At 69.2% G+C, this 110,913-nt stretch carries 105 protein-coding genes, 1 other RNA gene and 1 riboswitch (2 of these 107 running past the window's edge); of the genes, 41 read left to right on the forward strand and 65 right to left on the reverse strand.

Translation table 11 applies throughout. The annotated features are described in order from the left end of the window. Positions 1-544, reverse strand: partial view of a carboxymuconolactone decarboxylase family protein gene (locus ROJ8625_RS12725; RefSeq protein WP_085792258.1) — the 5' portion only. Its footprint begins 59 nt before the window's first position; 544 of the gene's 603 nt are visible here — the first part of the coding sequence; it begins with the start codon at positions 542-544; the stop codon falls past the left edge of the window. A 126-nt stretch (positions 545-670) separates the two neighbouring features. Between ROJ8625_RS12725 and ROJ8625_RS12730 the strand changes: the two genes are divergently transcribed. After that, entirely contained in the window at positions 671-1,078 is a 408-nt protein-coding gene (locus tag ROJ8625_RS12730; RefSeq protein WP_085792259.1) for a hypothetical protein, read from the forward strand. 37 nt (positions 1,079-1,115) lie between these two features. Continuing rightward, positions 1,116-2,381 carry a glycerate kinase type-2 family protein gene (locus tag ROJ8625_RS12735; protein WP_085792260.1) on the forward strand — a complete coding sequence of 422 codons (1,266 nt, stop codon included), beginning with the start codon at positions 1,116-1,118 and terminating at the stop codon, positions 2,379-2,381. Between the two features lie 4 nt (positions 2,382-2,385). On the opposite strand, the gene ROJ8625_RS12740 is transcribed toward ROJ8625_RS12735, so the two are convergent. From ROJ8625_RS12740 to ROJ8625_RS12765, 6 genes are all read right to left on the reverse strand, one after another. After that, on the reverse strand, positions 2,386-3,156 hold the full coding sequence (locus ROJ8625_RS12740; RefSeq protein ID WP_085792261.1) for a LamB/YcsF family protein: 771 nt from the start codon (positions 3,154-3,156) through the stop codon (positions 2,386-2,388). A 13-nt stretch (positions 3,157-3,169) separates the two neighbouring features. Continuing rightward, positions 3,170-4,174: a 5-oxoprolinase subunit C family protein gene (locus ROJ8625_RS12745; RefSeq protein WP_085792262.1), complete on the reverse strand. Its 1,005-nt coding sequence runs from the start codon at positions 4,172-4,174 to the stop codon at positions 3,170-3,172. Continuing rightward, positions 4,171-4,896 (reverse strand): carboxyltransferase domain-containing protein, encoded by a 726-nt coding sequence (locus tag ROJ8625_RS12750; protein ID WP_085792263.1) that lies wholly within the window; start codon positions 4,894-4,896, stop codon positions 4,171-4,173. Before ROJ8625_RS12750 ends, ROJ8625_RS12745 begins: the two co-directional genes overlap by 4 nt. Positions 4,897-4,979: 83 nt before the next feature. Then, positions 4,980-5,450: a CoA-binding protein gene (locus ROJ8625_RS12755; RefSeq protein WP_085792264.1), complete on the reverse strand. Its 471-nt coding sequence runs from the start codon at positions 5,448-5,450 to the stop codon at positions 4,980-4,982. A 203-nt stretch (positions 5,451-5,653) separates the two neighbouring features. Next, a complete protein-coding gene (locus ROJ8625_RS12760; protein ID WP_085792265.1) occupies positions 5,654-7,948 on the reverse strand; it encodes a xanthine dehydrogenase family protein molybdopterin-binding subunit in 2,295 nt (764 codons plus the stop codon). 78 nt (positions 7,949-8,026) lie between these two features. After that, positions 8,027-9,154 (reverse strand): type III PLP-dependent enzyme, encoded by a 1,128-nt coding sequence (locus ROJ8625_RS12765; RefSeq protein ID WP_085792266.1) that lies wholly within the window; start codon positions 9,152-9,154, stop codon positions 8,027-8,029. Between the two features lie 102 nt (positions 9,155-9,256). Between ROJ8625_RS12765 and ROJ8625_RS12770 the strand changes: the two genes are divergently transcribed. After that, positions 9,257-9,694: an Lrp/AsnC family transcriptional regulator gene (locus ROJ8625_RS12770; RefSeq protein ID WP_085792267.1), complete on the forward strand. Its 438-nt coding sequence runs from the start codon at positions 9,257-9,259 to the stop codon at positions 9,692-9,694. On the opposite strand, the gene ROJ8625_RS12775 is transcribed toward ROJ8625_RS12770, so the two are convergent. Together ROJ8625_RS12775 and ROJ8625_RS12780 are read right to left on the reverse strand one after the other, a co-directional pair. Beyond that, positions 9,660-10,493, reverse strand: a complete 834-nt coding sequence (locus ROJ8625_RS12775; RefSeq protein ID WP_085792268.1) for an alpha/beta fold hydrolase — start codon at positions 10,491-10,493, stop codon at positions 9,660-9,662. The two genes, ROJ8625_RS12770 and ROJ8625_RS12775, sit on opposite strands and share 35 nt — an antisense overlap. Continuing rightward, positions 10,493-11,092 (reverse strand): 2-hydroxychromene-2-carboxylate isomerase, encoded by a 600-nt coding sequence (locus ROJ8625_RS12780; protein WP_085792269.1) that lies wholly within the window; start codon positions 11,090-11,092, stop codon positions 10,493-10,495. The genes ROJ8625_RS12775 and ROJ8625_RS12780 overlap by 1 nt, the downstream gene beginning before the upstream one ends. 93 nt (positions 11,093-11,185) lie before the next feature. On the opposite strand from ROJ8625_RS12780, the gene ROJ8625_RS12785 reads away from it, so the two are divergent. Then, entirely contained in the window at positions 11,186-12,196 is a 1,011-nt protein-coding gene (locus ROJ8625_RS12785; protein ID WP_085792270.1) for a ribose-phosphate pyrophosphokinase, read from the forward strand. A gap of 64 nt (positions 12,197-12,260) precedes the next feature. On the opposite strand, the gene ROJ8625_RS12790 is transcribed toward ROJ8625_RS12785, so the two are convergent. From ROJ8625_RS12790 to ROJ8625_RS12820, 7 genes are all read right to left on the reverse strand, one after another. Next, positions 12,261-12,611, reverse strand: a complete 351-nt coding sequence (locus ROJ8625_RS12790) for an H-type lectin domain-containing protein (protein WP_085792271.1) — start codon at positions 12,609-12,611, stop codon at positions 12,261-12,263. Between the two features lie 161 nt (positions 12,612-12,772). Next, entirely contained in the window at positions 12,773-13,210 is a 438-nt protein-coding gene (locus ROJ8625_RS12795; RefSeq protein WP_085792272.1) for a F0F1 ATP synthase subunit epsilon, read from the reverse strand. 45 nt (positions 13,211-13,255) lie between these two features. Continuing rightward, positions 13,256-14,680 carry a F0F1 ATP synthase subunit beta gene (atpD, locus tag ROJ8625_RS12800; protein ID WP_085792273.1) on the reverse strand — a complete coding sequence of 475 codons (1,425 nt, stop codon included), beginning with the start codon at positions 14,678-14,680 and terminating at the stop codon, positions 13,256-13,258. A 22-nt stretch (positions 14,681-14,702) separates the two neighbouring features. After that, positions 14,703-15,590 (reverse strand): F0F1 ATP synthase subunit gamma, encoded by an 888-nt coding sequence (locus tag ROJ8625_RS12805; RefSeq protein ID WP_085792274.1) that lies wholly within the window; start codon positions 15,588-15,590, stop codon positions 14,703-14,705. A 12-nt stretch (positions 15,591-15,602) separates the two neighbouring features. Continuing rightward, entirely contained in the window at positions 15,603-17,141 is a 1,539-nt protein-coding gene (atpA, locus tag ROJ8625_RS12810; RefSeq protein ID WP_085792275.1) for a F0F1 ATP synthase subunit alpha, read from the reverse strand. After that, positions 17,142-17,708, reverse strand: a complete 567-nt coding sequence (locus ROJ8625_RS12815) for a F0F1 ATP synthase subunit delta (protein WP_200813316.1) — start codon at positions 17,706-17,708, stop codon at positions 17,142-17,144. A gap of 298 nt (positions 17,709-18,006) precedes the next feature. Continuing rightward, positions 18,007-18,744 carry a methyltransferase domain-containing protein gene (locus ROJ8625_RS12820; RefSeq protein WP_085792276.1) on the reverse strand — a complete coding sequence of 246 codons (738 nt, stop codon included), beginning with the start codon at positions 18,742-18,744 and terminating at the stop codon, positions 18,007-18,009. An 80-nt stretch (positions 18,745-18,824) separates the two neighbouring features. Here ROJ8625_RS12820 and gloB point away from each other — a divergent pair, with 80 nt between their 5' ends. From gloB to ROJ8625_RS12835, 3 genes are all read left to right on the forward strand, one after another. After that, entirely contained in the window at positions 18,825-19,592 is a 768-nt protein-coding gene (gene gloB / locus ROJ8625_RS12825) for a hydroxyacylglutathione hydrolase (RefSeq protein ID WP_085792448.1), read from the forward strand. A gap of 174 nt (positions 19,593-19,766) precedes the next feature. Further along, a complete protein-coding gene (clpA, locus tag ROJ8625_RS12830; RefSeq protein ID WP_085792277.1) occupies positions 19,767-22,094 on the forward strand; it encodes an ATP-dependent Clp protease ATP-binding subunit ClpA in 2,328 nt (775 codons plus the stop codon). Next, positions 22,094-23,056 (forward strand): M23 family metallopeptidase, encoded by a 963-nt coding sequence (locus ROJ8625_RS12835; protein ID WP_085792278.1) that lies wholly within the window; start codon positions 22,094-22,096, stop codon positions 23,054-23,056. The genes clpA and ROJ8625_RS12835 overlap by 1 nt, the downstream gene beginning before the upstream one ends. Positions 23,057-23,089: 33 nt before the next feature. Here the strand turns inward: ROJ8625_RS12835 and ROJ8625_RS12840 are convergent, their stop codons facing one another. The 3 genes from ROJ8625_RS12840 to ROJ8625_RS12850 form a co-directional block, all read right to left on the reverse strand. After that, positions 23,090-25,078 (reverse strand): peptidoglycan -binding protein, encoded by a 1,989-nt coding sequence (locus ROJ8625_RS12840; RefSeq protein ID WP_085792279.1) that lies wholly within the window; start codon positions 25,076-25,078, stop codon positions 23,090-23,092. Between the two features lie 3 nt (positions 25,079-25,081). After that, entirely contained in the window at positions 25,082-26,356 is a 1,275-nt protein-coding gene (locus tag ROJ8625_RS12845; RefSeq protein ID WP_085792280.1) for a biopolymer transporter ExbB, read from the reverse strand. A gap of 86 nt (positions 26,357-26,442) precedes the next feature. Next, the gene (locus ROJ8625_RS12850) at positions 26,443-26,970 is read right to left on the reverse strand and encodes a gamma-glutamylcyclotransferase (protein ID WP_085792449.1); all 528 of its coding nucleotides are present in this window, start codon (positions 26,968-26,970) and stop codon (positions 26,443-26,445) included. A gap of 65 nt (positions 26,971-27,035) precedes the next feature. On the opposite strand from ROJ8625_RS12850, the gene ROJ8625_RS12855 reads away from it, so the two are divergent. Beyond that, complete coding sequence (locus tag ROJ8625_RS12855) at positions 27,036-27,971, forward strand: DUF2125 domain-containing protein (RefSeq protein ID WP_085792281.1); 936 nt, start codon at positions 27,036-27,038, stop codon at positions 27,969-27,971. A gap of 64 nt (positions 27,972-28,035) precedes the next feature. Continuing rightward, positions 28,036-29,310, forward strand: coding sequence for an acetylornithine deacetylase/succinyl-diaminopimelate desuccinylase family protein (locus tag ROJ8625_RS12860; RefSeq protein WP_085792282.1), 1,275 nt, complete (start codon positions 28,036-28,038; stop codon positions 29,308-29,310). Between the two features lie 13 nt (positions 29,311-29,323). Here the strand turns inward: ROJ8625_RS12860 and panC are convergent, their stop codons facing one another. Next, complete coding sequence (panC, locus tag ROJ8625_RS12865) at positions 29,324-30,169, reverse strand: pantoate--beta-alanine ligase (protein ID WP_085792283.1); 846 nt, start codon at positions 30,167-30,169, stop codon at positions 29,324-29,326. Positions 30,170-30,463: 294 nt separating this feature from the next. Here panC and ROJ8625_RS12870 point away from each other — a divergent pair, with 294 nt between their 5' ends. The 7 genes from ROJ8625_RS12870 to ROJ8625_RS12900 are packed head-to-tail and all read left to right on the forward strand — an operon-like array spanning position 30,464 to position 37,607. Next, positions 30,464-31,945, forward strand: coding sequence for an ABC transporter substrate-binding protein (locus tag ROJ8625_RS12870; RefSeq protein WP_085792284.1), 1,482 nt, complete (start codon positions 30,464-30,466; stop codon positions 31,943-31,945). Then, positions 31,942-32,472 carry a GNAT family N-acetyltransferase gene (locus ROJ8625_RS12875; RefSeq protein ID WP_085792285.1) on the forward strand — a complete coding sequence of 177 codons (531 nt, stop codon included), beginning with the start codon at positions 31,942-31,944 and terminating at the stop codon, positions 32,470-32,472. The genes ROJ8625_RS12870 and ROJ8625_RS12875 overlap by 4 nt, the downstream gene beginning before the upstream one ends. Before the next feature lie 16 nt (positions 32,473-32,488). After that, the gene (locus ROJ8625_RS12880; RefSeq protein WP_085792286.1) at positions 32,489-33,433 is read left to right on the forward strand and encodes an ABC transporter permease; all 945 of its coding nucleotides are present in this window, start codon (positions 32,489-32,491) and stop codon (positions 33,431-33,433) included. Then, a complete protein-coding gene (locus ROJ8625_RS12885) occupies positions 33,430-34,245 on the forward strand; it encodes an ABC transporter permease (protein WP_085792287.1) in 816 nt (271 codons plus the stop codon). The genes ROJ8625_RS12880 and ROJ8625_RS12885 overlap by 4 nt, the downstream gene beginning before the upstream one ends. Next, positions 34,242-35,834 (forward strand): dipeptide ABC transporter ATP-binding protein, encoded by a 1,593-nt coding sequence (locus ROJ8625_RS12890; protein ID WP_085792288.1) that lies wholly within the window; start codon positions 34,242-34,244, stop codon positions 35,832-35,834. Before ROJ8625_RS12885 ends, ROJ8625_RS12890 begins: the two co-directional genes overlap by 4 nt. Continuing rightward, a complete protein-coding gene (locus ROJ8625_RS12895; RefSeq protein WP_085792289.1) occupies positions 35,831-36,571 on the forward strand; it encodes a glucose 1-dehydrogenase in 741 nt (246 codons plus the stop codon). The genes ROJ8625_RS12890 and ROJ8625_RS12895 overlap by 4 nt, the downstream gene beginning before the upstream one ends. Positions 36,572-36,584: 13 nt before the next feature. Continuing rightward, entirely contained in the window at positions 36,585-37,607 is a 1,023-nt protein-coding gene (locus tag ROJ8625_RS12900) for a P1 family peptidase (protein WP_085792290.1), read from the forward strand. Positions 37,608-37,665: 58 nt separating this feature from the next. Here the strand turns inward: ROJ8625_RS12900 and ROJ8625_RS12905 are convergent, their stop codons facing one another. The 6 genes from ROJ8625_RS12905 to ROJ8625_RS12930 form a co-directional block, all read right to left on the reverse strand. Continuing rightward, entirely contained in the window at positions 37,666-38,871 is a 1,206-nt protein-coding gene (locus tag ROJ8625_RS12905; protein WP_085792291.1) for a vWA domain-containing protein, read from the reverse strand. After that, the gene (locus ROJ8625_RS12910; RefSeq protein ID WP_085792292.1) at positions 38,868-39,971 is read right to left on the reverse strand and encodes an ATP-binding protein; all 1,104 of its coding nucleotides are present in this window, start codon (positions 39,969-39,971) and stop codon (positions 38,868-38,870) included. The genes ROJ8625_RS12905 and ROJ8625_RS12910 overlap by 4 nt, the downstream gene beginning before the upstream one ends. Then, on the reverse strand, positions 39,968-40,672 hold the full coding sequence (locus ROJ8625_RS12915; RefSeq protein ID WP_085792293.1) for a hypothetical protein: 705 nt from the start codon (positions 40,670-40,672) through the stop codon (positions 39,968-39,970). Before ROJ8625_RS12915 ends, ROJ8625_RS12910 begins: the two co-directional genes overlap by 4 nt. Before the next feature lie 145 nt (positions 40,673-40,817). After that, on the reverse strand, positions 40,818-41,315 hold the full coding sequence (locus tag ROJ8625_RS12920) for a MarR family winged helix-turn-helix transcriptional regulator (RefSeq protein WP_085792294.1): 498 nt from the start codon (positions 41,313-41,315) through the stop codon (positions 40,818-40,820). Positions 41,316-41,399: 84 nt separating this feature from the next. Further along, the gene (locus ROJ8625_RS12925; RefSeq protein WP_085792295.1) at positions 41,400-41,672 is read right to left on the reverse strand and encodes a succinate dehydrogenase assembly factor 2; all 273 of its coding nucleotides are present in this window, start codon (positions 41,670-41,672) and stop codon (positions 41,400-41,402) included. Further along, positions 41,669-42,064, reverse strand: a complete 396-nt coding sequence (locus ROJ8625_RS12930; protein WP_085792296.1) for a helix-turn-helix domain-containing protein — start codon at positions 42,062-42,064, stop codon at positions 41,669-41,671. Before ROJ8625_RS12930 ends, ROJ8625_RS12925 begins: the two co-directional genes overlap by 4 nt. A gap of 94 nt (positions 42,065-42,158) precedes the next feature. On the opposite strand from ROJ8625_RS12930, the gene ROJ8625_RS12935 reads away from it, so the two are divergent. Together ROJ8625_RS12935 and ROJ8625_RS12940 are read left to right on the forward strand one after the other, a co-directional pair. Next, entirely contained in the window at positions 42,159-43,361 is a 1,203-nt protein-coding gene (locus ROJ8625_RS12935) for a pyridoxal phosphate-dependent aminotransferase (protein ID WP_085792297.1), read from the forward strand. Between the two features lie 17 nt (positions 43,362-43,378). After that, positions 43,379-43,780 carry a hypothetical protein gene (locus tag ROJ8625_RS12940; protein ID WP_085792298.1) on the forward strand — a complete coding sequence of 134 codons (402 nt, stop codon included), beginning with the start codon at positions 43,379-43,381 and terminating at the stop codon, positions 43,778-43,780. 7 nt (positions 43,781-43,787) lie between these two features. Here the strand turns inward: ROJ8625_RS12940 and ROJ8625_RS12945 are convergent, their stop codons facing one another. The 7 genes from ROJ8625_RS12945 to ROJ8625_RS12975 all read right to left on the reverse strand — a co-directional run bounded on the left by ROJ8625_RS12945 (position 43,788) and on the right by ROJ8625_RS12975 (position 56,554). Next, positions 43,788-44,801 carry an NAD-dependent epimerase/dehydratase family protein gene (locus ROJ8625_RS12945; RefSeq protein WP_085792299.1) on the reverse strand — a complete coding sequence of 338 codons (1,014 nt, stop codon included), beginning with the start codon at positions 44,799-44,801 and terminating at the stop codon, positions 43,788-43,790. 175 nt (positions 44,802-44,976) lie between these two features. Then, complete coding sequence (gene rpoC / locus ROJ8625_RS12950) at positions 44,977-49,233, reverse strand: DNA-directed RNA polymerase subunit beta' (protein WP_085792300.1); 4,257 nt, start codon at positions 49,231-49,233, stop codon at positions 44,977-44,979. An 89-nt stretch (positions 49,234-49,322) separates the two neighbouring features. Next, positions 49,323-53,462 (reverse strand): DNA-directed RNA polymerase subunit beta, encoded by a 4,140-nt coding sequence (rpoB, locus tag ROJ8625_RS12955; RefSeq protein ID WP_085792301.1) that lies wholly within the window; start codon positions 53,460-53,462, stop codon positions 49,323-49,325. A 230-nt stretch (positions 53,463-53,692) separates the two neighbouring features. Then, on the reverse strand, positions 53,693-54,742 hold the full coding sequence (locus ROJ8625_RS12960; RefSeq protein WP_085792302.1) for a glycosyltransferase: 1,050 nt from the start codon (positions 54,740-54,742) through the stop codon (positions 53,693-53,695). Between the two features lie 54 nt (positions 54,743-54,796). After that, positions 54,797-55,180 carry a 50S ribosomal protein L7/L12 gene (gene rplL / locus ROJ8625_RS12965; RefSeq protein WP_085792303.1) on the reverse strand — a complete coding sequence of 128 codons (384 nt, stop codon included), beginning with the start codon at positions 55,178-55,180 and terminating at the stop codon, positions 54,797-54,799. 70 nt (positions 55,181-55,250) lie between these two features. Beyond that, complete coding sequence (gene rplJ, locus ROJ8625_RS12970) at positions 55,251-55,769, reverse strand: 50S ribosomal protein L10 (RefSeq protein WP_085792304.1); 519 nt, start codon at positions 55,767-55,769, stop codon at positions 55,251-55,253. 305 nt (positions 55,770-56,074) lie between these two features. Next, positions 56,075-56,554 (reverse strand): MarR family winged helix-turn-helix transcriptional regulator, encoded by a 480-nt coding sequence (locus ROJ8625_RS12975; RefSeq protein WP_234984257.1) that lies wholly within the window; start codon positions 56,552-56,554, stop codon positions 56,075-56,077. Between the two features lie 59 nt (positions 56,555-56,613). On the opposite strand from ROJ8625_RS12975, the gene ROJ8625_RS12980 reads away from it, so the two are divergent. Then, the gene (locus ROJ8625_RS12980; protein WP_085792305.1) at positions 56,614-56,976 is read left to right on the forward strand and encodes a DUF1428 domain-containing protein; all 363 of its coding nucleotides are present in this window, start codon (positions 56,614-56,616) and stop codon (positions 56,974-56,976) included. 201 nt (positions 56,977-57,177) lie between these two features. Here the strand turns inward: ROJ8625_RS12980 and ROJ8625_RS12985 are convergent, their stop codons facing one another. Beyond that, positions 57,178-58,734 carry a bifunctional metallophosphatase/5'-nucleotidase gene (locus ROJ8625_RS12985; RefSeq protein WP_085792306.1) on the reverse strand — a complete coding sequence of 519 codons (1,557 nt, stop codon included), beginning with the start codon at positions 58,732-58,734 and terminating at the stop codon, positions 57,178-57,180. Between the two features lie 138 nt (positions 58,735-58,872). On the opposite strand from ROJ8625_RS12985, the gene ROJ8625_RS12990 reads away from it, so the two are divergent. Continuing rightward, positions 58,873-59,214 carry a DUF952 domain-containing protein gene (locus ROJ8625_RS12990; protein ID WP_085792307.1) on the forward strand — a complete coding sequence of 114 codons (342 nt, stop codon included), beginning with the start codon at positions 58,873-58,875 and terminating at the stop codon, positions 59,212-59,214. Beyond that, a complete protein-coding gene (locus tag ROJ8625_RS12995; protein WP_085792308.1) occupies positions 59,214-60,266 on the forward strand; it encodes a quinone-dependent dihydroorotate dehydrogenase in 1,053 nt (350 codons plus the stop codon). The genes ROJ8625_RS12990 and ROJ8625_RS12995 overlap by 1 nt, the downstream gene beginning before the upstream one ends. Positions 60,267-60,294: 28 nt before the next feature. On the opposite strand, the gene ROJ8625_RS13000 is transcribed toward ROJ8625_RS12995, so the two are convergent. The 4 genes from ROJ8625_RS13000 to rpsA form a co-directional block, all read right to left on the reverse strand. Then, the gene (locus tag ROJ8625_RS13000; protein WP_085792309.1) at positions 60,295-60,957 is read right to left on the reverse strand and encodes a phosphoribosylanthranilate isomerase; all 663 of its coding nucleotides are present in this window, start codon (positions 60,955-60,957) and stop codon (positions 60,295-60,297) included. Positions 60,958-61,043: 86 nt separating this feature from the next. Further along, entirely contained in the window at positions 61,044-61,394 is a 351-nt protein-coding gene (locus ROJ8625_RS13005) for a lipopolysaccharide assembly protein LapA domain-containing protein (protein WP_085792310.1), read from the reverse strand. 5 nt (positions 61,395-61,399) lie between these two features. Beyond that, positions 61,400-61,684: an integration host factor subunit beta gene (gene ihfB, locus ROJ8625_RS13010; RefSeq protein WP_085792311.1), complete on the reverse strand. Its 285-nt coding sequence runs from the start codon at positions 61,682-61,684 to the stop codon at positions 61,400-61,402. 271 nt (positions 61,685-61,955) lie between these two features. Beyond that, complete coding sequence (gene rpsA, locus ROJ8625_RS13015; RefSeq protein ID WP_085792312.1) at positions 61,956-63,662, reverse strand: 30S ribosomal protein S1; 1,707 nt, start codon at positions 63,660-63,662, stop codon at positions 61,956-61,958. A gap of 227 nt (positions 63,663-63,889) precedes the next feature. On the opposite strand from rpsA, the gene ROJ8625_RS13020 reads away from it, so the two are divergent. Both ROJ8625_RS13020 and ROJ8625_RS13025 read left to right on the forward strand, forming a co-directional pair. Next, complete coding sequence (locus ROJ8625_RS13020; protein ID WP_085792313.1) at positions 63,890-64,201, forward strand: hypothetical protein; 312 nt, start codon at positions 63,890-63,892, stop codon at positions 64,199-64,201. After that, positions 64,198-65,913: a methyl-accepting chemotaxis protein gene (locus ROJ8625_RS13025; RefSeq protein ID WP_085792314.1), complete on the forward strand. Its 1,716-nt coding sequence runs from the start codon at positions 64,198-64,200 to the stop codon at positions 65,911-65,913. The genes ROJ8625_RS13020 and ROJ8625_RS13025 overlap by 4 nt, the downstream gene beginning before the upstream one ends. A 202-nt stretch (positions 65,914-66,115) precedes the next feature. On the opposite strand, the gene ROJ8625_RS13030 is transcribed toward ROJ8625_RS13025, so the two are convergent. From ROJ8625_RS13030 to modA, 8 genes are all read right to left on the reverse strand, one after another. Next, on the reverse strand, positions 66,116-66,559 hold the full coding sequence (locus ROJ8625_RS13030; protein ID WP_085792315.1) for a DUF4168 domain-containing protein: 444 nt from the start codon (positions 66,557-66,559) through the stop codon (positions 66,116-66,118). Positions 66,560-66,679: 120 nt separating this feature from the next. Then, the gene (locus tag ROJ8625_RS13035) at positions 66,680-67,318 is read right to left on the reverse strand and encodes a (d)CMP kinase (RefSeq protein ID WP_085792316.1); all 639 of its coding nucleotides are present in this window, start codon (positions 67,316-67,318) and stop codon (positions 66,680-66,682) included. Beyond that, positions 67,318-68,667, reverse strand: coding sequence for a 3-phosphoshikimate 1-carboxyvinyltransferase (gene aroA, locus ROJ8625_RS13040; protein ID WP_085792317.1), 1,350 nt, complete (start codon positions 68,665-68,667; stop codon positions 67,318-67,320). The genes ROJ8625_RS13035 and aroA overlap by 1 nt, the downstream gene beginning before the upstream one ends. 85 nt (positions 68,668-68,752) lie before the next feature. Next, a complete protein-coding gene (gene trmB / locus ROJ8625_RS13045; protein WP_085792318.1) occupies positions 68,753-69,466 on the reverse strand; it encodes a tRNA (guanine(46)-N(7))-methyltransferase TrmB in 714 nt (237 codons plus the stop codon). Between the two features lie 43 nt (positions 69,467-69,509). Then, the gene (locus ROJ8625_RS13050; protein ID WP_085792319.1) at positions 69,510-70,553 is read right to left on the reverse strand and encodes an aldo/keto reductase; all 1,044 of its coding nucleotides are present in this window, start codon (positions 70,551-70,553) and stop codon (positions 69,510-69,512) included. 72 nt (positions 70,554-70,625) lie between these two features. Beyond that, positions 70,626-71,729 (reverse strand): molybdenum ABC transporter ATP-binding protein, encoded by a 1,104-nt coding sequence (gene modC / locus ROJ8625_RS13055; RefSeq protein WP_085792451.1) that lies wholly within the window; start codon positions 71,727-71,729, stop codon positions 70,626-70,628. Continuing rightward, the gene (gene modB / locus ROJ8625_RS13060; protein ID WP_085792320.1) at positions 71,726-72,448 is read right to left on the reverse strand and encodes a molybdate ABC transporter permease subunit; all 723 of its coding nucleotides are present in this window, start codon (positions 72,446-72,448) and stop codon (positions 71,726-71,728) included. Before modB ends, modC begins: the two co-directional genes overlap by 4 nt. 5 nt (positions 72,449-72,453) lie before the next feature. Then, entirely contained in the window at positions 72,454-73,218 is a 765-nt protein-coding gene (modA, locus tag ROJ8625_RS13065) for a molybdate ABC transporter substrate-binding protein (protein WP_085792321.1), read from the reverse strand. A gap of 140 nt (positions 73,219-73,358) precedes the next feature. Between modA and ROJ8625_RS13070 the strand changes: the two genes are divergently transcribed. Beyond that, a complete protein-coding gene (locus ROJ8625_RS13070; protein WP_085792322.1) occupies positions 73,359-73,961 on the forward strand; it encodes an ImuA family protein in 603 nt (200 codons plus the stop codon). A 35-nt stretch (positions 73,962-73,996) separates the two neighbouring features. On the opposite strand, the gene clpS is transcribed toward ROJ8625_RS13070, so the two are convergent. From clpS to ROJ8625_RS13090, 4 genes are all read right to left on the reverse strand, one after another. Further along, positions 73,997-74,308, reverse strand: a complete 312-nt coding sequence (clpS, locus tag ROJ8625_RS13075) for an ATP-dependent Clp protease adapter ClpS (protein ID WP_085792323.1) — start codon at positions 74,306-74,308, stop codon at positions 73,997-73,999. 82 nt (positions 74,309-74,390) lie between these two features. Further along, a complete protein-coding gene (locus ROJ8625_RS13080; protein ID WP_085792324.1) occupies positions 74,391-75,251 on the reverse strand; it encodes an inositol monophosphatase family protein in 861 nt (286 codons plus the stop codon). An 87-nt stretch (positions 75,252-75,338) separates the two neighbouring features. Next, positions 75,339-77,855 (reverse strand): ABC transporter permease, encoded by a 2,517-nt coding sequence (locus tag ROJ8625_RS13085; RefSeq protein ID WP_085792325.1) that lies wholly within the window; start codon positions 77,853-77,855, stop codon positions 75,339-75,341. Next, on the reverse strand, positions 77,852-78,544 hold the full coding sequence (locus ROJ8625_RS13090; protein WP_085792326.1) for an ABC transporter ATP-binding protein: 693 nt from the start codon (positions 78,542-78,544) through the stop codon (positions 77,852-77,854). The genes ROJ8625_RS13085 and ROJ8625_RS13090 overlap by 4 nt, the downstream gene beginning before the upstream one ends. 18 nt (positions 78,545-78,562) lie before the next feature. On the opposite strand from ROJ8625_RS13090, the gene ROJ8625_RS13095 reads away from it, so the two are divergent. Next, complete coding sequence (locus ROJ8625_RS13095; RefSeq protein ID WP_085792327.1) at positions 78,563-79,261, forward strand: arylesterase; 699 nt, start codon at positions 78,563-78,565, stop codon at positions 79,259-79,261. A 1-nt stretch (position 79,262) separates the two neighbouring features. After that, the gene (locus ROJ8625_RS13100) at positions 79,263-79,874 is read left to right on the forward strand and encodes an SOS response-associated peptidase (RefSeq protein WP_085792328.1); all 612 of its coding nucleotides are present in this window, start codon (positions 79,263-79,265) and stop codon (positions 79,872-79,874) included. Between the two features lie 13 nt (positions 79,875-79,887). Here ROJ8625_RS13100 and ROJ8625_RS13105 read toward each other — a convergent pair whose 3' ends face one another. Then, positions 79,888-80,094 (reverse strand): cold-shock protein, encoded by a 207-nt coding sequence (locus ROJ8625_RS13105; RefSeq protein ID WP_085792329.1) that lies wholly within the window; start codon positions 80,092-80,094, stop codon positions 79,888-79,890. A gap of 243 nt (positions 80,095-80,337) precedes the next feature. Here ROJ8625_RS13105 and ROJ8625_RS13110 point away from each other — a divergent pair, with 243 nt between their 5' ends. Then, entirely contained in the window at positions 80,338-80,601 is a 264-nt protein-coding gene (locus ROJ8625_RS13110; protein ID WP_085792330.1) for a hypothetical protein, read from the forward strand. 54 nt (positions 80,602-80,655) lie between these two features. On the opposite strand, the gene ROJ8625_RS13115 is transcribed toward ROJ8625_RS13110, so the two are convergent. After that, positions 80,656-81,222, reverse strand: coding sequence for a L,D-transpeptidase family protein (locus tag ROJ8625_RS13115; protein ID WP_085792331.1), 567 nt, complete (start codon positions 81,220-81,222; stop codon positions 80,656-80,658). 323 nt (positions 81,223-81,545) lie between these two features. On the opposite strand from ROJ8625_RS13115, the gene ROJ8625_RS13120 reads away from it, so the two are divergent. Together ROJ8625_RS13120 and ROJ8625_RS13125 are read left to right on the forward strand one after the other, a co-directional pair. Next, on the forward strand, positions 81,546-81,980 hold the full coding sequence (locus ROJ8625_RS13120) for an FKBP-type peptidyl-prolyl cis-trans isomerase (protein WP_085792332.1): 435 nt from the start codon (positions 81,546-81,548) through the stop codon (positions 81,978-81,980). A gap of 98 nt (positions 81,981-82,078) precedes the next feature. Continuing rightward, positions 82,079-82,912, forward strand: coding sequence for a sulfotransferase family protein (locus tag ROJ8625_RS13125; protein ID WP_085792333.1), 834 nt, complete (start codon positions 82,079-82,081; stop codon positions 82,910-82,912). A gap of 13 nt (positions 82,913-82,925) precedes the next feature. On the opposite strand, the gene metG is transcribed toward ROJ8625_RS13125, so the two are convergent. The 5 genes from metG to ROJ8625_RS13150 form a co-directional block, all read right to left on the reverse strand. Next, complete coding sequence (metG, locus tag ROJ8625_RS13130; protein WP_085792334.1) at positions 82,926-84,635, reverse strand: methionine--tRNA ligase; 1,710 nt, start codon at positions 84,633-84,635, stop codon at positions 82,926-82,928. 228 nt (positions 84,636-84,863) lie between these two features. After that, entirely contained in the window at positions 84,864-87,713 is a 2,850-nt protein-coding gene (gcvP, locus tag ROJ8625_RS13135) for an aminomethyl-transferring glycine dehydrogenase (RefSeq protein ID WP_085792335.1), read from the reverse strand. 122 nt (positions 87,714-87,835) lie between these two features. Next, positions 87,836-88,198, reverse strand: coding sequence for a glycine cleavage system protein GcvH (gcvH, locus tag ROJ8625_RS13140; protein ID WP_085792336.1), 363 nt, complete (start codon positions 88,196-88,198; stop codon positions 87,836-87,838). 51 nt (positions 88,199-88,249) lie between these two features. Continuing rightward, on the reverse strand, positions 88,250-89,389 hold the full coding sequence (gene gcvT / locus ROJ8625_RS13145; RefSeq protein WP_085792452.1) for a glycine cleavage system aminomethyltransferase GcvT: 1,140 nt from the start codon (positions 89,387-89,389) through the stop codon (positions 88,250-88,252). Between the two features lie 291 nt (positions 89,390-89,680). Then, positions 89,681-89,769, reverse strand: a riboswitch (glycine riboswitch). A 7-nt stretch (positions 89,770-89,776) separates the two neighbouring features. Next, the gene (locus tag ROJ8625_RS13150) at positions 89,777-90,256 is read right to left on the reverse strand and encodes an RrF2 family transcriptional regulator (RefSeq protein ID WP_085792337.1); all 480 of its coding nucleotides are present in this window, start codon (positions 90,254-90,256) and stop codon (positions 89,777-89,779) included. Between the two features lie 125 nt (positions 90,257-90,381). On the opposite strand from ROJ8625_RS13150, the gene ROJ8625_RS13155 reads away from it, so the two are divergent. Continuing rightward, positions 90,382-90,909 (forward strand): gamma-glutamylcyclotransferase, encoded by a 528-nt coding sequence (locus ROJ8625_RS13155; protein WP_234984259.1) that lies wholly within the window; start codon positions 90,382-90,384, stop codon positions 90,907-90,909. A 13-nt stretch (positions 90,910-90,922) separates the two neighbouring features. Here the strand turns inward: ROJ8625_RS13155 and gltX are convergent, their stop codons facing one another. Further along, the gene (gene gltX / locus ROJ8625_RS13160; protein WP_085792339.1) at positions 90,923-92,260 is read right to left on the reverse strand and encodes a glutamate--tRNA ligase; all 1,338 of its coding nucleotides are present in this window, start codon (positions 92,258-92,260) and stop codon (positions 90,923-90,925) included. 396 nt (positions 92,261-92,656) lie between these two features. Beyond that, complete coding sequence (hemE, locus tag ROJ8625_RS13165) at positions 92,657-93,682, reverse strand: uroporphyrinogen decarboxylase (protein WP_085792340.1); 1,026 nt, start codon at positions 93,680-93,682, stop codon at positions 92,657-92,659. A gap of 98 nt (positions 93,683-93,780) precedes the next feature. Between hemE and hemC the strand changes: the two genes are divergently transcribed. Beyond that, positions 93,781-94,740, forward strand: a complete 960-nt coding sequence (gene hemC, locus ROJ8625_RS13170) for a hydroxymethylbilane synthase (protein ID WP_085792341.1) — start codon at positions 93,781-93,783, stop codon at positions 94,738-94,740. Positions 94,741-94,753: 13 nt separating this feature from the next. Here hemC and ROJ8625_RS13175 read toward each other — a convergent pair whose 3' ends face one another. After that, positions 94,754-95,221 (reverse strand): SRPBCC family protein, encoded by a 468-nt coding sequence (locus tag ROJ8625_RS13175; protein WP_085792342.1) that lies wholly within the window; start codon positions 95,219-95,221, stop codon positions 94,754-94,756. 112 nt (positions 95,222-95,333) lie between these two features. Next, on the reverse strand, positions 95,334-96,302 hold the full coding sequence (gene nudC / locus ROJ8625_RS13180) for an NAD(+) diphosphatase (protein WP_085792343.1): 969 nt from the start codon (positions 96,300-96,302) through the stop codon (positions 95,334-95,336). A 235-nt stretch (positions 96,303-96,537) separates the two neighbouring features. Here nudC and ROJ8625_RS13185 point away from each other — a divergent pair, with 235 nt between their 5' ends. From ROJ8625_RS13185 to ROJ8625_RS13200, 3 genes are all read left to right on the forward strand, one after another. Then, on the forward strand, positions 96,538-98,412 hold the full coding sequence (locus ROJ8625_RS13185; RefSeq protein WP_085792344.1) for a metallophosphoesterase: 1,875 nt from the start codon (positions 96,538-96,540) through the stop codon (positions 98,410-98,412). A gap of 48 nt (positions 98,413-98,460) precedes the next feature. Continuing rightward, positions 98,461-98,557: signal recognition particle sRNA small type (gene ffs / locus ROJ8625_RS13190), an RNA gene on the forward strand. A 692-nt stretch (positions 98,558-99,249) separates the two neighbouring features. Further along, the gene (locus ROJ8625_RS13200) at positions 99,250-99,510 is read left to right on the forward strand and encodes a DUF3253 domain-containing protein (RefSeq protein ID WP_085792345.1); all 261 of its coding nucleotides are present in this window, start codon (positions 99,250-99,252) and stop codon (positions 99,508-99,510) included. On the opposite strand, the gene ROJ8625_RS13205 is transcribed toward ROJ8625_RS13200, so the two are convergent. After that, a complete protein-coding gene (locus ROJ8625_RS13205; protein WP_085792346.1) occupies positions 99,483-100,322 on the reverse strand; it encodes a prephenate dehydratase in 840 nt (279 codons plus the stop codon). The genes ROJ8625_RS13200 and ROJ8625_RS13205 overlap by 28 nt on opposite strands. Before the next feature lie 125 nt (positions 100,323-100,447). Between ROJ8625_RS13205 and ROJ8625_RS21530 the strand changes: the two genes are divergently transcribed. The 6 genes from ROJ8625_RS21530 (at position 100,448) to ROJ8625_RS13235 (ending at position 108,722) form a co-directional block, all read left to right on the forward strand. Beyond that, positions 100,448-101,761: a c-type cytochrome gene (locus ROJ8625_RS21530; RefSeq protein ID WP_085792347.1), complete on the forward strand. Its 1,314-nt coding sequence runs from the start codon at positions 100,448-100,450 to the stop codon at positions 101,759-101,761. Positions 101,762-101,951: 190 nt separating this feature from the next. Then, positions 101,952-103,991: an extracellular solute-binding protein gene (locus ROJ8625_RS13215; RefSeq protein WP_085792348.1), complete on the forward strand. Its 2,040-nt coding sequence runs from the start codon at positions 101,952-101,954 to the stop codon at positions 103,989-103,991. 10 nt (positions 103,992-104,001) lie between these two features. Then, positions 104,002-105,096 carry a microcin C ABC transporter permease YejB gene (locus tag ROJ8625_RS13220; protein WP_085792349.1) on the forward strand — a complete coding sequence of 365 codons (1,095 nt, stop codon included), beginning with the start codon at positions 104,002-104,004 and terminating at the stop codon, positions 105,094-105,096. Positions 105,097-105,165: 69 nt separating this feature from the next. Next, positions 105,166-106,299, forward strand: coding sequence for an ABC transporter permease (locus ROJ8625_RS13225; RefSeq protein ID WP_200813317.1), 1,134 nt, complete (start codon positions 105,166-105,168; stop codon positions 106,297-106,299). A gap of 124 nt (positions 106,300-106,423) precedes the next feature. Beyond that, on the forward strand, positions 106,424-108,016 hold the full coding sequence (locus ROJ8625_RS13230; protein ID WP_085792351.1) for an ABC transporter ATP-binding protein: 1,593 nt from the start codon (positions 106,424-106,426) through the stop codon (positions 108,014-108,016). An 88-nt stretch (positions 108,017-108,104) separates the two neighbouring features. Beyond that, on the forward strand, positions 108,105-108,722 hold the full coding sequence (locus ROJ8625_RS13235) for an MliC family protein (protein ID WP_234984260.1): 618 nt from the start codon (positions 108,105-108,107) through the stop codon (positions 108,720-108,722). Positions 108,723-108,804: 82 nt separating this feature from the next. Here ROJ8625_RS13235 and ROJ8625_RS21040 read toward each other — a convergent pair whose 3' ends face one another. Together ROJ8625_RS21040 and ROJ8625_RS21045 are read right to left on the reverse strand one after the other, a co-directional pair. Beyond that, positions 108,805-108,948, reverse strand: coding sequence for a hypothetical protein (locus tag ROJ8625_RS21040; protein WP_159456764.1), 144 nt, complete (start codon positions 108,946-108,948; stop codon positions 108,805-108,807). Further along, the gene (locus ROJ8625_RS21045; RefSeq protein ID WP_159456765.1) at positions 108,945-109,088 is read right to left on the reverse strand and encodes a hypothetical protein; all 144 of its coding nucleotides are present in this window, start codon (positions 109,086-109,088) and stop codon (positions 108,945-108,947) included. The genes ROJ8625_RS21040 and ROJ8625_RS21045 overlap by 4 nt, the downstream gene beginning before the upstream one ends. A gap of 223 nt (positions 109,089-109,311) precedes the next feature. Here ROJ8625_RS21045 and ROJ8625_RS13240 point away from each other — a divergent pair, with 223 nt between their 5' ends. Continuing rightward, complete coding sequence (locus tag ROJ8625_RS13240) at positions 109,312-110,214, forward strand: LysR family transcriptional regulator (protein ID WP_085792353.1); 903 nt, start codon at positions 109,312-109,314, stop codon at positions 110,212-110,214. 22 nt (positions 110,215-110,236) lie between these two features. On the opposite strand, the gene ROJ8625_RS13245 is transcribed toward ROJ8625_RS13240, so the two are convergent. Beyond that, positions 110,237-110,913: the end of a D-alanyl-D-alanine carboxypeptidase family protein gene (locus ROJ8625_RS13245; RefSeq protein ID WP_370738473.1), read on the reverse strand. The gene runs 907 nt beyond the window's last position; 677 of the gene's 1,584 nt are visible here — the last part of the coding sequence; its start codon lies beyond the right edge, outside the window — the gene reads right to left on this strand; its stop codon occupies positions 110,237-110,239.

Below are 110,913 nucleotides of genomic sequence, written 5' to 3' on the forward strand. Positions count from 1 at the left end.
CGCGGTCGATCGGCATCTCCTCGAGCGACGTGCCCATCGAGTCGTTCCAGCGGTTGAGAAAGCCGAACAGGGCCACGACCGACATGATCTCGACCACGTCGTCGGGCCCCCAGTGTTCGCGGAGCCGGGCCGCTACGTCGCCGTCGACGGCGTTGGGCACCGTCGCGGCGCATTGCGCAAAGGCCAGCGCCGCCTTCTCGGCCTCGGAAAAATGCGGGCTGTCCTCGTAGCTCCAGACATTGTTCAGCCGATCCTCGGACGCTCCGAAGCGTTCGGACGCGAGGATCATGTGCGCCTGGCAGTACAGGCAGCCCGACGCGAAGCTCGCGACATAGCCGATCAGCCGTTTGAACTCGGGCGTCACGTCCCCGTACTCGGCCATCACCGCGCGGTTCAGCTCCGTATAGGCGCGCGCGATTTCGGGGCGGCGCGACATTGTGAGGATCGAATTCGGCACCCCGCCGAGCGTGCCTTCGAAGAACCTTACCTGGTCACGAAGATCCTCGGGAAGCGCCTCGGGCGCGAGCGGCGGAACAAGCGGCATCGTCCATCTCCTGCAATCTGGCGCCACGCTAGGAGCGGCGGAGCCACGCCGCAAGCCGCGCCCGCCGCGCCAAGGCTCGACACCGGGTCGGGACTTGCTAGGCTCGCGGCGATCTGGAGGTTCGCCATGTTGCGCCGCGCCGCTCTCTTGCCCGTCCTCGTCCTGCTGCTGCATGGCTGTGCCACGCCGCTCGAACGCTGCGTGTCGCAGGCCCGCGCGAGCCAGAGCGCGGCGGAGAACGAGCTGCGCGAGCTCGAGCGGACGCTGGCGCGCGGCTACGCGACCGAACGGCGGGTGCGCACGCGACCGGTGTTCGGAAGCTGCTACGCCGGGCCCGGAAAACGCTATCCGTGCGTCGGCGAACGCGCCTATCCCTACACCGCGCGGGTCAAGGTCGACCTCGGACAGGTGCAGCGGCGCGCCGACGAGCTGCGCGCGCGTCTGCCCGCGCTCACGCGCTCGGCCGAGGCCGGCGCAGCGCAGTGCCGTGCGGCCTACGCCGCGTCGCTCGCGCCCGAGCAGACACCCGGCTGACCCGAAGACAGGATCGCCGAACGGCAAGGAGACGGAGATGTCCGAGGCGACGGATCTGCGAGACCTCGCGCGGCGGCTCTACGATGCCGCGGTCGCCGCCGCCGATCCCGCGCGCGCCCTCACCCGCGCAATGGCAACGGATCCGCCGCGCAGCGTGACCGGGCGGACGTTCCTCGTGGCGTTCGGCAAGGCCGCACCGGCCATGGCGCGCGCCGCGCTCGACCGGCTGGGCGGTGCCGATGCCGCGCTCGTGGTAACCCATCACGGCAACGGGGCCGACGTGCCGGGCGCCCGGGTCCTGACCGCCGGCCACCCCGAACCGGATGCCGACGGGGTGGCCGCCGCGGAAGAGGTGCTGACGCTTCTGGACGAGGCCGGGCCGGGCGACCGCGTGATCGCGCTGGTTTCGGGCGGGGGCTCGGCGCTTCTGCCGGCACCGGCGCCGCCGCTCACGCTCGCGAACAAGCGCGATGCGACCCGTGCGCTCCTGGCCGGGGGCCTCGCGATCGAAGAGGTCAACCTGGTCCGCCAGCACCTGTCGGAGCTGAAAGGCGGCGGCATGGCACGCCGCGCGGCGCCGGCCGAGGTGACGGCCTACATCCTGTCGGACGTGATCGGCGACGATCTGCGTGCCGTCGCGTCGGGGCCAACCGCGGGCCCGCTCGGCACCGCCGACGAGGCTCGCGCACTCCTGACCCGGGCCGGCCTGTGGTCCGCCCTGCCCGCCCCGGCGCGGCGCCGGCTCGAGGCTGCGGCGGCGCCAGGTCCCGTGCCCAAGGCGCGCAACGTCCTGATCGGATCGAACCGGATGTCGCTCGAGGCGATGGAGGCGGAAGCAACGACGCAGCGCGTGCCGGCGCGGATCGTCGACGCGGCGCTCGTCGGCGATGTTGCCCGGGCCGCCAAGCGGATCGTCGAGCGGTTCGAGCAGACCGACCACCCGATCGCGCTCCTCTTCGGGGGCGAGACCACCGTTCGGTTGGCCGGCCACGGCACAGGCGGACGCAACCAGGAACTGGCGCTCCGCGTCGCGCTCACCGCGCCGGAGACCGGGGCGGCATGGGTGTTCCTGTCCGGCGGGACGGACGGGCGCGACGGGCCGACCGACGCGGCCGGCGCGATCGTCGATGCCGGAACGCCCGTGCGGATCAGGGCCGCCGGCGGCGATGCCCGCGCGCTTTTGGCGGACAACGACAGCTACGCCGCGCTCGAACTGTCGGGTGACCTTCTGCGGGTCGCGCCCACCGGCACCAACGTGGCAGACGTGCAGGCACTGATCCTCGCACCACCGGCCGACGGCTGAACGCTCAGTCGCGCCGCCCCTCGAACCGGCGCAACGTCACGCCCGCGGCCTTGAGCCCGTCGCGCACGGCGCGCGCGATCGCGAGTGCCGTCTTGCCGTCGCCGTGCAGGCAGATCGTGTCGACCGCGGCGGGAATGCGTGCGCCGCTTTCGGCCACGATCGCGCCGGCGCCCACCATCTCCACCATCCGTCGCGCCGCGATCTCGGGGTCGTGGATCACCGCGCCGGGCTCTGCCCGATCCACCAGCGTGGCATCGTCGTTGTAGGCCCTGTCGGCAAAGATCTCTCCGGCCCAGATGCAGCCCAGCGACCGCGCCGCCCGTTCCTGCGCGGTGCCGGCGAGAACCATGACGATCATGTCGGGATCGAGCGCGAGCGCGGCCTCGTAGGCGGTGCGCGCCATCGCCTCGTCCTCGGCGGCCATGTTCGCCATCGCGCCATGCAGCTTCAGATGTCGGACCGTGCCACCCGCCGCGCGCGCCATGCCCTGGGCGGCGGCGACCTGGTATTGGACCGCGTGCGCGAGCGCACCGGGCGTCATCTGGATCCGTCGGCGGCCGAACCCTTCGAGATCGCGAAATCCCGGATGCGCGCCGATGCCCACGTCGTTGGCCACCGCGGCCGCCATCGTCGCCGCCATCACGTCAGGGTCGCCGGCGTGAAAGCCGCAGGCGATGTTGGCAGACGTCACGACATCGAGCAGCGCGGCATCGTCGCCCATCGGCCAGGGGCCGAAGCTTTCGCCCATGTCGGCGTTGAGGTCCACGTGATCCATCGCGTTGCCTTTCTCAGAGCTCGTCGCCGGCGGTGACCCCGCCGACCAGCGTGTAGGACAGAAGGTCGGGAATGTCGGCCGGGTCGCGCACGAGGGGCGCGACGCGCCCGCGCAGCCCGGCCAGCAGCTCGCGATGCGCCGCGACCGCCGTTCGCGCCTCCTCGAGCGTGACGAACCGGAACGACAGCGCGACGCCCGGCGCCGCCTGTGCCACGCGCGGCAGGTCCGGAGGTATGACCGTGCCGATGCGCGGATAACCCCCGGTGGTCTGGCTTTCGGCCATCAGGACGTAGGGCACGCCGTCCCCGGTGATCTGGATGTCACCGGGCACGATCACCTCGGACACGACGCTGAGCCCGCCTTCGACGCCGAACCCCTCGCCCTCGAAGGCGAGCCGCGCGCCATGCCGGTTCGACCGCGGGTCCTTGGCAAAGGCCGTCTGCTCGAACCGCGTGCGCGTCTCCTCCGGGAAGAACGCCGTCTGCAGGCTCGGCGCGACGCGGATCGTGCCGCCGGAGAACCTGGCCTCGGGCGTCAGCTTCAGGCCGGTCGGCCCGTCTTCGCTCCCGGCGGGCACGACGTCGCCCCGGGCAAGCGGCGCGCCGAGGCCCGCCGCGAGGTGCGCACCCCGGCCGCCGAGCACGGGCGCCACGTCCACGCCGCCGCCGAGATGCAGGTAGCCGTAGAGCCCGGCCTCGGCCGGCCCGATCTCCAGCCGCGCGCCGTCCGGCAGGTCATGGCTCGCGGCCCAGCTCACGGCCGCGCCGTCGATCCGCGCGCGCATCGGCGCACCGGTCAGCGCGATCCGGAGGTCGCCCTCGGCCACGAAGGTGCCGCCGGTCCCGGCCATCTCGAGCGCCGCGAGCCCGGCGTCCTGCCGCAGGAGCGCCGCGCCCTCGTGGAGCGCGTCGACATCCATCGCACCGCCGCGCGACAGCCCCTCCGCGATCCAGCCGGGCCGGCCGAGATCCTGGACGGTGACCTGCGGACCGGCGGACAGGACGCGCAACCCGCTCATGCGATATCCTCCCAATCGGCACCGCCGTCTTCGGCGGCCTCGACCTCGGCAAAGCGCGCCTCGTCGACGGCGGGAAAGCTGACCTCGTCGCCCGGGCGCAGCACGAAGGGAGTCTCGGCCTCGGGCCGGAACAGCCGAAGCCCGGTCTGGCCGACATGCCGCCATCCTGTCGGCGAACCGACCGCGAAGAGCACGAGCTGTCGCACCGCCACCACGAGCGCCGCAGCCGGCACCTGCGCGAGCTCGGAGCGGCGGGGAATGTCCCACGCCTCGGACAACGTGCCGAGATAGGGTTGGCCCGGCGCGAAGCCGATCGTCGTCACGCGCAGCCGGGCCGCCGACAGCTCCGCCACCGCCGTCTCGGCGTCCAGTCCGGCGGCCTCCGCCGCCTCGGCCAGTTGCGGGGCGCGGTCCGTGCCGTAAAGCGTCGGCACGCGCCAGTGCCGGCGTCCCGCGGGCAGCGGCGCCTCGGTCCAGTCGCGCGTTTCGAGAAGCTGCCGCGCCGCGGCCTCCACCCTTTCCGGGTCCGCATCGTGCGACAGCCTCAGGTAAGCCGAGACGAGAGAGGTCGCGGTTTCCGACACGCCGTCCGGCGCCTCGGCCGCGAACGCCGCGCGATAGGCCAGCGCCGCGCGATTGGCGGGCTCGCTCAGCCGGTCGGCGAAGCGGACAAGAAGCCCCTCCGTGCCCACCGCGTCGATCCTTGGAAAGCGTTCGGTCATCCGCATCCTCCGGAGCACACAAAACGCTCCCGTCGGGCGGAGGACAAGACCCGAGAGACTGCGGCGGCGCGCGCCAGGGCCGGTCAGAGCTTCGAGGAGATCACCCCGGTGGCGAAGCCGCCCTTTCGCAACTCGCCGAACAGACGCTGATGCTCGATCTTGGGACAGCGGTCCTGCACGACGTCGAGACCGCGCGCCTCGGCTGTTGCCGCCGCCTCCTCGTTGCGCACCCCGATCTGCATCCACACGAGCCTGAGATCCGGCAGGGTGGCCAGCGCCTCATCGACGATGGCCGGCACGGCGTCCGAGCGACGGAAGATGTCGAGCATGTCCACGCCCTCGTCGGCCAGCTCGTCGAGGCCTGCGCGGACGGTTTCGCCGAAGAGCTCGGTGCCCGCATGGCCCGGGTTGATCGCGATCACCCGGTAGCCGCGCCGCGACAGGTATCGGCCGACGTAATTCGACGGCCGGACCGGATTCGGCGAGGCGCCGACCACCGCGATCGTCTTCGCGCGGGTCAGCAGCGATTTCAGATAGGCGTCCGAATAGCTCATGCCCTGCTCTAGCCCGTGTGACGGCAAGAAAAAAGCGCCCAAGGAAAACCTTGGGCGCCAGGTACGGAACGAGGGACAGTGAAGGTCTCGCGGGGGTTCCGATCCCGCGGCCTACACAGCAATATGGACCCAAAAGCCACAGTGTGAAGGCCCGTAAAGCGTTCGTGAACGAAAACTCTTGACCTTTGCCCCAAGGTGTCGGGTCACTCGGCCGCCACGGCGCCGGTCTCGAGCATTTCCCACACCCGCATCGGGGTGAACGGGATGTCCGCCTGACGCACGCCGCGATCCCAGAGCGCGTCCTGCACCGCGTTGGCCACCGCCGCGATGGCGCCGACGGTCCCGGCTTCGCCGCACCCTTTCATGCCGAGCTGGTTGGCCGTCGAGGGCACGGGTTCGGTCGAGAAGCCGATCATCGGCAGATTGTCCGCCCGGGGCATCGCGTAGTCCATGAAGGACGCGGTCAGCAGCTGCCCGTCCTCGTCGTAGACGACCCGTTCGAGCAACGCCTGCCCCAGACCCTGCGCCACGCCGCCATGCACCTGGCCCTCGACCAGCAACGGGTTCACGAGGTTGCCGAAATCGTCGACCACGCCGTAGCGGTCGACGCGGACCTGTCCGGTCTCGGGATCGACCTCGACCTCGGCCACGTGCGCGCCGTTCGGGAACGATCGCGCCTCGAGCTGGGCGGTGGCCGAATGCACCAGCAGGTCCTCGCGGCCGGCCGCCCGCGCCATCTCGGCGACCTCGAGGATCGTCGGCGAGATGTTGGATCCTTCGGCGCGGAACCGCTCGTCGTCCCACGTGATCGCGTCTTCCGGCACGCCCATCTCCGGGGCGAGGAAGGTCTTGAATGCGCTGACGATCTGGTCGACCGCCGTGAGAGTCACGTTGGTCTGCACGGTGACAGAGCGCGACCCGCCCGTGCCGCCGCCCCGCGCGATCAGGTCGCTGTCGCCCTGGACGACGCGGATCGCGTCGACCGGGATTCCGGTCTGGTCCGACAGGAACTGGCGATAGACCGTTTCGTGGCCCTGCCCGTTCGACTGCGTACCGACATACATCACCGCGCCGCCATCCTCGAATTCGATGCGCACGTCTTCCGACGGAGAGCCGAGGATCGCCTCGATGTAGTAGCAGATCCCCTGCCCGCGCAGCTTGCCCTCGGCCTCCGAGGCGGCGCGGCGCGCGGCGAAGCCGGCCGCTTCGGTCGCCTGGGCCGCCGAATCGAGCACACGTCCGAACGCGCCCACGTCGTAGGTCTCACCGGTGACGGTCGTGTAGGGGAATTGCTCGGGCCTGATGAAGTTGATGCGGCGCAGCTCCCACGGATCGACCCCCAGTTCCCGCGCGGCGCGGTCCATCATCCGCTCGAGCAGGTAGTTCGCCTCGGGCCGTCCGGCCCCGCGATAGGCGTCCACCTGCGTGGTGTTGGTGAAATACCCCTCCGAACGCAGCCAGGCCGTCGGCACGTCGTAGACGCCGGTCAGGACGCGGCTGAAGAGATGCGTCTGCATCAGCGGCCCGAACCCCGACAGGTAGGCACCGAGATTCGAGCGGGTATGCACGCGATACCCGGTGATCCGGTTGTCCGCGTCAAAGGCCAGCTCCGCGTCGGAAACGAGGTCGCGCCCGGAATTGTCCGACAGCATCGCCTCGCCCCGCTCGGAGAACCAGCGCACCGGGCGGCCGAGATGCCGCGCCGCGTACGCGACCAGGAAATACTCGGGATAGGGCATGGTCTTGGTGCCGAAGCCGCCGCCGACGTCGGGCGTGGTGACGTGCACATCGTCGGCCTCGAGGCCGAACGCCTTGGCGAGGAGCTTCTTCATCTCCCAAACGCCCTGCCCGGAAAAGGCGAAATGCAGCCGCGCGCCGTCCCATGTCGCGTGGCAGCCGCGCACCTCCATCGGATTCGAGATCACGCGGCTGTTCTCGACCGTCAGGCGCACCACGCGCGCCGCGGCGTCGAAGGCGGCGGCCGTCGCGGCCTCGTCGCCGATGCCGTAGTCGAAGGCGCGGTTGTCGGGCAGCGCATCGTGGATCGGCGTGTCGCCGGGCGCCGTGGCCATCTGTGCCGGCCGGTCGACGAGATCGAGCTCGATCAGCTCGGCCGCATCCTTCGCCGCCTCGGCGCTCTCGGCGAACACGACCGCGACCGGTTCGCCCACGAAGCGCACGCGGCCCTCGGCCAGGATCGGGCGGCGCGGCGGCTCGGTCTTCGTGCCGTCCCGGTTGGGCACCATGACCGTCGGCAGGCCGAGCGTCAGGCCGGCCTCCGCGAGGTCCGCGGCCGTCAGCACCGCATGAACGCCCTCGGCCCCGCGCGCGGCCGAAACGTCGAGACCGGTGATGTCGGCGTGTGCGACCGGCGACCGGAAAACATGGGCGAAGAGCGCGTCCTCCGGCGCGGTGTCGTCGATGTAGCGGCCCGCCCCGGTGAGGAAGCGCAGATCCTCGACACGTGTGACGGGCTGGCTCTTGCCGAACTTTTCCATGGGGCGTCCTCGCTGTGGCCGGGTGAGGCGGAGACTAGAGAGGCCGCTCGCAGTGTCCAGCCCCGCGCCCGGCGCGCGTCACTCGGCCGCCCCGAGCGTGACGACGTCGCGCGCGCCGTAGCCGTTGAACCCGGTGACCAGCGCCGCACCATAGGCGCCCATGCCCGGGATCAGCACGTAATCGCCCTCGGCCACGTCGCCGGGCAGCGGCAGGGCGTCGGGCAAGCGGTCGAGGCTGTCGCAGGTCGGCCCGAACACGACGCGGCGCACGGGGTCCCCGCGCCGCGCGGCTCCGTCGGGCGAGACGACGCGGATCCGTGCCGCGGGCGGCAGGTCGCGCCATTCCCCGAGCGCGCCATAGACGCCGTCGTTCAGGGTGATCGCCTCCGCGCCCGTCGCCTTGACCCGCAGGCACAGCGTGACGGCCTCGGCAACCATCGCGCGCCCGGGTTCGCACAGGAGCGTCGGCGGCGCGTCGAAGGCCGTGCGCGCAGCGGACCCGATCGCGTCGAAGATACGCGCGAGGTCCGGCGCATCGGCGTCGCGGTGCGACGGAAACCCGCCGCCCACGTTCAGCCGCGCCAGCGGGACACACGCCCGCGCGGCGACGTCGGCTGCCGCGTGGATGTAGCGCGCCCAGGCCGCACCGTCGGTACACTGCGTTCCGGGATGGAAGGTCATCGACGGGGTCAGCCCGCGCGCCGCCACCTGCCTCAGAAGCTCCGCCGCGACGTCGGGATCGGCCCCGAACTTGGCCCCGAAATCGTAGACCGCGCCGGCGACCGGCAGGCGCAGGCGCACCGATACCTCGGTGCCGGGCGCAAGAGCCGACAGCTTGTCGAGCTCCGAGGCCCGGTCGACCGACCACGAGGCGACGCCCCGGGCGCGGCCCGCCGCGATCTCGTCGCCCGAGCGCACGGGATTGTTGTAGTGCAGCACTGCCCCCGGCGCCGCCGCGCGCACGCGCGCCATCTCTTCCGGCGAGGCCACGTCGAACGCCGCGATCCCGGCCGATGCCAGCGTCTCGAGGATTTCCGGCGCGGGGTTGGCCTTGACCGCGTAGGTCACCTGTCCCGGAAACTCCGCGCGGAACCGCCGCGCCGTCTCGGCGAGCCGGTCGGGCCGGAAGAAGAAGACCGGCGCGTCGGGGCGCCGCCGGACCAGATGCGCGACCGGGTCGGTTGCGGGTATGTCGTGCGTGGTCATCCTGCCGCTCCTGCTCGTGTTTTTCTCAGGATCACCGCGGCAAATGTCGAAGTCTCGCGTCATATCTGACAGAGTGGCGTCAAAACCGGGCAGAGCGACGACATGGACAGGCAAATCGACGAAACCGATGCAGCGCTCCTCGCCGCGCTGGCCGAGGATGCCCGGGCCTCCGTGGCGGCGCTCGCCCGTCGGCTGGGGATCGCGCGCACCACCGTGCAGGCGCGGATCGAGCGGCTTGAATCACGCGGGGTGATCGCGGGCTACACATTGCGCACCGGCGCGCGGATGCGCCCCGCGCTGCGCGCCACCGTGCTCGTGTCGATCGAACCGCGCTCCGGCCCCGCGGTTCTGGCGCGCCTGAAGGCGCTTCCGGGCGTGGAGGCCGCACACACCACGAGCGGCCGCGTGGATATGATCCTCGAGGTGGTCGCGGACACGACCGAGGCGCTCGACCGCACCCTCGACCGGATCGGCGAGGTTCAGGGCGTGAAGAGCTCGGAAAGTCTCATCCACCTGTCGACCAAGATCGACCGTCGCTGAGCGCGGCGAGATCGCCGCGCAAGACCTCGGCCACTGCCTCGGCATGGGTGATCGGCACCATGTGCCCGGCGCCGGGGATGACGCTCGCGCGCGCGCCCGGAAGGCGCGCGGCAAGCCCCTCGTGCACAGCGGCCATGATCGGATCGGATTCGGCGCCGCGGATCAGCCGTACCGGAACTGCGATCGCCTCGGGCACGCCGGGCGCGAGAAGTCCCTTGGCGTCGTCGTTCAGCACGTCACCCACCGACAGCGTCAGCGGCATCTGCCCTGCCAGCCGCTCCCGCGCCGCCTCGGGCAGATCGTCCCAGTCGCCTTCGCCCCAGCGCGCGGTAAAGAGCCGTGCCGCCTCCTGCCAGTCGCCGCGCGACGCCGCGGCATCGAGCGGGCCGTACGCCGCGCGGTTGGCGGCGAAGCGATCGGGGGCAACGTCCCGCGCCGCGGCAAAGAGCACCGGCTCGATCAACGTGAGCGATCGCACCGCCTCCGGCCGCGTCTGGGCCAGCCGAAGCGCCACGGTCGCACCGAAGGAATGCCCCACGAGATGCGCCGGTCGGTCGAGGAACGATGCGGCGATGTCGGTCACGAGGTCGTGCAGGTCGCGCTTGCCGTCCCACGGCGCGCTGCGCCCGTGCCCCGGCATGTCCGGCGCCGTTGCCGTCCAGAAATCGCCGAGCGCATCGGCCAACCCGGCCCAGGCCCGCGACTGCGCCAGCGCGCAATGCAACAATAGTGCCGGCGCCGCGCCCGATCCGAAGACCCGCCAGCGGACCGGATGCCCGGCCCGAACGTCCTCTGGCATCAGATCCGGCCCGCGAGATGCAGGTCGAGATCCTCCAGCCGGTCGTGGCCCCAGAACCGCTGCCCGCCGTCGACGATGTAGAACGGCGACCCGAAGGCGCCCTGCGCCACCGCCTCTTCGAGGTTCGCGGCATAGGCCTCCGCCCCGGCCAGCAGGCCACTGTCGGCAAGCGCCGGGTCGAACCCCGCCGCGGACAGGCAGTCGCGCACGGTAGCGTCGGCGGCGATGTCGCGGTCCTCGGCCCAGCAGGCACGCAGAATGCCGTGAACGAGCGCGCCCAGGTCGCCGCCGCCGGCCTTCTGCGCCGCGATGATCGCGTAGCTCGAGGGCGCGGGGTTCGTCGGCCAGTGGGCGGGCTTCAGCTGCATCTGCATGTCGCGTTTCTTCGACAGTCGCAGGATCTCCTGCGCGCGGTATTCCTGCCGTGCGGGGTGACGCTCTGCCGGAGGCGTGCCGCCCGTGCGCGCGAACAGCGCCATGATGTCCAGCGGCTTGTAGGAGATGGACGCGGCGCGGCGCGTCGCGATCTCCTCGAGCCCCAGCCCGGCGAGGTAGGTGAACGGCGATAGCGTCGAGAAGTAGTAGTCGATATGCGGCATCGCGGCGTCTCCCGTCGGGCTTCGGCTTTGCCGGACGGTAGGGCCATGCTAAGCGCACCGCAACCTGACGATTCCCCTCGGAGCCCCTGCCGCATGCCCACCGTGATCGAACCCAAGCTCATCTCCGGAAACGCGAATCTGCCGCTCGCCCGCGCGATCGCACGGCGCATGTCGCTCTATCGGGGGATGTCGGTCGGGCTCGTCGACGCGCGGGTCGAGCGCTTCAACGATGGCGAGATCTTTGTCGAGGTGTTCGAGAACGTACGCGGCGAGGACATGTTCGTCATCCAGCCCACGTCGAACCCGGCCAACGACAACCTGATGGAGCTCCTGGTGATGACCGACGCGCTGCGCCGGTCGTCCGCGGCTCGGATCACCGCGGTCATTCCCTATTTCGGCTACGCGCGGCAGGACCGGCGCACCAAGGCGCGCACGCCGATCACGTCCAAGCTGGTGGCCAACATGATCGCCAGCGCGGGCATCGAGCGGGTCCTGACGATGGATCTGCACGCCGCGCAGATCCAGGGCTTCTTCGATATCCCGGTCGACAACCTCTATGCCTCGCCGATCTTCGCGCTCGACATCCTGAGCCAGTTCAAGGGCGACCTTCAGGATGCGATGGTCGTCTCGCCCGACGTGGGCGGCGTGGCGCGGGCGCGTGAGCTCGCCAAGCGGATCGACGCGCCGCTGTCGATCGTGGACAAGCGCCGGGAAAAGGCCGGCGAGGTCGCCGAGATGACCGTGATCGGCGAAGTCGCTGGCAAGAAATGCTTCATCGTCGACGACATATGCGACACCGCCGGAACGCTTTGCAAAGCGGCGGAGGTGCTCAAGGAACACGGCGCGACCGAGGTTCACGCCTACATCACCCACGGCGTGCTCTCGGGCCCGGCGGTGGAGCGGATCTCGAACTCGGTCATGAAGTCGCTCGTGATCACCGACTCGATCGCCTGCACCGAAGAAGCGCAGGCGGCGCCCAACATCCGCGTTGTCCCGACCGCGCCGATGTTCGCCCAGGCGATCCTGAACATCTGGAACGGCACCAGCGTGTCGTCACTGTTCGAGACGGAGACGCTCGGCCCGATCTACGAGGGCATCCTCTGAAGCGAAACGTCCGGCCGCCTCGTCGTCGGATCGGGACCGGGGCGCGCGGCGCCCGAAGCCGGGGTCAATAGAGCGTCCAGTCATCCTCACTCGCGACGGGCCCGATCGCCATCCACGACAGGCGCACGCGCGCGATGCGGGTGTCGCCCCAGGTTCGGAAGACCATCTCGAACCCGTCGGCGGCGACGTTCTCCGTGGAGAGATCGGCGCGCATGTTGGCCGCCGCGTCGACATCCCACAGCGCGAGCGACAGGTGCACGGCGGGCGGCGCGCTGAACGGATCGGGAAATTCGACGCGCCGGCGCCGCTCGCGCGATCCGGACCCGGTCCACATCTCGCCGCCATCGGCGAAGTCCGAGAACAGTTCCACGGTCCCCTGCGCCACGCCCATGCGATGGCTGTCGAAAGTCCTCATGCGGTCGTCCCGTCCGGTGCGTGCCGCACAGTGTCGGGGATCGCGGGCGGTTTGCAAACCCTCGCTTGTCGCAACCCCCTAGTCGCAAAACGAAAAGAGGCGCGCCCGCGGGCGCGCCCCTGTCATCTCGGGATACCGGCGAGCGACAGGCCCGCCCGGGATCAGAGGTTCGGCTGCTTCTCGGACAATCCGATATGGCCACCGACAGCAACCATGTCGGCCAGAAGCTTGGCCGCATCGTCGACCGGGCCGGGCTCGTTCTCGAAGGACTCCTTGGCCTTGCGATACTTTTCCTCGGCTTCGCTGACGAGATCCTCGTAGGTCTGCTGATCCATTTCCTCGCGCGGCAGCGCGCGCTCGGCCAGGACCGACAGGCCCTCGCCCAGCTCGGCGAAGCCGCCGGTCACGACGAACTGTTTGGTCTCGCCCTTGGCGGTCTCGACCGTCAGGATGCCGGGGCGCAGCGTCGTGATGAGCGGCGCATGGTTCGGCATCGCCGTCATGTCGCCGTCTGCACCGGGGATCTGGACCGACGCGACCTCTTCCTGCAGCAGCCGCCGCTCGGGGCTGACGAGATCGAAATTCATGGTCTCCGCCATTGGTCACTCCTTGTTGGGCGGGGCGCACCCCGCCCGGCATCAGTCTCAGGCGGCCTCGGACGCCATCTTCTCGGCCTTGGCCTTCACGTCCTCGATGCCGCCGACCATGTAGAAGGCGCCCTCGGGCAGGTGATCGTACTCGCCCGCGACCACGGCCTTGAACGACGAGATCGTGTCCTCGAGCGGCACCTGAACGCCGTCGGAGCCGGTAAAGACCTTCGCCACGTCGAACGGCTGCGACAGGAACCGCTGGATCTTCCGGGCGCGGGCCACGGTCAGCTTGTCCTCTTCCGACAGCTCGTCCATGCCGAGGATCGCGATGATGTCCTGCAGCGACTTGTAGCGCTGGAGGATCCCCTGCACGTCACGCGCGACGGCGTAGTGCTCTTCCCCGAGGATCTGCGGATCCATCAGGCGCGACGAGCTGTCGAGCGGGTCCACCGCGGGGTAGATACCGAGCTCGGAGATCGCGCGGTTGAGAACCGTCGTCGCGTCGAGGTGGGCGAAGGTCGTCGCCGGCGCGGGGTCGGTCAGGTCGTCCGCGGGCACATAGACCGCCTGGATCGAGGTGATCGATCCGGCCTTGGTCGAGGTGATCCGCTCCTGCATCTGGCCCATGTCGGTCGCCAGCGTCGGCTGGTAGCCCACGGCGGACGGGATCCGGCCCAGAAGCGCCGACACCTCGGAACCCGCCTGCGTGAAGCGGAAGATGTTGTCGACGAAGAACAGAACGTCCGTGCCGGACTGGTCGCGGAACTGCTCGGCCAGCGTCAGGCCGGTCAGCGCGACGCGGGCCCGTGCCCCCGGAGGCTCGTTCATCTGGCCATAGACGAGCGCCACCTGGCTCTCGGACAGGTTGTCGGGCTTGATCACGTTCGACTCGACCATCTCGTGATAGAGGTCGTTGCCTTCGCGGGTCCGCTCACCGACGCCGGCGAACACGGAGAAGCCCGAGTGCACCTTCGCGATGTTGTTGATGAGCTCCATGATCAGAACGGTCTTGCCGACGCCGGCGCCTCCGAAGAGGCCGATCTTGCCGCCCTTGGCGTAGGGGGCCAGCAGGTCGATCACCTTGATGCCGGTAACCAGCACCTCGGATTCGGTCGACTGCTCCTTGAAGTCCGGCGCCTCGGCGTGGATCGGGCGATACTCGTCCGCCTTGATCTCGTCGCCCTCGTCGACGGGCTCCCCCACGACGTTGAGGATCCGGCCGAGCGTCGCGTTGCCCACCGGCACCGTGATCGGGCCGTCGGTGTCGACAACTTCCTGGCCGCGGACCAGGCCTTCGGTGCCGTCCATGGCGATGGTGCGCACGGTGTTCTCGCCCAGGTGCTGGGCGACCTCGAGCACCAGCCGGCGGCCGTTGTTGTCGGTCGTGAGCGCGTTGAGGATCTCGGGCAGGTGGTCGTCGAACTGAACGTCGACCACGGCGCCGATGACCTGCGTCACTTTGCCTTTCGCGTTTGCCATCTTATCGTCTCCGGTCGTTTCGTTAGAGCGCCTCGGCGCCCGAGATAATTTCGATCAGCTCGTTGGTGATGACGGCCTGGCGGGTTCGGTTGTACTCGATGGTCAGGTCGTCGATCATCTCGCCGGCGTTGCGGGTCGCGTTGTCCATCGCGGACATCCGCGCGCCCTGCTCCGATGCGGCGTTCTCGAGCAGCGCCGAGAAGATCTGCGTCGCGACACCGCGCGGCAGCAGATCGGCAAGGATCTCTTCCTCGGACGGCTCGTAATCGTAGAGCGTGCCCGAGGATTGTCCGTCCTCGCCGGACTCCTCTTTCTCGTAGTGCGCCGGGATGATCTGCTTCTCCGTCGGGATCTGGCTGACCACGTTCTCGAACACCGAGTAGTAGATCGTCGCGACGTCGAACTCCCCGGCATCGAACCGGTCGAGCACGTCCTGCGCAATCCGCTGCGCGTCCGGATAGCTCAGGCGCTTCACGTCCGACAGATCGACATGGCCGATGAAGTGATCGCCGTAGTCGCGGCGCAGCGCGTCGCGGCCCTTCTTGCCGACGGTGAGGATTTTCACCTCCTTGCCCTGCTCACGCAGAGAGGCGGCCTTCTGGCGCGCGAGCTTGGCGATGTTGGCGTTGAAGCCGCCGCACAGGCCGCGCTCCGCCGTCATCACCACGAGCAGGTGCACCTTGTCCTCGCCGGTGCCGCGCAGAAGCCGGGGCGCGCTGTCGCTGTCACCCACCGACGCCGCGAGCGACGCCATCACCGCGTTGAACCGCTCCGCGTAGGGGCGGGCCATCTCGGCCGCATCCTGGGCACGGCGGAGCTTGGCCGCCGCGACCATCTGCATGGCCTTGGTGATCTTCCGCGTCGACTTGACGGAGGAGATCCGGTTTTTCAGGTCCTTGAGGGACGGCATACGCTGTCCTCCTTAGGCGAAGTCTTTGGCGTACTCGTCCAGCACGGCCTTGATGCGGTCGGCGGCCTCGCCCTTCACCTTCGGATCTTCCTTGGTGATCCAGTCGAGAAGGTCCTTGTTCTGGCCGCGCAGGTGCTTGAGCAGCCCCTGCTCGAACCGGCCCACGTCGCGGGTCGGGATGTTGTCGAGATAGCCGTTGGTGCCGGCAAAGATGATGACCACGATCTCCGCGTTGGTGAGCGGCGAATACTGCGGCTGCTTCATCAGTTCCGTCAGGCGCTCGCCGCGGTTCAGCTGGCGCTGGGTCGCGGCGTCGAGGTCCGAGCCGAACTGCGCGAACGCCGCCATTTCGCGGTATTGCGCAAGCTCCAGCTTCACCGGGCCGGCGACCGACTTCATCGCCGAGGTCTGCGCCGAGGAGCCCACGCGGCTCACCGACAGGCCGGTGTTCACTGCCGGGCGGATGCCCTGGTAGAACAGGTCGGTCTCGAGGAAGATCTGGCCGTCGGTGATCGAGATCACGTTGGTCGGAATGAACGCCGACACGTCACCGCCCTGCGTTTCGATGATCGGCAGCGCGGTCAGCGAGCCGGCACCGTTTTCCTCGTTCAGCTTCGCCGAACGCTCGAGCAGGCGCGAGTGCAGGTAGAAGACGTCGCCCGGGTAGGCTTCGCGGCCCGGCGGGCGGCGCAGCAGAAGCGACATCTGGCGGTAGGCGACGGCCTGCTTGGACAGGTCGTCATAGACCATCAGCGCGTGCCGACCGTTGTCGCGGAAGAACTCGCCCATCGCGGTGGCGGTGTAGGGCGCGAGGTACTGCATCGGCGCGGGGTCCGATGCGGTTGCGGCGACGACGATCGAGTATTCGATCGCGCCCGATTCCTCGAGCTTCTTGACCAGCTGCGCCACGGTGGACCGCTTCTGGCCGATGGCGACGTAGACGCAGTAGAGCTTCTGGCTCTCGTCGTCGCCCGCCGCCTCGTTGTAGCTCTTCTGGTTCAGGATCGTGTCGAGCGCCACTGCAGTCTTGCCGGTCTGGCGGTCGCCGATGATCAGCTCGCGCTGGCCGCGGCCGATCGGGATCATCGCGTCGACGGCCTTGAGGCCAGTGGCCATCGGCTCGTGCACCGACTTGCGCGGCATGATGCCCGGCGCCTTCACGTCCGCGACCGAACGCTGTGCCGCTTCGATCGGGCCCTTGCCGTCGATCGGGTTGCCGAGACCGTCGACCACGCGGCCGAGCAGCGCGTCACCCACCGGCACGTCCACGATCGAGTTGGTGCGCTTGACCACGTCGCCTTCGCGGATCTCGCGGTCGGAGCCGAAGATCACCACGCCGACGTTATCGGTCTCGAGGTTCAGCGCCATGCCGCGGATGCCGCCCGGGAACTCGACCATCTCGCCCGCCTGGACGTTGTCGAGGCCGTGCACGCGCGCGATGCCGTCGCCGACCGACAGGACGCGACCGACCTCGGCGACCTCGGCCTCCTGACCGAAGTTCTTGATCTGCTCCTTCAGGATCGCCGAAATCTCGGCTGCTTGGATACCCATTTATCCGACCTCTTTCATGGCATTCTGGAGGGAGGCGAGCTTCGAGCGGATCGAGGTGTCGATCATCTTCGAGCCCACCCTGACAACGAGACCGCCGATCAGGCCGGCGTCCACCTTGGTGTTCAGCTTGACGTCGCGGCCGACCTTGGACTTGAGCGTATCGGCCAGCGCACTGCGCTGCGCGTCGGTCAGCTCGACCGCGGAAGTGACGTCGGCGGTCACCTCGCCCTTTTCTTCGGCGATCATGTCGCGCAGCTGCGCGATCAGCGCCGGCAGGACGAACAGGCGCCGCTTGGACGCCATGAGCGCGAGCGTGTTCCGCACCGGCGTCGACAGGCCCATCTTTTCGGCGACCGCGCCGATCGCTGCCGACTGCGTGTCGCGGCTGTAGACCGGCGAGTGGATCAGTTCGGACAGCTCGTCGCTGTCGGACAGCGCCTGCGCCAGGTCGTCAACATCCCGTTCGAGCGTGTCGAGCGCACCCTCTTCCTTGCTGAGGGAAAACAGGGCGGCGGCGTAACGCTCGGCGATACCGGAGGAAATCGAAGCTGGTTCGGACACGTCCATCCTTCCGTATGTCGAGCCCCCGTGGCCGCCTTCGCGAGGCCAGGAGGCGGAGCGGTGGAGCCTCGGACACGGGCCAAGGCGTCAAAATCAGCGCGGATGTAGCAGAGGCACCCCCACCCCGCAACATGGTAAGAGGTTTTTTACGGGCGCCCGAAAGCCCCTGTTTTCAGGGCGATCGCGCCACCTGCGACCATCTGCGCGCGGCATGTGGCTTAACCGGTTCGCTTTTTCGTGAGCCCCCGCGCCTGACTCGCGGGCGCCGGCGCGATTGCAACGGTCGCCGCAGCGCGGCACGGGATCAGACGGGCTTTGCCACCGGTTTGGGCGCCAGCGACCCCAGCGGCTCGCGCACGCGCTCGCCGATACCGCGCCGCGTCGGCGGATAGCGCTTGGACGCCAGGACCATCATGACGCCGCCGGCCATGACCGCGGGGATCGACCGGCCGACGCGCTCCCACAACGGACCCGTGCGCATCCAGAACCGCCGTGTCGACGGCGGCTGGTAGAGCACCGAGACATGATCCTCGGGGATGAAGTCGTGCGCCTTGAGCTGCGCCTCGAGCTGGCCGCGCGAATACGGGCGCCCGTATCCGAAGGGCGTGCGGTCCGACCGCGCCCAGAGGCCCGACCGGTTTGGCACCACGAACAGCGCCTCGCCCCCCGGGCCCAGCACCCGGTAGCATTCGTCGAGAAGCGCCGACGCGTTGTCGCAGGTCTCGAGCCCGTGCATCACCACGAGCCGGTCCACGTGCCCGGTCTCCAGCGGCCAGTCCGTCTCGTGGCTGAGAACCGATACGTTCGGCAGCCCCGCGGGCCAGTGCATCACGCCCTGCGGCGCCGGCATGAGCGCCACGACCCGGCGCGAATCCGCGAGGAACGGGCGCAGCAGCGGCAGCGCGAAGCCGTAGCCCGCCACCGTGTGACCGTGCGTGTCGGGCCATGTCGTGCGGACCCGGTCGCGCACGATCTTCTGCGCCACGCGGCCGAGCGCGTTGCGATAATAAAAGTCGCGCAGGGTGCGCACGTCGAGATGCATTGCAGCGCTCCCGGGCTACGTCCTAGCCTCTGGCCGGACACGTCCGATGCGGACTCTTACTGACACGGAGCGAAATGGAAATGACCCTCGATCTCGTGACCCTCCCCGCCTTGTCGGATAACTACACGTTCCTGTTGCATGATGACGACAGTGGCGCGACGGCGGTGATCGACGTTCCGGAGGCCGCGCCGATCGACGCGGCGCTGCGCGAGCGCGGCTGGACGCTGTCGGAGATCTGGCTGACCCACCACCACGCGGATCACATCCAGGGCGTCGAGGCGCTTCTGGCGAAGCATCCGGCAAAGGTCACCGGCGCGCGCGCCGACACCCATCGTCTGCCGCCGCTCGACCGCGCGGTATCCGATGGCGACAGCTTCACCTTCGGCGGCGAGGAGGTGCACGTGATGGACGTCTCCGGGCACACCGTGGGCCACATCGCCTTTCACCTTCCGGGCTCCACGATCGCGTTCACCGCCGACAGCCTGATGGCGCTCGGCTGCGGCCGGGTTTTCGAAGGCAGCATGGAGCAAATGTGGGACAGCCTGCAGAAATTCACCGTTCTCGATCCCGAGACGACGATCTGTTCGGGCCACGAATATACCCAGAAGAATGCCGAGTTCGCGCTCACTATTGAACCGGACAGTTCAGCGCTTAAATCTCGTGCTGACGCCATCGCGGCGGCCCGGGCCCGGGGCGAGCCCACGGTGCCGTCGCGCCTCTCCGATGAACTCGCCACCAATCCGTTTCTCCGTGCGGCCGACGAGCCCGTCCGCCGCAACCTGGATATGATGGATGCCCCCGCGGCCGAGGTCTTTGCCGAGATCCGGCGCCGCAAGGACGCCTTCTGACGTCACCCGGGCGGATGACGCACAGAGGTCACGCAGTCGCCTTGGTCACGCCGATTGTGAGGGCGACCGTCACAGAAAATACTTGAAGCAGTGGGTCGATCGACCGAACTTTAACTTCAAGAGGCAAAGTTGGAGGCTGCGGCCTCCGGCGCAGACAAGAGGAGCACATAACCCGTGCCTTCATTCTCGAACACTCTTGAGCAGGCCATCCACGCGGCGCTGGCGCTGGCGAATTCGCGCAGCCATGAGTTCGCGACGCTCGAGCATCTCCTTCTCGCGCTGGTCGACGAACCGGATGCCGCCCGCGTGATGAAGGCGTGCGACGTCGATACAGAGGACCTTCGCACCAGCCTGGTCGAATTCATCGACGGTGACCTGTCCAACCTCGTCACCGACATCGAAGGATCGGAGGCGGTGCCGACCGCGGCCTTCCAGCGTGTCATTCAGCGCGCCGCCATCCACGTGCAGTCGTCGGGCCGCACCGAGGTCACCGGCGCAAACGTGCTCGTCGCCATCTTCGCCGAGCGGGAATCGAACGCGGCCTACTTCCTGCAGGAGCAGGAAATGACGCGGTACGACGCGGTGAACTTCATCGCACATGGCGTCGCCAAGAACCCCGCCTACGGCGAAAGCCGCCCGGTCCAGGGTGCCGCCGAGGAGGAAGAAGCCCAGCAGGCAGAAACCGCCGCCGCCGGCGACCAGAAGGAATCGGCTCTCGGCAAGTATTGCGTCGATCTCAACGCGAAGTCCCGCAAGGGGGACGTCGACCCGCTGATCGGGCGCGACGGCGAGGTCGAGCGCTGCATCCAGGTGCTGTGCCGCCGGCGCAAGAACAACCCGCTGCTCGTGGGCGATCCCGGCGTCGGCAAGACCGCAATCGCCGAAGGCCTCGCGCGCAAGATCGTCAACGGCGATACGCCGGAGGTTCTCGCCAACACGACCATCTACTCGCTCGACATGGGCGCGCTGCTCGCCGGGACCCGCTACCGCGGCGACTTCGAGGAGCGTCTGAAGGCCGTGGTCAACGAGCTCGAGGAGCATCCCGACGCGGTGCTGTTCATCGACGAGATCCACACCGTGATCGGCGCCGGCGCGACATCGGGCGGCGCGATGGACGCCTCCAACCTCCTGAAGCCTGCGCTTCAGGGCGGGCGGCTGCGCACCATGGGCTCCACCACCTACAAGGAGTTCCGCCAGCACTTCGAGAAGGACCGCGCGCTTAGCCGCCGGTTCCAGAAGATCGACGTCAACGAGCCGTCCGTCGAGGACAGCGTGAAGATCCTCAAGGGCCTGAAGCCCTATTTCGAGGAGCATCACGCGATCAAGTACACCAACGATGCGATCAAGACGGCGGTCGAGCTTTCGGCGCGCTACATCAACGACCGCAAGCTGCCCGACAAGGCGATCGATGTGATCGACGAAGCCGGTGCGGCCCAGCACCTCGTGGCCGAATCGAAGCGGCGCAAGTCCATCGGCGTGAAGGAAATCGAGGCCGTGGTGGCCAAGATCGCCCGCATCCCGCCGAAGAACGTGTCGAAAGACGACGCAGAAGTCCTGCGCGATCTCGAGGGCTCGCTGAAGCGCGTGGTCTTCGGCCAGGATCCGGCGATCGAGGCGCTGTCCTCGGCGATCAAGCTGGCACGGGCCGGCCTGCGCGAACCGGAAAAGCCGATCGGCAACTACCTGTTCGCGGGTCCGACCGGCGTCGGCAAGACCGAGGTCGCCAAGCAGCTGGCCGATACGCTCGGCGTGGAGATGCTGCGCTTCGACATGTCGGAATACATGGAGAAGCACGCCGTCAGCCGTCTGATCGGCGCACCGCCGGGCTATGTCGGGTTCGACCAGGGCGGCCAGCTGACCGACGGCGTGGATCAGCACCCGCACTGCGTGCTGCTGCTCGACGAGATCGAGAAGGCGCACCCGGATGTCTACAACATCCTGCTGCAGGTGATGGACCACGGCTCGCTGACCGACCACAACGGCCGGACGGTCGATTTCCGCAACGTGATCCTCATCATGACCTCGAATGCCGGCGCGACAGAGCAGGCGAAGGCGGCGATCGGCTTTGGCCGGGACCGTCGCGAGGGCGAGGACACCGCGGCGATCGAGCGGACCTTCACGCCGGAATTCCGCAACCGTCTCGACGCGGTGATCTCGTTCAAGCCGCTGCCGCGCGAGGTGATCCTGCAGGTCGTCGAAAAGTTCGTGCTGCAACTCGAGGCCCAGCTTCTGGACCGTGGCGTCACGATCGAGCTGACCCGTCCCGCCGCCGACTGGCTGGCCGAGAAGGGCTACGACGACAAGATGGGGGCTCGCCCGCTGGGCCGCGTCATCCAGGAGCACATCAAGAAGCCGCTCGCCGAAGAGCTGCTCTTCGGCAAGCTCCAGAAGGGCGGCGTCGTCCGCGTGTCGGTCAAGGACGACACGCTGCAGCTGGATCTCGACGGTCCCGAGAAGCGGCGCCTGTCGTCGAAGCGTCCGCCGCTGCTGACCGCAGAGTGATGCTGCGCGCCAGTGCAGCGATCCTGATCGCCTCCGCCGCGCCTGCCGCGGCGGAGGCTTTTCTGTCCGTGCCGCTCGACTGCACGCTCGGGCAGGACTGCTTCATCGAGGATTATCACGACGTCCAGCCCGGCCCCGGGCAGCAGGACTATACCTGCGGGATCAAGTCGCGCGACGCGCACTACGGCACGGACTTCGCGCTTCTGTCCTTCAACGCGATGGAGCGTGGCGTCGACGTGCTCGCGGCGGCCGACGGCGTGGTCGAGGCGACCCGAGACGACGAGGACGACATCCCCTTCACGCCCGAACGCCGCGCCGCGATCGAAGGACGCGAGTGCGGCAACGCCGTGCGCATCGGCCACGACAACGGGTACCAGTCGCTCTACTGCCACATGAAGAAGGGCTCCATCGCCGTGTCGAGCGGCGACCGGGTTTCGGCCGGCGACACGCTGGGCCAGGTCGGGCTGTCGGGCGAAACCAATTATCCTCACGTGCATTTCGCGCTCTTGCGCGGCTCCGAGCGGGTCGATCCCTTCGCGCCGGACAGCACCGCGACCTGCGGCGCCGGCGGCGACACGCTCTGGCTGGATCCTCCCGCGTATATCCGCTCGGGGCTCTTCACCGCCGGTTTCTCGATCGAAGTGCCGACCTTCGAGGACGTGCAGTCGGGCGCCGCGCGGCACAAGCGCTCTGCGCCGAACGAGCCGCTCGTGCTCTACGGCCACGCCTTCTATCCAGAGGCCGGCGATGTCCTGAACCTGTCTGCTAAGGGGCCGGAGGGCGAGATCTTTGCCGAGGACGTGATGATCGAAGAAAGTCGCGCGCAGCTCTTTCGCGCCGTCGGCCGCCGCGCCCCCGACACGGGCTGGCCCGAGGGCACTTATCACGGCAGCGTCCGGCACACCCGCGGGGATACCGTGATCGCCATCCGCCACGCCGAGATCGACGTCACCTCCGACTGAGACACGCGCCCGCAAGAGGGTGCGCGTGCGTCCTCAGCCCTCCGTCAGCTTAAGCTCGATGCGCCGGTTCTGAGCCCGCGCCTCCGCGGTGTCAGCGGGATTGATCGGCTGGTACTGTCCGAACCCGTTGGCAGCCAGCCGCTGCGGCGACAGGCCGTGTTCGTCGATGAGGTAGCGCACCACTGACAGCGCCCGCGCCTGGCTCAGATCCCAGTTGTCCTCGAACCGTGCGTTTGCGCGCACCGGCGTGTCGTCGGTATGCCCGTCGACGCGGATCACCCAGTCGAGCTCGTCGGGGATGTCCGCGGCCACGCGCTGCAGAATGTCGGCCACGCGCGCGATCTCCTGCCGCCCCTGCGGCGACAGCGTGTCCGCGCCCTGCGCGAACAACACCTCGGAGGAAAAGACGAACCGGTCGCCTTCGATCCGGACACCCTCGGTGTCGCCCAGAACCTCGCGCAGCCGCCCGAAGAACTCCGATCGGTAGCGCTCCAGGTCCTGCGCCTCCGCCTCAAGCCGCTGGCGCTCCGCCTCTTCCAGCGCGCGCCGGCGGCGCTCCTCGGCGGCGACCTGGGCCAGCGCCTGGTTCAGGTCCTGGCCAAGGGTCTGCAGCTCCACCTGCGCCGCCGCGTCGCGCGCCTTGTAATCGTCGAGCAGCGCCTGCAGCTGCGACAGCTGCGTGCGCAACGTCGCGACCTGCTGGTTCAAAAGCTCGGTCTGGCGCACCGCCTCGTCGGCCCGGTCGCTCTCGGTCGCCAGCTCGGCGCGCGCCGTTTCGAGAAGCGCCGCGCGTGTGTCGGCCTGCGTCTGCGCATCCTCGGCAGCGCCCTCGGCCTCCTGCCGCGCCGCCAGCGCCGCGACCAGCCGGTCGCGCACCTCGGTCTCCGACAGCTCGGCCGCCTCTTGCGCCGCGACCGCGGCGGCCAGCAGTTCCGACAGCTCCGCCGAACGCGCCTCGGCGACGTCGAGCTCCGCCCGCAGCGTCTCGGCCGTTTGCGCCCGCTCCTCGGCTGCGGCGCCCTGCGCTGCCAACTCCGCCTCAAGTGCCGCGGTTTCGTCCTCGAGGGCGGCGATGCGCGCCGTTGCCGACTGCGCCGCATCCGCCTCGGCCAGCGCCTGCGCGAGGCGCGCGTTCAGGTCGTCCTCCGCCGCCCGCGCCGCGGCCAGCAATGTCAGCGTCTCCTCCGCCTCCGCGCGCTCGGCTTCGAGCGCCAGCGTCATCGCCGTCAGTTCGGCGTTGGCGGCCTCGAGCCGGGCGCGCAGCGCCCGCGCGGCCTCCGCCTCGGCCAGCCGGGCCTGCTCTTCTTCGGTCAGCTGCGCCTCCAGCCCCTCGACCTCGCCCGAAAGCGCGGCGATCCGGCCGCTCGCCGCGTCGCCCTCGGCACGCAGATCGGCCACCAGCGCCTCGAGCGCCTCGCGCTGCGCCGCGGCCAGCCGCGCGGCCTCGGCCTCGCGGTCGGTCTCGGACCGCGCCTTCGCCAGCGCCAATTCCAGCGCGTCGCGCTCCTCGGCCAGCGCGTCGCGCGCCGCGGTCAGGTCCGCCTCGGACGCACTCAGAGCCGCGACCTCGGCCTCGGCCTCCTCCTGCCGTGCCAGAAGCGCCGCGACCCGGTCCTCGAAATCGGCGATTTCGGCCTCGGCCGCGGCAAGATCCGCCGCCTGCGCATCGCGCGTCTCGGACAATTGGCGAATGATGGCATCCTGCTCGGCCAGCCGCGTCTCGGTGTCGTCGAGCGTCGCCGTCAGCTCGCCCAGCTGTCCCTCGAGCGCCGCGTTCTCGCGCTCGGCCACCCCGAGCGCCGAGGCGAGCGAGGAGACCTCGGCGGCCAGCTGCGACAGCCGGCTTTCCTGGCTTTCGATCTGGGTCTCCTGCCCGGTGATCGTCTCGCGCAGGACGAACTGGATCACCATGAAGATCGTCAGCACGAACATGAGCACGAGCAGAAGGCCGGTCATCGCGTCGACGAAGCCCGGCCAGATCGCGGTCTGGACGCGTTGCCCGGATCGGCGCGCCAGCGCCATGGCTCAGCCCTCCCGGCTCTGTTTGGTCTGGAACCGCTGCGGCCGCACGGTCGAGGAGGGCCCCTGCCCCGTGCCGCCTGCGGCCGCGCCCGATCCGCCACTCGCCGGCGCCGTCTGACCGCGTGGCGCGGTCTGCCGGCTGATCTGGCCCAGCGTCCGCGTGAGCGCCGCCAGATCGGTACGCAGCTCCGCCATGCTTTCCTGCCGGCCGGCCGAGATCTCCTCGAGCAGGCGCAGCATCTGCACGTCGATCGACCGCAGCCGCATCCGGCTTTCGGCGTCGAGCGCGCCCTCGGTCTCGCGCGAGCCCAGCGCCTCGACAAGACGCTCCTGCCCGTCCGCGATGCGGTTGAGCGCGGTGGCCGACGGCGCCGTCGCCTCCATCCGCTCGGTCATGCGTTCGAGCGAATCCGCCAGTTGGCCCAGCCGCGCCTCGACCTCGCTGCGCGCATCCTCGGACCGGGCATAGAGCGACTGCATCGCCTCCATCTGGTCGGCCACCTGTTCCAGAGCGAGCGCCGCGCCGGACATCTCGTCGCCGCCGTCGGACGCCGACACGCCGATCCGCGTGATCGACGACAGCCATTCCTCCAGCTCACGGTAGAACCGGTTCTGCCCGTGTCCCGCGAACAGCTCCAGCAGCCCGACGATCAGCGACCCGGCCAGACCCAGAAGCGAAGAGGCAAAGGCCACGCCCATGCCGCCCAGCTGCCCCTCGAGACCGTTCATCAGGCGGGCGAAGACCTCGGTCCCGCTCTCGCCATCCTCCGGCACCAGGCTGCGGATCGTGTCGACCAGCGCCGGCACCGTCGTCGCCAGCCCGTAGAACGTGCCGAGCAGGCCGAGAAAGATCAGCAGCGACACGATGTAGCGGGTGATCTCGCGCGCCTCGTCGATCCGCTGCGCCACCGAGTCGAGGATCGAGCGCGTCGAGGTCGTGGTGATCTGCATCCGCCGCCCGCGCGAACGCAGGAGCGTCGCCAAAGGCGCCAGGAGGCGCGGGGCGCGCCGTTCGCGGTCGTCGCGCCCGCCGGTTACGAAGCCCTCGATCCAGCGCACCGACGTGATGATCTGCGCGACCTGCCAGAAACAGGCGAGCACGCCCACCACGAAGACCGCGAGGATGAACCCGTTGAGATACGGGTTCGCCTCGAACACCGGCAGCACCCGCGGCAGCGCCATGATGGCGCCCGCCACGCTCAGCACGAGCACCGCCACCATCGCGAGGGTCTGGCGGATCGGCTGGGAGAACTGGGGATCGACGTCCGGCTGCGCCATCGGCGGACCGCCTCTCGGAAACGCTAGGGGTTTGAATGCAAAATCACGTTCGGACCCTATGCGGGTTCACGGGGCAAGCCAAGCGGTCACGCTGCAAGTGCACGGACACGTTCGCTTAACCATTGCAGTTCTGCATCCGGGATGCCCAGTTCGGCCAGATGACTGGCGGTATTCCAGAGATACTCGGTATTGGGTCCGCGTCCGCCCACCGCGCGGGCGATGATCTGCGCCTGCTCCTCCAGCGTCAGATGCGCCGCGTACTGCACGTGATCCGGGTCGATCACGTAGGCCAGCGCCGTCAGCGCGCCGTCGGGGGTTTCGAGTTCGACCAGCCGTTCGAGGTAGGCCGAGGAAACGAGTTCGCGCTCGCGCAGGTAGGCCAGCACCGCCTCGGTCTCGTCGTCCTGCGCGGCCAGCGCGAGCCCGTCGCAGGACGCCCCCGGCTGCGCGTCGAGAGCGAGAACGAGGCCCGGATCCTCGGCGGTGCCGCGATGATGGACGGAGCGCATGCAGAAGCTGCGGTGGTAGCCGGTCAGCCGGGCCCGGCGGGTCTGAGCGACCTCGAACCCCGGGTTCCAGAGCAGCGATCCGTATCCGAACACCCAGAGGGTCATGGCCATGGTCCTCGTCTGACCGCGCCTGTAAACACGATCGACGAGCGGGCCGAAAGGGGCAGGAGATGAAGAGACTGGCGATCCTCGTGGCGGCTGCAGCGGTGCTGTGGTCAGGCTACTGGTGGGTTGAGGCGCGGGCCTTCCGGTCGCTGACCGCCGGCGCCTTCGCCGATCTGCAGGCCGACGGGTGGGAGGCGCGCTATTCCGACCTGTCGGTGTCGGGCTTTCCGAATCGCGTCGACGCGACGGTCGAGGATCTCGTCCTGGCCGATCCGCCCGGCGATACCGCGTGGGAAGCTCCGTTCGTGCAGGTCTTCCGCCTCGTCTACGATCATTCGCATTTCATCTTCGCCTTCCCCGAACGCCAGCACGTGACGCTTGACGGCACGCGCTCCGATGTGACGAGCGAAGGGCTCCGCGCGAGCCTCGTGCTCGGGCCCGGGCAGAGCCTCGGCCGGCTTCATGCCGAGGCGGTGCGGCTGACCGCGGTGTCCGACGACGGGCGGCTCGACCTGTCGGACCTGCGCGCCAACCTCGACGCGGTGGAGCCCGGATCGCGGGACTATCGCCTGTCGGTCGCAGCGAAGGACGGCCGCGAGGCCGACCGCGACCTGAGCCTGCGCGCGACGCTCACCTTCGATGCCCCGCCGGGGCTGTCGGACGCCGCCGCGCGGATCGAGACGATCGACATCGCACGCGCCGAATACACCCTGCCCGATGCGCGCGTGCGCCTGTCGGGCACGCTCGACGTGGACGACCGCGGGCGGCTTTCGGGCGATGTGTCGATCCTCGCCGAGGATTGGCAGGCCCTGCTCGACGATGCGGTGGACGAAGGCCGCGTCCCCGAAAGCTGGGCCGAGACGGCCGAGGACGCGCTCGGCCTCGTGGCGCGCATCCGCGGCTCCGAGGCGACGCTCGACGTCGGGCTGCGGCTCGAACGGGGCGAGGTGTATCTCGGACCCGTGCGGATCGGCGAAGCCCCCCGCTTGCCGGCGGAATGACGATCCCGGGTTGCGCGTGGCCGGCCGGCCGGAGGACACTCGCCCGCGCACCCGGAAGGATCCCATGACCGACGCCCTCTCCCACCGCATCGCCGACAGCCGCGACGACCTCGTCGCGCTGACGTGCGAGCTCATCCGCGTGCCGACACGCAACCCGCCGGGCGAGAACTATCGCGCGATCTGCGAGCTCTTGGAGACCCGGCTGCGCCGTACCGGGTTCGACTGCCAACTGATCCGGGCGACCGGCGCGCCGGGCGACACCGACGCGTTTCCGCGCTGGAACATCGTGTCGCGGCGCGAGGGGCGCCGCCCCGGCCCGTGCCTGCATTTCAACGGGCATACCGATGTCGTCACCGTGGGCGAAGGCTGGACCCGTGATCCCTTCGGCGCGGCGGTCGAGGGCGACCGGATCTACGGCCGCGGCGCCTGCGACATGAAGGGCGGGCTCGCCGCCGCGATCGTCGCGGCCGAGGCGTTCATCGCCACGTATCCCGACTTTGCCGGCGCGATCGAGATCAGCGGAACCGCCGACGAGGAATCCGGCGGCTACGGCGGCGTCGCGCATCTCGCCCGGGAGGGCTGGTTCGCACCGGGCCGCGTCGATCACGTCATCATCCCCGAACCGCTCGGCAAGGACAGGATCTGCCTCGGTCACCGCGGCGCGTGGTGGGCCGAGATCGAGACCCGGGGTGAGATCGCGCACGGCTCGATGCCGTTTCTCGGCGATTGCGCGGTGCGGCACATGGGGGCCGTGATCGCCGCGTTCGAGGCCGAGCTCTTCCCCTCTCTCGCGGCGCGGCGCACGGACATGCCGGTGATCCCGGACGGCGCGCGCGCCGGAACGCTGAACATCAACGCGCTGCACGGCGGCGCGCCGGAGCGCGCGCCGGACGACACCGCACTGCCCGCCTGCAACGTGCCCGATCGCTGCGTGATGCAGATCGACCGCCGGGTGCTCGTCGAGGAGGGCGTGGACGCCGCGGCCGAGGAGATCGCGGCGCTGCTCGACCGTCTGAAGGCGACGCGCCCGGGCTTCGACTACGCGCTGCGCGAAATCAACCGCGTGATCCCGTCGATGACGGACCCGGATGCGCCGGTCGTCACGACGCTGCAGGGCGCCATCGCCGACACGTTGGGCGCCGAGGCCGCCTTCGTCGCGTCGCCCGGCAGCTACGACCAGAAGCATATCGACCGTATCGGCACGCTGAAAAACTGCGTCGCCTACGGGCCCGGCATCCTCGAACTTGCGCACAAGCCCGACGAGTGGATCGGGATCACCGACATGCTCGACAGCGCGCGGGTCATGGGACGCGTGATGGAGCGCCTTCTGCTTCCCTGAGCGGGGGTTCCGGTCAGGTTACGGGTACGTTGTCGATGAGCCGCACGCCGTCGATCCACGCGGCGCCAAAGAGGCGGGACGGCACGCCGGCGTGGTCGAGCAGGCGCAGATCGTCCGTCGCGCGAAGATCGAGGTATTCGACATCCGAGAACCCCGCGGCGAGGAGCCGCGCGCGCGCCTCGGTGGCGACGGCCTCGCCCGCCTCGCCGGTGCGCAGCGCGGCAGCCATCGTGCCCAGTTCGCCCGAAAGCACGGGCGCGACCGCCCGCGCGGCCGCCGACAGGCGAACATTGCGGGACGACAGCGCGAGGCCGTCATCCTCGCGGACTGTCGGACAGCCGATCACCTCGACACCGAGATCGAGATCCGCCGACAGCCGTTGCACGACCCGAAGCTGCTGGAAATCCTTCTCGCCGAACCATGCGCGATCCGCGCCGGTCTGGCGAAAGAGCTTGGTCACGACCGTGGTGACACCATCGAAGTGCCCCGGCCGGCGCGCACCGCAGAGAACGTCCGTCAGCCCGCTCATCGACACCGTGGTCGCGAAACCCGGCGGGTAGACCTCCTCTGGGTCCGGCACGTAGAGGGCGTCGACGCCGAGCGGCGCGAGGATCGCGGCGTCGCTCTCCTCGGTGCGCGGGTAGCGGGCGTAGTCCTCCGGCACGTCGAACTGGCGCGGGTTCACGAAGAGCGTGACGATCACCCTCTCGGCGCCCGCCTGGGCCGCCCGCACAAGGCTCAGGTGTCCGGCATGGAGCGCGCCCATCGTCGGCACCACGCCGATCGTTGCGCCCTCTTTCCGCCACTCGGCGATCCGCGCGGACAACGCGGCGCGGCTGCGCACGATCGGCGTCGTCATGCGCCCGCCCTCGCCGTGGCGACACGACCTGCGGGCGCGCCGACTGCGGGCGTCGTGGTTTGGACCGCTTTCGGTTCGGGCCCAGGGGATCGGACTGTCGCGCTCATGGCCGCTCCTCCGTCGTTTCGGGGCGGCCCCTAGCAGGTTTCGTCCGAACTGTCACAGGGGCCGGGCGGCTCGGCTCTTGAACGCACGCGAGGTTCCGGGCCACTCTTCGCGGTATGACGGCACCGCCCGCCCGGGGCGGCGCACCTTCGGCGTGGCGAAAGCCTCGCGCCCCTAGGAGAGCCACGCATGACCACCCGCATCCTCGCCCCGTTCGCCCTCGCCGTGCTCGGACTCGGCGCGGCGCCCGCCGCCGCGCAGCAGAGCGACCTGACCCTCGCGATCCAGTTGGAGCCGCCGCATCTCGATCCGACCTCGGCGGCGGCGGGGGCCATCGACTCGGTGCTCTATGCCAACGTCTTCGAGGGGCTCACCCGGTTCGCGGCGGACGGCAGCATCGAGCCAGCGCTGGCCGAGAGCTGGGAGATCTCGGAGGACGGGACCACCTACACCTTCACCCTGCGCGACGGCGTGACCTTCCACGACGGCAGTGCGTTCGATGCCGAGGACGTGGTCTTCACCCTCGACCGCGCCCGCGGCGAGGACAGCGTGAACGCGCAGAAAGCGCTCTTCGAGGGGATCGAGAGCGTGACGGCGACTGACCCCACCACGGTCGAGATCACCCTCGCCGAACCCGACGGCGCGTTTCTGTTCAACCTCGCCTGGGGCGACGCCGTCATGGTCGCGCCCGAGAGCATCGAGGACATCAAGACCGCTCCCGTCGGCACCGGCCCCTTCGCGTTCGAGCGCTGGGTGCAGGGCGACCGCGTCGACCTCGTGCGCAACGACGCCTACTGGGGCGAGTCGCCGGCGCTGGAGACCGCGAGTTTCCGCTTCATCTCGGACCCGACGGCGGCCTTTGCGGCGATGATGGCGGGCGACATCGACGTCTTCTCCAATTTCCCGGCGCCGGAGAACCTGCCCCAATTCGAGAGCGATCCGCGCTTCCAGGTGCTGATGGGCTCGTCCGAGGGCGAGACGATCCTGGCGATGAACAATGCGCGCGCGCCGCTCGACGACGCGCTGGTGCGGCAGGCCATCGCCCACGCCATCGACCGGCAGGCGATCATCGACGGCGCGATGTATGGCGCGGGCACGCCGATCGGCACGCATTTCGCCCCGCACCATCCCGACTACGTGGATCTGACCGAGCTATCTGCGCACGACCCCGAAAAGGCACGCCGCCTGCTGGCCGAGGCGGGCGAGGAGGAAGGCATGAGCCTCACTCTCAAGCTGCCGCCGCCGCCCTATGCCCGCCGCGGTGGAGAGATCCTGGCCGCGCAGCTGCGCGAGGTCGGAATCGAGACGGAGATCGTCAATCTCGAATGGGCGCAATGGCTCGAGGAGGTGTTCCGCGCAGGCGAGTTCGATCTGACCATCGTCAGCCATACCGAGCCGATGGATATCGGCATCTATGCCCGGCCGGACTATTACTTCGCCTATGACAGCCTCGCCTTCCAGGAGCTGATGGCCGAGTTGTCGGCAACGACGGAGCCCGAGGCGCGCTCGTCGCTGCTGAAGGACGCGCAACGGATGATCGCCGAGGACTACGTCAACGGCTTCCTGTTCCAGCTCGCCTGGCCCACCGTCGCAGACGCCGGGATCGAGGGGCTGTGGCGGAACCAGCCGACGCAGGCCAACCCCCTCGCCGATGTGCGCTGGAGGGAGTGATCCGCAGCGGCTTGCCCTTCGCCGCGCCCTTTGCTCATCTGCAGCGGGGCAAGCGCGAGGACGAGATGCGGATCAGGCCGACCGAGGCGGAGGATGTCGAGGGGATCAGCGCGATGCTGACCGCGCTGACGGCGGCGGGCAAGCGCACCCGCCCGAGCGATCCGGACTTCGTGCGCGCGACCTACGTCGCGAACCCACAGCTCGTCGCGAGCCACGTCGCCGAGGATGACGACGGCCGCATCATCGGCCTGCAGGTCGTGATGCGCGCCGGTCCCGACGATCCCTTCGGCGTGCCCGAGGGCGGTGGCTCCATCGGCACGCATGTCGCGCCCGATGCCGGACGCCGCGGGATCGGCCGTGCGCTCTTTGCCCGCACACGTCCGATGGCGGAGGCCGCCGCGCTGAAGACCCTCGACGCCAGCATTGCCGACGACAACGACGACGGCCTCGCCTACTACGAGGCGATTGGCTTCCGAACCGACCGGACGGGCGACGGACGCATCGTGAAACGAATGACGCTCGGCTGATGCCGCGGCACGGCTCATGCTGAGCTACGCGCTCCGCCGCCTCGTGTCGCTGGCGCTCAGCCTCGCGGTCGCCTCGCTCGTGGTGTTCCTCGTGGTCGAGGTCGCGCCGGGCGATCCGGCTCGCTACATGCTCGGCACCGGCGCACAGGAGGATACCGTTGCCGCGTTGCGGGCCGAACTGGGTCTCGACCGTCCGCGGGTGGAGCGATACCTCGCATGGGTCGGCGGGCTTCTGACCGGCGATCTCGGCACGTCCTACACCTACCGCACGCCGGTGGCGCAGATGGTGGCCGACCGGCTCTGGGTGTCCCTGCCGCTGGCGCTCTTCGCGCTCGCACTGTCGACGCTCCTCGCCTTTCCCGCCGGGCTCTATGCCGCCGCGCGGCGCGGGCGGGCGGGCGACGTCGCGGTGATGGGCGCGACACAGCTCGGCATCGCGGTGCCGAACTTCTGGTTCGCGATGCTGCTCGTGCTGCTGTTCGCCATCAATCTCGGGTGGTTCGGCGCAGGCGGCTTTCCCGGCTGGTCCGATCCGCTGGCGGCGATCAAGGCACTGACCCTGCCGGCCGTCGCGCTCGCCCTGCCGCAGGCGGCGATCCTGGCGCGGGTGCTGCGATCGGCGCTGATCGACGTGCTGGGCGAGGATTTCATCCGCACCGCCCGGGCCAAGGGCCTCACCCGCTTCCAGGCGCTCTGGCGTCACGGCGTGCGCAACGCGCTGATCCCGGTGCTGACCATTGTCGGTCTGCAGTTTTCCTTCCTGCTCGCCGGCGCGATCATCATCGAGCAGGTGTTCTTCCTGCCCGGCCTCGGCCGGCTGATCTTCCAGGCGATCTCGGCCCGCGACCTGATCGTGGTCGAAAGCGTGGTGATGCTGCTCGTCTTCGCCGTCATCCTCGTCACCTTCCTGACCGACCTGGCCTACGCCTGGGTCGATCCGCGGCTGAGGCGGCGGCGATGACGCGGCGGCTGCTTCCCGGGGCGGTCCTGTCGGCGCTGGTCATCCTCGCCGCGCTGGTCAGCTTCGTCTGGACCCCAGGCGACGTCGCAAGCGTCGAGGTGGCGCAGCGGCTGCAGCCGCCGTCGGCGGCGCACTGGCTCGGCACCGACCAGCTCGGCCGCGACATCCTGTCGATGCTGATGGTCGGCGCGCGCACGTCGATCGCCGTGGCGCTGCTCGCCGTCGGCATCGGGATCGGCGCGGGCGTGCCGCTCGGCCTCGCCGCGGCGGCGCTGCACGGCTCGTGGCTCGACGAAGTCATCATGCGCGGCAACGACCTGATCTTCGCCTTTCCGGCCCTCGTCATTGCCATCCTGATCACGGCGATCGCCGGACCCGGCGCCGTCAACGCCATCGTCGCCATCGGGATCTTCAACGTGCCGGTCTTCGCCCGGCTGTCGCGCGGGGCGGCGCTGTCGCTCTGGTCGCGCGACTTCGTGCTGGCCGCGCGGCTGGCCGGCAAGGGCAAGCCCCGCATCAGCGCCGAACACATCCTGCCGAACCTCGCGAACCTTCTGATCGTGCAGGGCACCATCCAGTTTTCGCTCGGCATCCTCGCCGAGGCGGGCCTGAGCTATGTCGGGCTCGGCGCGCAGCCACCCGTTCCCTCCTGGGGCCGGATGCTCGCCGAGGCGCAGACCCTCGTCGCCATCGCGCCGCATGTCGCGCTGATGCCGGGGCTCGCCATCGTGCTGACGGTGCTCGGGCTCAACCTGCTCGGCGACGGGCTGCGCGACGCGCTCGACCCGCGGCTGCGGGACCTGCGGACATGAGCCTGCTCGCGATCCGGGATCTTTCGGTGACGATCGGCGGGCGGCCGGTGCTCGACCGCGTGTCGCTCGATCTTGCGCCGGGCGAGATCCTCGCGCTCACCGGGGAAAGCGGGTCCGGCAAGTCGATGACGGCGCTCGCCACGATGGGTCTGCTGCCGCAGGGCGCCCGGACCGAGGGCGCGATCCGGCTCGACGGCACGGATCTGACGACCCTTCCCGAAGCCGCGCTGTGCCAGTTTCGCGGACAGGCGATGGGCATGGTCTTCCAGGAGCCGATGACCGCGCTCAACCCGGTGCAGCGGATCGGCGACCAGGTCGCCGAGGTGCTGACGCTGCGCGGCGCGCCGCGCGCGGAGGCACGTCGCCGCGCCGCCGACACGCTGGCGCGGATGGGTCTCGACCCCGAACGGGTGCCGCCCTCGCGTTTTCCGCACGAATTGTCGGGCGGACAGCGCCAGCGCGTCGGGATCGCGATGGCCGTGGCCGCCCGACCGCGCCTGCTCGTGGCGGACGAGCCGACCACCGCGCTCGACGTGACGACACAGGCGCGGATCCTCGACCTGCTCGTCGGCGTGGTGCGCGACGAGGGCATGGGCCTTCTGCTCATCACCCACGACCTCGCCGTGGTGCACGGCCGGGCCGACCGGATCGCGGTGATGCAGACCGGCCGCATCGTCGAAGAAGGGCCGGTGGCGCGCGTCTTTGCCGAACGCCGGCACGCCTACACCCGCGCGCTGTTCGCCGCCTCGCGCCATCGGCCGGCGCTCGGCCCGGCCCGGACCTACGGGCCGCTTCTCGACGTCGCGCAGGTGACCCGCGACTATCCCCTGCCCCGGCCGCATCCCTTTGCCAAGGCGCGCAAGGCCCGCGCGCTCGAGGATGTCAGCCTGACGATCCGGGCCGGCGAGCGGGTGGGGCTCGTCGGGCCCTCGGGCTGCGGCAAGTCCACGCTCACCCGCGCGATCCTCGGGCTCGAACGCCCCGATGCCGGGTCGGTCACGCTGGGCGGCCGTCCCGTGCGGGCCGATCGCCGAGACCCCGATCTGCGCCGCCGCATGCAGGCGGTGTTTCAGGATCCCTATGGCAGCTTCGACCCGCGCCAGCCGGTCGCCCGTCTGGTGGCCGAGCCGCTGCACTTGCTCGGCCGGGTGCCGGACGCGCCCGACCGCGTCGCCCGCGCGCTCACAGCCGTGGGGCTGGCGCCGGAGGACGGCGCCCGGTCGATCCATGCCTTCTCGGGCGGGCAGCGACAGAGGATCGCCATCGCGCGGGCGCTCGTCACGGGGCCGGATCTCGTCGTCTTCGACGAAGCCGTCTCTGCGCTCGACGTGCGGGTCCGGGCGGGTATCCTCGACCTGATCGCCGGACTCTCGCGTGAGGAGGGCCTGGCCTACCTGTTCATCACCCACGACTTGACGGTCGCGCGCGGGCTCTGCGACCGCATCGTGGTGATGGAGGCGGGCCGTATCGTCGAGGATCGCGCGACCGAGGATCTCTTTGCCGCGCCGGCGCACCCGGCGACCGAACGACTGATCGCGGCGGCGCCGACCCTGCCGGCGCAGCATCCGAGCGAGGAGGAAAGACCATGAGACTCAAGGGAAAACGCGCGGTGGTGACCGGCGCGGCCTCCGGCTTTGGCGCCGGGATCGCGCAGCGGTTCGCCGAGGAGGGCGCGCAGGTGATGGTCGCCGATATCGCCGTCGGGGCCGCCGAGACCTGGGCCCGCCGCATCGGCGGGATCGCCCACGAGGTCGACGTCGCCGACGGCGACAGCGTCGACGCGATGGCCGAGACCGCGCTGCGCGACATGGGCGGCATCGACATCCTGGTGAACAATGCCGGGGTGACGCACCTGCCGACCGCGCTCGAAGATGTCGAGGAAGAGGAGTTCGACCACGTCTTCGCGGTGAACTGCAAATCGGTCTACCTGACGGCCCGCGCGCTTGTCCCGGCGATGAAGAGCGCCGGCGCCGGCACGATCGTCAACGTCGCCTCCAGCGCGGCCCTGTCGCCACGGCCGCGGCTCAACTGGTACAACGCGTCCAAGGGCTGGATGGTCACCGCGACCAAGACGATGGCGGTCGAGCTCGCGCCCTTCGGCATCCGCGTGAACGCGCTGGCGCCGGTGGCCGGCGACACGCCGCTGCTCAAGCGGTTCCTGGGCGAGGACACGCCGGAGCGGCGCGAGCAGTTCCTCGCGACGATTCCGCTCGGCCGGTTTTCCGCGCCCGAGGACCTCGCGGCAGCGGCGCTTTACCTCGCCTCGGACGAGGCGGCGATGGTCACCGGAACGGTGCTCGAGGTCGATGGCGGACGATGCATCTGAGCGGGGCGTGGCAATGACGCCGGGCGGGCGCAATCTCATCACCGATATCCCCGGCCTGCGGGTCGGCAACGCCTCGGACGCGGCGTTGAAATCGGGCACGACCGTGCTGACCGCCGACCGGCCGATGACCGCGGCGGTATCGGTGCAGGGCGGCGCGCCCGGAACGCGCGAGACGGATCTCCTCGCTCCCGAGATGACCGCACCCGGCGTCGACGCAATCGTGCTCTCGGGCGGGTCGGCCTTCGGCCTCGGCGCGGCGGACGGCGTGATGGCGGGCCTGCGCGGGGCCGGACGCGGCTTCGCCGTGTTCTCGGCACGCGTGCCGATCGTTCCGGCGGCGATCCTCTTTGACCTGCTGAACGGCGGCGACACCTCATGGGACGACAGCCCCTACCCCGCGCTCGGGCGCGCGGCCTACGACGCGGCGGCGGCGGATTTCGCGCTCGGCAGCGTCGGCGCCGGAACCGGCGCGCAGACCGCGCGGGTCAAGGGCGGCCTCGGCTCGGCGAGCCTCGTCCTGCCGGGCGGGGTCCGCGTGGGCGCGCTCGTCGCAGTGAACCCGATGGGCTGCGTGTTGACGCCGTCGGGCCGGCATTTCTGGGCCGCGCCGTTCGAGGTCGGCGACGAGTTCGGCGGGCTCGGGCCCGATCCCGCTTCCGGTCTTCAGCCGCTGCCGGCCAGCCGCAAGGTGTCGGCCATGGCAGCGCAGGGCAACACGACGATCGCGGTCGTGGCGACGGATGCCGCCCTCGACAAGGCGCAGGCTCGGCGGCTGGCGGTGGCCGCGCATGACGGCATCGCCCGCGCCATCGTGCCCGCGCACAGCCCGTCCGACGGCGATCTCGTCTTCGCCGTCTCCACCGGCACGCGCGACTTGACCGATCCGGGCATCGAGCTCGGGCCGCTGGGCCATGCGGCGTCGGTGGCGCTCTCGCGCGCGATCGCCCGCGCGGTATGGGAGGCGACGCCGGCTGCCGGCGACACGCTGCCAACGGCGCGCGAAACCTTCGGCCAGGCGGCAGGCGACGCCCAGTAGATGTAGCGGCTCAGATCACGCGCCGCCGCGCGATCCGCGGCAACGACGGTCCTTACCGTCACGACACGAACAACTGTGCGCCGAACGGCGCCTCCGGTGCGCCGCGCGGCGTCACCCAGACGACAGGAAAGCGTGGCGGAGGGCCAAGCGGCGCGTCCAGGTCCGTCATCACCACGACGACCGACGGGCCGAGCGTCCGGCACCGCGCCATCAGCGGACCGAAATCGGTGCCGCCCCCCGTCCGCATCTCGACAAGGTCCGGCAGACCCGCCGCTCCGGGCGCGAGCTTTTCTTCGAAATGCACGTCGTCGTCAAAGCCCAGCACCCAGGTTTCGGCCCCGCTGCGGCGCGCGACACCCCGCAATTCGGCCGCAAACAGCCCGAGCATCTGGGTATCGACTGAACTGGAGGTGTCGATGGCGGCCACCACGCGGGGCGCCTCGGTCATACGTTGGCGCCCCGGCGCGACCGGGGGCCCTTCGCGCCCCTCGCCCCGTGCCAGCGCGTCCGCCGCCGCCCAGCGCCCCGAAGGCCGCCGCCACGTCGGCCGCGGTGCCTCGATCAGCGCCCGGGCAAGCAGGCGACGCAGGCGCCGCTCCCAAGCGATCCGGGGCGGCGCACTATCGGCCAGACGGCCGAGCACCGCGCCTATTCCGCTGCCTGCCCCCCGCCCGACCGAGAGCGCGCGTTCCAGGTGGCCCGCCCAGGTTTCCGCGTCCTGGTGCGCGGTCCCGCCCTGCCCCGGCGCCAGATCCGAGACGAAGGCGCGGGCCGCGCCGTAGTCCCCCGCGCGCCGCATGGTTCCCGCGTCGTGGTGAAGCCGAAGAGCCAGCCGGTCGGCATCCCATTCCGCCAGCGCCGCGGCGGGCGTGCCTGTCGCCTCACCGATCTCGTCCAGAAGCTCGACCAGCGACACGCGTGGTCGGGGCAGCGTGTGGCCCGCAGACGTCAGCGTGTCGTTGACGATCGCGTCGGCGGCCAGCGCGTAGAGAGCGGGATCGAAGGCCGACCCGATCCGGTCGGCCATCGCGTCGGCGCGGGGTCCATGGCGCAGCGCGACGTGCAGCACGTGATGCGCCGCGATCCCCACCTGTTCGGCGACCGGCCGGGTGTCGAAGCCCGGACCGTAGCGGATCGTCTCGCCCTCCGTCCGCGTAGGCCCTGGATCGTCGCGATGCGTGCACCACAGCGCCAGCGTCGCCAGGCCCGGATCGACCTCGCCCAGATGACCCAGGGCCGTCCTTGCGCGGCTCGAATGGATCACGCGAGGCCCGCCGCGTCGCGCTCGGCCATGTAGGCGGCATAGACCTCGGACCGGGCAAAGGCCGCCTGCCAGCCGCGGTCGAACGCCTTGCGGATCAAGACCTCGAAGCCGAAGCTTACCAGCTCGGCCAGCGGCAGCGCGCGCTGTGCGGGGGCCCTAAGGTCGCGAATGTCCGCGAGGACCTCGATCGTGGTGTCGATCGTGTCGGGCGTCGCGCGCGCGGCCAGCGCATAGCCGAGCGCTGTAAGCCCGTTCAGCCCGTCGGGATAGAGAGCCGCACGATCGCGCCGCGGCGCTGCCAAAAGTGCCTCGAGATCGAGCGCCGCAGCGATCTCGTCGGCGACGAGCTCGTATTCGGCCGCTGCCGCCACGCCCACCGTCCCGGCGATCATCGCGTGGCGCTGGCGGCGGTCCGTCACCGCGGCGACGATGCGGCTGACCCGTGTCCAGGCGCGCGGAGTGGCGGCCACGGTCTCTCCGCGCCGGATCGCGGCCTCGGTCGTTTCCAGAAGATCGGGCCTCGCGCGCAGGAACGCCACGACCGAGGGATGGATACCCGCGCCCACGGCATAGCGTTCGACCCAGTCGCGCGCATCCGCCCCGACGACGAGGTGCACCAGCCGATCCGACAGCGCGGTCCCCATCTCGTAGGCGATTGCGCCATCCTCGACAGTGTTGCCCGCGGCGACGACGAGGGTCGCATCGGGCAACCGGTAGGTGCCGACGCGGCGCTCCTGCAAAAGGCCGTAGACGGTCGGCTGCAAGGCGGGCGCCGCAGCGGTCAACTCGTCGAGGAAAAGCACGGATGGCGCGTCGCCATGCGGCAGATCCTCGGGCGGATACCACAGCGTGCGCCGCGTCTCGTGGTCGTAATACGGCAGGCCGCGGAGGTCCTGCGGCTCGATCGTGCTGAGACGCAGGTCGTGCAGGACCGCACCATGGCGGGCGGCCAGCGTCTGCACGATCTCGGTCTTGCCGACGCCGGGGCGCCCGTGCAGCATCCAGGATGCAGTCAAGTCGCCGTCCGCCTGTGCCCGCCACGCGGCGCCCAGGATCTCGAGCGCGTCGCCCGGCGCGACCTCGGCGGCGTTGACGCTCATGCCCCGGCCTCCACCGGTTCCCCCGTGCGGGCAATCCAGGCCGCCATGCGCGCATGCCCCGAAACCGAGCGCGCGTCGATCTCTACCTCGCGGACATAGGTGTCCTCGCGCTGGTTCGCGGCCAGAAGGTGGGCCTCGGTCAGCTCTGCATCGAAAAGCCCCGCGTGCAGGATCGCGCGGTCATCCGCCTGGAGGTCCAGAAGGTGCGGCGCTGGGTGTGCCGATTGAACCGACACCAACGTCAGGGGCGGCACGCGGGCAAGCTCGGACTGCTCGACGACAAGGCGCAGATCGCCTTCGCGCAGGTCGTGCGCCGCCGCGATCCGGCGCAGGCAGCCGCGCGCGCGGAAGGCCAGGCGGTCGAGCCGCCGCCCGGCCTCGTCGGCGTCGACCCGCCGCTTGCGCGCCTCGGGGGCCAGCCGCAGCACGCGCATCTCGACAAGCGACAGCACGATCACCATCGGCAATGGCGCCTGCGCGATGGGCAGCGCCAGATGCGGCCAGATTGCCATTGCCAGCAGAAAAGGGATCAATGCCGAGACGTAGCGCAGGATCTGAACCTCGAAGATCAGCCGCGCGAGATCGCGCCCACAAATGCCGCGCCGGGGCCACGGCATGATCCGGCCGAACACCTTCTTGGGCAGGCTGCGCGTGTCGAGCGCGGCGGGGTTCAGCACGGTTTCTCGCGTCAGCACGAACATGGGGTCTCGCGGCGTGGTCGAAGCTTAATCCACGATGTGCGCCCCGTCCGCCTGGCTGCAAGGCCCGCTTTGCCGCAGGGGCACGGCGTCGCACGTCGCACGAGGTTACGCGCGCGATGGTCCCGCTGCTAGCTTTCGCGGACCCTCAGTAGATGTAGCGGATTTGATCGGTCCAGTAGCGTTCGATCCGGCGCAGGCTGTGCGTGATCTCGTCGAACCCTTCGCGGCCGACGACGCCGCTGGTATGCAGCCCCTCCGCCTGACGTTCGAAGAGTTGCTGCACGATATCGCGGATGTGGCGCCCCCGCTCGGTCAGCCGCACCCGGACAGAGCGCCGGTCAATCTCGCACCGCTGGTGGTGCATGTAGCCGGTCTCGACCAGCTTCTTGAGATTGTAGCTGACGTTGGAGCCCTGGTAGTAGCCACGGCTCTTCAGCTCGCCCGCCGTCACCTCGTTGTCGCCGATGTTGAACAGCAGCAGCGCCTGCACGGCGTTGATCTCGAGGATCCCGACACGCTCGAACTCGTCCTTGATGACATCGAGCAACAGCCGGTGCAGCCGCTCCACCAGCGACAGCGCATCGAGATAGCCGGCCATGAAGCTCGATCGTTCCGCCGGGGCCAGTGTCGAATGCACGCTCATCGAAGTCTCCAGTTCCCTAGTGGGACGGAGATTCGTCGAAAATTCCTGACAAGCTGTTAAGTCTCGCGCAGTGACGCGCCGACTTCAGCGCGCGACCTCCAGCGTGCTCCGGACATGCGCGATCAGCGGCGCGTGTTGCTCGGGCGGCGGCTGCTGGCCGCTGACCCACGCATAGAGATCCTGGTCGCTCTCGTCGAGCAGCGCCTCGTAGGCGTCGAGCTCCGCATCCGACATGTCGTCGAGCGCGGCGTCGGCAAAGCGCATCAGGATCAGGTCCATCTCCTTGATCCCCCGGCGCATCGAACGCATGCGCAGACGTTTCAGCCGCACCTCGCGCGGTTCGGCCGCCGCGGTCATTCCGATCCCTCCCGCAGAAGCCGCCGCAGCCGTTTCTCGAGCCGACCGACGCGTTCGGCCGTCGTCTTCATTTCGGCCTGAACGCCGCGCAGATCCGTCAGGACAGCGCGCACGTCGGCGGTCTCGATCGCCTCGTCCGTCGGCGCCTCGATCCCCTCGCCCTCTCCGGTCAGCAGCCAGATGATGCTGACGTTCAGGAGCCCGGCCAGCATCTGCAGGCGGTTGGCGCGCGGCTCGGCGCGGTCGCTCTCCCAGCCCTGCAGGGTCGACAGCTTGACGCCGAGGCGCTTGGCGAGGTCTTCCGCGGTCATTCCCGCCGCTTCGCGGGCGGCCGCGAGGCGGTCGCCGAAGGTGGCGGCGTCGGGGCCGTACCAATCCGTTTCGTCGTTCATGTCTTCCTCTCCCGCGGACCGTCGCGCCGTCTTGAACGTATTCGGCTGCGACCGTAGGACAGACATCGTGCCATTTCAAACCGGAGCCTGCGCGATGGCCTTTCTCTCCGACACGCTGTCGCGGGTCCAGCCTTCGCCCACCATCGCCGTCACCCAGCGCGCGCGCGAGCTGCGCCTCGCCGGTCGCGACGTGATCGGCCTCGGCGCGGGCGAGCCCGACTTCGACACGCCCGACCCGATCAAGCGCGCCGCCATCGCCGCGATCGAACGCGGCGAGACGAAATATACCGCGCCCGACGGTATCCCCGAGCTCAAGGAGGCGATCCGAGCGAAATTCGCGCGCGACAACGGCCTCGACTACCGGCCCGAAGAGATCTCGGTCTCCACCGGCGGGAAGCAGGTGCTCTACAACGCCCTGATCGCGACGCTCAATCCCGGCGACGAGGTCCTGATCCCGGCCCCCTACTGGGTGAGCTATCCGGACATGGTGCGGATGGGGGGCGGCACGCCCGTGATCGTGCCGACGACGCTGGGGACAGGGTTCAAGATGGACGCCGCCGCGCTGGAGGCCGCGATCACGCCACGTACGAAGTGGCTGATCTTCAACTCGCCGTCGAACCCGACCGGCGCCGGCTACGGCCGCGCCGAGTTGCGCGCCCTGACCGATGTGCTGATGCGCCATCCGCATGTCTGGGTGATGTCGGACGACATGTACGAGCACCTCGCCTATGACGATTTCGCGTTCTGCACCCCGGCCGAGGTCGAACCGGGGCTGACGCCGCGCACGCTCACCGTGAACGGAGTGTCGAAAGCCTACGCGATGACCGGCTGGCGGATCGGCTATGCCGGCGGCCCCGAAGAGCTCATCGCGGCGATGCGCAAGGTCCAGACGCAATCGACGACGAACCCCTGCTCGATCAGCCAGTGGGCGGCGGTCGAGGCGCTGACCGGGCCGCAGGAGTTCCTCACCGAGTGGTGCGCGACCTTCGCGCGCCGCCGCGACGCGGTTGTCGCGGCGCTCGACGCCTGCCCGGGCATGACCTGCCCGGTGCCCGAGGGCGCGTTCTACGTCTACCCGTCGGTGGCCGGCTGCCTTGGACGGACCAGCGCCGGCGGCCGGACGATCGACACCGACGAGGACTTCGCGACCGCGCTTCTCGAGGAAACGGGCGTCGCGGTGGTCTTCGGTGCCGCCTTCGGCCTTTCTCCGCACATTCGCATCAGCTACGCCGCGGCGGACGATGCGCTGGCCGAGGCCTGCACGCGCATTCGACGCTTCTGCGAGTCACTGACCTGAACCCAGGGAGGAGCACCATGTCGGGACCGCTGCCGGACTACTATTTTCGCGTCCGCGAAAACGGCGCCTTCGTGTATCGCATCGACGCGGAGAACAGGCACCGACGCATCGAGATGGAACAGATTGCCGTGGTCAACATCCGCAACGGCGAGATCAAGCCTCACGGATCGCGCACGCTCGACGATGCCGACATGGCCGAGATCCGCCGCTGGATGACCGAGCGCCAGGCGCTTCTGGCAATGCGCGACATCGACGACATCCATCGCACCGTCGACCACCTGAACCTGACGGCGCACTGGGCGCAGAGCCGCGCCACCGACGACCAGCTCGAAGAGGTGACCGACGCGCTTCTTCTGGCGATGCACGACCTGCGCACGGTCCTCGTGCGCAAGAAGGCCGACCGGCTGGCCGGCGAGTGATCGCGCTTCAGGCCACGTCGTAGTAGGCGCGATACCACGCGACGAAGCGGGCGACACCCTCGGCCACGGGCGTCGACGGCCGATACCCAGTGAGCCGTTCGAGCAGGGTTGCGTCTGCCCACGTGGCGGGCACGTCGCCCGGCTGCATCGGCATCAGGTTGCGCGTCGCCGGGCGCCCCGTCGCCGCTTCTATCGCGTCGATGAACGCGCCGAGTTCGACCGGTTCGGAATTCCCGATGTTCACGACGCGGAACGGCGCGACCGGCGACAGGCTGTCGCCCTCGGGCACGGCGCCGTCCGCCGGACGCTCGGGCACCGCACGGGCGAGTCGCACGATCGCCTCCACGAGATCGTCGATGAAGGTGAAGTCGCGGCGCATGTTGCCGTGGTTGTAGACGTCGATTGGCGCGCCCTCGAGGATCGCGCGGGTGAACCGGAAAAGCGCCATGTCCGGGCGCCCCCACGGCCCGTAGACCGTGAAGAAGCGGAACATGGTCGTCGGCAACGCGAAGAGATGCGCATATGAATGCGCCATGCTTTCGGTCGCCTTCTTCGTCGCGGCGTAGAACGACATCTGGTGATCCGCGCGGTCGGTCTCAACATACGGCATGTGGTCGTTTGCCCCGTAGGCCGATGAGGTCGAGGCCAGCAGCAGATGCCGCGGCGGATGCGCCCGCGCCGCCTCGAGCAGCTCGAACGTGCCGGCGAGGTTGCTCTCGAGGTAGCTGCGCGGCGCCTCGATCGACGCGCGCACGCCGGCCTGCGCGGCAAGGTGGATCACGAGGTCGGGCTGCTCGCGCGCGAACAGCGCGGCGAGCCGGCCGGGCTCCTCCAGCCGGGCGATCTCGGGCACGAAGGTGTCGTAGGGCGCCAGAAGCGCATGGCGCGCCTCCTTCAGCGCGACATCGTAATAGTCCGTCATCGCGTCGAGCCCGACGACCCGCATGCCGTCATCGAGGAGCCGCTTGGCGACGTGAAAGCCGATGAAGCCGGCCGAGCCGGTCACGAGGACGGTCTGCATGTGGCGCTCTCCGGAATGCTGGCGGATCGCGCTCCATTCACCATGCCGGGCGCACGAAGGAAAGGGGCGGCGCGACCCGGGACCTTTCCGCAGCGACCGCCCCACGCATCCGGCTGGCACGGAAAAGGCCCCCGGCGATTGCCGGGGGCCTTTTGTCCGCGATGCGGTGCCGTGATTACTCGCGGCTTTCCGGCGTGTCGACGATGAGCGTGTCGAACTCGCCTCCGCCCACGACATCCTCGCCCGATGCGCTTTCTTCCGGGGCGGCGAGGCGTGCCGCCTCTTCCGCCTCGGCGCGCCGCGCCTCGATCACGACGTTGTCGCGATCCTGCGCGATCTTGCGCACCTTCTGGGTCGCGCCGCCGGTGCCCGCCGGGATCAGGCGGCCGACGATCACGTTCTCCTTGAGACCGACGAGCTTGTCGATCTTGCCCTGAACCGACGCCTCGGTCAGCACGCGGGTCGTCTCCTGGAACGAGGCGGCCGAGATGAACGACCGCGTCTGCAGCGACGCCTTGGTGATGCCCAGAAGGATCGGCTCGCCCTGGGCCGGGCGCCCGCCCTTCTTCTCGGCCTTCTCGTTGGCGGTGTCGAACTCGATCTTGTCGACATGCTCGCCCTTGAGAAGCGTGGTGTCCCCGCTGTCGAGGATCTCCCACTTCTGGAGCATCTGCCGGACGATGACCTCGACGTGCTTGTCGTTGATCTTCACGCCCTGCAGCCGGTAGACGTCCTGCACCTCGTCGATCATGTAGTTGGCCAGCGCCTCGACACCCATGATGGACAGGATGTCGTGCGGCGCCGGGTTGCCGTCCATGATGTAGTCGCCCTTCTGGACATAGTCGCCTTCCGCAACGGGAATGTGCTTGCCCTTCGGGATCATGTACTCCTTGGCGTCAAGACTGTCGTCGGCCGGTTCGATCGCGATCCGGCGCTTGTTCTTGTAGTCCTTGCCAAAGCGGACATAGCCGTCGATCTCGGCGATGATCGCGTGATCCTTCGGACGCCGTGCCTCGAAGAGTTCGGCCACACGCGGCAGACCGCCGGTGATGTCCTTGGTCTTCGCGCCTTCGCGCGGGATCCGCGCCACCACGTCGCCGGCCTTGATCTCCTGCCCATCCTCGCAGGACAGGATCGCGTCGACCGACATCGGGTAGGTGACCGGGTTGCCCTGGTCGTTGCGCACCGGCTCGCCGTTCTCGTCCTGCAGGATGATCTCCGGCTTGAGCTCGTTGCCCTTGGGCGCGGCGCGCCAGTCGGTCACGATCTTCTGGCTCATGCCGGTCGCGTCGTCGGTTTCCTCGCGGACGGCGACACCGTTCACGAGGTCGACGTGGCGCACCACGCCGTCCTTCTCGGCGATGATCGGCAGGGTGTACGGGTCCCACTCGAACAGTTTGTCTCCGCGGGCGATCTCCTGCCCCTCGGTGACGAACAGCTTGGTGCCGTAGCCGACCTTGTGGCTGGCACGCTCGGCCCCGTCCTCGCCGGCGATGATCACCTTCATGTTGCGGCCCATCACCAGCGTCTCGCCTGCCGCACTGACCAGCGTGTTCGGGTTCTCGAACTGGACCACGCCCGATTGCGACGCTTCGAGGAACGACTGCTGGCCGCCCTGAGCGACGCCGCCGATGTGGAACGTCCGCATCGTCAGCTGGGTGCCCGGCTCGCCGATCGACTGCGCGGCGATGATGCCGACAGCCTCGCCGACGTTCACCATCGTGCCGCGCGCGAGGTCACGCCCGTAGCACATGGCGCAGACGCCCTCTTCGGCCTCGCAGGTCAGCGGGGAGCGGATGCGCGCGGTCTGCACCGCCGCCTCGTCCACCGCGTCGGAGAGCCGCTCGTCGATGAGCTGGCCTTCCTTGACCAGCACCTCGTCGGTGCCCGGCCTCAGGATGTCCTCGGCCGCGACGCGGCCCAGCAGACGTTCGGCCAGCGACGCCACGACCTCGCCGTCGTTGATCGCCGCTTCGGCGGTGATCGACCGGTCGGTCCCGCAATCGGGCATGCGGATGATGCAGTCCTGCGCCACGTCCACGAGACGGCGGGTCAGGTAGCCCGAGTTCGCCGTCTTGAGCGCGGTGTCCGACAGGCCCTTCCGCGCGCCGTGGGTCGAGTTGAAGTACTCGAGCACGGTCAGGCCTTCCTTGAAGTTCGAGATGATCGGCGTCTCGATGATCTCGCCGTTCGGCTTGGCCATCAGGCCACGCATCCCGCCCAGCTGCTTCATCTGGGTGACCGAGCCCCGCGCACCGGAATGCGCCATCATGTAGACGGAGTTGGGCTCCGCCTCGGCGCCGTCCTCGTCGCGCTGCGAGGTCGAGATGGTGGTCATCATCGCCTCGGTGACCTTGTCGTTGCACTTCGACCAGGCGTCCACGACCTTGTTGTACTTCTCACCCTGGGTGATCAGGCCGTCCATGTACTGCTGTTCGAAGTCCTTCACCTGGGCGCGGGTGTCCTCGACGATGGGCCACTTGTCCTGCGGGATGACCATGTCGTCCTTGCCGAAGGAGATGCCCGCCTTGAACGCCTCCTTGAAGCCCATCGACATGATCTGGTCGCAGAAGATGACCGACTCCTTCTGACCGCAGTAGCGGTAGACGGTGTCGATCACGCGCTGCACGTCCTTCTTGCGCAGAAGGCCGTTCACGAGGTCGAAAGGCGCCTTGGCGTTCATCGGCAGGAGCGCACCGAGCCGCACCCGGCCGGGCGTCGTCTCGTAGCGCTTGAAGATCTCCTGACCTTCGTCGTCGATCTGCTTCACCCGGCACTGGATCTTGGCATGCATGTGCACTTCGCCGGCGTTCAGCGCGTGCTCCACCTCCTCGATCGAGCCGAAGACCATGCCCTCGCCCTTCATGCCCTCACGCATGATGGTGAGGTAGTACAGGCCGAGGATCATGTCCTGCGACGGCACGATGATCGGCGCGCCGTTCGCGGGCGACAGCACGTTGTTCGTGGACATCATCAGGACGCGCGCCTCGAGCTGCGCCTCGAGCGACAGCGGGACGTGCACGGCCATCTGGTCGCCGTCGAAGTCGGCGTTGAACGCCGAACAGACGAGCGGGTGCAGCTGGATCGCCTTGCCTTCGATGAGGATCGGCTCGAACGCCTGGATGCCCAGGCGGTGCAGCGTCGGCGCGCGGTTCAGCAGGACCGGGTGCTCCCGGATCACCTCGTCGAGGATGTCCCAGACTTCCGGGCGCTCCTTCTCGACCAGCTTCTTCGCCTGCTTCACGGTCGACGACAGGCCCTTGGCCTCGAGCCGCGAGTAGATGAACGGCTTGAACAGCTCGAGCGCCATCTTCTTGGGCAGGCCGCACTGGTGCAGCTTGAGTTCCGGACCGGTCACGATGACCGACCGGCCCGAGAAGTCGACGCGCTTGCCGAGCAGGTTCTGGCGGAACCGGCCCTGCTTGCCCTTGAGCATGTCCGACAGCGACTTCAGCGGGCGCTTGTTGGCACCGGTGATGACGCGGCCTCGACGGCCGTTGTCGAACAGCGCATCAACCGACTCCTGGAGCATCCGCTTCTCGTTGCGGACGATGATGTCCGGCGCGCGCAGCTCGATCAGCCGCTTCAGCCGGTTGTTGCGGTTGATGACACGACGGTAGAGGTCGTTGAGGTCCGACGTCGCGAAGCGGCCACCGTCCAGCGGCACGAGCGGGCGAAGTTCCGGCGGGATGACCGGGATCACGGTCATCACCATCCACTCCGGACGGTTGCCCGACTCGAGGAAGCTCTCGACGACCTTCAGACGCTTGATGATCTTCTTGGGCTTCAGTTCGCCGGTGGCTTCCTTCAGCTCCTCGCGCAGACGCTCGGCCTCGCCCTCGAGGTCGATGCCGGCCAGCATTTCGCGGATCGCCTCGGCGCCGATGTTCGCCGTGAAGGCGTCCATGCCGTACTGGTCCTGGGCGTCCATGAACTCTTCCTCGGTCAGCATCTGACCGTAGGTGAGGTCCGTCAGGCCCGGCTCGATCACCACGTAGTTCTCGAAGTAGAGCACCCGCTCGAGATCGCGCAGCGTCATGTCGAGCATGAGGCCGATGCGGCTCGGCAGCGACTTGAGGAACCAGATGTGGGCGCAGGGCGCAGCGAGCTCGATATGGCCCATGCGCTCGCGCCGGACCTTCTGCAGCGTCACCTCGACGCCGCACTTCTCGCAGACGACGCCGCGATACTTCATGCGCTTGTACTTGCCGCACAGGCACTCGTAGTCCTTGATCGGACCGAAGATCCGCGCGCAGAACAGGCCGTCACGCTCGGGCTTGAACGTGCGGTAGTTGATCGTCTCGGGCTTCTTGATCTCGCCGAAGGACCAGCTGAGGATCCGCTCCGGGCTCGCCAGCGAGACCTTGATCTCGTCGAACACCTTGGGCGGAGTCAGCGGGTTGAACGGGTTGTTGGTGATTTCCTGGTTCATGTCTTCCTCATGTCGAAGAGGGTGCGGGGGAGGCACCGGCGCGGGGTCCGCGCCGGTGGCGAGCGAAGAGGCGCGTCAGGCGCCTGTCCTCACTCCTCGTCTTCCTCCGCATCCAGGAGTTCCATGTTGAGGCCCAGACCCCGGACCTCCTTGACGAGAACGTTGAACGATTCCGGCACGCCGGCCTCGAAGTTGTCCTCGCCCTTGACGATCGACTCGTAGACCTTGGTGCGGCCCGCCACGTCGTCGGACTTCACCGTCAGCATCTCCTGCAGGGTGTACGCCGCGCCGTAGGCTTCGAGCGCCCACACCTCCATCTCGCCGAAGCGCTGACCGCCGAACTGCGCCTTGCCGCCGAGCGGCTGCTGCGTGACGAGGCTGTAGGGGCCCGTCGAACGCGCGTGGATCTTGTCGTCCACGAGGTGGTGCAGCTTCAGCAGGTACTTCACGCCCACGGTCACCGGACGCGAGAACTGCTCGCCCGTGCGCCCGTCGAACAGGATCGACTGACCGCTCTCGTTGAAGCCGGCGCGCTTGAGCGCGTCGTTCACGTCGCCCTCCTTCGCACCGTCGAAGACCGGCGTCGCGATCGGAACGCCACGCGTGACGTTTCCGGCCGCCTCGAGAAGACGATCCTCGTCCATGTCGGCGAGGCCTTCGCCGTAGACCTCGTCGCCGTAGGCAATCTTCATCGCCTCGCGCACCGGGGTCAGGTCGCCCGTCCGGCGATAATCCTGGAGCGCGTCGTCGATCTTGATCCCGAGGCCGCGCGCGGCCCAGCCCATGTGCGTCTCGAGAATCTGGCCGACGTTCATCCGCGACGGCACGCCCAGCGGGTTGAGGCAGAAGTCGACCGGCGTGCCATCCTCGAGGAACGGCATGTCCTCGATCGGGACCACGCGGCTGATCACGCCCTTGTTGCCGTGACGGCCCGCCATCTTGTCGCCCGGCTGCAGCTTGCGCTTCACCGCGACGAAGACCTTGACCATCTTCATCACGCCCGGCGGCAGGTCGTCGCCGCGACGGACCTTCTCGACCTTGTCCTCGAAACGGGCGTCGAGCACGCGCTTCTGCGCCTCGTACTGCTCGTTCAGCGCTTCCATGTTCTTGGCGTCTTGCTCCTCGCCGAGGGCAAGCTGCCACCACTGGCCGCGCGTGAGGGTCTCGAGAAGCTCCTCTGTGATCTCCGAGTTCGGCTTGATGCCCTTCGGGCCCTTCACCGCGGTCTTGCCGAGGATCATTCCCTTGAGGCGGGCGTAGATGTTGCGGTCGAGGATCGCGATCTCGTCGTCCCGGTCCCGGGCCAGACGCTCGATTTCCTCGCGCTCGATCTGCAGCGCACGCTCGTCTTTCTCGACCCCGTGGCGGTTGAACACCCGGACCTCGACGACGGTGCCGTAATCGCCCGGCTTCACCCGCAGCGACGTGTCGCGCACGTCCGACGCCTTCTCGCCGAAGATCGCGCGAAGGAGCTTTTCCTCCGGCGTCATCGGGCTTTCGCCCTTCGGAGTGATCTTGCCCACGAGGATGTCGCCCGGCTCCACGTCGGCGCCGATGTAGACGATGCCAGCCTCGTCGAGGTTGCGCAGCGCCTCCTCGCCGACATTGGGGATGTCGCGGGTGATTTCCTCGGGCCCGAGCTTGGTGTCGCGCGCCGCCACCTCGAATTCCTCGATGTGGACGGAGGTGAACACGTCGTCCTGCGCGATGCGCTCGGAGATCAGGATCGAGTCCTCGTAGTTGTAGCCGTTCCACGGCATGAACGCGACGATGACGTTCTTGCCGAGTGCCAGCTCGCCCATGTCGGTGGACGGACCGTCCGCGACGACCTCGTTCTTGCCGACGGTGTCACCCACCTTCACCAGCGGACGCTGGTTGATGCAGGTGTTCTGGTTCGAGCGCTGGAACTTGCGCAGGCGGTAGATGTCGACGCCCGGATCGCCGGGTTCGAGATCTTCCGTCACACGGACCACGATACGCTGTGCATCGACCTGGTCGATCACGCCGCCGCGACGCGCCATGATCGCCGCGCCGGAGTCGCGGGCGACCACGCCCTCGATCCCCGTGCCGACGAGCGGCGCCTCGGAGCGCAGCGTCGGCACCGCCTGCCTCTGCATGTTCGAGCCCATCAGCGCGCGGTTCGCGTCGTCGTTCTCGAGGAACGGGATCAGCGAGGCCGCGACGGACACCAGCTGCTTGGGCGACACGTCGATCAGGTCCACCGTCTCGTTCGGGGCGAGCGTGTAGTCGCCCGCCTGGCGGGTGGACACGAGGTCGTTGATGAACTTGCCGTCGTTGTCGAGAAGCGCGTTGGCCTGCGCCACGGTGTGACGCATCTCCTCGGTCGCGGACATGTAGTGCACCTCGTCGGTGACCTGCCCCTCTTTCACGACGCGGTAGGGCGTCTCGATGAAGCCGTACTTGTTCACCCGCGCAAAGGTCGCCAACGAGTTGATGAGACCGATGTTCGGGCCTTCCGGCGTCTCGATCGGGCACATCCGGCCATAGTGCGTCGGGTGCACGTCGCGCACCTCGAAGCCCGCGCGCTCGCGCGTCAGGCCCCCGGGCCCGAGCGCCGAGAGGCGCCGCTTGTGCGTCACCTCGGACAGCGGGTTGGTCTGGTCCATGAACTGCGACAGCTGCGACGAGCCGAAGAACTCGCGCACGGCAGCCGCGGCCGGCTTCGCGTTGATCAGGTCCTGCGGCATGACGGTGTCGATCTCGACCGACGACATGCGCTCCTTGATCGCGCGTTCCATCCGCAGGAGACCGACGCGGTACTGGTTCTCCATCAACTCGCCGACCGAGCGCACCCGGCGGTTGCCGAGGTGGTCGATGTCGTCGATCTCGCCCTTGCCGTCACGCAGCTCCACCAGCGCCTTGATGCAGGCGACGATGTCCTCGCGGTCGAGGGTGCGCTGGCTGTCGGGCTTCTCGAGCGCGAGGCGCATGTTCATCTTCACCCGGCCGACGGCCGAGAGATCGTAGCGCTCGCCGTCGAAGAACAGCGTGTCGAACAGCGCCGACGCGGCCTCGACCGTGGGCGGCTCGCCCGGGCGCATGACACGGTAGATGTCCATGAGCGCGGTGTCGCGGCTCATGTTCTTGTCCTGCGCCATGGTGTTGCGCATGTACGGGCCGACATTGACGTTGTCGATGTCGAGAACGGGGATATCGGTGACCCCGGCGTCCATCAGCTCCTTGAGCGTGCCGCCGGTGACTTCGCCGTCCTTGTCGACGTTCCAGGTCAGCTCGTCGCCGGCCTCGACGTAGATCGCGCCGGTTTCCTCGTTGATGATGTCCTTCGCCGCGAACTTGCCGACGATGTGGTCGAACGGCACCAGCAGGTTCTTCACGTCGCCGTCGTCGATCAGCTTCTTGACCGCGCGCGGGGTGACCTTCTTGCCGGCCTCGGCGATGACCTCGCCAGAATCAGCATCGACGAGGTCGTAGTTCGGGCGGGTGCCGCGGACGCGCTCGGGGAAGAACTTCGTCTTCCAGCCTTTGCCCTTCACCAGCTCGAAATCGACCGTGTCGTAATACGCGTCCATGATCGCTTCCTGGTCCAGACCCAGGGCGTAAAGAAGCGTCGTCACCGGCAGTTTCCGGCGGCGGTCGATACGGGCGAACACGATGTCCTTCGCGTCGAACTCGAAATCGAGCCACGACCCGCGATAGGGAATGATCCGGCAGGCGAACAGCAGCTTGCCCGACGAATGGGTCTTGCCCTTGTCATGGTCGAAGAAGACGCCGGGGCTGCGGTGCATCTGCGACACGATGACGCGCTCGGTACCGTTCACGATGAAGGTGCCGTTGGGGGTCATGAGCGGCATGTCGCCCATGAACACGTCCTGTTCCTTGATGTCCTTCACGGACTTCGCGCCGGTGTCCTCGTCCACGTCGAACACGATCAGGCGCAGCGTGACCTTCAGCGGTGCCGAATAGGTCATGTCGCGCTGCATGCACTCTTCGACGTCGTATTTCGGTTTCTCGAGCTCGTAGGACACGAATTCGAGCACCGCGGTCTCGTTGAAGTCCTTGATCGGAAACACCGATTGGAAGACGCCCTTGATCCCCTCGCCGTCGAGCGGCTCGGGCTGGTCGCCGGACTTCAGGAAGAGGTCGTAGGAGCTTTTCTGAACCTCGATGAGGTTCGGCATCTCGAGGACTTCGCGAATCTTGCCGTAGTTGCGGCGAAGACGTTTCTGGCCGAGATATGTGGTTGGCATGTTCTGGATATCGTCCCTAGCATCGCGCACGCACGAACACGGTGGGGGCCGGGCCCGTAGTGCAATCGGGAAGTCCGACGGAGATCAATTCCTGACGCGTCGCCCCAGACGCCTCGCCCGATCCTGTCCGCCGAATCGACACGCTGCGCACGTGGCGCAGCGGAAAATCGAGCGCTCGATATAGCCATTGACACGGGGAGTGCAACCCCCGGATTGGCATTTCGGTCACATCAATCGCGATTGCCTAATTCGGCCTCGATGGCGTCCCATGCCGCCAGGACCGAACGTTGAAACGCATCTTCGCTGTAACACGCGGTGATTGTGTCCGACGCGGCGCGCCGCAACGCGTCGAGGCGCACGGGATCGTGATCGTACTCGGCTGCGACGGCGGTGGTCGCCTCCACCAGCCCGACGACATCCGAGTCGGGAACCGGGACGCCCGTCGCGTCCGTGAAATACTCCCGACCGCCGACACCGGTGTACCCGACGACGATGCAGCCGGCGATCATCGCCTCGGCCGGGGGCAGGCCGAAGCCCTCGCGCTGGGAAAACGCGAGAAAGATCCGCGAGTCGCGCAAAACGGCTATCATCTCGGCCTCGGACATGCGCTCGATCGCAGTGAACTCGTAGCCATCGAGTGCCGCTCGCTCACGAAGCGCGGCAACGGCGAACGCCGCCTCGAGACCACGCTTGCGCGGCATGTAGGCGACGCGGCGCGACTTCTTTGCCTCGAAGCCGAGCCCGGTGCGGCCGACCTGGAGACGCAATTGAAGCTGCGGGCGGTCCGTCACCGCTGCGACGGCGCTAGCGCTGGCCTCTGACGTCGTCAGGACGGCGACGCTCCGGTCTAGAACACGATCGGCGTCGCGCAGGAACCCTTCGGCAAAGCCGTGCACATCCTGTGCGGCGACGATGATCGGATTGTCAGGATAGAGAGCCGCAAATTCGGGGTAGCGGTATTCGGGAACGACGATTACGTCGCTGCCACGCACCGTCGCGACCGAGCTGCGCACGCCGCGCCAGGCCGGATCGCGCCAGATGGTCTTCAGCCGCGACCGGCGCGAGCCACCGGGCAACACCTGTTTGCGCAGCCGCGGGTCGTGGCAGACCGGTGCAGCGCTGTCGAGGAAGCGGTAATGATAGCGGGGGGACCCGTAGAGAGCGCGGGCGTCGAAGCCCGCCTTGCACAACGTGTCGACGATCTGCATCGCGACGTTCACGCCGCCGACCGGGTGCGCCACTTCGGGCAACACGAAGTAGTAGGTTCGCGGATCGCCCAAGGATGCCACTCGCGCCGGACGTGAAAAGGGGCGCCGATGGCGCCCCTTTCAGGATCACTTGAGCTCGACTTCCGCGCCTGCGTCTTCGAGCTTCTTCTTGATCTCTTCGGCTTCTTCCTTCGAAGCGCCTTCCTTCACCGGCTTGCCGCCTGCTTCGACCAGCTCCTTGGCTTCCTTGAGGCCAAGGCCGGTGATGCCGCGGACTTCCTTGATCACGTTGATCTTGGATGCGCCGGCCGACTTCAGGATGACGTCGAATTCGGTCTGCTCCTCGGCGGCCTCGGCTGCGCCACCGCCATCGGCGGGGCCTGCCATCATGACGGCGCCGCCCGAAGCGGGCTCGATGCCGTACTCGTCCTTGAGGATGGTTTTCAGTTCCTGTGCCTCGAGAAGGGTCAGACCCACGATCTCTTCGGCGAGTTTCTTCAGATCAGCCATTGTGACTTCTTCCGTATCTAGATGTGATCCAACGCCGCGGCCGAATGTGCCGCGGACCTCGCGGATTGCCTTAGGCCGCCTCGGCCTTCTCCTCGATGGTGGAGAGAATGGAGGCGATGTTCGAAGCGGGCGCGCCGATCGCACCGGCGATGTTCGAAGCGGGGGCGCCAAGCATGCCGGCGATCTGAGCGAGAAGCTCTTCGCGCGACGGCATCTTCGACACGGCTTCGACACCGGCCCGGTCCAGGGCCTCCCCACCCATTGCGCCGCCAAGGACTTGCAGCTTCTTGTTATCCTTGGCGAAATCCTCGACCACCTTGGCCGCGGCCACGGGGTCTTCGGAATAGGTGAGGACGGTCATGCCCTCGAGGTACTTCGACATGCTCTCGCATGCCTTGCCCTCGAGCGCGATCTTGGCGAGCCTGTTCTTGGCGACGCGCACCGACGCACCGGCCTCTCGGGCACGGCCACGCAGGTCCTGCATCTCGGCAACCGTGAGGCCCTGGTAGTGTGCAACCACCACGACGCCAGAGCTCTCGAAGATCTGGCCGAGTTCGTCGACCACTTTCTCTTTCTGGGCTCTATCCACAGTTTCACTCCAAGTTCTGGAGGGTCGACCCCTCCGGCTCGTTCAAAGCCGGGCAGCATTGCCCGGCCCCAAGGTCCGATCGGGTCGTCACAATCGCGTATCCGGAGGAGACAGCGCTCCAACGGACGGAATGTTCTGGTCCCGTCTCGGGCAGGACTTAGCGGCATCGGATCCCGGATCCTTTGCCCGCCCACCGTCTCGGACGATACGCATAGGCCGCACGAATCGCATGCCGCCCATTGCGATGGTCCGCATAGACGGTTGTGCCGGCTTTGCCAAGGGCGCAGGCGCGACCGGCACCTGCTCTAGCGCGGCGGGGCCAGCGCCGCGAGATCGGCGCGCAGATCGGCCATTTTTCCGGCGCCGGCGTCGCTCTCGATCTCGGCCTGGGCGCGCCGCCACACCGGCAGTGCCGCACGCAGCCGCGCGCGCCCCTCAGCCGTCAGGGCGAGTCGCCGCGCCCGGCTGTCCGACGGATCCGGCGACGAGGTGACGAGGCCGCGTCGCTCGAGCGGTTTCAGCGCCGCCGTCAGCGTCGTGCGGTCCATCCCGAGCAACGGCACCAGCGCCCCGAGCCGCGGCCGCTCGGGCCGGTTGAGCGCCATCAACAGCGAGAACTGCCGGTTGGTCAGCCCCACCGGCGCCAGCGCCGCGTCGAAGTGACGGGCCACGACCCGGGCGGCCCGCTGAAGATGCAGGCACAGGCAGCTGTCGCGCACCTCTCGGGTCACCGACAGCGGAAGATCCGGATCCATCTCCGGCGGGGTTTCGCGCGTCTCGCTCATTTATGTTGATATCAACTCAAATGAAGCGCAGCCTCAAGGGGTCAAAGCGGAGATTCGTCATGCCCTATTATTCCGGCTTCCTCCTCGCCGTTCCCACGGCCAACCGCGACGCCTATCGCGACATGGCCGCGTCGGCATGGGAGATCTTCAAGGAACACGGCTGCCTCGGCGCGGTCGAGACTTGGGGCGTCGACGTGCCGGACGGCAGCGTCACCTCGTTTCCGATGGCGGTGAAAAAGACCGAGGACGAAACCGTCGTGTTCTCGTGGATGGTCTGGCCGGACAAGGCCACCGCGGACAAGGGCTGGGACGCGGTGATGGCCGATCCGCGCATGAAGGACATGCCCGAGATGCCGTTCGACGGCATGCGGATGATGTGGGGCGGGTTCGAGCCGCTCTTCACCGCCGGCACGCCGGCCTGAGCCGGCCCCGCTGAACCTCCGCGCAAACGCGTCGAGCTGGTCCGTCACGGTGCCCCGGCGGTCGCGGGCTGCCATCTCGCGGCGTGTTTCGCACGCCTCCGCGCTGCGGTGCCGTGCGATTGCGGTGTCGTCTTCGACGCGACCCTCGGCATGCCGAAGGTCGGGATCGCGCGCGAACGGATGCCCGCGCGCGATGCCGGTTCATTGCATCGTGATGCGGCCGTCGGTGTAGGGCTCGTAGGGGCCGTTCTCGGCGAGATACTCCGCGGTCACGTCGGCGAGGTCCGGTCCGTAATCGTAGGCGTCCCGCGCATCGATGAACATGGCGTAGCCATCGCCGCCGTTGCGGACGTAGTTGTTCGACACCACGCCGTAGAGCGTGTCGGGATCGAGCGGGGCATCGCCCACCATGATGTCGCTCACGCGGTTGCCGACGTCGGCCGAGGCATCGACCGTGAAGCTGAGACCCGCCACCTGCGGGAAGCGCCCGGCCCCCTCCTCGATCTGGCTGACGCCGTTCTCCAGCGCTTCCTTCAGCACAGACCCGGAGACCCGGAACGTCGACAGCGTGTTCTGGAACGGCAGCACCGTCAGAACCTCGCCCATCGTCACCTCGCCCGCGTCGATGGACGCGCGCAGGCCGCCCGAGTTCGTGATCGCGATCTCGATGCCCTGATCCGCGACGCGGTCGAGCATGGCATCGGCCACGAGGTTGCCCATGGCGCATTCCTGCGCGCGGCAGACGGTACGATCGCCCTCGATGGGCGCGGCGGCCTCGGCCACGACCTCGTTGCGGATCTCGTCGAGCGGCTCGGCCGCCTCGGCGATGCGGGCCACGACCTCCTCGTTCTCGGCCACGGCGGCATCCATGATGAGCGGGGCGCCGGTCGCAGACGTGACCACGCCGTCGTCGTCGAACACCACGTTCAGTTCGCCGAGAAACTTGCCGTAGGCATAGGCCTGGACGATCGCGGTGTCGCCGACCATGGTCGGGTATGGCCCCGCGGCATCCTCCATGTCGCCCAGAAGCGTGTTGGTGTGCCCACCGACGATCACGTCTACGCCGGTCGTCTCCTCGGCGACCCGCTGGTCCACGGCATAGCCCGAGTGACTGAGCACGATGATCTTTGTCACACCGTCCTCGGTGAGCCGGTCGACCTCGGCCTGCACTGCGGCGACGGGATCGCTGAAGGTCACGTTCGGGCCGGGGCTCGCCAGTTCGTCGGTGTCCTCGGGCGTCAGGCCGATCAGCCCCAGCCGCTCGCCGTTGCGTTCGATCACGGTGGATTTCTCGATCACGTCGGCGAGCTGCGGCTCGTTCGAGATGTCGGCGTTCGACATCAGGATCGGGAATTCGACGGCGTCGACGAAGCCGCGCAGGACCTCGGGCCCGTCGTCGAACTCGTGGTTGCCCACCGTCATCGCGTCGTAGCCGAGCCGGTTCATCATCTCCGCGGCGAGCTGGCCCTTGTAGTAGGTGTAGAACAGCGTGCCCTGGAACTGGTCGCCGCCGTCGAAGAGAACCGGGTTCTCGGCGCGCGCGCGCGCCTCCTCGATCGCCGTGATCAGCCGCGCGGTGCCGCCGAAACATTCGCCGGCCGCGTTGTCCTCGGCCGCGCAGGTCGAATCGTAGGCCGAGATCGGCTCGAACCGGGCATGGAAGTCGTTGGTGTGCAGGATGGTCAGGGCATAGTCGGCCTGCGCCGTCCCGGCACCCAGCGCGAGCGCGGCGGCGCCCGTCATGAGACGAATGGACATCGGTTCCCTCTCTGTCGGAGTGTGGTTGGCGGTGATGCTGGCGCGCGGCGCGCCCCTTGTCAAAGCTCTGTTACATTCGCGACGCGAGGTCCGCCCGGCGCGCTTGACCGCTGCACCGGCGCGCGGCAAGAGGCGGGCATGACCCTCATCTACAAGATCTTCCGCGAAGACGAATACGCCGACTTCCTCCGGGCCGGAGAAACCGCCGGCGCGCCGATCGACGTGGCCGACGGCTATATCCACTTCTCCACCCCCGAACAGGCAGAAGAGACGGCCGCCAAGCATTTCGCCGGCGAGGACGGGTTGATGCTGGTGGCCTGCGACGACGCCGCGCTCGCCCCCGATCTCAAGTGGGAGCCCTCGCGCGGGGGCGCCCTCTTTCCGCATCTCTACCGGCGGCTGAGAACGGACGACGTGGCCTGGGCGCAGAAGCTGCCGCTCGAGGGCGGGCGCCACAATTTCAATCCCTCGGAGGGCTGATGCTGGAGCGCGCCGGCCTCGCACTCCTGCGCCGCGTCGATCCCGAACGCGCGCACGGGCTGGCGCTCACGGCGCTGCGCACAGGCCTCGTGCCGCTGCCGGGCCGGGTCACCAGCGACCGGCTCAAGACCGACCTCGCGGGGCTCGGCCTCGACAATCCCGTGGGCCTCGCCGCCGGTTTCGACAAGAACGCCGAGGCGCTCGGTCCGCTGTCGCGCGCGGGCTTCGGCTTTCTCGAGGCCGGCGCCGTCACGCCGCGGCCGCAGCCGGGCAACCCGCGCCCGCGGCTCTTCCGCCTGGCCGAGGACCGGGCGGCGATCAACCGGTTCGGCTTCAACAACGCCGGTATGGAGGCGGTCGCGCCGCGCCTCGCGGCCAGGCCCCGCGACGCCGTGATCGGGCTCAACCTCGGCGCCAACAAGGACAGCGCCGACCGCGCCGCGGACTACGCGACCGTCCTGTCGCGACTCGGCGCGGATCTCGACTTCGCGACGGTGAACGTATCGTCGCCGAACACCGAGCGCCTGCGCGACCTGCAGGGGCGCGAGGCGCTCGCCGGTCTCCTCGCCGGCGTCCTCGCGGCACGCGACGCCCTGCCCGCCCGGATCCCGGTCTTCCTCAAGATCGCGCCCGATCTCGACGACGCGGCGCTCGCCGACATCGCCGCCGTCGCCCGGGAGACCGGCGTCGACGCCATCGTCGCCACCAATACCACCCTCGCCCGCGACGGGCTGACCGCCGCCACCGCGGCCGAGGCTGGCGGCCTCTCCGGTGCGCCGCTCTTCGACCGCGCGACGCGCGTCCTCGCGCGGCTGTCGCAGCTCACCCGCGACGCCATCCCGCTGATCGGCGTCGGCGGGATCGGCTCGGGGGCCGACGCCTACGCCAAGATCCGCGCCGGCGCGTCCGCGGTGCAGCTCTACACGGCGCTGGTCTACGACGGGATCGGCCTCGCCGGACGTATCGCGCGCGACCTCGACGCGCATCTCGAACGCGACGGATTCGCCTCGGTGGCCGAGGCGGTCGGGACCGGCCGGGCCGCATGGCTCTGACCGGCCGCGGACGGCCCAGCGGCGCGGCCTAGAGCGTCGGCGCCGCCTCGGCCGTCCGCGCGGCCCGCACGAAGGCCGCGATCCGCTCTGGATCCTTCAGCCCCGGCGCCGCCTCCACGCCCGAGGACACGTCGACCTGCCGCGCGCCCGTCATCGCCACCGCGCGCGCCACGGTTCCGGGCGTCAGCCCGCCGGCCAGCATCCACGGAACCGCCACCCGCAGCCCGGCGATCAGACGCCAGTCGAAGGCGAGCCCGTTGCCGCCCGGGAGCGCCGCGCCCGCCGGCGCCTTCGCGTCGATCAGGATCTGGTCGGCCACCCGCGCCTGCGCGGCGATGGCCCCGAGGTCGTCCGACGCCGCGACGCCCACCGCCTTCATCACCGGAAGGCCGGTGCGCGCGCGGATCTCGGCCACCCGCTCCGGCGTCTCGCGGCCGTGCAACTGCACCATGTCGAGCGGCACCGCCGCCAGCACCGCATCGAGCGCCGCGTCCGCGGGATCGACCATGAGACCGACCTTGGCGAGCCCCGGCGGCGCGGCCAGCGCCAGGTCGCGCGCCACCTCCGGCGCCACGTTGCGCGGCGAGCGCGCGAAGAACACGAACCCTGCATAGGCCGCGCCGGCGGCCGCCGCGGCGGCGACGTCCGCCTCCCGCGTCAGCCCGCAGATCTTGACCCTGACCTCGCTCATCCCGTGCCGGCCTCCGCCGTCGCGCTTTTCTTCTTGGTGAAACTACTCCGGGGTCCGGGGCAGCGCCCCGGTCCGCGTCGGCCGCCTCAGCGCGGCTGGTCGAGCAGCGCCAGGACCTCGTCCTTGCCCTTGTCGCGCTCCGCCCGGGTCCGCTTGAGCTCGCGCTCGAGCCGGCGGGCCTCCGCATCCTTCCGCGCCGCCTGCGCGCGATGCTTGTACTCGCGGAGCCATTCCCAGACGAATCCGATCAGGAGCCCCGCGACGATGCCGATGAAGACCACGAGGAACAGCGGCAACTCGATCCCGTACTGCACGCCCAGGAGCTCCGCCACGTCCGGCGGCAGCAATTGCAGCGACACGATCGCGCGGTTGGCCAGCGCCACGCAGACGAGGATCGCCGCCAGAACGGCCAGAAACACGTATCGGATGTAGCGCATGGATGTCAGGCCTTTCCGTTCAGACGGTCGCGAAGCAGCTTGCCGGTCTTGAAGAAAGGCACGTGTTTTTCTTCGACGTCAACCGCTTCGCCGGTGCGTGGGTTGCGGCCGACGCGCGCGTCGCGCTTCTTCACCGAGAAGGCGCCGAACCCGCGCAGTTCCACCCTGTCGCCCCGCGCCATCGCGGTGACGATCTCCTCGAATATGGTGTTCACGATCCGCTCCACGTCGCGCTGGTAGAGATGCGGATTCTCGTCGGCGATCTTCTGGATCAGTTCTGAACGGATCATGCGTCACACCCTCACCGGAGCGGCGTCGCGCTCCTCCCCACGTTTCCGTGACTATACGGCGAAGGCGGCGTTTCCGAAACCGAAAGGACGGGAAAAAATGCCCTGTTTCACGTCACTTCGGCGACAAGCGCCGGGATTCCGCGCGGCGGGCCCGTGTGGCGGGCGCGCAGAGGGCCGCACGGGAGTGCGTGCAACCGACGATTCGATACAACGAAGCGGCCCCGGTCCTGCCGGACCGGGGCCGCCATTCTCCCGTGCGGGAGCGCCAGGATCAGTCGTCGTCGCGGTTCAGCGCGGCGCCGAGAATGTCGCCGAGCGACGCACCGGAATCGGAAGAGCCGTACTGCTCGACCGCTTCCTTTTCCTCGGCGATCTCGCGGGCCTTGATCGACAGGCCGAGGCGGCGCGACTTCATGTCGACATTGGTGACGCGCACGTCCACCTTGTCACCGACCGAGAACCGCTCGGGGCGCTGCTCGGCGCGGTCGCGCGACAGGTCGGAGCGGCGGATGAAGGACTTCATGCCCTCGTATTCCACCTCGATGCCGCCGTCCTCGATCGCGGTGACCGTGCAGGTCACGATCGAGCCGCGCTTGATGCCACCGGCCGCGTCGGCGAACTTGTCGCCGCCCAGCGCCTTGATCGACAGCGAGATGCGCTCCTTCTCGACATCGGTGTCCTGCACCACCGCCTGGACGACATCGCCCTTGCGGTAGTTCTGGATCGCCTCTTCGCCGCGCTCGTCCCAGCTGAGGTCCGACAGGTGGACCATGCCGTCGATGTCGCCCTCGAGACCGATGAACAGGCCGAACTCGGTGATGTTCTTGACCTCGCCCTCGACCTCGGTGCCCGGGGGGAACTGCTCGTTGAAGACTTCCCACGGATTGCGCTGGGTCTGCTTGAGCCCGAGCGACACGCGGCGCTTGGCCTGGTCGATCTCCAGCACCATCACGTCCACCTCCTGGGAGGTCGACACGATCTTGCCCGGATGGACGTTCTTCTTGGTCCAGCTCATCTCGGAGACGTGCACGAGGCCCTCGACCCCCGGCTCCAGCTCCACGAAGGCGCCGTAGTCGGTGATGTTGGTCACGCGGCCGGTGTGCACCGAGCTCATCGGGTACTTCGCGGCCACCAGATCCCACGGATCTTCCTGCAGCTGCTTCATGCCGAGGCTGATGCGGTGGGTCTCGCGGTTGATCTTGATGACCTGCACCTTGACCGTCTCGCCGATCGACAGGATCTCGGACGGGTGATTGACCCGGCGCCATGCCATGTCGGTCACGTGCAGCAGGCCGTCGACGCCGCCGAGATCGACGAACGCGCCGTACTCGGTGATGTTCTTGACCACGCCGTCGACCGCCTGGCCCTCTTCGAGATTGGCGATGACTTCGGCGCGCTGCTCGGCCCGGCTCTCCTCGAGGATCGCGCGGCGCGAGACCACGATGTTGCCGCGGCGGCGGTCCATCTTGAGAATCTGGAACGGCTGCTTGAGGCCCATGAGCGGGCCTGCGTCACGCACGGGGCGCACGTCGACCTGCGAGCCCGGCAGGAACGCCACGGCGCCGCCAAGATCGACGGTGAAGCCGCCCTTGACGCGGCCGAAGATCGCGCCCTCCACGCGCGCGTCGTCGGCATAGGCTTTCTCGAGCCGGTCCCACGCCTCTTCACGGCGGGCCATGTCGCGCGAGATGACGGCCTCGCCGCGGGCGTTCTCGGCCGCGCGAAGATAGACCTCGACCTCGTCGCCCACGGTGATCCCGGATTCCTCGCCCGGGTTGGCGAATTCCTTGAGATCGACGCGGCCTTCCATCTTGTAGCCGACGTCGATGATGGCTTGGCCCGCCTCGACGGCGATGACCTTGCCCTTGACGACAGTGCCCTCGTCGGGCGTGTCCATTTCGAGGCTTTCGTTCAGGAGGGCCTCGAATTCCTCCATGGATGCGTTCGGCATGTGTCGGTCGGTTTCCTTTGACGTCATCGTTTTCCGGCCGCGCGGTTGTCTCCGCCGGTCTTTGGGGTGGTCGGGGCCCGCAAAGCAAAGAGGGCCGGTAATCCCGACCCTGCTCGATGTCCTGCTTCGCGGCGTTTGCGCCTTGTCGACAGCGCGTCCATAGCGGCTCACGCGCCGCAGGGCAAGTCCCCGGGGCGTGTGCACCCCGGCGGGCGTTTACGCGATGGAAAGACCGAGGGTGCTAGGCCGGGCGCATGTGGCAGTCTGTACGCGATTGGGCCCTCGTCTGGGCGCTCGTCCTGACCGGGATCGCCGCGCCGGTGGCAACGCTGGCGCGCACACCGGTGACGCGGGACGCTCCGCTGCTGGTGATCGCGCGCGATCCCGGGGCGCTCGTCGCCCGGGCCGGCGGGCGCGTGGTCGGGCCCGCCCGCGCGCCGCTCGCGATCCTCGCGGACGCTGATCCCGGCCTGCCCGACCGGCTGCGCGCCCTCGGTGCCTGGCATGTCGGCGGGGCGGCCGCGCTCGCCGCCCTTTGCGATCCTGGACAGGGGACTTCGAAATGAAGCTCGATTCGACAATGTCGCCGGCCGGCGAGCCCGATCTCTCCGGCGCGCGACAGAGGCTCCTCGTGCTGGGCTGGCTCATGGTCCCTGTCGTCACCGGGGCCAGCCTCATGGCCGGAAACGGATGGGTCCTTGCCCCCGCCCTTTCGCTGATCTTCGCCGGTCTCGCGCTGGCGGGGCGCGGGGCCGCGCCGGCGCGCGCGCCGATCATCGCCGCCCTCGCGGCAGTGGGCCAACCGATCGCCCTGACCGCGGCGCTCGCCGGTCATCCCTGGCAGATCGACAGCCACATGCTGTTCTTCGCCGTCCTGGCCGCGCTCGTCATGCTGCAGAGCGTGCCGGCGGTCCTGGCCGCGACGGGCCTCGTCGCGCTGCATCACCTCGGCTTCGCGGTAGCGCTGCCTGGCCTCGTCTACCCGAGCTTCGACCTCGCCACCAATCTCGGGCGTACGCTTCTTCACGCGATGATCGTTCTGGGCGAGGCCGGCGCCATCGTGTTCGCCATCCGCCAGCAGCGCGCGCTTCTCGACGCAAACGCCCGGCAACTGGACGCGGTCGCCTCCGCCACGGCCGAGGCCGAGGCGGCCCGCGACGCCGCCGAGGCCGCCAGCCGCGAAGCCGAAGCGCAGAAGCGCGCTGCCGAGGAAGAGCGCGCCACCGCCGAGGCCGCGCTGGCCGAGACGGAGCGCGAGCGGAGCCTCGCCGCCGAGGCCGACGAACGCCTGCACGCCACCGAGGAGGCGCGCCGCGCCGAAGAGGTGCGCCAGCGCGACGCTCAGCGCCTCACCATGCAGCGGCTCGGCGAGGGGTTGAAGGCACTGGCCGCGGGCGACCTGACCTTCCGCCTGACCGACCGGTTCCCGGACGACTACGAAGAGGTGCGCGCCAATTTCAACGACGCGGTCGCTGCGCTCGGCGAGGCGGTGCGCCATGTCTCCGAGCAGGCGGACCGCATGCTCGCGGACATCGACGGCCTCGGGCGCACGGCGGAGGACCTGTCGGATCGCTCCACCCGCCAGTCCGGCAGCCTCGAGCACAATGCCGGCGCGCTCGAACGGGTCACCGACGTCGTGCGCGCGACCGCCGAGGGCGCGGCCGAAGTGTCACGTTCGGCCCGCGACGCCCGCGCCAGCGTCGAACGCAGCGGCGAGGTCGTGCGCCGCAGCTCCGACGCGATGGCCGCGATCAACGACTCGGCACAGGAGATCAACAAGATCATCGACGTGATCGACCAGATCGCCTTTCAGACGAACCTTCTCGCACTGAATGCCGGGGTCGAGGCAGCGCGCGCCGGGGACGCGGGGCGCGGCTTCGCTGTCGTCGCCACCGAGGTCCGCGCGCTCGCGCAGCGCTCCTCGGACGCCGCGCGCGACATCAGCGCCCTGATCTCGAACAGCCAGGCCCACGTGGACGAAGGCGTGCGCAACGTCGGCGATACCGTTTCCGCGCTCGAAACCGTCGCCGGCGCGGTCGTGGAGATCGCGACCCGGATCGACGGCATCGCGCAATCGGCCACCGACCAGGCCGCCGGACTGGGCGAGATCAACGCGGCCGTCGCCGCGCTCGATTCAGACAGCCGCCAAAGCACCACCCTGTCGTCCGAGACCGCGCGCGCCGCCGAAACCCTCGCGGACAGCGCGGCGGAAATGAAGCGGCTGACGGCGCGGTTCAAGCACCAGGCGCCACGCACGCGCCCGCGCGCCGTTGCCTGATCGTTTTCGCCAGTCTCATGCGCGCAACGGTGCGACAGCCGCCGACCGCCCCGCCGTTGACGGGCGTCTCTGAAACGCGGCGCCGTCCCCGCCCGGCCCGCCTCGGCAAGGCGACACCGCCAAGATCCGATCCGGCAACGAAAAAGGGCGGATCCCGCAGGATCCGCCCGAAGCCCGGAAATGTCGGTGAGTGTGACTGCGCTCAGCCCGCGTCCTCGGTCTGCATCTCCTCGAGACGCTGAGCGATGCGCTGGTTCAGATCCTCGTCCATCGACGCGGCACGATTGATCGCCATGTAGTCGTCCATGGTCAGGCCATCAGTGGCCTCGATGGCGCTGCGCATCTCGGCGTTGGCCTCGTCGATCAGCTCCTGCTGGGCCGTCTCGTCCTCGACGCCCTGAAGCTCGGTCGCATACTGGTCGCGGATCTCGGTGACCTCGATCACGGCGCTGGCGAACGCGTCGATCTGTGCATCCTCGAAAACCGGCGTCTCGGGCGCCGCATCCTGGCTTTGCTCCATCTCGGTCTGCGGCTGGGTCTGGGTCTCCATGTCGCCGGACGCATCCTGTGCGAGAGCGAAGCTCGCGGGAGCAGCGGCAATTGCGGCGGCCAGCGTGGCGGCGGTGATCTTGCGCGTCGGGAACATGAGCGCTCCTTTCTGTCCTGTGCATGCGCCGGGCCCGGTCCGGGCGGCGGCTTCACGGGACATGGGACCGCGATCCCCCGCTGCCAAATCCTGTCAGCGATTTCTTGCGTTTCCGCAGCGTCAGCCGCGCGAGGACCCGCCGGCAGACCGGACGTCGCGCGCCGCATCGACCGCCGCGATCGCCGCTGCCACCGCCGCCTCGACATCGAGCCGGCTGGTGTCGATCGTCACCGCGTCGTCCGCAGGACGCAACGGCGCATCGCTGCGCCCCATGTCGCGCTCATCCCGCGCCCGGATGTCCTCGAGCACGGCCTCGAACCGGGTATCGGCCCCGGCGGCGACCAGTTCGCGAAACCTGCGCTCCGCGCGCACCTCCGCGCTCGCGGTGACGAAGAGCTTGGCCTCGGCCTCCGGGCAGATCACCGTGCCGATGTCCCGCCCATCGAGCACCGCACCGCCGGAGCGCCGCGCAAACGCGCGCTGAAAGTCGAGAAGGGCCGCGCGCACCTCGGGCAGCGCGCCCACGCGCGAGGCCGCTTCGCCCACCGCCGCGGTGCGCAGGCCCTCGACCTCGAGATCCCCGGGCACGAGCGCCCGCGCCGCCGACACCGGCTCTTCGCCGTCGAGCATGCGCCGGCCGACCGCGCGATAGAGCAGCCCGGTGTCGAGATGGCCGAGCCCGAAATGCGCCGCCACCCGCTTGCTGATCGTCCCCTTGCCCGAGGCGGCCGGCCCGTCGATCGCCACCGTGAACGCCATCACGCCGCCTCCGTCGTCAGCGTGGCTCCGAGCGTGCGCATCAACGGCTCGAAGATCGGGAAGGACGTGGCGATCGGCCCGCAATCGTCGACCGTGATCGCCGCGCGCGCCGCAAAGCCGAGCACGAGGAACGACATCGCGATCCGGTGGTCGAGCCGGCTCTCGACGCGCGCGCCGCCGGCCACGCTGCCCGCCCCTCGCCCGGTCACCGCCCACCAGTCCTCGCCCTCCTCGACGGTGACGCCGCAGGCCTCGAGCCCGCGCGCCATCGCGTCGATCCGGTCGCTTTCCTTCACGCGCAACTCGCGCACGCCGGTCATCAGGGTGCGCCCCTCGGCACAGGCGGCGACTGCCGACAGAACGGGATACTCGTCGATCATCGAGGCCGCGCGACCGGGCGGCACCTCGATCCCGCGCAGGTCCGGAGAGAAGCGCGCGCGCAGGTCCGCGACCGGCTCGCCGCCCTCCTCGCGCGGGTTCTCGTAGACGAGGTCCGCACCCATCTCGCGCAGCGTGGTGAAGAGCCCCGCCCGGGTCGGGTTGAGCCCGATATTCGGCACGAGCACGTCGGAGCCTTCGGTGATCAGCGCGGCACAGACCGGAAAGGCGGCCGAGGACGGATCGCGCGGCACCGCGATCGTCTGCGGCCGAAGGTCGGGCTGGCCGGTCAGCGTGATGATCCGTCCCTCCGCGTCATCCTCGACCGATACCTCCGCGCCGAATCCCGCGAGCATCCGCTCCGAGTGGTCGCGCGTCGCCTCACGCTCGATCACCACGGTCTGGCCGGGCGCGTTCAGGCCGGCCAACAGAACCGCCGACTTGACCTGCGCCGACGGCACGGGCGTCGCGTAACGCACCGGGACCGCGTCCTCCGCGCCAACGATCGTCATGGGCAGTCGACCGCCCGCGCGGCCCACGGCGCGTGCACCGAAAAGCGCCAGCGGATCGGTGACCCGCGCCATCGGCCGGCGGTTGAGCGAGGCGTCGCCGGTGAACGTCGCGGTGATCGGAGAGGTCGCCATCGCGCCCATGATCAGCCGCACGCCGGTGCCCGAGTTGCCGCAATCGATCACCGTCTCGGGCTCGGCGAAGCCGCCCACCCCGACGCCATGGATGTGCCAGGTCTCGCCGCGCCGCTCGACATCGGCCCCGAAGGCGCGCATCGCCGACGCGGTGTCGAGGACGTCCTGCCCCTCGAGAAGCCCGGTCACCGTCGTTTCGCCCACGGACAACGCGCCGAGGATCAGAGCGCGGTGCGAGATCGACTTGTCTCCCGGCACCTCGGCCACGCCCGACAGCGGGCCGCAGGGATGGGCGGTCATGGGCACCGGCGCGCCGTGGCTCGACATTCGGGGGCATCCTCTCGTGTGGGTCGGCGGCTCTCGTAGCAAGCACACGGCACGCCGTCCATCGGGCCCCGGCGCTCGCCGCGGCTCAAAGCCGCTCGAAACTCAGGTAATGCGGCACGCGGCCTTCGCGCAGCGCCTTCTGCTCGTAGCGTGTGGACGGCCAGCCCGCCCAGGGCGTCCGCCAGTCGGCCGCGCGCTCCGCCTGCCAGGCAAAGCCCGCGCGCGGCACCTCCTCCAGGGCCTGACGCACGTAATCGGGGATGTCGGTCGCCATGCGAAAGAGCGCGCCCGGTTGCAGCGCGCGGTAGAGCGGCCCGAGATGCTCGGGCGTGACGAAGCGGCGGCGGTGATGCCTCTTCTTCGGCCACGGATCGGGATAGAGCAGAAAGGCCGCCGACAGGCTATGGTCCGGCAGCACATCGAACAGGTCGCGCACGTCGCCGGGATGGATCGCGACGTTCTGCGCCGGGCTCTCGCGCAGCTTGCCAAGCAGCATCGCCACACCGTTGATGTAAGGCTCGCAGCCGATGAAGGCCGTATCTGGCGCGGCTTCGGCCAGGTGCACGAGGTGCTCGCCGCCGCCGAACCCGACCTCGAGCACGACTGGCCTGTCGCCGAACCGCGCCGCGAGATCGAGCGGTGCGCGCTCCGGGTTGTCCTGCCAGTCGACGCCCGAAAGCTGCCGCGCCGGCAGATCCTCGTCGAGATACCGCTCCTGGGCCGGCCTCAGGCCCTTGCCCTTCAGCCGGCCGTAGAAGTTACGCCACGGCGCGCCGCTCTGATGCCTCGTCTGCGTCATGGGCCGCGGCGATAGCGTGCCGGGCTGCCGGGCGCAACGCCGCTCAGTACGGGAAGGGGTGCACCTTCCACACTGCGTCGAGCGCGGCGGCGAGTTCGTCGGAAATCTCGACGTCGGCGGCCCCGAGCGCATGCTCGAGTTGCTCGAGCGTCGTCGCGCCAAAGATCGACGAGGCGACGAAGGGCCGCCGCGCCGACCAGGCGAAGGCCATGTGCACCGGGTCGATACCGAAGCGGCGCGCGACCTCCAGGTAGGCGTCGACCGCCGGAAACACCCGCGCCGTGGCGCGCCCGCCGAGATCACCGTTGATCGACATGCGGCTGCCCGCCGGCACCGCGCCTTCCTGGTACTTGCCCGACAAGAGGCCCGCGGCCAGCGGCGAGAACGGCAGAAGGCCCACGCCCTCGTTCACCAGAACCTCCGCAAGGTCGGTATCGGCCATGCGGTAGAGCAGCGAATACTCGTTCTGCACCGACTGCACCTCGGGGGTGCCCGTCTCGCGCGCGATGCGCAGCCACTCGGTCGTGCCCCAGGCGGATTCGTTCGACAGACCGAAATGCCGGATGGTGCCGCGGGCGACCTGCTCGCCCATCCAGCCCAGCACGTCGTGCATGTGCTGGCGCGTCGCCGCGCGGTCCTGCTCCCACGGGGCATAGCTCCAGTTCTGCCGGAACGCGTAGCTGCCGCGGTTCGGCCAGTGCAGCTGGTAGAGGTCAATCACGTCGGTGCGCAGCCGCCGCAACGACGCCTCGAGCGCCTCGGTCATGGTCCGGGGGCTGATCGGCGCGCCGTCGCGCACCGCCTGCAACCCGGCGCCGGACACCTTCGTCGCGACGATCCAGTCATCGCGCCGACCCGTCTGGGCGAACCAGGTGCCGAGGATCTCCTCCGTCCGGCCGATCGTCTCCTTGGCGACGGGGTTCACAGGGTACATCTCTGCGGCGTCCATGAAGTTGACGCCGGCGTCGAGCGCACGGTCGATCTGGGCATGGGCCACGGTCTCGTCGGTCTGGCTGCCGAAGGTCATCGTGCCGAGGCAGAGTTCGGACACGGACAGGCCGGTGCGGCCAAGCGGGCGATACTGCATGAGGGGCTCCTTCGCGGTCGCGCGGAGCCTAGTCCGCGACGCGGCGGGCGCAAGGGATCCGGTGCGGCAGGCTCAGCCGGCGGCGTCGCCGCCCGGCCCGCCGATATCCGCCGGGGCGACCGCGACGGACTTCAGCACCGCATAGCAGCGCGTGCCCGGCGATAGGCCGAGCGCGGCCGCGCTCCGCCGAGTCACCCGCGCCAGCAACCGGTCGTCGCCCGCGGCGAGCTGCGCGGTCACGCCCGGACCTCCGCCGTAGCGCAGCGCGACCACCGTGACCGGCAGCACGTTGAGGGCCGATATCCCACGCGGCCGCTCGGTCGCCAGCATCACGTCCTGCGCGAGGATCCGAACCCGGAGCGGCGTGCCCGGCGCGGCGTCGATCCGCGGCAGGAACAGCGTCCCGCCCGAGATCGAGAGTTCGCTCACCCCGTCCTCCGCATGCGCCTCGACCCGCGCGCGCAGAACCGCGCCGGCCTCGCGCAAGCCGAAGAGACGGACCAGTTCTGGATCCGACAGCAGGGTCTCTGGCTCGCCCGCGCGAGCGACGCGCCCGTCCTCCAGCACGACGAGATGCGTGGCCAGCCGCGCGACCTCCGCAAGGTTGTGGCTCACGTAGAGGATCGGCATCCGCGCGCCGTCGCGAAGGCGCTCGAGATACGGCAGGATCTCGGCCCGGCGCGCGGCGTCGAGCGCCGCCAGCGGCTCGTCCATCAGCAGGAAATCGGGCTCCGACAGCAGCGCCCGGCCGATCGCGACGCGGCTGGCCTCGCCGCCCGAAAGCCCCGCCGTGCGCCGCTCGAGCAGCCCGCCGATCCCCAGAAGCTCCGTCACCTCGCCGAGCGGCCCGTCACCCCGCGCGCGTCCGGCCCGCCGACCATAAAGCAGGTTGTCGCGGACCGTCAGGTGGGGAAAGAGACGCGGCTCCTGAAACACGACGCCGGCCCGCCGCCGGTGCACCGGCACGTCCGTCGCATCCGCCGTGTCGAACAGCCTGCGGCCGTTCACGGCGATCCGGCCGGCATCGGGGCGCAGCAGCCCGGCGACCGCGCTGACGACGGTGCTCTTGCCCGCGCCGGACCGGCCGAACAGGACGGTCACGCCGTTCGGCGCGTCGAACGCCACGTCGAGCGTGAAGTCGCCCTGCCGGCGCCGGATCGCGACCGACAGGCTCACGCCGCGCCGCGGATGCGCCGCGCCACCCGCGCGCCGACCCATTCGGAGGCAAAGAGCGCGGCCAGCGCGATGACCACGGACACGAGAACGAGCGCAAGTGCGGCGCGCTCGCCGCCCGGTGCCTGCAGGAAGGCATAGATCGCCGAGGGGATCGTGCGCGTTTCGCCGGGGATGTTCGACACGAAGGTGATGGTCGCGCCGAACTCGCCCATCGCCTTGGCGAAGGCGAGAATCGCACCGGCGACGATGCCCGGCGCCACGAGCGGCAGCGTCACCGTCGCGAACACCCGCGGCCCCGAGGCGCCCAGCGTCGCCGCCGCCGCCTCCAGCCGCGGATCCACAGCCTCGAAGGCGAGCCGGATTGCGCGCACCATCAGCGGGAAGGCCATGATCGCCGCCGCGAGCGCCGCACCGGTCCAGCGAAAGGCCAGGCTGATCCCGAACAGCTGATCGAGCGCCGCGCCGAGCGGCCCCTGCCGCCCGAAGAGCACGAGCAGCACGTAGCCCGTCACCACCGGCGGCAGGATCAGCGGCAGGTGCACCAGCCCGTTCAGCACCGCACGGCCCGGGAAGCGGCGCCGCGCCAGAAGCCACGCCGTCGCGATGCCGAACGGCAGGCTCGCCAGTGTCGCGACCAGCGCCACGCGCAGCGACAGGATCACCGCCTCGCGGATGCCGGGCCAGAGCTCGGGCCATGTCTCGGATCCGGGGGGCAGCATCCCGTTCAGCCCGGCGGGCCGAAGCCGTGACGCGCGAACACCGCCTGCGCGGCCGGACCCGCCAGCCAGTCGAGTAGCGCGCCAGCGGCCTCGGGCGAATCCGCCCCGGCGATCACCGCGCCAGGATAGACGATCGGATCGTGGCTCTCGGGCGGAAAGGTCCCGGCCACGTGCACGCGCGGCTCGGCCCGCGCGTCGGTGGCGTAGACCACGCCGAGAGGCGCCTCGCCCAGCGCCACCAGCGCGAGCGCGGCACGCACGTTGTCGGCCTGTGCGACGCGCGGCGCAAGCGCCTCCCACTGGCCGAGCCATGTCAGCGCCTGGCGCCCGTAGAGTCCCGCCGGCACGGCGTCCACCAGCGCCATGGCAAGCCGCCCCTCTTCTCCGAGGCGAGCGGGGATATCGAACTCGGGCGACATCGGCACCGGTGCGATGCGCAGCCCGCCATGGCCGACGAGGACAAGCGCGTTCGTCATCAGGACGCGCCGGCTCTCAACGTCGATCACGCCCTGTCCCTCGGTCCAGTCCATCCAGTCCGGGCTGGCCGAAACATAGAGATCGGCCGGCGCGCCCTGCGCGATCTGGCGCGCGAGCACGGAACTGCCGGCGGCCGCCACGGTCACGTCGTGCCCGGTCTCGTCCTCCCACAGCGCGGCCGCCTCCTCGAGCGCGGGGCCGAGGCTCGCCGCCGCGAAGACGGTCACCGTGTCGGCGAGCGCCGGTCGGGCGAGAAGACAGAGGCTGAGGCTCAGGGCGAGGACGCGGATCATCGGGGGCCGGAGATGGGAAGCGGGTCGGCGGCACTGTCCCTGTCGATCGGCGCGAGCGCAAGGGCGCAGAAGGTCGGCCCCGCCACGGCGCCGCATGGATCGGACTTGAGAACATTTGGTGAACACGCTATCTTTCCGCCATGCTCGTCGCCCCTCTCGCCCGCAAACCGCACGCCCCGCCGCCCGCGCTCACCCTCTGGGACGAGGTGACGCTGCCACTGGCGCGGGTGCACGAGATCTGCGGCCGGGCACGGCGCACGCTGGCGCTGCGGCTGGCGGCGCAGGCGGGCAGCCCGGTGATCTGGATCGCGCCGGCCTGGGGGCGAGATCCGCTCAATCCGCCGGGCATGGCGCCGCTGATCGACCCGGGCGAGGTAATCTTCGCCGCCGCGCGCCGCCCCGAGGATCTGCTCTGGGCGGCAGAGGAAAGTCTGCGGGCCGGCGTCGCGCCGGTGGTGGTCGCCGAGCTGCCCGAACCGCCGCCGCTGACTCCGGTCCGGCGGCTGCATCTCGCCGCCGAGGCGGGCGCGGAGATCGGGCGCTGCCGTCCGCTCGGGCTGCTGCTGACGCCGGGATCGGGCGGTGCGCCGGGGGTGGAGACGCGGTTCCGGATGGAGCCCGCCCATGCCGGCGGACAGGATCACTGGCGGCTCGACCGGCTGCGCGCGCGCATGGCGCCGCCCTGCGCATGGCGCGTGGGCCCCGGCGGGATCGAAGCGCGGCTCGAACCTGACCTGACCTGAGGCCCGTTCCGGCAGGCCGGACGCCCGCGCCGGTCTCACACCTCCTTTTCGGTCGTGAAGGCAAGCGGATAGCCGGCCTCGCGCCCCTTGTCGGTCGCGCGGCGCGCCTTTTCCTCGGCCACCTCGCGGGTATAGACGGCCACCACGCAGGCGCCCCGGCGATGCGCCGTCAGCATCACGCCGAGCGCCTCGCCCTCCGTCATCCGGAATACCGCCATCAGCACAGCGATCACGAACTCGCGCGGCGTGAAGTCGTCGTTGAGCAGAATCACCTTGTAGAGCGGCGGCTTCTCGGGCTTCGCGCGCGTCTTCGTCTCGGGCGTCGGGGTCGTCACGGTCTGGGGCATGGTGCGCCTCCTGTCCGGTGCCCGGCAAGTGTCGCCCACACGACGCGCCCGGTCCAGAGCGCGCGGTCCCCCGGACCAGCGGCTAGAGCAGCATCGACCAGAGATCGCGCAGCCGCTGCCACGATGCCTTGTCCGCAGCCGCGAGCAGGTAGCCGTCGGTCGTCCCGGCCCGGTAGTCCGACCCGTCGAGCATCGCCACGTGACCGCCCGCACGCGCCGCGATCAGCGCGCCGGCCGCGTGATCCCACGGCGACAGCCGCGCCGACAGCACGAAATCCACCCCGCCCTGCGCAAAGGTGCGGAACTCGTGCGCCGCACAGCGCAGCGACACCACCCGCGCGAGCCGCGGCAGGGTCTGGGCAAAGCTGTCCTGCTTGTCCCGCGGCAGCAGGTGCATCGTCGCATAGCCCGACATCTGCTCGAGCTGCCCGCCACCCGACACCGAAAGCGTCCGCGGCCGCCGGCGCGACTGCACCATCTCGGCTGCCTCGCCGGTCTCGGCCCAGACGCAATCGTCCATCACGGGGTCGTAGATCATCGAGAAGACCGGCGTGCCGAAACGCGTCATCGCCACCATCACTCCGAAGAGCGGAAGGCCGTTCGCGAAGTTCCACGTCCCGTCCACCGGGTCGATCGCGAAGCCGAGCGGCGCGTCGTTGAGCGTCGCCACGATCTCGGGCCGCGCGCTCGCATCCTCCTCGCCCACGATGGTCGCGCCCGGCCACATCTGCGCGATCCCCCGCGCGATCATCTTCTCGGCCTCGCGGTCGGCGTCGGTCACCAGGTCGAGCGGCCCGCTCTTCTGCTGGATGTCCTCGGCGCCGAGGCCGCGAAAGCGGGGCAGGATCTCGGCCCGGGCGGCGCGCCGCACGAGGTTCAGAAGACGTGTCTTCTGGGCGCGGCTGATCTCGGCGCCGAGCGGCGCGGGCAGGCTCTCGGTCATGGTCGGACGTCCCTTGTCGGCGGTGTCGCGCCCCGGCTTTAGGGGCCCGCGCCCGGGCGATCAAGACGATTGGCGCCCGCGCGGCGCTCACTCGCGCGCACGCAGGACCTGTGCGGGCCGCGCCGCGAGTGGTCGCCAGGCGAAGGCGAGGCCCGCCGCGAGCGTCGCCACCACGCCCCCCGCGACGATGCCGAGGGCCGACGGCCACACCGGCGAAAACGATGTCTCCATCACGAAAGTCGACACCGCCCACCCGCCGCCGATGCCGGCGAAGATGGCGACGAGCCCCGCACCCGCGCCCAAAAGCCCGGCCCGAAGCGCGAAGCTCGCGAGGATGCGCCCGCGTGCGGCGCCCAGCGTCTTGAGCACCGCCGCCTCGTAGGTGCGCGCCTGCTCGCCCACCGCGGCCGCGCCAATCAGCACGAGAAACCCGGTCACCAGCGTCGCCGCCGCGCCCCAGCGCACCGCCTCCGACACCCCGGCCAGCAACTCGGACACCCTGTCGATCGCGTCGCGCACGCCGATCGCGGTGACGTTTGGCATCTCGTCGGCGACCGCGCGCAGCACGTCGGCCTCCGCCTCCGCGTCGGCATAGACCGTCGAGATGAAGGTATGCGGCGCGTCCCGAAGCGCGGCAGGGTTCATCGCCATGATGAAGCCGATTCCGGCGGTCGAGAAATCGACGACCCGAAAGCTCGTGATCTCGGCGGTGATGTCGCGGCCGAGGATGTTCACGGTGATCTCGTCGCCGAGTTCCAGCCCGATCTCGGCGGCCTCCTCGGCGGCAAAGCTGACCTGGGGCGGCCCGTCGTATCCCTCGGGCCACCAGTCGCCCGCCGTGATCCGGGTGTCCTCGGGCGGGCGCTCGGAATAGGTCACGCCGCGGTCGCCCCGGATCACCCAGTGTTCGCCCGCCACGTCCTGCGCGGACCGGCCGTTGATCTCGGTGATGATGCCGCGCAGCATCGGCGCGGACTGCACGCGCGCGACCGCCGGATCGCCTTCGACGATCTCGCGAAAGCGCGGCATCTGGTCCCGCTGGATATCGACGAAGAAATAGGACGGCGCGACCTCGGGAAGATCCCGGCTGATCGCGGCACGCAGGTTGCCGTCGATCTGGCCGATGGCCGCCAGCACGGCAAGCCCGAGGCCGAGCGACAGGACGACGGACGCCGCCTCGTCGCGCGGTCCGCCGATCGCGCCCAAGGCCCAGCGCAGCGCCGGGCGCCCCCGCGCCGCCGGTGCCGCCCGCCGCGCCAGCAGGCGCAGCCCGGCGGCAGCCGCGACGAGGACCAATAGCGAGCCCAGGATCCCGCCCGCCGTCCAGAGCGTCAGTTCGACCGCGCCGGAGAACAGGATCGCCAGACCCACGAGCGCCACGAGCAGCACCGCCGTCGCGGCGATGTAGCGCGGCGCGGGCAGCGCCCGCGCCGAGGCCAGCGCATCGCGAAAGAGAGTGGCTGCGCGCACCTCCTCGGTCCGGGCAAGCGGCCAGAGCGTGAACAGGAGGGCCGTCAGGATCCCGTAGATCGCCGCCTCGGCCAGCGGACCGGGATGCAGGCCGAACGCCGCCGGCACCGGCAGCGCATCCGAGATCAGCGGAGAGAAGACGAGCGGCAACGCCGCCCCGAGGCAGAGCCCGATGATGATTCCCAGAAGCGCGAGCGCGCCGACCTGCAGGAAATAGGTCTGGAAGATCGTCGCCCGCGTCGCGCCGAGCGTCCGCAGCGTGGCGATCACGCTCGTCTTGCGCGCAAGATAGGCGCGCACCGCAGCCGACACGCCGATGCCGCCGACGGCGAGCCCCGACAACCCGACGAGGATCAGGAAGGCTCCCAGCCGGTCCACGAACTGCGCGGTGCCGGGGGCCCCGTTGCGCGCGTCGCGCCAGCGGATGCCGGCATCGCGGTAGCGCCGCTCCGCTTCGGCCGCGAGCGCGTCGAGGTCGGCACCGTCCGGCAGGTCCAGCCGGTACTCCGTCTCGAAAAGCGTGCCAGGCGACAGCAGGCCCGTCCCGTCGAGCGCGTCGCTCCTCACGATGGTGCGCGGCCCCAGGTCGAACCCGCCGCCGGCATCGTCGGGCTCGGTCTCCAGCCGCGCGCGGAAGGTGAAGTCCTTGTCTCCCAGCCGCACCGTGTCGCCCGGCGCGATGCCGAGCCGGTCCGCCAGGATCGGCGCCATCACCACGCCGTCGTCGGCCAACGCCTCCGACAGCGGCATCTCGGGCGACAGCTCGACCGCGCCCAGAAGAGGATAGGCGTCGTCCACCGCCTTGACCTGCGTCAGTCCGCGCTCGGCCCCGCCGTCGCGCGGCACCACGGCCATCGACCGGAAGTCCGCGATCTCCGACACCTCGTCGGAGATACTCTCGAGCCACGTGCGCTCGTCCTCGGTGGCGAAGCGATAGGTGAACTGCGCCTGCGCGTCGCCGCCCAGCAGCACCGCGCCCTGTTCTTCGAGCCCGGCCTGGATCGCGGAGCGCACCGAGCCGACGCCGGCGATCGCCGCGACCCCGAGCGCGAGGCAGGCGAGGAAGATCCGGAACCCGCGCAGCCCGCCGCGCAATTCGCGGCGCGCAAAGGTGGCCGCCGTCCGCAGGCTCATTCCGCGGCCCGGAGCGTCGCGCCCTCGGCCCGGCCGTCGCGCAGCCGCACGACCCGGTCGCAGCGATCCGCCAGCGCGGGCGCGTGGGTGACGAGGACGAGCGTCGCGCCATGCCGATCGCGCAGCCCGAACAGCAGATCGACGATCGCCTCGCCGGTCTGGCCGTCAAGATTGCCGGTCGGCTCGTCCGCCAGCAGAATCTCGGGCCGCGGCGCCGCGGCGCGGGCCAGCGCCACGCGCTGCTGTTCGCCGCCCGACATCTGCGAGGGATAGTGATCGAGCCGCTGCCCGAGCCCGATCGCGTCGAGCTCGGCCCGGGCCCGGTCGAAGGCGTCCGGCGCGCCGGCAAGCTCCAGCGGCGTCGCCACGTTCTCGAGTGCGGTCATCGTCGGGATCAAATGGAAGGACTGGAATACCACGCCCATGTGATCGCGCCGGAACCGGGCCAGCGCGTCCTCGTCCATCGCCGTGAGATCCTGCCCGAGCGCGCGCACGTCACCGCCCGTCGCGCGTTCGAGCCCGCCCATGATCATCAAGAGTGACGACTTCCCCGACCCTGACGGCCCGACGAGGCCGAGCGTCTCGCCCCGCGCGACATCGAGCGTGATCCCGTGCAGGATCTCGACCGGGCCGGCATTGCCCATCAGCCGAAGGGTCACATCTTTGAGCGAAAGAACATGATCGGTCATTCGGAGGATACGCGCCCTATGGTTTGCCTGACGCGATATGGGGCCGCGACGCGGCGCAGCAAGACGGCGCTCTGGCTCGTGGTCTGGGGCATGTCCGCCTCGGCGCCGGCGGCGCAGACGACGGAAATCGTCGCGCTCGGCGATTCGCTCACTCAGGGCTACGGCCTTATGGAGCAGAACGGCTTCGTCCCGCAGCTGGAGGCGTGGCTGACGGAGCGCGGACATGACGTGGACGTGATCAATGCCGGCGTCTCGGGCGACACGACAGCCGGCGGCCTGTCGCGCGTCGACTGGTCGCTGAGCGAGGAAACCGACGCCATGATCGTGGCGCTCGGCGGCAACGACCTGTTGCGCGGGATCGACCCGGCAGTCTCGCGCGAGAACCTCTCCGGCATCCTCGACGTCGCCGCGTCGCGCGACCTGCCGGTGCTGCTTGCCGGCCTCACCGCACCGGGAAATTACGGCGCCGACTACAAGCAGTCGTTCGAGGCGATCTTTCCCGACCTCGCCGAGGAATACGACGCGCGGCTGTTTCCCGATTTCCTCGGCCCCCTGCGCGAGGACGACGACACCGCGAGCATGCAGGGCTTCATGCAGTCCGACGGGATCCATCCCAACGCAGAAGGCGTGACGCGCATCGTCGAGGCGATCGGCCCCGAGGTGGAAGCGCTGATCGAGCCTGCGCCCGACGAGACTTCGGAGGCCGGGTCGAACTGACATGCCGGGGCGGCTCTTCATCGACGCGCCGCTGGCCGACGCCGCCCGCGAGGCCGGCGTCCCCGCCCCGCCCGCGGCGGAGCCGCGCCTCGATATCTCGCCCGGCGAACCGCTCTGGACGCTGACAGTCGACGGGTTTCGCGAGATGCGCTGGGGGCTGATCCCCTCGGGCCGCACCAACGCGCGCGGCCGCCCGGTTCTCGAGACGCTGATCAACGCGCGGTCCGAAACCGTGTTCGACAAGAGCGCCTTCGCCGGGCTGAAGCGCGCGGTCGTGCCGATCAATGGCTGGTACGAATGGACCGGCCCGCCGCGGCGCAAGACACGTTGGGCCCTGCGTGACCGGGACGGCGGCTGGCTGTGGTGCGCGGCTGTGTGGGACGAGTGGCAGGCGCCGGGCGGCACGAGGGTCGCGCAACTGGCGACTCTGACCTGCGCGCCCAACGCGGAGGTCGCGCCGATCCACGACCGCATGGGCGTCATGCTGTCGGCGGAGGCTATACGGACGTGGCTGAGGGGGGACGAACCCGAGGCGCGCGCGCTGTGCACGCCGCTGCCGGACGGGCGAGTGGCCGTGTCCGAGACGCCGGCCCCGGACACGGCACGCGGCTAGGCCGCGCGCAAGGTCACATGAGCTGCAGGTCGACCGCGGATTCGCGGCCGTCGCGGCCCGACTGGATCTCGAAAGACACTTTCTGGTTGTCCTGAAGACCGGTCAGGCCCGAACGCTCCACGGCGCTGATGTGAACGAACACGTCCTTCGATCCGCCATCGGGCGCGATGAAGCCGTAGCCTTTTGTAGCATTGAACCATTTGACGGTGCCGGTGGCCATCGTCGAACTCCTCTCGGAAGTGCTGCTGCCCGCGGGATTGCGGCAGAACGGCTCAGTCAGTGCTTGATCGAGGGACTGACGCTTCGGAGAGGACAGGTCGATAGAGATAACTTAGCGATCGCAAGTATGCGGAACCACCCGTCACGAAGCAAGACTGGAATACGTTTGCCGGCGGACTTGCCCTCCCCGCTCGGGACACCATCTGCTGACCGAACGTCGCACAGTCAGATCGGGAATGCTACAATGGACGGATCCACCATCGACGACCAGCGATTGGCGGACGCGGAGGCGCAGCGCGCCCGCTACGAGGTGCTCAAGGCCGAGTACGAGCGCACGATGAAGGTCGAAGTCGGCCAGACGATGGCGCTGCCTTATGCCGCAGCTGCGTATGCCGAAACGATGGAACAGACGCCGCTCCTCCAGAAGGCGAGCCACATCGCGCAGCTGGTCTGCATTGCCGCCGCCGGCGCGTTCCCGATCCTGCTCTTTTTCCACGTCGCTCTTTGACGCGAAACGGCGGGCCACCGGCCCGCCGCGCTCAGACTTCGACTGGGGAAGCGTTCAGAGAACCGTGACCTTGGTTCCCACGGGCACGCGCTCGTATAGGTCGATCACGTGCTCGTTCAGCATCCGGATGCAGCCGTTCGACACCGAGCGGCCGATCGACCGCGGCGCCGTCGTGCCGTGGATCCGGTAGAACGTGTCGCGCCCGTTCTGGAACAGGTAGAGCGCCCGCGCGCCCAGCGGATTCTCCGGCCCGCCCGGCTGCACGTAATCGTTGTCGACGAACCGCGAATAGGTGTCGGGCTCCCGCTCGATCATCTCGTCGGTCGGGCGCCAGGTCGGCCATTCCTTCTTCACCTGGATCACCGCTTCGCCGGTGAACTCGAGGCCGGCACGTCCGACGCCGACGCCATAGCGCAGCGCCGACCCCGGCTGATCGACGAAGTACAGGAAGTGCGCACGCGGCAGGATGATGATCTGAGGCGCGCCCAGATCACGTTTAATCGTCACGCGTTGCGGGCGAAAGACGGGCTCGAGTTGGAAGCCGCCGGACTGGGCCAACGCGGGCGCAGGCAGGGCGACACCGGCCGCGGTCGCGGCAAGGAAGTGACGGCGAGAAATCATGGCAGCACTCTTTCGACTCGGATCGCACGAATACTGGGCGGAACGCCGCGAGAGAATCAACGTCGCGACAGGCCCTCACGGCGCGGACATGGCACCCGCGCAACAATCAAACACCGACAACGGCCGGAATTTCCGGGTGACGTTGCGTGACCCTGCGCCGCGGCGCAGCGATCGCGCGCCGCCGATCCCTTTGCATTCTGCGGTCACGATGATTAGCCTTGCATGTGAACGTGACGCAGACAGCGCAGCGCGAGCCACCTGATGGGCCACCGACCCGTCAGCCTCGCCGTCAGAAACCCACCGCGAACCAGATTGGACATAGCATGAGCGAAGTCAAAGCGGGTGACACCGTTCTCATTCACTATACCGGAACCCTGAACGACGGATCGACCTTCGATTCGAGCGCGGGCCGCGACCCGCTCGAGTTCACCGTCGGCTCCGGACAGATCATCCCCGGTCTCGACAAGGCGCTTCCGGGCATGAACGTTGGCGACAAGAAGTCCGTCGCCGTGGCGGCCGACGAAGCCTACGGCCAGCGCAATCCCGAAGCGCTGCAGCAGGTGCCGCGCACCGAGATTCCGGACCACATCCCGCTCGATCCGGGCACGCAGCTGCAGGTGCAGACGCCCAACGGCCAGACCGTGCCGGTCGTCGTCGCCGACGTGACCGAAGAGCAGGTGACCCTCGACGCGAACCACCCGCTCGCCGGGCAGGACCTGACGTTCGACATTGAACTGGTCGAGATCAAGGCCGCCTGATTCGCGAGCCTTTCTCAACATTCACGCCGCCGCCCGGTTGACCCCGAGCGGCGGCGTTTGCATGTCGGGGTGTCACCGCGAACAGGAAAGCGGCCCTCGTGCCCAAGTCACCCCCGGTCGATCATCCCGTCATGCTGGAGCCGCGGCCACTGATCTTCGCGGACCGTCCGCTCGTCGTGGCGTGGACCCCGAAAAGCGCCTGTTCGACCGTTCTGATGTGGTATCTCCACCTCGAAGGCCTGCTGAACGCGGCAGCGTTCTACGATCCGTGGCCGCACCAGTTCAGAACGCGGGTCTACTACTCCTCGGCCACCTGGAAGCATCGGGCGAACGCCGTCGCAGACGCGGGCGGCACCGGCTTTTCGCTGCTGCGGGTCACGCGCGATCCGGTCAAGCGCCTCGTGTCCACGTTCCGTCACAGCCTCCGGAATCCGCAATTCCTGCGCATGCTCAGCGACGGGCTCGGACGCGATTGCGCGGAAACCGGACATTCCCTGCGTGACCTCGCCGAGGTGCTGATGCGGCACACGCTGACCGTTCCGACCGACGTGAACGTGCACGCGATCGCACAGACCCTGCCGCTTATGGACATGGGGTTCGACCGGCGATTGACGCTGAACATCGACACGCACGACATGGAGGCCGGGCTGAACGCGGTCGCCGCCGCGTTCGATCTGCCTGCCACGCAGTTTGCCGACATTGCGTACCTGCAGGAGGTCACGGGGCGGCATCACGCGCGGGACACGCCCTATTCCGGGGACATCCCGGTGGATGAGCGCCGGTTTTGCGCCGCCGACGCGGCGGCCTGGCCAAAGTCGGCGCTGGAACGCAGCGCCGCGGCACGCGACATCGCTCGGGCCCTGTACGCGACGGATATGGCGAACGTCTCCACCGACGACAGCGCCGGCCAGATCGCCTTTGCACCGCGTTGAGCGGTGACGCGCCTCAGCGCGCGCCGGCGAAGCGCGCCTGCCAATCCTCGCGCTCTGCATCCGTGATCTTTCGGAAGGTCACGTCCGGCACGGTGAACGCGTGGCCCGGCGACAGCGCCTGCAGGTCGGACTCCGGTTCGGAGGGCCAATCGGCGTCCTCGGCCTTCATCGCCTCCAGAAGCTGCGCCGACGCGTCCGGAATGAAGGGCGAGGAGATCACCGCGTAGAACCGGATCAGGTTCAGCCCCAGCCGGATCTGCATGGCCGCCGTCTCGGGGGTCTCCTTGAAGGTGGACCACGGCGCGGCTTCCTGCAGGTACTCGTTGCCTGCGACCCACATGGCACGAAGTGTGCTCGCAGCTTTCCGAACCTCCATAGCTTCCATCTGCTCTTCGTATTGAGCCAATTTAAGAAGCAAGTACTGTGAGAGCTGCCTCTCGGCATCGCCCCAGGCGCCGCCCTCGGGCACCACCTCGCCGAATTTCGAGCGGCAGAACTTGGTCACGCGACTTGCGAAGTTGCCGAGCACGTCGGCAAGGTCCTTGTTCACCGACGACTGGAAATTCTCCCACGTGAACTCGGCGTCGCTGCTTTCGGGCGCGTGGCTGAGGAGCCACCAGCGCCAGTAGTCCGACGGCAGGATCTCGAGCGCCTGGTCCATGAACACGCCCCGCCCGCGCGAGGTCGAGAACTGACCGCCCTCATAGTTCAGGTAGTTGAACGACTTGATGTAATCGACGAGCTTCCACGGCTCGCCCGAACCGAGGATCGTCGCCGGGAACGACAGCGTGTGGAACGGCACATTGTCCTTGCCCATGAACTGGGTGTAGCGCACGTCGTCGGCGCCTGCGTCTGTGCGCCACCAGCGCGCCCAGTCCGCCCCTTTGCCGGCCTCTTCCCATTCCTGCGCGCACGCGATGTATTCGATCGGCGCGTCGAACCAGACGTAGAAGACCTTGCCCTCCATGCCGGGCCAGTCCGCGTCCCCGCGCTTGACCGGGATGCCCCAGTCGAGGTCGCGGGTGATGCCGCGGTCCTGCAGGCCGTCACCGTCGTTCAGCCATTTCTTGGCGATCGAGGTCGTCAGGACCGGCCAATCGGTCTTTGTGTCGATCCAGGCCTCGAGGTCGTCCTTCATCGCCGACTGACGCAGGAACAGGTGCTTGGTTTCGCGCATCTCCAGGTCCGTCGCGCCCGAGATCGTCGAGCGCGGATCGATCAGGTCGACCGGATCCAGCTGCTTGGTGCAGTTGTCGCACTGGTCGCCGCGTGCGCTGTCGAACCCGCAGTTCGGGCACGTCCCCTCGATATAACGGTCAGGCAGGAAGCGGCCGTCCTGCGGCGAATACATCTGTGTCTCGCTGACCTCACGGATGAGACCGGCCGCGTCCAGACGCTCGGCGAAATGCTGGGTCAGGCGGTGGTTCTGCGGGCTCGACGAGCGGCCGAAATGGTCGAAGGACAGCCGGAAGCCTTCGGCCAGCTTCGCCTGGACCTGGTGCATCTCGGCGCAGTACTCGGCCACGGGCTTGCCCGCCTTGGCCGCCGCCAGTTCAGCCGGGGTGCCGTGTTCGTCGGTCGCGCACAGGAACAGGACCTCGTGCCCCCGCGCGCGCTGGTAGCGAGCGAACAGGTCCGCCGGCAGCTGGGAGCCCACCAGATTGCCCAGATGCTTGATCCCGTTGATGTACGGGATGGCCGAGGTGATGAGGTGCCGTGCCATGTCGCTCCGCCGCGTGGTCCTGAGGGTCGCGGGCGTCCTTAGCGGATCGGGTCCGAAGGGGCCAGTGGGTGCGGCATCGGCGCGGACCTGTGCAGACGGACGCGTACCGACCACCCGCGCAGCGCCGGTCGCCCGGAGCAGCCAGAACGACGAGATGCCCCCTCGGGCCGGACACCGCTCCCCGCAGAACCCGGCCTCGCGGAGCGCGACCGATCCGTCAGATGCTCCTCATTCCGCCGCTTCGGCGTAGTCCTCCATCGGCGGGCAGGTGCAGATGAGGTTGCGGTCACCAAAGGCGTTGTCGACGCGGTTGACCGGGGGCCAGTACTTGTCGACGCGGAACGCGCCGGCGGGAAAACAGGCCTCTTCGCGCGAATAGCTGCGCGTCCATTCGCCCACCAGGTCCTCGACCGTGTGCGGCGCATGCTTGAGTGGATTGTCCTCGCGGTCGAGCCGACCTTCTTCGATCGCGCGGATCTCCTCGCGGATCCCCAGCATCGCGTCGCAGAAGCGGTCGAGCTCGGCCTTCGTCTCGCTCTCGGTCGGCTCCACCATCAGCGTACCGGCGACGGGCCAGCTCATGGTCGGCGCGTGAAACCCGCAATCGACCAGCCGCTTGGCGATGTCATCGACGCTGACCCCCGCGCTGTCCTGGAACGGCCGCACGTCGAGAATGCACTCGTGCGCGACCCGGCCCTTGGGCCCGCGATAGAGCACCTTGTAGCCGCTCTCGAGCCGCTTCGCGATGTAGTTGGCGTTCAGGATCGCGACCCGCGTCGCCTGCGCCAGACCCTCGGCCCCCATCATCTGGACATAGGCCCACGAGATCGGCAGCAGCGACGGCGACCCGAAGGGCGCGGCGGCCACGGGCCCCGGCCCCTCGCCCGATAGCGGGTGCGACGGCAGGTGCTCGGCCAGGTGCGCCTTCACCCCGATCGGCCCCATGCCGGGGCCGCCACCGCCATGCGGAATGCAAAAGGTCTTGTGCAGGTTCAGGTGGCTCACGTCGCCGCCCAGTTCGCCCGGCTTCGAGATCCCGACCATCGCGTTGAGGTTCGCGCCGTCGATATAGACCTGCCCGCCATGCTCGTGGGTGATCGCGCAGACCTCCTTGACCGTCTCCTCGAACACGCCATGCGTCGAGGGATAGGTGATCATGATGCCGGCCAGCGCCTCGGAATGCTTTTCCGCCTTGGCGCGGAAATCCTCGAGATCGATCGATCCCATCTCGTCGCACTTCACCGGCACGACCTTCCAGCCGACCATCTGCGCCGAGGCCGGGTTGGTGCCGTGGGCGTTCACCGGGATCAGGCAGACGTTGCGATGCCCCTGCCCGTTCGCCGCGTGATACGCCGCGATGGTCAGGAGCCCGGCATACTCGCCCTGCGCGCCCGAATTGGGCTGCATCGAGATCGCGTCGTAGCCGGTGATCTCGCACAGCTTCGCGTTCAGCCCCTCGATCATGTCGGTATAGCCGCGCGCCTGGTCGGCCGGGCAATAGGGGTGCAGGTTCGCGAATTCGTGCCACGACAGCGGCATCATCTCGGCCGCCGAATTCAGCTTCATGGTGCAGGAGCCGAGCGGAATCATCGCGCGGTCGAGTGCCAGATCGCGGTCCGCGAGACGGCGCATGTAGCGCATCATCTCGGTTTCCGCCCGGTTCATGTGAAAGACCTCGTGCGTGAGGTACGGGCTGGTGCGGATCAGGCTCTTCGGCAGCCGGTATTCCTGCGCCTGCGGGTCGTCGCGGCGGTCGATGCCGAAGGCGCGCCAGACGGCCTCGATCTTGGCCGGGCGCGTCGTTTCATCCACCGTCAGGCCGATCTTGGTCGTGCCGACCGCGCGCATGTTCACGCCCTCGCGCACGCCGGCCTCGATCACCGCCTTCTGAAACAGCCCCACCTCGACCGTGATCGTGTCGTAGAAGCTGTCGGGCTCCACCGCGAAGCCGGCTTCCTGCAGGCCGCGCGCCAGCCGCACGGTCTTTCGGTGGATGCGTTCGGCGATGGCGCGCAGGCCCTTCGGCCCGTGGAAGACCGCGTAGAAGCCCGCCATCACCGCCAGCAGGGCCTGCGCCGTGCAGACGTTCGACGTGGCCTTTTCGCGGCGGATGTGCTGTTCGCGCGTCTGCAGCGCCAGCCGGTAGGCCCGGTTGCCGCGCGCGTCGACCGACACGCCGACGAGCCGCCCGGGCAGCGACCGTTTGTAGCCGTCGCGGCATGCGATATAGGCGGCGTGCGGCCCGCCATAGCCCATCGGCACGCCGAAGCGCTGGGTCGTGCCCACCGCGATGTCGGCGCCCATCTCGCCCGGGCTCTTCAGCACGCACAGCGCCATCGGATCGGCGGACACGATTCCGATCGCACTTGCCGCATGCAGCCGCGACATGTGTTCGGTCAGGTCCCGCACGTGCCCGTGAGTGCCGGGATACTGGAACAGCGCGCCGAAGACGGCCTCGGCGTCCATGTCATCGGGGTCACCGACGATGATCTCGATGCCCAGCGGCTTGGCCCGCGTCTTCACCACGCCGATGTTCTGCGGATGGCAGTTCTCGTCGACGAAGAACGCCTTGGCCTTCGACTTCGCCACGCGGCCGGCCATCGTCATCGCCTCGGCGCAGGCCGTCGCCTCGTCGAGAAGCGACGCGTTCGCGATCTCGAGCCCGGTCAGGTCGGCCACCATCGTCTGGTAGTTCAACAGAGCCTCTAGGCGGCCCTGGCTGATCTCGGGTTGGTAGGGCGTGTAGGCGGTGTACCACGCCGGGTTCTCGAGGATATTCCGCTGGATCGCCGGCGGGGTGATCGTGCCGTGGTAGCCTTGGCCCAGAAACGAGGTCAGGACGGTGTTCTTCTTTGCCGTCTGGCGCATCCACCACAGCAGCTGGCGCTCGGACATCGGCCCGCCGGTCTCCAGCGGCTCGGCCTGCCGGATTCCCTCGGGCACCGTCTGTTCGATCAACTCGTCGATGCCGCCGACGCCCAGGGTGGCGAACATCTCGTCCATTTCCGCAGGCGACGGCCCGATATGCCGACGGTTGGCGAAATCGTAGGGCATGTAGTCGGTGGGCTCGAACGTCATGGCTCTTCTCCCTTGACGCCGGGCGGCGCGCGCACCGCGCCCGGCTTCGGTGTTCTGCAGATCCGATGTCGCACGGCCGCTGCGCGGGCCGGCTGCCAGGCGCAGACGCGCGCCCGGCCGGACTAGCCGATGAAGTCCTTGTAGGCGGCTTCGTCCATGTACTCGTCGAGGGTCGAGAGATCCTCGACCTGAACCTTGAAGAACCACGCGTCGCCCTCGGGGTCGTCGTTGACCTTGGAGGGGTCGTCGACGATCGCGTCGTTCACTTCGACGATCTCGCCGTCGACGGGCGCGAGGATGTCCGAGGCGGCCTTGACGCTCTCGATCACCACCACTTCGTCGTCCTTCGAAACCGTGGTGCCCACGTCGGGCAGTTCCACGAACACCACGTCGCCCAGCTGTTCGGCGGCGTGCGCGGTGATTCCGACGGTGACGATGTTGTCCTCTTCGGGACGCAGCCACTCGTGTTCTTCGGTAAACTTCATCTGGTCTGTCTCCTGCTGGACTTGCCTGCCGGTCGAAGCGGCGTATCGGGGTCAGCGTTTGAAACCGGGGGGCACGAAAGGCAAGCGCACCACTTCGAGGGGCAACCGCTTGCCGCGGAGCGCGCCCCAGAGCCGGGTGCCCGGCGCGGCCATCGCCGCGGGAACGTAGCCCATCGCGACCGGGCCCTCGACGCTCGGGCCAAATCCGCCCGAGGTTATGTGGCCGACGGCGGTCGCCCCGTCCTCCTCGGCGGCAAAGAGCTCCACTCCCTCGCGCATCGGCGCCCGGCCCTCCGGTTTCAAACCGACACGCATACGCGGCGCCGCCTCGCTGAGTTCCCGCAGGATCCGCGCGTCGCCCGGAAAGCCGCCGGCGCGTGCGCCATTGGCGCGCCGCGCCTTGCCGATCGACCACGACAACGCCGCCTCGACGGGCGATGTCGCGGGATCGAGATCGTGACCATAAAGGCAGAGCCCGGCCTCGAGCCGAAGCGAATCGCGCGCGCCCAGCCCGATGGGGGCAACGTCGTCATGCGCGAGGAGCCGGCGGGCCAGTCCTTCGGCCGCCGCTTCGGGCACCGAGATCTCGAACCCGTCCTCGCCCGTGTAGCCCGAGCGCGACACCCACGCCTCGGCACCGTCGAGCGCGACCGTCGCAACATCCATGAACCGCATGTCGCGCACTTCCGGTGCCAGATCGGCCAGCACCGCTTCGGCGGCGGGACCCTGCAGCGCCAGAAGCGCCCGGTTGTCCAGCGCCTTGACGCTCACCTGCGGTTCGAGCGCCGCGCGAAGCCGAGCCACGTCGGCCTCCTTGCAGGCCGCATTGACCACGAGGAACAGGTGATCGCCGCGATTGGCGACCATCAGGTCGTCCTCGATGCCGCCCTCTTCGTTGGTGAAGACCGCGTAGCGCTGCCGCCCTTCGCCGAGCCCTCGGATATCCGCGGGCACCAGCCGCTCCAGCGCCTCTGCCGGGTCGGCGCCGCGATCGCGCAGGACGACCTGCCCCATGTGGCTGACGTCGAACAGCCCGGCGCGGCTCCGCGTGTGGAGATGCTCCGTCTTTACCCCGGAGGGATATTGCACCGGCATCTCGTAGCCGGCGAACGGCACCATCTTCGCGCCGAGCTCGAGGTGCAGCGCGTGCAGCGGCGTGCGGGCGAGCCCGCCCGTATCGTCCTCTGGCATCTGGGCCTGCTGCTGCGCCGATGCGCCGGAATGCCCTTCCGGCCCGTGCGCCACGCCGCAGCCGCAGATCTCGCGCGTTTCGAATCCGTTGTAGCGGTCGCCGTCTCCGGTCATGTGCCCCTCGCCCGCGTCCGTTCGCATGCCCGCGGCGGCCGAATGCCGACACCGGGCGCATCACGTCGGCGGCCCGTCACGGACCGCCGATCATCGCGCCCCCTCTGTCCATCCGCCTGAGATCGTTATCCCTTCGGCGGGCGCGCGGCCCCTGGCCCGCGCCTCTCTCCAGAGTGTGTCACCGCGACGGTCCGTCTGGCCTGAGAGTTTCCGGGGCGGTTGCTCCTTCGGCACCGGCCTGGCGCCGGTTCTCCCATCGCGGTCGAGGCGAAGCTAGCCGACGGCCCGCCCGGTTGCAACCGGGCGCATGCGTTCGGGCTCGGCCCGGTCGAAGATGGTCAGAAGTTCATCGTTCCCGGCAATGAGGGAGTCGAGCGTGATCGAGTCGAGCACCTGGTAGAACGCCTGTCCCGCCAGCGCGAGCGCCGGACGCAGCCGGCAGGCCTCGACCAACGGGCAGGTGTTGCTCTCGATCGCGAAGCACTCGGCGATCGGCACGCCGGATTCGAACACGCGGAACACCGCGCCGATATGGATCTCGGATGCCGGTCGACCCAGCGCGATGCCGCCGTAGCGCCCGCGCCATGTCCGCAGATACCCCATCTGCGCAAGCTGGTTGACGATCTGCCCGAGGTGATGCTCCGACGCGTTGCAGGCCTCGGCGATCGCGCTCTTGGTGATGCGCTTGTCCGGGTTGCTGCCGCAATACATCAGGATGCGCATCGCAATGTTCGCACGCTTCGTGATACGCATCGGAAAACCCTCGAAACCCCCTGACGATCGACCCAAGGGTCAATCGCCGAATTGCTATAGCACATAAAGGTATGTTCGCACCATCAAATCAAGGCGTTCCGACGCACTTCTTCGGGTATGGCAGTTTGGTCAACACGCGCACCCACCAGAACCGTCCGGCGGCGGTCGCGCAGCTGCGCGGGTGGCGGCGCGGATGGCGCACACCGCCCGGCAGCGAGGTCGCGGTCCTGACCGCGCTGCCTGATCCCGAGGCCGAGATCGAGGGCCTTGTCGCCGCGGTGGCACCGGCGGACTGGGCCGCGCTTCACGCCCGCGAGGCGCATTACGACCTGCACGACGTATCGACGAGCACCCGGCACGACACCGGGACAGAGTCTCGGATCGGCCTCTACGCGGTGCCCGACCGGCACGGCCGCGCCGCCGCCGCGCCGATCCTGCTCAGCTATCTCGACGTGGTGGCGCAGGGGTATCTCGATCACTTTGGGCCCGAGGGCCTCGCGCGGTTCGTCGAAACGACCGAGGGCTGGGAAACGCCGGTGACCGATGATCGCGCCGCGCCGCGCTATCCGCGCGCGCAGCCGCTGGCCGACGACACCCGCGCCGCGGTCGACGCGCTCCTGTCCGGGCTCGGCGCCCGCATCCTCAGGGGCTGAGCCGGCGCAGGCGTCACGCCTGCGACAGCTTCCGCGCCGGATGCACCTGCAGAAGCGGAAGCACGTCGGCCATCTCCGGCCCGCGCTCCTGTCCCGTCACGGCAAGGCGCAGCGGCATGAAGAGCCCCCGGCCCTTGCGGCCGGTGCGCTCTTTGACCTCGGAGGTCCAGGCGCCCCACGTCTCGGCGGAGTAGGGCGGGTCGGGCAACAGCGCGAGCGCCTCGGCGACGAACGCGCGGTCCTCCTCGGCGACGCGCGGCTCCGCCCCTTCGGAAAACAGCCGCCACCAGCCCGCGAGTTCGGCGCGCGTGGTGATGTTCTCGCGCGTGACCTGCCAGAACAGCGGCGCGCGGTCGTCGGGCACGCCGAGCGCGCGGATCTCGTCGGCCATCGCCTCGTAGGGCAGCGCGTGCAGGCGCCGGGCCGTCAGCGGATAGAGGTCGTTCACGTCGAACTTCGTGGGCGCCGAGCCGAACTGCGACAGCTCGAACCCTTCCGCGATCTCCTCGAGCGAGGTGCGCAGCTCCACCGGCTGGCTCGACCCGAGACGCGCCATCAGCGACAGCAGCGCCTCCGGCTCGATCCCGTTTTCGCGCAGATCCTTGAGCGCGAGCGAGCCCAGCCGCTTCGACAGCCCCTCCCCCTGCGGCCCGGTCAGGAGCGAATGGTGCGCGAAGGTCGGGTGATCGTGACCGAGCGCGGCCATGATCTGGATCTGCGTCGCGGTGTTGGTGACGTGGTCGGAGCCCCGCACCACGTGCGTCACGCCCATCTCGGAATCGTCGACCACCGACGCCAGCGTGTAGAGCACCTGCCCGTCGCCGCGGATCAGCACCGGGTCGGACACGCTCGCCGCGTCGATCGAGATCTCTCCGAGGATGCCGTCCTGCCAGACGATCCGCTCGTGATCGAGCTTGAAGCGCCAGTGCCCGTCGCCACGCTCGGCCCGCAGGCTCGCCTTGTCGTCCTCCGACAATGCCAGCGCCGCGCGGTCGTAGACCGGCGGGCGGCCCATGTTGAGCTGCTTCTTGCGCTTGAGGTCGAGCTCCGTCGGCGTCTCGAACGCCTCGTAGAACCGGCCCTTGTCGCGCAGGGCATCGGCCGCCGCCGCGTAGCGGTCGAGCCGAAGCGACTGGCGCTCGATCCGGTCCCAGCCCAGCCCGAGCCAGTCGAGGTCGCGCTTGATGCCGTCGACGAACTCCTCCTTCGACCGATCCGGATCTGTGTCGTCGATCCGCAGGATGAAGGTGCCGCCCGCCTTCTTGGCGATCAGGTAGTTGAACAGCGCCGTGCGCAGGTTGCCCACGTGGATGTGGCCGGTCGGCGACGGGGCGAAGCGGGTGGTGGTCATGGATCGGCTCCTCGGAACGCGCCCGCTCTGACCATAGACGCCGCGAGATGTCCATATCGCCGTGCCCGGCCGCGATGCCGGAGCGCCTCCGGCGGGAGTATTTGGACCAAGAAGAAGATGCGGGCCTCGCCGGGGGAGGCCGGTGGATGCGATCCGTGTCGCGCGCCCGGGCGGGGTGCCGGCGCGCCTCCGGCGGGTGTCTTCGGACCAGATAGACGGCGCGGGCATCGCGGGGTGGGCCGGCGGGGGTCCTGCCGGTGGGGCGTTCGGCGACGCCGTGGCGGGTGGAACGCGGTCGGTGCGAAGGGGATCCCCGGACGCGGGAGCGCGGCGGAGCGGGCCCCGCGTCCGGCCCGCGCCCCGGGTGGGCCGCGGGCGCGGCGGCCGGTGCCGGCGTCAGCCGCGGATCGCCTCGATCATCCGGCTCACATTGTCGGGATCGGCGTCCGGCGTGATGCCGTGCCCGAGGTTGAAGATGTGCGGCCCGCCGCGGAACGCCTCGACGATGGCCTTCGTCTCGCGCACGAGGGCCTCTCCGCCCTCGACCATGTGGTGGGGCGCGAGGTTGCCCTGAACGCAGCCCGAGACCTGCACGTTCTCGGCCGCCCAGGCCGGATCGACGGAATTGTCGATCGCCACGCACTCGGCGCCGGTGGCGGCGTGAAAGCCGATGTACTTCTCGCCGGCCTGCCGCGGAAACGCGATCACCGGCACGCCGGGATGCCGGCGCTTGAGCGTCTCGGTGATGATCCGCGCGGGCTCGGTCGCGTAGCGGTCGAACTCCGCGCCCGACAGCGAGCCGGCCCAGCTGTCGAACACCTTCACCACCTCGGCGCCGGCGTCGATCTGCCGCGACAGGTACTCGATCGTGCCCTCGGTGATCTTGCCGAGAAGCTGCTCGAACAGCGCGCGGTTCTCGGCCTTCAGCGCATGCGCCGGGCCCTGGTCCGGCGTGCCCTGCCCCGCGATCATGTAGGTCGCGACCGTCCACGGCGCCCCGGCGAACCCGATCAGCGTCGTTTCCGGCGGCAGTTCGCCCCTGAGGATGCGGATCGTCTCGTAGACCGGCGACAGCGTCTCGTCGATCGCGTGCACCGGATGCAGGCCGGCAAAATCCTCTTCCGTGGTCACGGTCGACAGGCGCGGCCCCTCGCCCTTCACGAACCACAGGTCGGCCCCGAGCGCCTGCGGCAGGAGCAGGATGTCGGCGAACAGGATCGCCGCATCGAAGCCGTAGCGCCGGATCGGCTGCAGCGTGACCTCGGCGGCCAGCTCCGGATTGTAGCAGAGCGACAGGAAATCGCCCGCCTTCTCCCGCGTCGCGCGGTATTCCGGCAGGTAGCGCCCCGCCTGTCGCATCATCCACACGGGCGGCACCTCTTGGCGCTCGCCGGCCAGTGCACGCAGGATCGTCTTGGTCATCTCGTTCCCTTCGGTCTCGGCCGCACATGGGTCGGACGGGGGCGGCCCGCTGTCAAGCGCGCTTGTCAGCGCGCGCTGCGCCGCTTAAGCCTCGGGCCATGGCACCACGCGACCTTCCCGCCCCCGACGCCCCGCTCAAGATCGGCACCCGCGGCTCCCCGCTCGCGCTCGCGCAGGCGAACGAGACGCGCGACCGGCTGGCCGACGCCTTCGACCTGCCGCACGAGGCATTCGAGATCGTCGTCATCAAGACGACCGGCGACCGCATCATCGACCGCCCGTTGAAGGAGATCGGCGGCAAGGGCCTGTTCACCCGCGAGATCGAGGCCGCGATGGTCTCGGGCGAGATCGACCTCGCCGTGCACTCGATGAAGGACATGCCGACGCTCCAGCCCGAGGGGCTGATCCTCGACACCTACCTGCCGCGGGAGGATCCGCGTGACGCGTTCATCTCTCCGGAATTCGCCGCCATCGCCGATCTGCCGGAGGGCGCGGTCGTCGGCACCTCGTCGCTGCGCCGCCGCGCGCAGGTGCAGCATCGCCGGCCCGATCTGCAGGTCGTGGAGTTTCGGGGCAACGTGCAGACCCGCCTGAAAAAGCTGGAGGACGGCGTGGCGCGCTGCACCTTCCTGGCCTGCGCCGGGCTCAACCGCCTGCAGATGTCGGACCTGCCGCAGACGCCGGTGGCGCCCGAGGACATGCTGCCGGCCGTCGCGCAGGGCGCCATCGGCATCGAGCGGCGGATCGACGACGACCGCGCGGCCGAGATGCTCGCCGCGATCCACGACGCGGAGACCGCCGACCGGCTGGCGGCGGAGCGCGCGTTCCTCGCCGCGCTCGACGGCTCCTGCGAGACGCCGATCGCGGGGCTCGCGCTCCTCGACGGCGATGGCGGGCTCTGGCTTCGCGGCGAGGTGCTGCGCCCCGACGGGTCCGAGGCGCATGCCGACGAGCGGCGCGGCGCGGTGGCGGACGGCGCGGCGATGGGCCGCGATCTCGCACGCGACCTTCTCGACCGCGCCGGCACCGACTTTTTCGACTGGATCGGCGTGGCCTGACACGCGCCGGGCGTCAGCCCGCGCGCTTCAGCCGCGTCTCGAGGTCGCGCGAGAATTCCGTCGCGCGCTGTTTCATCCGCCGGTCGATGGAGCCGCGCGCGAATTTCATCGACTGCACCAGAAGCCGCGCCGACAGCGTCCGTGGCAACAGCGTGACGTCGAGCGCGACCCGCGTACGGGTCCGCGACAGCGCCACGAGATCGACCACCGTCGCGATCTCCAGCCCGCCGGACGCGCTGTCGAAGGCCATCCGGTGCGGCGGAGTGAATTCGGTCATCACGATCGACGCCTCGCGCCGGCGGCCGCGATACCGGAACGCGATCTCCCACGTCATGCCGGGCCCCGGCTCGGCCCGGTCATCGACCCGGCGTACCTCGACCCCGCGGCGCATGGCCGAACGTTCGAGCGCCTCGAGATCGCTCAGGTGCGCGAACACGCGGTCGAGCGGACCCTCGATGTCTTCCTTGACCGATAGCTTCATGCCTGCCGCCCCGTGCCCGCGCGCCGGCACCGCTCGCAGCCCGTCTCCGGGCCGACCCGGCGCCTGATCTGTTTCCGGACCGGCCGCCCCGACCGGTGATCCGAATGTGTCGTCAATCCAGCCGGTCCGCAAGCCAGTTGCGCAGCAGGAACCGGGCGATCGCGCCCTCGCGCGCCGGCCAGATCCGGTCGTGCGTGCCGGCGAACGCGGCGGCCAGGTCCTCGCGCGTCAGCCACTCCGCCTCGGCGATCTCCGCGGGGTCGCGCACGATCTCTTCGCTCAGTGCCTCGCCATGCATTCCGATCATCAGCGAGGCCGGGAACGGCCAAGGCTGCGAGGCGAGATATCGCACCGGGCCGACCCGCACGCCGACCTCCTCGAACACCTCGCGGCGCACCGCGGCTTCCAGCGTCTCGCCCGGCTCGACGTAGCCGGCGAGGCACGAGAACATGCCGTCGGGCCAGAACGGCGCGCGCCCGACCAGCGTCCGCTCGCCGCGCGTCACCAGCATGATGACGACCGGGTCGGTGCGCGGAAAATGCCGCCCCCCGCAGGACGGGCAGAGCCGCTGCCAGCCTGCTTCGCTCATCGCGGTTTCGGTGCCGCAGCGCGCGCAGAAGCGGTGCGAGGCGTGCCATCCGAACAGCGCGCGCGCCGTCGCCGCCAGTTCCGCGTCGCGCGAGCCGAGCCGCGTCATAACGCGCCGCAGTTCCGCGAAGCGCAGAGCCTCGCCGATGTCGGGATGGACCTGTTCGGTCGGATCGACGAACCCGCCGATCGTCGAGGGATCGAGGCCCTCGGGCGTCCAGCCCGAGATGTCCGCGGCGAAGATCGGCGCGCCGTCCTCCCGGCCGAGGAGGATGGCCGTCTCCATCGCCGACGCGACGACCGGGTGGCTCAGCGGCAAGCGGCAGAGCCGGTCGAGCCCCGGCGCCTCGAGGAGCGGTTTGCCCCGCCAGATCAGCGTCGCGCGCGCCTCGGAGGCCTGCCGCGCCCGCGCCACGGCGTCCGGATCGGCCCGCCATTCCGCGGCCCGGTCGAGCCCCGATCCTCCGAATGTCACCTCTTCGGCGTGACGCATGTGCGATCTCCTCGGCTGCGGCGCGCCCTTCTGTTTCACGCCGCGGCGCCGGAGGCAATTTTGCAGCATCCCAGACTGAATACGTTTGCCGGGCCACAACTAGGGATTGCGCTTCGCGTCCGAATTTGTAACTCGGCGTGAGGTTTTATGTTTGGGGTGAGATACGCGCTCGCGCCCGCGAGCGGATCCAGGGATCCGTTCGGTCCGCGACCGCAACGGTGATTTAAGTGGTGCGATGGAAGACGCTTTCAGGCAGGCGGGCGGCGCGCGAACCAATGTCGCCGAATCGGTGGTGTCCCTGCGGGTCCTCGCGACCTCGGATCTGCACATGCACCTCTATCCTCACGACTACCACGCGGACCGACCCGACGACTCGCGTGGGCTCGCGGCACTCGCCCGGGTGATTCAGGCGGCCAGCGCCGGTGCCGACAACTGCCTGCTGGTCGACAACGGGGACCTCATCCAGGGCAGCCCGATGGGCGACACCGCCGCCGAGGCCGTCGCGAACGATCCCGACCGGCCCCACCCGGCGATCGCCGCGCTGAACCGGCTCGGCTACGACGTGGCCACGCTCGGCAACCACGAGTTCGACTTCGGTCTCGACGCGGTCGAGCGCATCTATGCCCAAGCCGCCTTTCCCGTCGTTCTCGCCAACGTTGCGCGCAGCGCACCTGACGGCGGCGGCCCGGTCTTTCCGGCCTTCGCGGTGATCGAACGCGACGTGGTGACCAAATGCGGCGGCACCGTCCCGCTCCGGATCGGGATCACCGGATTCGCCCCGCCCGAGACGACCATCTGGAACCGCGCGAAGCTGGAAGAGCGTGTCGTCACCGAAAGCATCCTCGACTCGGCCCGGCGCACCGTTCCGCGCATGCGCGAGGCCGGGTGCGATATCGTCATCGCGCTCTGCCACGCCGGAACGTCGGGCGCGGACGCGGCCGGCGAGAGCGATCGCGCCGCGCGCGAACTCGCGGCCGTGACCGGCATCGACGTCGTGGTCGCGGGCCACAGCCACGAGCGGTTTCCCGGCCCGGACGATTGCGGCAGCGGGCTCATCGCGGGCACCCCGGTCGTGGTGCCGGGATGCCACGGCAGCGACCTCGGGCAGATCGACCTGACCCTCGCTCGCGCCAGCGACGGCAGGTGGCACTGCCGCGACTCCACCGTTCGTCTGCGACCCGCGGACGCCCCGGTCGGCCCCGCGCCCGAAAGCTGGACCGACAGCAAGGCCAGTTATGCCCGTGTGCTGAACGCCGTTTTCGACGATCACGTGCGCACGCTGAGCCGAATGCGCCGCCCGCTCGGGACGCTGGATCACCCGGTCACCACGTATTTCGCAGCGGCGGGCGACTACCGCGCCGCGGGCCTCGTCGCGTGGGCGTTGAGGCGCCATATCCTCCGCGTCGCCCCGGTCGGGTCGCTTGACCACGGCCCGCTGCTCGTATCGACGACGACCTACCCCGCCGGCGCCCGGCGCGGGGCCGAGGGGTATCTCGACATCCCCCGCGGCCGGCTGCGGATGCGCCACGTGAACGAGCTCTACCCCTTCGCCAACATGCTCGTGCTGCGCCGGGTCCGCGGCGCCGAGCTGCGCGCGTGGCTCGAACGTTCGGCCGCCTGCTACGAAACCGTGGCCCCCGGCGCCCGCGACCTCCCGCTCCTCGCTCCCACGACGCCGCTCTACGATCTCGAGATCATCGACGGTCTGACATGGCAGATCGATCTGTCGCGTCCGCCCGGGACAGGCCGCGTGCGCTATCTGTGCCATCGCGGACAGCCCATCGGCGACGACGAACCGTTCACCCTCGCGCTGAACGATTACCGCGACAGCGGCAGCGGCGGCTTCTGCGCCCCGCGCTCCGGCCCCGCGCTTCATCACTTCGACATGCCGGTGCCCGAAATCCTCGCCGACATCCTGTCGCACCCGGGTGCGCGCCCACCGGACCGGCCGGCCCCGTGGCGCTTTGCCCCCATGCCGGACGCGACGGTCGTGCTCGACACCGGCGCCAGCGCGCGCAGCCACCGGATCCGGGGCCTGCAACTGGGCCTGATCGATGTCGGCGGCCCTGCGCCCCCGGGCTTCGCGCGGTTCCGCAAGACGATGTCCTGATGGCGGGGCGGGTTGCGAATCCGTTCCGGGCGACTTAGATCGACCATTGAGAGGTTGGTGCGGGCAAGCGCCTCGCCAACCCGGTCAGGTCCGGAAGGAAGCAGCCGTAACGAGCCCCGCTTGGGTCGTTTTCCAGCCTCTCACCCCCACACCATGTGCAGGCCGGCGCGTTGCGTCGGCGCGACGGCTGAGGAAAACGGCCGCCTCGCGTTCAGCCGCCATCGCCCAGCGCAGTTGCGCCGTCCCACCGATCATCGGCCGATGCAGCGCCCACAACCTCTGCTGCGCCTCGTCGGGGGCCTCGCCCGCCTCGATCATCAGCCGCAACGCCGCCATGCCCGCCCGGCCGCATCCGTCGCGCCCGTGGATCAGCACGCGTCCGCCACCCCAGAGCGCGCGGCGCGCGAAGGCGCTCGTCTCGGTCCAGCGCTTCGCGACATCGGGTGTGGGCGCGGCATCCGGCGCCACCGGAACGTGCGCCCAGCGGGTCGCGCGCTCCTGAAGCTGCGGACCCAGATCGCCCGCGCCGGTCTGCGCGAGCTCGTCCGTCGTGGTCAGCGACACGACGAGCGCCGGACGCCAGTCGAGGATGTGGCCGAGATCCTTGTCGTAGCTGTCATGCGCGCCGGGTTGCGGCGCGATGGCGAGGATTCCGCCCCCCACGGGCAAGGCGTGGATCACGCCCCCGGTGCGGTGCACCTGTGGATCATGCTCGGTCATTTGCGTCGAACTTCCCCCAAAGTCCCGGCGCGCATCATAGCCGTCGCGCGCCAAATCGTTAACACGGAATGTGGCGCGCCGCTCGCCGCGGTCCAGCCTGCCGCTAGATCGCCCGGCATGACAATCGACGATGCAGAGGTTGCGGCAGCGCTGATGGCACTTGCCGAAAAACGTGGACGGGACAAGACGTTCTGCCCGTCGGAGGCGGCGCGGCGTCTTGCCGATGACTGGCGCCCCCTGATGCCGGAGATCCGTCGCGTCGCCGGCACGCTTCCGCTCATCGCCACCCAGAAGGGCCAGCCCGTCGATCCGGTCACGGCGCGCGGCCCGATCCGCCTGCGGCTGGCGCCTCAGGGGCGGCGGGGGTCGCGCGGATAGGTGCCGAGGATCTCCAGCATGTGCGTGAAGTAGTCGAGCTCCTCCAGCGCGCGCTGCACCGCCGGGTCGTCCGGGTGCCCCTCGATGTCGGCATAGAACTGCGCCGCCTCGAACGAGCCGTCGACCATGTAGCTCTCGAGCTTGGTCATGTTCACGCCATTCGTCGCGAAGCCGCCCATCGCCTTGTAGAGCGCGGCCGGGATGCTGCGCACACGGAAGACGAAGCTCGTGAGCATGCCGTGGCTGCCGCGCCGGGTCATGTCGGGCTCCGCCGCCATGACGAGGAACCGGGTGGTGTTGGTGTCGTGGTCCTCGATGTGCCGCGCCAGCACCTCGAGCCCGTAAATTTCGGCCGCGAGTTCCGAGGCGAGCGCGGCGTGCGACGGATCCGCGCGCTCGGCGACCTCGCGGGCGGCGCGGGCGTTGTCTGGGCTGACGCGTCCGACGATGCCGTTGGCCCGCAGGAAGCCTCCGCATTGCGGCAACAGGACGAGGTGCGAGTGCGCCTCGCGCACCGCCTCCAGCGTCGCGCCCGGAACACCCAAAAGGTTGATGTGAACCCGCACGAAGGCTTCTCCGATGATGTGCAGGCCCGAATGCGGCAACAGCCTGTGGATGTCCGCCACGCGGCCGTATGTGGAGTTCTCGACCGGCAGCATCGCGAGCTCTGCACTGCCCTCGCGGACTGCGGCGATCACGTCCTCGAAGGTTCCGCAGGCCATCGGCTCGTGGTCGGGCCGCGCCGCGCGGCAGGCTTCGTGGGAATACGCGCCGGGTTCACCCTGGAACGCGATTTTGGGTCGATCGGTCATGGTCCGGTTCTCTGTCCGCAGGCACCGCGTCCGGGCGTTTGGTCGCGGCTACTACACCTTGCCACAGCCGGAGGGAACCAATACTACACGGCCCGAACGAAGCCTTCGAGACGGATACGCGACCGATGTTTGACACGATGACGTTCACCAAGGTGGTCGGCGGCTTTTGCGGCGCCTTCCTTGTTTTCCTGCTGGGCAAATGGGGCGCCGAGGAGATCTATCACGTCGGTATCGAGGCACATGGCGACGAGCGCGAGATGGCGTATGTCATCGAGACCGGTGAAGAGGACGGCGGCGGCGAAGAGGCCGCGCCGGTCGACTTCGCGACGCTCTGGCAGAACGCCGATGCCGACGCCGGCGAGCGCGTGTTCAACCAGTGCCGCGCGTGTCACCAGCTCGAGGAAGGCGCAAACGCGGTCGGCCCGTATCTCTACGGTGTCGTCGGGCGCGAGATCGGCAGCGCGAACGGCTACGGCAGCTATTCCGGCGCGTTGTCCGAGCAGGACGCCCAACATTGGGATCCGCGTGTCCTCGACGCGTTCCTCGAGAACCCGCAGGGCTGGGCACCGGGCACGTCGATGAGCTATTCCGGCATCTCCGACCCCGAGGACCGCGCCAACCTGATCGCCTACCTCAACACGTTCGACGGCAACGCCGAGGTCGGCGTGCTCGAAGGTGAAGAGGCGCCGGCCGAGGGCGGTGGCGAGGAAGCCGCCGCAGAGGAAGCGCCCGCCGAGAGCGAAGGCTCCGAGCAGGCCGCCGCCGAGGAAGCACCCGCCGAGGGCGAAGGCTCCGAACAGGCCGCCGCAGAGGAAGCACCCGCCGAGGGCGAAGGCTCCGAGCAGGCCGCCGCAGAGGAAGCACCCGCCGAGAGCGAAGGCTCCGAGCAGGCCGCGGCAGAGGAAGCGCCCGCCGAGGGCGAGGGCTCCGAGCAGGCCGCCGCCGAGGAAGCGCCCGCCGAGGGAGAAGGCTCCGAACAGGCCGCCGCCCAGGAAGCACCCGCCGAGGGCGAAGGCTCCGAGCAGGCCGCCGCGGAGGAAGCACCCGCCGAGGGCGAGGGCTCCGAGCAGGCCGCCGCAGAAGGTGAAGGATCCGGCGGCGATTCCGAGATCGTCGCGATGGTCGAGAACGCCGACGCATCCGCCGGCGAGAGCGTGTTCAACCGCTGCCGCGCCTGCCACCAGATCAACGGCTCCAACGGCGTCGGCCCCTATCTGAACGGTGTCGTCGGTCGCGAGATCGGCGCGGTCGAGAGCTACTCGAACTACTCCGGCGCGCTCACCGAGCAGGGCGCCGACGTCTGGACCGTCGAGCACCTCTTCAACTATCTCGAGAACCCGCGCGAATGGGCGCCGGGCACCTCGATGAGCTACGCCGGCCTGCGCAGCGAAGAGGATCGCGCGAACCTCATCGCGTATCTGCAGACGCTGTCGGAGTGATCCCGGGAAACCGGATCGCCGAAACCGAACCGTGCAACGGCCGTCGCCTCTCCGGGCGGCGGCCGTTGCCGTTTCGGCCGCCCGCTCCGCCCAGATAACACGGTTGCAACTTGATCATGGCGAGAGCGCCCCGTTAGCTTACGTTCCAGCCCAGCACGACTGGCGAAGACAAGCCGGAGGGGAGCTTTCCATGACGATCAGACGACGCCGCACCGATCCTGCAGGGAACGACCGGAGCTCCGCCGTGGCCCTGCCGCGATCCGCCTCGCGGCGCATCGCCGGCGCCAGCTTCCTCGCGCTCGCGCTCGCCTTCGCCGCGGCCGAAACCCGCGCACAGGATGACGCCGCCGCGGCCGACACGACCGAGGAGCAGAGCGGCCCGATCGTGCCCCAGACCACCGAGATCGACCCGCAGGGCGAGATCATCACGTCCCACGGCTACACTTTCTTCGAAGGCAACCTCGTCTACCCCGAGGGCTTCGAACAGCTGAACTACGTGAACCCCGACGCACCGCGTCAGGGCGAGCTCGTGATCGCCACCACCGGCACGTTCGATTCCATGAACCCCTACTCGCGCCAGGGCCGGGCCTACATCTACTCGATCTTCCCGACCGAGAGCCTCTTTGCCGAGAGCGTCAGCGGAGAGACCTTCCCCGCGGACGACAACGACGGGTTCTACGGCCTCCTCGCCGAGCGGATCGAGTACGACGAGGGCAAGACCTTCGCGACCTTCCACATGCGTCCCGAGGCGCGCTTTTCGGACGGGGAGCCCGTCACCGCGCACGACTTCATCTTCTCGATGAATCTCATCCTCGAGCAGGGGCTGCCGTCCTACCGCAACGCGGTGTCGCAGCGCCTGACCGGGGCCGAGGCGCTCGACGACCACACGGTGCGCGTCACCTTTGCCGAGGGCGTGTCGCGCCGCTCGCTGATCGAATCCGTCGGCATGATGCCGGTCTGGCCCGAGCACTGGTTCGAAGAGACCGGCGCACGGCTCGACGAGAGCCGGCTCGAGACGCCGCCGGGCTCCGGCCCGTGGCTGATCGAGGAAGTGGAGCCCAACCGCCGCATCGTGCTCGCCCGCGATCCCGACTACTGGGGCTGGGATCTGCCGATCAATCGCGGACGTCACAACTACGACCGCATCCGGGTGGAATTCTTCGCGGACTCGACCGCGACCTTCGAGGCGTTCAAGGCCGGCAATGTCAGCTACCGCAGCGAAGGCGACCCCCGCCTCTGGGCCACCGCCTACGACTTCCCGGCGGTCGAGCGCGGCGACGTGATCCGCGAGGAGTTCCCGAACGGCCTGCCCCCGGCGAACGTGGGCTTCGTGTTCAACCTGCGCCGCGACATCATGCAGGACAAGCGGATCCGCGAGGCGGTCTCGCTCGCCTACAACTTCGAATGGACCAACCAGTCGCTGCAATACGGCCTCTACGAACAACGCGCCTCCTTTGCGCAGGACTACCGCACGCAGGCGACCGGCGTTCCCGAGGGCGCAGAGCTCGAGTTCCTGCAGGGGCTCGGCGACGTCGTGCCCGAGGAGATGCTGACCGAGGAGGTGCGGACGCCGCATTCCTCGAACCCCGACAGCCTCAGCGACCGGCGCAACCTGCGCCAGGCCATGCGCCTTCTCGACGAGGCCGGCTGGGAGGTCGGCGACGACGGCATCCGCCGCAACGCGGACGGCGAGACGCTGTCGCTCTTCATCCCCTACCCGACGAACGTCAGCCCCATCGTCGAATCCATCCATGAAACCTTTGCCCAGAATCTCGAGGCAATGGGCATTCAGCCGCGGCTGGAACGGCTCGACCCTTCTCAGTTCTCCCTGCGCGAACGCGAGTTCGATTTCGACATGGTCTACACGGACTATCCGGCGCTGACCGGGACCGGCGCGGGCCTGAACCAGTATTTCGGTTCCGAGGCGGCGGACTACTCGCTGTTCAACCCGGCGGGCCTTGCGTCACCGCTGATCGACGCGATCATCGCGGCCTCGCTCGAAACCCAAAGCCAGGAGGAAGAGGACGCGTCGGTCATGGCGCTCGACCGGGCGCTGCGATACGAGTTCATCCAGATCCCGATGCACTATTCCGACGTGAGCCGCGTGGCCTACTTCAACCACCTGACCCCGCCCGACGAGATGCCGCCCTACGCAGTCGGCGTGCTCGACTTCTGGTGGATCGACGAGGACGCAGCGCAACAATTGCGCGCCGACGGCGCACTAAGGTAAGCGCACCGCCATGGCCTCCTATATCCTCCGACGGATCCTGCTGATCGTCCCGACGCTGCTCGGCATTCTGGTGGTGAACTTCGTGCTCACCCAATTCGTGCCGGGCGGGCCGATCGAACAGGTCATCGCCAACGTGCAGGGCCGCGGCGACGTGTTCGGCGGCTTTGCCGGCGGGCAGGGCGGCGATGCCGCCAGCAGCGAGATGCTGGGCCCCGGCGACAGCCAGTACCCCGGCGCGCAAGGCCTGCCGCCCGAGTTCATCGAACAGCTCGAGCGCGAATTCGGCTTCGACAAGCCGCCGCTGGAACGCTTCCTGTCGATGGTGTGGGACTACGCGCGCTTCGACTTCGGCGAGAGCTATTTCCGATCGATCGAGGTGACGGAACTCGTGCTCGAGAAGATGCCGGTGTCGATCTCCCTCGGACTATGGTCGACATTGATCGCCTACCTCGTGTCCATCCCCCTCGGGATCCGGAAGGCGGTGAACGATGGCACCAGCTTCGACACCTGGACTTCGGCCGTGGTGATCGTCGCCTACGCGATCCCGGGCTTTCTGTTCGCGATCCTGCTGCTCGTGCTCTTCGCGGGCGGGTCTTACTTCCAGATCTTCCCGCTTCGAGGACTGACCTCGGACAACTTCGAGAGCCTGTCGCTCCTCGGCAAGATCGCCGACTACTTCTGGCACATCGCGCTGCCGGTCACGGCCTCGACCATCGCGGCCTTCGCGACGCTGACGCTGCTGACGAAGAACTCGTTTCTCGACGAGATCAAGAAACAGTACGTCATCACCGCGCGCGCGAAGGGGCTGAGCGAACGCCGGGTGCTCTACGGGCATGTCTTCCGCAACGCGATGCTGATCATCATCGCGGGCTTCCCGGCGGTGTTCATCGGCGTCTTCTTCTCGGGCTCGCTGATCATCGAAACGATCTTCTCGCTCGACGGTCTCGGCCGGCTCGGCTTCGAAGCCGCGGTGCAGCGCGACTACCCGGTGATCTTCGGCACGCTCTACCTCTTCGGCCTGATCGGACTTCTGGTGAACATCGTGTCCGACCTCATGTACGTGCTCGTCGATCCGCGCATCGACTTCGAAAAGCGGGAGGGCTGAGCCGTGGTCGCCAACCCCGAACCGCAGGACAAGGGCGACGTCGTCGTTCAGCCGGCTCCGGGCAAGTCCGTGGCCCCCGAGCCGCCGCGCGGCCGCTTCGGCCTGTCTCCGCTGAACCAGCGCCGGTGGCGCAACTTCAAGCGCAACCGCCGCGCCTTCTGGTCGCTGTGGATCTTTGCGGTGCTGTTCGGGCTGTCGCTGTTCGCCGAGTTCATCGCCAACGACAAGCCGATCCTCGTGAATTACCGCGGGGAATACCGGATGCCGATCTTCAGCTTCTACGCCGAAACGGATTTCGGCGGCGATTTCCGGACCGAGGCTGCCTATCGCGACACCGAGGTCCAGTGCCTGATCGAGACCGGCGGCCTCGTCGACTGCTTTGACGACCCGCAAGGGTACATCGAGGCTGCGCGCGAGGGCACGATCGAGGATCCGGACTTCGAGAAGGGCTGGATGATCTGGCCGCCGATCCCCTATAGCTACAACTCGACGGTCGACCGGCCGGGCGCGGCGCCCCTGCCCCCCAATGGGCACAACCTTCTGGGCACCGACGACACCAAGCGCGACGTGCTCGCGCGGGTAATCTACGGCTTCCGCCTGTCGATCATGTTCACGCTCGTGGTGACCGCCCTGTCGTCCATCATCGGCATCATCGCCGGCGCCGTGCAGGGCTATTTCGGCGGGCTCACGGACCTGATCTTCCAGCGGGTGATCGAGATCTGGGCAGCGACGCCGCAACTCTACATCATCATCATCCTGTTCGCGATTCTCGGCCGAGGGTTCTGGCTGCTCGTGTTCCTGATGGTCCTCTTCGGATGGATCGCGCTCGTGGGCGTGGTGCGCGCCGAATTCCTGCGCGCGCGAAACCTCGAATACGTGCGCGCGGCCAAGGCGCTCGGCGTGTCGAACTGGACGATCATGTTCCGCCACATGCTGCCCAACGCGATGGTCGCGACCGTCACCATGCTGCCCTTCATCGTCACCGGCACGATCTCCACGCTCGCCGGGCTCGACTTCCTCGGCTTCGGCCTGCCCTCGTCGGCGCCGTCGCTGGGCGAGCTGACACTCCAGGCCAAGCAAAACCTCCAGGCGCCCTGGCTCGCCTTCACCGCGTTCTCCGTTTTCGCGCTGATGCTGTCGCTGCTCGTCTTCATCTTCGAGGGCGTGCGCGATGCCTTCGACCCGAGAAAGACGTTCTCGTGAACGCAGCCGCGACGCGCCATGCCGATTCCCCGGGTTGGTCGCGGTCCGCCGCCACGCGCGGGCCGGCCGAAATCGTACGGAACGTGTCCGTATTGGTCCGAATCTTACGAACCGAGGCCCCAAGATGAGCCGCATCCTCGATGTCCGCGACCTTCGCGTGACCTTCACCCAGGACGGGATGGAGACGCAGGCCGTGCGCGGGATCTCGTTTCACATCGACCGCGGCGAAACCGTCGCGCTGGTGGGGGAATCGGGCTCCGGCAAGTCGGTGAGCGCGCTGTCCACGGTGCAGCTCCTGGGGCCGTCTGCCCGCGTCGAAGGATCGGTGTCCTATGACGGGCAGGAGATGATCGGCGCGCCCGAACGTCTCTTGCGGAAGGTGCGCGGCAACGACGTGTCGTTCATCTTCCAGGAGCCGATGACGTCGCTCAACCCTCTGCACACGCTGGAGAAACAGCTGGGCGAAAGCCTTGCCCTCCACCAGGGGATCGAGGGCGACGCGGCGCGCGAGCGAATTCTCGACCTGCTCCACCGGGTCGGCATCCGCGAGCCCGAAAGCCGGCTCACGGCCTATCCGCACCAGCTCTCCGGCGGGCAGCGGCAGCGCGTGATGATTGCCATGGCACTCGCCAACGGACCCGACCTGCTGATTGCGGACGAGCCCACGACCGCGCTCGACGTGACGATCCAGGCCCAGATCCTCGAACTGCTCGGCCGCATCCAGCGCGACGAGGGCATGAGCCTTCTGTTCATCACCCACGACCTCGGAATCGTCCGGCGCATCTCCGACCGCGTCTGCGTCATGAAGGACGGCGAGATCGTGGAAACCGGTCCGACGCGAGAGATCTTCGCGAAGCCGCGCCACCCCTACACGCAAAAGCTCCTGTCGGCGGAATCCACCGGCACGCCAGATCCCGTGAAGGACGGCGCCGAAGAGATCGCCCGCACCGACAACCTCAAGATCTGGTTTCCGATCCAGAAGGGCCTGCTTCGCCGCACGGTCGGCTACGTAAAGGCGGTCAATGATGCTTCGATGTCCGTCCGCGCCGGCGAAACCGTCGGGATCGTGGGCGAATCCGGATCGGGCAAGACCACGCTCGCGCTGGCGATCATGCGGCTGATCCAGTCCGAGGGCGGGATCACCTTCCGCGGCGAGAACGTGAAGAGTTGGAAGACGAAACGCCTGCGCAAGCTGCGCTCCGAGATGCAGATCGTGTTCCAGGATCCCTACGGCTCGCTCAGCCCGCGGATGACCTGCGAACAGATCATCGCCGAGGGACTGACCGTTCACGGCTCGCCAGACGGACGCCCGCACCGCGAACTCGTGACCGAGGTGATGGAGGAGGTGGGTCTCGATCCCGCCACCATGCACCGGTATCCGCACGAGTTCTCGGGCGGTCAGCGCCAGCGCATCGCCATCGCCCGCGCGATGGTGCTGCGCCCGCGGCTCGTCGTCCTCGACGAGCCCACCTCGGCGCTCGACATGACGGTGCAGGTCCAGATCGTCGATCTGCTGCGCGCGCTGCAGCGGAAGTACGACCTCGCCTACCTCTTCATCTCGCACGACCTAAAGGTGGTGCGCGCGATGAGCCACAAGGTGATCGTCATGCAGAACGGCGACGTGGTCGAGATGGGCGTCACCGACGACATCTTCGACCGGCCGCAGACAGACTACACCCGCACCCTGATCGCCGCCGCCTTCGACCCGGTCGGCTAAGCGCCCGTGAATCGCGCTTGCCAGACGCGCTACGTCCGGTAGCATTTCCTGCATGCGTTGGCGTCATCGTGGCGGGAGGGTTCGAGCGATGCGGTACCTGTTGGGAGGCGTGTGCCTGATCGGCCTGTCTGCACCTGTCGTGGCGCAGGAGGGCCCCTCCTTCGATTGCGCGCGCGCCGAAAGCTCGGCCGAGACGCTGATCTGCGAGGATGCGGAGCTTGCCCGGCTCGACCGGCGGGTGGCCGAGCGCTATTCCGAGGCTTTGGCGGCGATCCGGGGTCTCGACGCCGGAGCGGCGGAGGCTGAGAGCGAGCTGCGCGCAACGCAGCGCGGCTGGATCGGCGGTCGCGACGAATGCTGGAAAGCAGAGGATCTGCGCACCTGCGTCGCCGACGCCTACCTGCGCCGCGAGGGCGAGCTGGTCGCCCGGTGGATACTCGAAGAGCCCACCAGCACCGCATTCTGGACCTGTGACGGCACCCCGGCCAACGAAGTCGTCACTATATTCTTCGACACCGAGCGCCCGAGCCTGCGCTTCGAACGCGGCGATAGCGTCGATACCGGATCGCTGGTCCCGACAGGGTCGGGCGCGCGCTACGAGGGTAGCTTCGGCCGATCGATCTGGATCAAGGGCGACGCCGCGACCTACCGCGACCCCGACCCCGACGGCACCACGTACGAGTGCACGTTGGCCCGGTCGGAGTGACCTGAACGAAAAAGCGGCCCCCGCATCCGGGGACCGCCAGTGTGCCGCGCGAACCGTCAGGGAGGCGGTCCGGCGGGCCGTATCAGCGTGCGGCGCGGTAGCGTGGAGCCGGCGTCTCGCGCCCTGCGTTCCAGGGCGACAGGCGGAACAGCCAGCGCATGTGCTCGGCGGCACGAATGTCCTGGCGCAGCAGCGCCTCTGTCTGGCGAAGGATGGGATCAATCATCTCACTCTCTCCTTTCGGGGCGCGAAGGGGATCTTGTCGTCGAGGGTGACGGGGCGGCGAAGCCGGGCGCGACGCGCGGCCTCCATCGCGCTGAGACGGCGACCGAGGCCGAGCCATGCAGTGGCGAAACGCTTGCTCATTTGCGGACCTCCGTGCGGCGCGCGGTGTCCGGACGCGTTGCCACCAGCCGACGTTCGTGCGGACGGGCCCGGCTCTGGCTTTGCGCTGCGGTCAGAAAGCTTTGTGCAAGGATCTGTAACATGGCGGCGGTTCCTCTCGGCTTGCCCTCATGCCACCGATATTGTCTTTCGGGCGCTTCGATGCCACTCAGGAATTCTAAGAACGTGTAAGCTGTAGTTACCGATGCCCTTCTCCCGCCTGCCCCCTCTGTCGAGTCTTCGTGCGTTCTCGGCCTTCGCCGAAACGGGCTCGGTCACGCGGGCGGGCGCGATGCTGAACGTGAGCCACGCCGCCGTGTCCCAGCAACTGCGCAATCTCGAAGCGCACCTGGGGGTAAAGCTCGTGGACCGGTCCGGCCGGCAACTCGAGCTCACGCAGGAGGGCCGCCAGCTGGCCGACGCGCTGATCGGCGCGTTCGGCCGGATCGCGCAGGTGATCGAGGCGCTGACCGGCGCCGATGCCGATCGGCCGCTGCACGTCTCGACCTCGCCGTCCTTCGCGTCCAACTGGCTCATGCCGCGGCTCGCGGGCTTTCGTGCCGCGCATCCCGAGATCGACATCATGATCGACCCGACGCCGGTCCTCAACGACCCCGAGCCGGGCGGTATCGACCTGGCCATCCGCTATGGCGACGGCAGGTGGCCCGGTCTCGAATCCGAGTCGCTGATCCAGTCGCCGATCTGGATTGTCGCGGCGCCCGAGCTGATCGGGGATCTCGACCCCGACGCGCCGCAGGACCTGCTCGCCTTTCCCTGGCTGCAGGAGCTCGGCACGTCGGAGGCGTCGGAGTGGTTCGCCCGCCACGGGATCACGGAGCGGCGGGTGAAGGGCCTCATCCACGTGCCGGGCAACCTGATGCTCGACGGCGCGCGCAACGGCCAGGGCATCGTCGTGACGACGCGCGTGTCCGTGGGACAGGACGTGCGGGCCGGCCGCCTTCGGCTCCTGTTCGAGGAGCGCCCCGAGGGCGGCTATCACGCGGTGACGGCCCCCGGCGTCGCCCGTCCGCAGCTGCAGGCGTTCCTGCGCTGGCTCAGAAAGGAAGCGGCGCGCGAGGAGGTCCCCTCGCGCGCCGCGCTGCCGTGAGTGATCGTGTTGAGCGCGCGGCTCAGCTCGGCGGGCCGACCATGAAACAGGTCACCTGCTGCGCCTGAAGCCGGCGGCACGCGAGGTCGGCCATGTCGCGCGTCATGCCCATGAAGTTGGCGTCGTAGCCGCTCGGCCGGTCGACGACCTTGCGCAGCGCACCATCGAGCGACGACATCTCGGACAGCGCCGTCTTCAGCAGAACTCGCTGCGCCTCGTATCGGCTCGGGTAACGCCCGACATTGATGCCCCAATGCCGTCCGCCCGAGGTCGAGACGCGGCTGACCACCTCGGCGGTCGCCTCGTCCGGCACGTTGCGCGCGGCAACGGCGATCTCGGCTTCGGTCGTGCCGCCCAGCGACGCGAGAACCACGTCCGTCGGCCGCGACCGCGGCCGGATCGATGCGCCGGGCGCCGCGGCCGTTCCGGCCACCACGGCTTCTTCGACTGCCTCGGCGACGTCGACGGACTCGATGACCGCGGTCTGAACCTCGGCCGTCTGCGCCTCCGCCGCCTCGGTCTCGGCGGTTTCCGCCTTCGCCGCAGCAATCACGGCGTCGATGTCCGCACCGACGGACGCGACCAGCGGCGCAGGCACGGCGGCCGGCGTGGTCGACCCGGGCCGCGGCATCGGCCGAAGGCTGCGGGTAACCGCAGCGGCGACGGTCCGGACCGACCGGCCCTGATGACCCGGCGAGG

Source organism: Roseivivax jejudonensis (genome assembly GCF_900172265.1).
GTDB lineage: Bacteria > Pseudomonadota > Alphaproteobacteria > Rhodobacterales > Rhodobacteraceae > Roseivivax > Roseivivax jejudonensis.

What these genes read in the sequence shown, in the direction of transcription:
- ROJ8625_RS12730 (WP_085792259.1), top strand. Translation starts at nt 671, where the DNA reads ATGTTGCGCCGCGCCGCTCTCTTGCCCGTCCTCGTCCTGCTGCTGCAT.
- ROJ8625_RS12735 (WP_085792260.1), top strand. Translation starts at nt 1,116, where the DNA reads ATGTCCGAGGCGACGGATCTGCGAGACCTCGCGCGGCGGCTCTACGAT.
- ROJ8625_RS12740 (WP_085792261.1), bottom strand. Translation starts at nt 3,156, where the DNA reads ATGGATCACGTGGACCTCAACGCCGACATGGGCGAAAGCTTCGGCCCC.
- ROJ8625_RS12745 (WP_085792262.1), bottom strand. Translation starts at nt 4,174, where the DNA reads ATGAGCGGGTTGCGCGTCCTGTCCGCCGGTCCGCAGGTCACCGTCCAG.
- ROJ8625_RS12750 (WP_085792263.1), bottom strand. Translation starts at nt 4,896, where the DNA reads ATGACCGAACGCTTTCCAAGGATCGACGCGGTGGGCACGGAGGGGCTT.
- ROJ8625_RS12755 (WP_085792264.1), bottom strand. Translation starts at nt 5,450, where the DNA reads ATGAGCTATTCGGACGCCTATCTGAAATCGCTGCTGACCCGCGCGAAG.
- ROJ8625_RS12760 (WP_085792265.1), bottom strand. Translation starts at nt 7,948, where the DNA reads ATGGAAAAGTTCGGCAAGAGCCAGCCCGTCACACGTGTCGAGGATCTG.
- ROJ8625_RS12765 (WP_085792266.1), bottom strand. Translation starts at nt 9,154, where the DNA reads ATGACCACGCACGACATACCCGCAACCGACCCGGTCGCGCATCTGGTC.
- ROJ8625_RS12770 (WP_085792267.1), top strand. Translation starts at nt 9,257, where the DNA reads ATGGACAGGCAAATCGACGAAACCGATGCAGCGCTCCTCGCCGCGCTG.
- ROJ8625_RS12775 (WP_085792268.1), bottom strand. Translation starts at nt 10,493, where the DNA reads ATGCCAGAGGACGTTCGGGCCGGGCATCCGGTCCGCTGGCGGGTCTTC.
- ROJ8625_RS12780 (WP_085792269.1), bottom strand. Translation starts at nt 11,092, where the DNA reads ATGCCGCATATCGACTACTACTTCTCGACGCTATCGCCGTTCACCTAC.
- ROJ8625_RS12785 (WP_085792270.1), top strand. Translation starts at nt 11,186, where the DNA reads ATGCCCACCGTGATCGAACCCAAGCTCATCTCCGGAAACGCGAATCTG.
- ROJ8625_RS12790 (WP_085792271.1), bottom strand. Translation starts at nt 12,611, where the DNA reads ATGAGGACTTTCGACAGCCATCGCATGGGCGTGGCGCAGGGGACCGTG.
- ROJ8625_RS12795 (WP_085792272.1), bottom strand. Translation starts at nt 13,210, where the DNA reads ATGGCGGAGACCATGAATTTCGATCTCGTCAGCCCCGAGCGGCGGCTG.
- atpD (WP_085792273.1), bottom strand. Translation starts at nt 14,680, where the DNA reads ATGGCAAACGCGAAAGGCAAAGTGACGCAGGTCATCGGCGCCGTGGTC.
- ROJ8625_RS12805 (WP_085792274.1), bottom strand. Translation starts at nt 15,590, where the DNA reads ATGCCGTCCCTCAAGGACCTGAAAAACCGGATCTCCTCCGTCAAGTCG.
- atpA (WP_085792275.1), bottom strand. Translation starts at nt 17,141, where the DNA reads ATGGGTATCCAAGCAGCCGAGATTTCGGCGATCCTGAAGGAGCAGATC.
- ROJ8625_RS12815 (WP_200813316.1), bottom strand. Translation starts at nt 17,708, where the DNA reads ATGGACGTGTCCGAACCAGCTTCGATTTCCTCCGGTATCGCCGAGCGT.
- ROJ8625_RS12820 (WP_085792276.1), bottom strand. Translation starts at nt 18,744, where the DNA reads ATGCATCTCGACGTGCGCACCCTGCGCGACTTTTATTATCGCAACGCG.
- gloB (WP_085792448.1), top strand. Translation starts at nt 18,825, where the DNA reads ATGACCCTCGATCTCGTGACCCTCCCCGCCTTGTCGGATAACTACACG.
- ROJ8625_RS12835 (WP_085792278.1), top strand. Translation starts at nt 22,094, where the DNA reads ATGCTGCGCGCCAGTGCAGCGATCCTGATCGCCTCCGCCGCGCCTGCC.
- ROJ8625_RS12840 (WP_085792279.1), bottom strand. Translation starts at nt 25,078, where the DNA reads ATGGCGCTGGCGCGCCGATCCGGGCAACGCGTCCAGACCGCGATCTGG.
- ROJ8625_RS12845 (WP_085792280.1), bottom strand. Translation starts at nt 26,356, where the DNA reads ATGGCGCAGCCGGACGTCGATCCCCAGTTCTCCCAGCCGATCCGCCAG.
- ROJ8625_RS12850 (WP_085792449.1), bottom strand. Translation starts at nt 26,970, where the DNA reads ATGACCCTCTGGGTGTTCGGATACGGATCGCTGCTCTGGAACCCGGGG.
- ROJ8625_RS12855 (WP_085792281.1), top strand. Translation starts at nt 27,036, where the DNA reads ATGAAGAGACTGGCGATCCTCGTGGCGGCTGCAGCGGTGCTGTGGTCA.
- ROJ8625_RS12860 (WP_085792282.1), top strand. Translation starts at nt 28,036, where the DNA reads ATGACCGACGCCCTCTCCCACCGCATCGCCGACAGCCGCGACGACCTC.
- panC (WP_085792283.1), bottom strand. Translation starts at nt 30,169, where the DNA reads ATGACGACGCCGATCGTGCGCAGCCGCGCCGCGTTGTCCGCGCGGATC.
- ROJ8625_RS12870 (WP_085792284.1), top strand. Translation starts at nt 30,464, where the DNA reads ATGACCACCCGCATCCTCGCCCCGTTCGCCCTCGCCGTGCTCGGACTC.
- ROJ8625_RS12880 (WP_085792286.1), top strand. Translation starts at nt 32,489, where the DNA reads ATGCTGAGCTACGCGCTCCGCCGCCTCGTGTCGCTGGCGCTCAGCCTC.
- ROJ8625_RS12885 (WP_085792287.1), top strand. Translation starts at nt 33,430, where the DNA reads ATGACGCGGCGGCTGCTTCCCGGGGCGGTCCTGTCGGCGCTGGTCATC.
- ROJ8625_RS12890 (WP_085792288.1), top strand. Translation starts at nt 34,242, where the DNA reads ATGAGCCTGCTCGCGATCCGGGATCTTTCGGTGACGATCGGCGGGCGG.
- ROJ8625_RS12895 (WP_085792289.1), top strand. Translation starts at nt 35,831, where the DNA reads ATGAGACTCAAGGGAAAACGCGCGGTGGTGACCGGCGCGGCCTCCGGC.
- ROJ8625_RS12900 (WP_085792290.1), top strand. Translation starts at nt 36,585, where the DNA reads ATGACGCCGGGCGGGCGCAATCTCATCACCGATATCCCCGGCCTGCGG.
- ROJ8625_RS12910 (WP_085792292.1), bottom strand. Translation starts at nt 39,971, where the DNA reads ATGAGCGTCAACGCCGCCGAGGTCGCGCCGGGCGACGCGCTCGAGATC.
- ROJ8625_RS12915 (WP_085792293.1), bottom strand. Translation starts at nt 40,672, where the DNA reads ATGTTCGTGCTGACGCGAGAAACCGTGCTGAACCCCGCCGCGCTCGAC.
- ROJ8625_RS12920 (WP_085792294.1), bottom strand. Translation starts at nt 41,315, where the DNA reads ATGAGCGTGCATTCGACACTGGCCCCGGCGGAACGATCGAGCTTCATG.
- ROJ8625_RS12925 (WP_085792295.1), bottom strand. Translation starts at nt 41,672, where the DNA reads ATGACCGCGGCGGCCGAACCGCGCGAGGTGCGGCTGAAACGTCTGCGC.
- ROJ8625_RS12930 (WP_085792296.1), bottom strand. Translation starts at nt 42,064, where the DNA reads ATGAACGACGAAACGGATTGGTACGGCCCCGACGCCGCCACCTTCGGC.
- ROJ8625_RS12935 (WP_085792297.1), top strand. Translation starts at nt 42,159, where the DNA reads ATGGCCTTTCTCTCCGACACGCTGTCGCGGGTCCAGCCTTCGCCCACC.
- ROJ8625_RS12940 (WP_085792298.1), top strand. Translation starts at nt 43,379, where the DNA reads ATGTCGGGACCGCTGCCGGACTACTATTTTCGCGTCCGCGAAAACGGC.
- ROJ8625_RS12945 (WP_085792299.1), bottom strand. Translation starts at nt 44,801, where the DNA reads ATGCAGACCGTCCTCGTGACCGGCTCGGCCGGCTTCATCGGCTTTCAC.
- rpoC (WP_085792300.1), bottom strand. Translation starts at nt 49,233, where the DNA reads ATGAACCAGGAAATCACCAACAACCCGTTCAACCCGCTGACTCCGCCC.
- rpoB (WP_085792301.1), bottom strand. Translation starts at nt 53,462, where the DNA reads ATGCCAACCACATATCTCGGCCAGAAACGTCTTCGCCGCAACTACGGC.
- rplL (WP_085792303.1), bottom strand. Translation starts at nt 55,180, where the DNA reads ATGGCTGATCTGAAGAAACTCGCCGAAGAGATCGTGGGTCTGACCCTT.
- ROJ8625_RS12975 (WP_234984257.1), bottom strand. Translation starts at nt 56,554, where the DNA reads ATGAGCGAGACGCGCGAAACCCCGCCGGAGATGGATCCGGATCTTCCG.
- ROJ8625_RS12980 (WP_085792305.1), top strand. Translation starts at nt 56,614, where the DNA reads ATGCCCTATTATTCCGGCTTCCTCCTCGCCGTTCCCACGGCCAACCGC.
- ROJ8625_RS12985 (WP_085792306.1), bottom strand. Translation starts at nt 58,734, where the DNA reads ATGTCCATTCGTCTCATGACGGGCGCCGCCGCGCTCGCGCTGGGTGCC.
- ROJ8625_RS12990 (WP_085792307.1), top strand. Translation starts at nt 58,873, where the DNA reads ATGACCCTCATCTACAAGATCTTCCGCGAAGACGAATACGCCGACTTC.
- ROJ8625_RS12995 (WP_085792308.1), top strand. Translation starts at nt 59,214, where the DNA reads ATGCTGGAGCGCGCCGGCCTCGCACTCCTGCGCCGCGTCGATCCCGAA.
- ROJ8625_RS13000 (WP_085792309.1), bottom strand. Translation starts at nt 60,957, where the DNA reads ATGAGCGAGGTCAGGGTCAAGATCTGCGGGCTGACGCGGGAGGCGGAC.
- ROJ8625_RS13005 (WP_085792310.1), bottom strand. Translation starts at nt 61,394, where the DNA reads ATGCGCTACATCCGATACGTGTTTCTGGCCGTTCTGGCGGCGATCCTC.
- ihfB (WP_085792311.1), bottom strand. Translation starts at nt 61,684, where the DNA reads ATGATCCGTTCAGAACTGATCCAGAAGATCGCCGACGAGAATCCGCAT.
- rpsA (WP_085792312.1), bottom strand. Translation starts at nt 63,662, where the DNA reads ATGACGTCAAAGGAAACCGACCGACACATGCCGAACGCATCCATGGAG.
- ROJ8625_RS13020 (WP_085792313.1), top strand. Translation starts at nt 63,890, where the DNA reads ATGTGGCAGTCTGTACGCGATTGGGCCCTCGTCTGGGCGCTCGTCCTG.
- ROJ8625_RS13025 (WP_085792314.1), top strand. Translation starts at nt 64,198, where the DNA reads ATGAAGCTCGATTCGACAATGTCGCCGGCCGGCGAGCCCGATCTCTCC.
- ROJ8625_RS13030 (WP_085792315.1), bottom strand. Translation starts at nt 66,559, where the DNA reads ATGTTCCCGACGCGCAAGATCACCGCCGCCACGCTGGCCGCCGCAATT.
- ROJ8625_RS13035 (WP_085792316.1), bottom strand. Translation starts at nt 67,318, where the DNA reads ATGGCGTTCACGGTGGCGATCGACGGGCCGGCCGCCTCGGGCAAGGGG.
- aroA (WP_085792317.1), bottom strand. Translation starts at nt 68,667, where the DNA reads ATGTCGAGCCACGGCGCGCCGGTGCCCATGACCGCCCATCCCTGCGGC.
- trmB (WP_085792318.1), bottom strand. Translation starts at nt 69,466, where the DNA reads ATGACGCAGACGAGGCATCAGAGCGGCGCGCCGTGGCGTAACTTCTAC.
- ROJ8625_RS13050 (WP_085792319.1), bottom strand. Translation starts at nt 70,553, where the DNA reads ATGCAGTATCGCCCGCTTGGCCGCACCGGCCTGTCCGTGTCCGAACTC.
- modB (WP_085792320.1), bottom strand. Translation starts at nt 72,448, where the DNA reads ATGCTGCCCCCCGGATCCGAGACATGGCCCGAGCTCTGGCCCGGCATC.
- modA (WP_085792321.1), bottom strand. Translation starts at nt 73,218, where the DNA reads ATGATCCGCGTCCTCGCCCTGAGCCTCAGCCTCTGTCTTCTCGCCCGA.
- ROJ8625_RS13070 (WP_085792322.1), top strand. Translation starts at nt 73,359, where the DNA reads ATGCTCGTCGCCCCTCTCGCCCGCAAACCGCACGCCCCGCCGCCCGCG.
- clpS (WP_085792323.1), bottom strand. Translation starts at nt 74,308, where the DNA reads ATGCCCCAGACCGTGACGACCCCGACGCCCGAGACGAAGACGCGCGCG.
- ROJ8625_RS13080 (WP_085792324.1), bottom strand. Translation starts at nt 75,251, where the DNA reads ATGACCGAGAGCCTGCCCGCGCCGCTCGGCGCCGAGATCAGCCGCGCC.
- ROJ8625_RS13085 (WP_085792325.1), bottom strand. Translation starts at nt 77,855, where the DNA reads ATGAGCCTGCGGACGGCGGCCACCTTTGCGCGCCGCGAATTGCGCGGC.
- ROJ8625_RS13090 (WP_085792326.1), bottom strand. Translation starts at nt 78,544, where the DNA reads ATGACCGATCATGTTCTTTCGCTCAAAGATGTGACCCTTCGGCTGATG.
- ROJ8625_RS13095 (WP_085792327.1), top strand. Translation starts at nt 78,563, where the DNA reads ATGGTTTGCCTGACGCGATATGGGGCCGCGACGCGGCGCAGCAAGACG.
- ROJ8625_RS13100 (WP_085792328.1), top strand. Translation starts at nt 79,263, where the DNA reads ATGCCGGGGCGGCTCTTCATCGACGCGCCGCTGGCCGACGCCGCCCGC.
- ROJ8625_RS13105 (WP_085792329.1), bottom strand. Translation starts at nt 80,094, where the DNA reads ATGGCCACCGGCACCGTCAAATGGTTCAATGCTACAAAAGGCTACGGC.
- ROJ8625_RS13110 (WP_085792330.1), top strand. Translation starts at nt 80,338, where the DNA reads ATGGACGGATCCACCATCGACGACCAGCGATTGGCGGACGCGGAGGCG.
- ROJ8625_RS13115 (WP_085792331.1), bottom strand. Translation starts at nt 81,222, where the DNA reads ATGATTTCTCGCCGTCACTTCCTTGCCGCGACCGCGGCCGGTGTCGCC.
- ROJ8625_RS13120 (WP_085792332.1), top strand. Translation starts at nt 81,546, where the DNA reads ATGAGCGAAGTCAAAGCGGGTGACACCGTTCTCATTCACTATACCGGA.
- metG (WP_085792334.1), bottom strand. Translation starts at nt 84,635, where the DNA reads ATGGCACGGCACCTCATCACCTCGGCCATCCCGTACATCAACGGGATC.
- gcvP (WP_085792335.1), bottom strand. Translation starts at nt 87,713, where the DNA reads ATGACGTTCGAGCCCACCGACTACATGCCCTACGATTTCGCCAACCGT.
- gcvH (WP_085792336.1), bottom strand. Translation starts at nt 88,198, where the DNA reads ATGAAGTTTACCGAAGAACACGAGTGGCTGCGTCCCGAAGAGGACAAC.
- gcvT (WP_085792452.1), bottom strand. Translation starts at nt 89,389, where the DNA reads ATGCCAGAGGACGATACGGGCGGGCTCGCCCGCACGCCGCTGCACGCG.
- ROJ8625_RS13150 (WP_085792337.1), bottom strand. Translation starts at nt 90,256, where the DNA reads ATGCGTATCACGAAGCGTGCGAACATTGCGATGCGCATCCTGATGTAT.
- gltX (WP_085792339.1), bottom strand. Translation starts at nt 92,260, where the DNA reads ATGACCACCACCCGCTTCGCCCCGTCGCCGACCGGCCACATCCACGTG.
- hemE (WP_085792340.1), bottom strand. Translation starts at nt 93,682, where the DNA reads ATGACCAAGACGATCCTGCGTGCACTGGCCGGCGAGCGCCAAGAGGTG.
- hemC (WP_085792341.1), top strand. Translation starts at nt 93,781, where the DNA reads ATGGCACCACGCGACCTTCCCGCCCCCGACGCCCCGCTCAAGATCGGC.
- ROJ8625_RS13175 (WP_085792342.1), bottom strand. Translation starts at nt 95,221, where the DNA reads ATGAAGCTATCGGTCAAGGAAGACATCGAGGGTCCGCTCGACCGCGTG.
- nudC (WP_085792343.1), bottom strand. Translation starts at nt 96,302, where the DNA reads ATGCGTCACGCCGAAGAGGTGACATTCGGAGGATCGGGGCTCGACCGG.
- ROJ8625_RS13185 (WP_085792344.1), top strand. Translation starts at nt 96,538, where the DNA reads ATGGAAGACGCTTTCAGGCAGGCGGGCGGCGCGCGAACCAATGTCGCC.
- ROJ8625_RS13200 (WP_085792345.1), top strand. Translation starts at nt 99,250, where the DNA reads ATGACAATCGACGATGCAGAGGTTGCGGCAGCGCTGATGGCACTTGCC.
- ROJ8625_RS13205 (WP_085792346.1), bottom strand. Translation starts at nt 100,322, where the DNA reads ATGACCGATCGACCCAAAATCGCGTTCCAGGGTGAACCCGGCGCGTAT.
- ROJ8625_RS21530 (WP_085792347.1), top strand. Translation starts at nt 100,448, where the DNA reads ATGTTTGACACGATGACGTTCACCAAGGTGGTCGGCGGCTTTTGCGGC.
- ROJ8625_RS13215 (WP_085792348.1), top strand. Translation starts at nt 101,952, where the DNA reads ATGACGATCAGACGACGCCGCACCGATCCTGCAGGGAACGACCGGAGC.
- ROJ8625_RS13220 (WP_085792349.1), top strand. Translation starts at nt 104,002, where the DNA reads ATGGCCTCCTATATCCTCCGACGGATCCTGCTGATCGTCCCGACGCTG.
- ROJ8625_RS13230 (WP_085792351.1), top strand. Translation starts at nt 106,424, where the DNA reads ATGAGCCGCATCCTCGATGTCCGCGACCTTCGCGTGACCTTCACCCAG.
- ROJ8625_RS13235 (WP_234984260.1), top strand. Translation starts at nt 108,105, where the DNA reads ATGCGGTACCTGTTGGGAGGCGTGTGCCTGATCGGCCTGTCTGCACCT.
- ROJ8625_RS21040 (WP_159456764.1), bottom strand. Translation starts at nt 108,948, where the DNA reads ATGATTGATCCCATCCTTCGCCAGACAGAGGCGCTGCTGCGCCAGGAC.
- ROJ8625_RS21045 (WP_159456765.1), bottom strand. Translation starts at nt 109,088, where the DNA reads ATGAGCAAGCGTTTCGCCACTGCATGGCTCGGCCTCGGTCGCCGTCTC.
- ROJ8625_RS13240 (WP_085792353.1), top strand. Translation starts at nt 109,312, where the DNA reads ATGCCCTTCTCCCGCCTGCCCCCTCTGTCGAGTCTTCGTGCGTTCTCG.